This window comes from Clostridiaceae bacterium HFYG-1003 (assembly GCA_024579835.1).
Classification (GTDB): Bacteria; Bacillota; Clostridia; order Clostridiales; family Clostridiaceae; genus JG1575.
Genome location: CP102060.1, coordinates 1,384,117 through 1,499,459, shown reverse-complemented (window position 1 = coordinate 1,499,459; position 115,343 = coordinate 1,384,117). Strand labels below are relative to the sequence as shown.

Genomic DNA, 115,343 nt, shown 5'->3' with positions numbered 1-115,343 from the left:
CGGACAGCGTGGAAGACAGCATGAAGCTCAACCGGACCCGGGAAGGGCTGGTCATCATCTCCGCTTCAGGCATGGCCGAGGCTGGGCGAATTCGCCATCATTTGAAACATAATCTCTGGCGTCCCGAAAGTACGGTGGTTTTTGTCGGGTATCAGGCAGAACAGACCTTGGGGCGACTGATTCTGGACGGAAAGAAAGAAGTTCGGATATTTGGAGAGGAAATTGCCGTTGAAGCCAGAATTGAACAGTTGACAGGTTTATCCGGTCATGCGGATCAAAGAGGTCTGATTGAGTTTGTCGAAGCCTTTACCGTCAACCCGCCAAAGAAAATTTTCCTTGTGCACGGCGATGACGATGCGCAGGCGGTTTTGTCAGCCAGACTCCGGGAAAAAGGCTATCAGGTGGCCATACCGAAAGAAGGCACCATTGTAGACTGTTGTTCCAAGGAAGATCTGGAACGACCGGAAAAGACAACGATTGTTCCTGCAGAACATGTTCGTTTTACCTCCCGGTTCAAGGAACGGATTCTGGAATCCATCGGTCAGATGGATCTGAACAATATGACGGATGAACAGATTCTGGATGAAATCAGAGCGCTGCTTCATGCCAGAAAAACCAATCATCACTGATTCGATTCCATCCATTGATTTGTCAGCCTGTCCCACAGGGAAGAACGGGATCTGTTACATTCTTCAGGTAATCGCTTCCAGGGATGTCGTATATCTGTATCAATTAACTCGGATATCTATATCATTCAGAGAATGCTCCGCGGGTTTGCTCCGGAGCATTCTTTTTCTTCTGAGTTCTGACAATTTGAACAGAATTGTGAACTAAATCAACGCGTGATGTTCCGGTTCGGGAGATTTTGGGCTGTTTTCTGCACGGACCAATGATTCAGTCGATGTAAATCGATTTAATTGAGGCAGGCCAATCTGTTGCATTTTATTAACAATAGTATATAATTATAAAGACGGAGACGTTTTTTTATAACAAAATAATCGTGTATCATTGAAATGAGTGATCCCGTGCCAGCTGTTTTATTATTGAGCTGTCCGCCGGAATCAGGGAATTTCAAAAAAATTTCATGTAAGGGAGAGATTACAGACATGAGACAAATCAAAACCATGGATGGAAATACCGCTGCTGCTCACGTATCATATGCGTTTTCAGAAGTAGCTGCGATCTATCCGATCACACCGTCTTCCCCAATGCCTGAGTCAGTAGACGAATGGGCCTCCAAAGGAAGAAAGAACTTATTCGGCACGGTCGTAAAAGTCGTGGAAATGCAGTCCGAAGCAGGAGCCGCCGGAGCAGTTCACGGTTCTTTGCAGGCAGGTTCTCTGACCAGCACATACACAGCTTCCCAGGGACTTCTGCTGATGCTTCCCAACATGTACAAGATTGCCGGTGAATTGCTTCCCGGTGTATTCCATGTTGCGGCCAGAGCACTGGCAGCCCATGCACTGTCGATTTTCGGCGACCATCAGGACGTCATGGCAGCCAGAGCTTCCGGATTTATCATGTTGGCTGAATCCAGTGTTCAGGAGGTCATGGATCTCTCCGCAGTAGCTCATCTGACGGCGATTAAGGCCAGCCTTCCGGTTTTGAATTTCTTTGATGGTTTCCGTACCTCTCATGAAGTTCAGAAGATCGAAGTTTGGACTGATGAAGAATTAGCCAAAATGGTTGACTGGGACAAGATTCAGGAATTCCGTTCCAAGTCTCTGAACCCGGAACGCCCTGTCACCAGAGGAACCGCTCAGAACCCGGACATCTATTTCCAGGGCAGAGAAGCTTCCAATCGGTACTACAATGAAGTTCCAGCCATTGTTGAGAACTACATGCATGAAGTCAGCAAAGTAACCGGCAGAAATTATGGTCTGTTCAACTATCATGGAGCAGCAGACGCAGAAAATGTCATTATCGCTATGGGATCTGTCTGTGACGCGGCTGAGGAAGTTGTAGACTACCTCGTAGCCAAGGGTGAAAAAGTTGGACTGGTCAATGTCCATCTGTATCGTCCGTTCTCAGTGAAGCATTTCCTGGATGTCGTGCCAAAGACTGCCAAGAAGATCGCAGTTCTGGATCGGACAAAGGAACCAGGCGCACACGGCGAACCCCTTTATTTGGATGTCCGCACCGCTTTCTACGATGTTGAGAATCGGCCGGAAATTGTTGGCGGACGCTATGGACTGGGATCCAAGGATGTGACCCCGGGCCAGATCATTTCCGTATTCGATAACCTCAAGCGCAACGAAGTGAAGAACGGATTTACCGTAGGTATCGTTGATGATGTTACCTTTACTTCACTGCCGACCGCAGAAGAAGTTAATATCACTCCGGCAGGCACTGTACAGTGCAAATTCTGGGGTCTTGGATCCGATGGAACGGTTGGCGCTAATAAATCCGCCATCAAGATCATCGGTGACCATACCGATCTGTACGCACAGGGTTATTTCTCCTATGACTCAAAGAAATCTGGCGGTATTACGGTTTCCCACCTCAGATTCGGAAAGAACAGAATTCGGGCACCATACCTGATCCAGCAGGCTGATTTTATTGCCTGCCACAATCCTTCCTATGTTAACAAGTATGACCTGTTAAAGGGCATCAAGGACGGAGGAACCTTCCTGCTGAACTCTCCCTGGGCAGCAGAAGAAGTTGAAAGCAAGCTGCCGAACAAACTGAAGAGAACCCTGGCTGAAAAGAACGCTAAGTTCTACATCATCGATGCCCAGGCCATTGCTGAAGAAATCGGCCTTGGAACCCGCATCAACATGATCATGCAGTCTGGATTCTTTAAGCTGGCAAACGTTATTCCGGTTGAAGATGCCGTGCGTTATCTGAAAGACTCTGTGGTCAAGAGCTATGGCATGAAGGGCGAAAAGATCGTCAACATGAACAATGAAGCCATTGACAAGGGTGTAAACGCTCTGGTTCAGATTGAAATCAAGCCGGAGTGGAAGAACCTGCCGGATGATGCTGCCGCCAAGGCAGAAGTTCCGGAGTTCATCTCCAAGGTTCTAGTTCCAATGAATGCTCAGGAAGGCGACAACCTCCCGGTATCAGTTTTTGCCGATATCGCCGATGGTACCTTCCCGCAGGGAACTGCTGCCTTCGAAAAACGCGGAATTGCAGTCAATGTGCCTGAATGGCAGATCGATGCCTGTATCCAGTGCAACCAGTGTGCTTATGTTTGTCCGCATGCTGTCATTCGTCCATTCCTGGTAAGCGAGGAAGAAAAAGCCAACGCACCGGAAGGATTTGCAACCAAGAAAGCAATGGGCGGAAAGGCCTTCGAAGGTCTTGACTTCAAGATCCAGGTTTCAGTCCTCGACTGTACCGGATGCGGAAACTGTGCTCAGGTTTGTCCCGCACCGGAAAAAGCTCTGATCATGAAGCCAATCGAATCTCAGATGCATGAAACGGCAAACTGGGATTACGCAATGAGCCTGGCTCCTAAGAAGAATCCGATGAACCGGATGACTCTCAAGGGATCCCAGTTCGAGAAGCCGCTTCTGGAATTCTCCGGCGCCTGCGCAGGCTGTGGAGAAACTCCTTATGTCAAGCTTGTTACCCAGCTTTATGGCGAACGCATGATGATTGCCAACGCCACCGGCTGTACCTCCATCTGGGGAGCTTCCGCACCGGCAACTCCTTACACCACCAACCACCTTGGAGAAGGTCCGTCATGGGCTAACTCTCTGTTCGAAGACAACGCGGAATATGGCCTTGGCATGTACCTGGGTTATAATGCGCAGAGAGAACGGATCAAGGGAATGGTTGAAGCTTACCTCGCATCAGGCAAGGCAGAAGGCGAACTGAAGGCTGCCTTCGAGAACTTCCTGGCAAACTACAGCAAGGCCGATGAATCCAGAGCTGCCAAGAATGCAATCCTGCCGCTCATCAAGGATTCCAATGACGAGACCTTGAAGTTCCTCTACAAGAACAAAGAATTCATGTCCAAGAAGAGCCAATGGATCTTCGGCGGAGACGGATGGGCTTATGACATCGGATACGGCGGACTGGACCACGTGCTCGCTTCCGGTGAGGATGTCAATGTTCTGGTTCTTGATACCGAAGTTTACTCCAACACCGGCGGACAGTCTTCCAAGTCCACTCCGACTGCGGCAATCGCTAAGTTTGCAGCATCCGGAAAACGGACCAAGAAGAAGGATCTCGGCATGATGGCCATGAGCTATGGTTATGTCTATGTTGCTCAGATTGGTATGGGCGCTGACAAGAACCAGGCGATGAAGGCCATCACGGAAGCAGAAGCATACAACGGACCGTCACTGGTTATCGCATATGCTCCCTGTATCAACCAGGGTCTCAAGAACGGTATGGGCATGAGCCAGGAAGAAACCAAACGCGCCGTTGAATCCGGCTACTGGGTACTCTACCGGTACAACCCGACCCTCAAGGATCAGGGCAAGAATCCGTTCACACTGGATTCCAAAGAACCCAAAATGCCATTCAGAGACTTCCTTATGGGAGAAGTTCGCTACGCTTCCCTGCTCAAAGCATTCCCAGAAGAAGCAGAAGCGCTGTTCGCCAAGACCGAACAGGACGCACGGGAACGCAGAGACAGCTATGTTCGCTTAACAGAAATGGATTTCTCCAAATACGCTGTTGCGCCAGAGCTGAAAAAGAGCGAAGACAAACCGGTTGAAACGGTTGTTCATGCATCTGCGGTAGCAAGCCCGGAATCAGCTCCCAAAGCTGGTCAGGACGTGCCCAAGGCTGAAAACAACGACAATCTGGAAGGGGAAGAGGCTGCTCCGACACATCATGCCGGAACAGACAAATAAACCCTGAATAAGTCAAATAAGGAAACCGGGAATCCTCCTGGTTTCCTTGCTTTTGCCCACGCTGCCATGAATCGCCAGGGACAGCCATCCGGCAAGGCGGCTCTGTTCGGGATCGAAGGATTTCCTCTCGACTATGAAAGAGAATATGGTATGATGTTATTGGAAAAAAATGATCTAATCTGGAGGTAGCTATGAAATATTTTATAGACACAGCAAACGTTGAAGAAATCCGCAAGGCAGCAGAGCTCGGCCTGCTCTCTGGCGTCACCACCAATCCTTCCCTGATCGCCAAGGAAGGCAGAAAATTCGAAGATGTCATTAAGGAAATTACCGAACTGGTCGATGGACCCATCTCAGCGGAAGTAGTCTCACTCGAGGCAGACGGAATGCTGAAGGAAGGCCGGGAACTGGTTAAAATCCATCCTAATATCGTCATTAAAGTTCCGATGACGGCAGAAGGTTTAAAGGCGACTCATCAGTTCAAGAAAGAGAACATCAAGGTCAATGTAACACTGGTCTTCTCCGCCGAACAGGCTCTGGCAGCTGCCCGTGCTGGTGCCGCCTACGTTTCTCCGTTCATCGGCCGTGTCGATGATATGGGCATAGACGGCGTTCTCCTCATTGAAGAAATCGCCACTATTTTCAACATGTTCGATATCGATACCGAGATTATTGCGGCTTCGATCCGCAATCGCCGTCATATCGCCCAGGCAGCACTGGCTGGCGCTGATATATCAACGGTTCCCTATAAAGTTCTCATGGAATCACTGAACCATCCGCTGACCACGTCTGGAATCGAACGGTTCCTGAAAGACTGGGAAGGCGTTAAAAACCTGTAATCCATCAGTCTGAGACCCCTCTGTCAGTCTGGAAATGTTTCCGATCTGACAGGGGGTTTTGTATACGTTGCGTGAACTTTCATGGTGAAAGGCCGGCAGATCAATTTGATGCAATCAAATTTTGGTATAATAGGAGGAAAGAAAGACTCCCGGAATTAAGAATGAATGGATTACCGACGGAGTCAGAAGGAGATTCACCATCATGAATAGGCAAATCAAATCAATTCTGGCGATTATTGTTTTTATCGCCATTCTGGGAGGCCTGAAACTCGTTTATGACGCAAACGTGAAAAAAGGAACTCTGGAAGGGGTGGCCGGGAATATAACAACCTCGGGTCCGAATGTGACCCAGCCGTCAGCGGCTACAATCCCGCCGGCAACAGGAGCTTCTACTCAGCCTACGGGTTCGACCGGAGAGCGTCCAACGGTCATGCTGCCCGATGCAACAGTCTATGATGCTCAGGGCAACACAGTGAAGCTGTCCTCGTTCCGCGGAAAAAAGACCATTATCAATGCCTGGGCCAGCTGGTGCGGACCATGCAAGGCTGAGATGCCGGATTTTGCGGAACTGGACCGGGAAGCCGGGGATGACTATCAAATCGTCATGGTAAATATCCAGGGTGGACTGGAGACCAGGGAAAATGCAGATCGATTTTTGAAGGATAATAACCTTGAGTTCACCACCATGCTGTACGATGAAGATATGGATTTTGCCCAAATGCTTGAGATCAGCAGCATTCCCACCACAATTTTCGTCGATGAGGAAGGTCAGATCCATATCTATCAGCAGGGCATGCTCAAGAAGTCACAGGTTCTTGAAGGCCTGAGCTACCTGGAGTAAGCCATGGATGCATCGGAACTGATCCTGTTGCTCATCGAAGGGATGCTGGCATTCATTTCACCTTGTTTTCTGCCGATGATTCCGGTTTACATCAGCTATCTGGCAGGTCAGGGAGAACAGAACCAGAAGACCCTGATAACCAACGCCCTGGGCTTCATCCTGGGTTTTACGGTGGTTTTTGTCAGTCTGGGTCTGACGGCCACCACTCTGGCCAAATTTTTAATTGCCGAGCGTCTTCTCCTGCAGCGCGTCGGCGGGGGACTCCTGATCCTGTTCGGGCTCAATATGACGGGTATTTTGAAGATCAGCTGGATGAATCGTGATTTTCGATTCCATGGCCCGGCGGCCAGACAGACCTTCTTTTCATCCTTCCTGTTTGGTGTTATCATATCTTTTGGATGGAGTCCCTGTCTGGGAGCATTTCTCGGCGCGGCTCTCATCCAGGCCGGGAATTCTGCCACAGTCTGGATCGGAGGATTCAAACTGCTCATTTTCAGCCTGGGGCTTGGTATTCCTTTCCTTGTTACCGCACTTTTATTCAACAATCTGACCGGCGTGTTTCAAGGTGTCCGCCGACATTACGAGACCATCAGTCTAATTTCTGGGATCTTTCTGATAATCATGGGAATTCTGATGGTATTGGACCGTTTTACTTTTTATGCCAATGTATTCTATTAAATCTGTTTATGACAGCATGGAACAGGCGGGTTCATCGACAGGATGTCCCGAATCATGGAGGTTTGAATTGCAAAAGACAAAATTACTGATCATTCCGGCAATCCTGCTGGTGCTTGGCGGCTGTGCCATGGAAGTTACACCGGGAAACCCGAACCAGACAGTTCCCGTGACCCAGCCCGCTCAGACTCAATCCGTCGCGACAACTGTACCGGTGGCAACAAAACCGCCGCTGGCACCAGAAGATCAGGCGAAACTCAAAGAGTGGGAAGAAAAGATTTATCCAGGAACCACCATTAATAAAATTGATGTTTCCGGACTTACACTCGATCAGGCAAAGAAAAAAGTGGAAAAAGAACTGATGGATCCATTAAAAGACCGCCGGGTTCGTTTTTCCTACGCCAACAAGAAAAACTACATGAGCTACAATAAACTGGAAGTAGCAATTGATGAAACCGTCTATCAGCAAGCCCTGGCCAACGGCAAGGATGCCACCGACGAAGAGAAACTGAAGTTTATCGAGGAGGGAAAACCCCTGGAACTGGACCCGGTTCTGGTATTCAATGATGGCTATGTGCTGGAAATGATGGAAGAGATCCAGGAAAATCTGACGGCTCTGTCTCATCAGTTTGCCGCCAAACGGGTTGATGGCAAAGTGGTGCTCAAATCCGGCGCCACAGAAGAGGTGCTTGATCGGGATGCCTTCCAGGCAGCTGTCCGCGAAGCGGTGGACTTCAGTCCGAAAAACAATCCCTACATAGAAGTTCCGGTCACGAAAATTCCGGTTACCATCACTCAGGCACAGCTTGATGCGATCGACAAACGGATTGCCAGATTTTCCTCTAACTACGGCTGGTCCTATGACGCGAGAAAATTCAATGTCAAGCATGCCGCGGGCAAGATCAGCGGCAGTCTGATCATGCCGGGTCAGGAATTCTCCTTTAATCAGTCCATCGGCGGCGGTGCCGGAACATCCAACGGCTTCCAGAACTCCGGTGTATATGTCGGACTGGACATGGTTTCGGAACCAGGCGGCGGAGTCTGTCAGGTTTCTTCCACCATGTACAATGTTATTCTGAAGCTTGGCATTACCCCGACTCAGCGGAAAAATCACGGAATGAGCATTGGGTACCTGCCTCCAGGCATGGATGCCGTCATTTATGCACCAAGTCTGGATCTGCGCTTTAAAAACCCTTTTGATGATCCGATCTACATCACGACAAGTGCCGACGGAGACACATTGACCTTCAATGTCTACGGAGCAGCCGACGCCATGGGCGGTTATTCCTACAAGTACGAACAGGAAGTGTACAAAGAAGAAAAGGCTGAGATCAAGGAAATGAAAGACCCTACGATTCCCAAGGGAGCCATTGTGCTGGATCCCGTCCCCCATAACGGTTCGTCAGCCCGAGTCTACAAGCTGACTTATAAAAACGGCAAGCTGATCAGTCGCAAACTGTATACGGACAATACCTATCGCCGTTCAGACGGAATCCGCCGGATCGGAACGGGCGTCGGCAGCCAGGTGAATAAAAAATGGTATTTCGAGCGTAAAGTTCTCCAATACCCCAAAGGCTGGGATGGTCCAAGATAAATAAACCACATTAAAAAACGAATGAATCGAACAAGGCCTGGAGCATTCAACTGCTCCAGGCCTTGTTCGGTTCTACATGCGATAGAGAAACCACTCGCCGGTGGAAATCTCATATTTCAGTTCAAACATCCGGATCTGTTCCTGTACCGGTCCGCTGCAGGTATAGATGTCAATGAATGATTTTCCGCTGCGTTCCCGGCGGCGGCGGCTGATCTGATCAACCATGATCGTTTCATAACCGGCATCGGACAGAATAACGCGGAAGCGAAGGGGGGTGATCCGGCCGTCTCTGGAAAAGGTGGCTACCACCTCAATGGGAATCAATAATACTTCCATGGTTTACCCTGCCTTACAGATTACTGTTCATAAATTTGAAGCCCGGTTCATCCACTCCGCCGGAGAATGGTTTCGTATCAGATGAGATGAAGGTGCCCCGGATGAGTGAATCATCCCCAAAACGCTGCCGGATCTGCAGTACAGTATCGTCCAGCTTCTCTTTTTTTGAATCTGTTCCAGATCAAGCAAAGACAGTTGAACCACCTGATTGGATCTCAGATGGGAGAAGGAGACGCCGAGTTTGCGAACAGCCTGACCCTCCCATATTTCATCAAAGAGGGCCCTGGCAATCTCATAAAGCGCAGTCATGGAATCCGTCTGCTGGGGCAGCTGACGCTGACGCCGCCGGGTTTTGAAGTCAGTGGTGGTGTAGTGAACCGCAACGCAGGTCGTATGGAAACCGGCTGCCTTGAGTCGCGGCACCAGGGTTTCCAGCAGAGACAGCAGCGTGCGGTGGCAGGCTTGACGTTCGGTGAGATCGTGAGGCAGGGTGGTTGAATTTCCCATGCCTTTTGTCTCCAACGTGCCCTCCGGATGAACTTTGGAGGAATCTCTGCCCCAGGCAAAATTCCAGATAACCATGCCGATTTTGCCGAATTGACCGGCCAAAAAACCACGATCGCAGCGAGCCAGCTGACCAATGGTTGAGAGGTTGATGTTTCGCAGCCGTTTGGCCAGTGCCGGACCAACCATAAAAAGGTCTTCAATCGGCAGTCCGTGCAGTTTGACTTCGACTTCCTCAGGATATAGCGTATGGACCAGATCAGGTTTTTTAAAATCGGAGGCCATTTTCGCGCACAGCTTGTTGGTTCCGATTCCAACATTCACAGTGAAACCCAAAGTCCGTTTGATTTCACGTCGAATCTGGTGAGCGATGCGTAGCGCTTCCGGTCGGGCCAGCGGCCCCATATCCAGAAAGCACTCATCGATGGAGTACCGTTCCAGCACGGGGCTGTAAGCGGACAGGATTTCGACCATGGCCTCACTGGCTTTGACGTAGACCTGATAACGTGGAGGCACAATCACTAGATCAGGACACTTCGCCAACGCAGAGAACAGCGTCTCACCTGTCACGATGCCAAAGGCTTTGGCAGGTACTGACTTGGCCAGAACAATGCCGTGCCGGTTTTCCGGATCCCCGCCCACGATGGCAGGCAGCTTCCGAAGATCTCGGACAGCACCGTGAGCCAGATCCCAGACGGCGCTCCAGGCCAAATAAGCTGAGTTAACATCAACATGCAGAATAATGGATTCCATGAGCCGCCTCCTGTTGGTTTCACTGGATCCATGAACTGGATCTTCAGCTTCATTATATCGAACAAATGTTCTAATGTAAAGCGGAAGACTCCAATTATTCGTTGAGATCAGTGCGGATCAATTATCACAAAATAAACATCCAAGCTAACCACTCACCACGGGAACATCACAGTCTCCATGTGTACATCACAGTCACCATGAGTACATTACAGTTTCCCTGGTTACATCACACACCGTATACAGGAAACAGCCGGCTCCACTGGAGTCGGCTGTTTCGTTAAATATACGTTTTGTGGAATCGACGGTAAAGGTTCTCGGTGTTGTCAAGGAATGCCTCGACTCTTCGTTCATATTCTTCCCGATGCTGATAATAGCCTAACAGGTGAGGGGAGTCGGGGGCGATGTAGATCTCATTGTATCCTAGTTTGAAGCTGGCCAGGATCTTGGACATTTTGGGGGGGACCATCTGATCCGCACCGGAATGGATGAACAGGACAGGCACTTCCAGGGCCTGAATTTCGGTGAGGGGTGAAACATTTGCCAAAGAAAAACCGGCACGCCGTTTGATAATCTGGTCAATGAGCATCAGCAGCTTTTTGGAACGGGTTCCAAGGAGTCGCTCCTCAAGTCCCAGCATGACTTCCAGAAGTTCTGAAAATGAAGAATCGGCAATGGCAAAGCCGATCCGTTCATCCTGATAGAGCGTCATGAGAGCAGTAGCAGCTCCGCCTGATTCCCCGTGAAAGCCAAGGAGCGAGTCGGATCCATACCGCTGGAACATCAAATCAGCCTGAGCTTTCAGATCCCATCGCTCGAAATAGCCATAAGTATAGTTGAGTCCGCCACTGGTACCATGATATCTGGCGTCGCACATCAGGACGTTGTACCCAAGCTTTCGGTATAACTGGAGGAATTTATAGGAGGCAATGAGGTTTCGGCCTTCCCGGTGCAGCAGAATAACGCTTTTATCTGACTTTAGATCAAATAAGCGGCCGTTGATCTGATAGCCGTAATTTGAAGTAATCGACACTTCTTCATATGGAATGCTTTTTAGCTGGGCAAATTCCGATTCGCTGTAGCCCAGGCGCTTTTTCAAGTCGGCTTCAATGTCTTCATAGTCATCCTTCGGGGGGTGGATAATCCGCTCAGCAATGAGCCAGGCCCCTCCGGAAGTGAGCAGGGCACTGGCCGGGACCAGACCTGCCAGAATCATGAGGATTGTCTGAAATGGCATGGGGACCTCCTTTCCTGCATAATGCTGATATCAAATTGATACCATTATTCTATCGCATAATCATGAACTAAAAATAGATAATTAAATTTATCTTGAAAATGACTGAATCAAGGCCTGGCAACGATGAAAACATTTTCGTCCGGGGATTGTAGTACCCTCATTATTTGAGACATAAATATTCAGCGATTTGGAGGAGTTTATTGAATATTTATGAACATGAGCAAAAACAGACCCTCTTTTTGAAAAAAACACTCAATGAACCCGCAAAAAGATTATGATTATCATTAAACCGTTGGTGCACCGAGGAAATTCAGGATTTTCAGTTATGAAGTCTATAATTTTTATCCATAACAAAATTATTCTTCTTGATTCTTATTGTTTTAAGCATTATTGTTGTATTTGGAATTGTTATAGAAATGTACCAACTTACGAATTGAACTTCCCCAAACCGGACTCAATCCAAGCAATACCGCTTCTTCCAACGAAATCGAAAGTAGGCAATGAATGAATCATAACGTAAAAAGAATATGGAATTATTTTACTTCGCTTCTGGTTGCGCTGGTAGTTATTCTGGCTCTCCTCCTGGTGGGTGTCCGCCTCATCGGCTATCAGGTATACACCGTCCTGTCCGGTTCCATGGAACCGACTTATGCAACCGGTTCCCTGATCTACGTCAGGCCTACTGAGGCAAAGGACATCATCGTGGGAATGCCCATCACATATGTATTGGATGAAAAGCTGACTGTGGTCACGCATCGGGTCATCGCAGCTGACCCGGTCAATCAGCAGTTTACTACCAAAGGGGATGCCAATCAGACACCGGACGGATCACCGGTTCACTTTAAGAATCTCATCGGCACTCCGGTCTTTACCATTCCCTACCTTGGGTATCTTGCCAATTATATACAGAAACCCCCTGGCATGTACTTTGCCATCGCAGCAGGTCTCATCCTGATTCTCTTAGTCTTCCTGCCGGACCTGTTGGGTGAAGATACAGAAAAACCCAAGGCCGAGGAGTCCAATTCCTAACCCAGAGGGCAATGCCGCAAGGCTCCCCATAGATTCTTTATTATCGGAGGTAAATCATGAAATCAAAACGCAAAGCACTACTTCTCGCCTTCAGTGCGATCCTGCTCGTCGCAGCCTCAGTACTGGGCACGTACGCCTTCCTGACCGCCCAGTCACAAAAGGTTGAAAATACCTTTACCGTAGGAAAAGTAGCAATCACTCTTGATGAAGCCAAAGTCACAGCCATGGGCGTTGTGGATGGCTCAGAGCGTGTTCAGGCCAACAGCTACAAATTGATTCCAGGTCATAGCTATGTCAAGGATCCGACGGTTCACATCACTGCAGGCAGTGAGGACAGCTGGCTCTTCGTGCGAGTCAACAATGGTCTCTCCGCCATCGAAAAAGCCGGGGACACGACCATTGCCAAGCAGATGGAGAAACTTGGCTGGACTGCTGTTGCCCCAGGCAGCGATATCTATGCCTATCAGAGTACCGTAAAGGCCGATGCCAACATTAAGGTATTCGAGCAGTTCATCGTCGATGGCGCAAAAACCGGAACTGACCTGACAGCCTATGCACCGGCCACGATTACAGTTGAAGCGTACGCCGTCCAGGCGGATGGATTTGCTAACGCTGATGCTGCTTTCAAAGCCGCTCCGTTCCCCGCTCCGTAGGAATCCAACACCAATATCAGAGGACTTATTCGTTCGAAGATCAATATCCCTTATACCAGCCTCACAATGTACCACATGACACCTGAATACGAAATTACAGATTTAGAAACGACTTCATAGCGTTCGTCATTAATGGGTTAAAAAAAAGGAGAAAAGAAAAAATGAAGAAGAAAATCACAACACTGGCACTCGTTGCCGCCCTGTTTGCTGTTACCCTTGCTGGCGCCACTCTGGCATTCTTTACCGATAAGGACAGCAAAGCCAATGTTTTCACCGTAGGTAATGTTGCGATCACTCTCACCGAGCCGAACTGGCAGCAACCTGCTGCCGTACAGCCTGGCGTTACCTATGAGAAAAATCCAATCGTGACCAATGATGGCGCAAACAATGCCTGGGTCCGCGTCAATGTGACCGTCACCGACGCTGCTGCCTTCAAGACTGCCATGACGAAGCACAGCATTACTCAGCTGGAGGGAATCTTCGCTGGATATGACACAGCCAAATGGGATCGGGCTGCGATCACCGAAGACACGGCGAAGGACACCATTACCTATTCGTATTACTACAACACTGTTCTGGCTCCTACAGCCACTACCGGCGCGCTCTTCACCAGCGTGACTTTGCCAGCTAAGTTTGACAATGCCGACATGACTTCCCTGGGTGCTGATTTCACGATCACAGTAACTGCCGATGCGATTCAGGCGGACACTTTTGGTAATGCAGCAGATGCCTTCAGCGCATTTGACGCACAGACCCCCTAGGACTGACTTTAAATAACAAGTGTCTGCCCGCCGAGGGCAGACCATACGAGAGTACCCGGCACAACTCGTGCCGGATCTTCTCATATGGTCAGATCGATAGATCATAGATATGCTCAGGACAGAGATTGATAAATATATATATTGCAGGACCTCGAAACAGACAGAAGAGGACTGCCTGAAAAAGGAGACGGATGCAGTGAAACGTAAACTGATGCTTCTGGCTTTACTCATGAGCTTATGCTCAATTCTCACCATTGGGACTTTAGCGTACTTCACCTCAGAAGAACGGGCCCATAATATCATTACTACCGGAAATATAGCCATTGAGCTCCAGGAACTGACGAACGAGCTGGATGAAACAGGCCAGCCGGTTGCTTTTGAAAATGTTCATGGCGTAATGCCAGGATCACAGATCAGTAAGATTGCTCAGATTAAAAATACGGGCAGTGCGGATGCTTATGTTCGGGTTAAGGTAGATGCTGCCATCACGCTGTCATCGGAGCGTGGGGAGCAGCCGGATTTATCCCTGATTCAGCCGGATTACAATCTGGAGCACTGGCTTGTGGGTGAGGGCGGCTGTTTCTACTACAGAAGGCGTCTGAAACCGGGAGAAACCACCGTTCCCTTATTTACAAAGGTGACTTTTGCCGAGACGATGGACAACCGGTACCAGAACAGCACCGCCATTGTCGATGTCAGGGCTCAGGCGGTTCAGGCGGACAACAACGGAGATCATGTCCTGGAAGCCAGAGGCTGGCCTGAACTGTCAGCAAACCAATGAGGAGGTCGATCATGAAAAAGAAAATACTCGCAGGCATCCTCATTTTCCTGATGATGATATCCGCAGGAATACCAGAAACCTATGCAGCCGGCACGATCCTGCCGGATCAGAGTGGGACGATGTATGAAGCATCGCCTCATTTTGTGACGTCAACGCCGGATTCCGTTCCTGACGCCGAGCAGGATTCATTGACCGAATCAGAACCTCAGGAAGTACCTGCTTCCGAGGGGCTTATCAATGAAGAGGTCGAATTGTGTCCTACCTGCGGGTTACCGAACTGTGCAGAAGGATGTACGGAACATCCGGAACATTGCAGCTGCCAGGTCCACCCGGTGAGCGGGGAACCAAAGGATAAGGATTCTGACCGGGCGGATCTGAACGATTATACTCCGGAACAGGTCGAGACCTTTACCAAGGGCCTTATCGTCAATGGCAAGCTCATTACTGGCATCGAACTGAAAGACTACCTGTTTCAGACGCTGAAGAAAAAGGACTTTCCTTTGGCGATCAATCAAATGAACAAGGATCAGGCAGGAAGCTTGGAGGGACTTGTTTCTAGTCATGAAGGCACCCGAATTGTTGAGGAGATGGTTCATCCGGGATTTATCTCCAATGATTATTCAGTATCAAAAATGATCAGTTCTTTTTCCAGGAACCGGTTGGGTCTTTTGGCCGCAGCACCTGTATCGGGTCCAGTGTGGCCGAATGAAGGTGCCATATTACTGGATAAAAAGGCTGTGGCTCTCCCGGATGATCTGTGGGAAGTCACGCTGAAAATTCAAGGGAAGAACTACAAGACAACGTCGGATGTTGTTTTGATCATTGACAATTCCAACAGCATGTACAATGATGCATCAAGAATAAAAAATACGAAAATAGCAGCCAAGGAATTCGGCGAGAAATTGCTGAAAGTGGGGTCCACTACCCGACTGGCGGTGGTCGTTTATGGCTCGGGGCTGGTTGATTCAACAGTATTCTTTGATTCAGCCACAAAGACTCAATTTACGCAATATATTGATTCCATTAATCAAAACGGATATTACGCCAACAACTATGATTCCGGCGGCACAAATATCCAGGCAGGGCTTCACGAGGCGGACCGGATTCTTTATTCAGCTCAGTCTACCGGCAAACTGAAGAATATCGTTCTCCTCAGTGACGGTGAACCCACCTTCAGTTATGAGTTCACCGGATCGGCTAGTTATGTAGACTGCACTGCGGGAAAGAATCATAAGACGGACCATTCCGGCGGTTATTTTACCAACATCAGAATGACCGCTGATTACACCAGAGTGGCCGGAAGCGGAAGTTCTTTTTACGTATCTTCAAATACATCGATCACCATACGATGTAATCATAATGTGGTAAGGACCTATAAAGTTTACGACGGCAATTCAGCTTTTCAGAACAGCGGCGGAAACAATGGTATGGCAACGATCTGGGAAGCAAACCAAACCAAGGCAAAGGGCACGACGGTCTATTCCATTGCTCTGCAGGCCGGAACAAATGGCGAGGCAGTATTGAAAGCGGTTGCCTCTGACGGAACTCTGGGAAAGGGCTATTTCCGAATTGCTGCCAATGAAACCAATGTCCCCAGGGTTTTGACGAATGCCTTTGCCTCGATTGCCGGCAGCATCGCAATCGCTGCATCCAATTCCCGAGTCACCGACCCCATGGGCGATAAGGTAGCGTTGGAGTTTTCGGGAGCCAGCCCTGTTTCTACGAATGACCTGACCGTATACCGGGCCGGTCTGGCTGATGTCTATCTGAGCCAAGGCAGTCTGACCTATGATCCGGTCACCCGGTCGATTCTATGGCAGGCAGGCAATGTGAATGAAGGAAATGACCCAACGATGATCTACCGGGTCGGAGTTCGGCCGGGAGTCACCATTTTGCCTGGCGAAATCGTTGATACCAATAAAGAAACGACCTTTGAATACACAGACTATCTGCAAAATCCGGTGGTGAAGGAATTTCCTCTCCCCAAGGTCAATGTGGGAGGCGGAACGATCCTGGTACACTGGTACCGGGTGAACGAGTTGGGAGAACCGGTGAACTCCGAGGGGTTACCGGTCGAAGAACCGCAGTTCGCTCAACAGATCCAGCCCGCCGACTATTTTGAATTCAATGGCACGAGTGCTCTGAACTACAACACAAGTTATATAGTCACAGCTCAGGTGTTTGCGGATTATGAATATCGGGAATTCATCTGGAACGACCTGACAGGATCCGCCCCATCGGTGAGTGTTACAATCCCGGCAGGAGACAGCAGCCAGGAAGTCTGGTTTGGCTATTATCTCGATGAGCTGTCCGATTTGCGCATTGTGAAAACAATTGTGGGGAATGAAACAGATCCCGAGCAGAAATTCCTGTTTCAGGTAACGGGAACTGATGCGAAGACCGCAGGCATCGACCTGACCGTTTCTCTTTCCGGAAATTCAGAACTTCTGATAAAGGATCTGCCCAAGGGGAATTATACGGTTCGGGAACTGACCGAATGGTCCTGGCGGTATACGCCGGATCAACAGCAGATCGATGTGGCGACGAACCCCAGAAGTACTGCTGAAGTCAGCTTCCGTAACCAGAAGACATCGGACCAATGGCTCTCGGGCGATTCCTGGATCCGAAATATTTTTCAATTACTTGGTAAATAGGAGGTAGGGATGAAACCAAATAAAATATTGAATCTGGGCTCCCTGATGAAATCCTCCGGTATGTTCCTGGCAGTCGGACTGATTCTGCTCTTTGGAATCGGATCAACGTATTCCCTGCTTGTATCCAAATCGGACCAGGTGGTGAACAGTTTTTCGCACGGGGTGGTTTCAGTCGAAATCATGGAATCCTTCGATGGACAGACCAAGCGGGATGTGACTGTTGCCAATACGGGCAATGTTTCGGCATATGTCCGGGCAGCCATTCTGGTGACCTGGAGAGACGCTTCTGGAAATATCATCGGGAAACAGCCCGAACTGGGAACGGACTATACCCTCGAACTCAACCGGACAGACTGGTTTATGCTGGATGGATTTTTCTACCATCGCGCTCCCGTGGGCTCAGGTGAGGTTTCCAGCGTTCTGATTCAGGAGGCCAGACAGCTCAGGCCAAATGCGAACAGCCAGCTTTCCATCGAAATACTCGGATCCGGAATCCAGAGCACGCCGTCCTTGGCGGTGGAAGAGGCCTGGAACGTAGCTGTGGTCAATCATCGGCTGGAGGTGTCTCCATGAAAAAAATGCTGACCACTCTGGTTCTCCTGCTGCTTTTGACTGTACCGGGACAAATCGTTCAGGCCCAGCCTGCCTCGGTTACCTATGAGGGAGGAGCTGAGAAATATGTATTTTTCCCTGGTTCGAATTTCTCAGACAGCGATTTATTCCCTGAGTTTAAGAACGCGATGCCCGGAGATGTCATTCATCAGGACATCGCGATCAGGAATAATTACAAAGGGAGTAAGTCAGTCCGTATCTTCTTGAGGGCCGAGGCGCATAGCGGAACAGCTAATCCGATCAGTGAACCGACTGCATCATCAGAAACGCTCCCTACAATGCAGGACTTTCTCAGTCAGCTGACCATGACCGTCTGGCAGGGCGATCAACCCATCTACCACGGCTCTCCGGATCAGACAAGGGAGTTGACCAGGAATGTCCTTCTTGGCGTATTCACTCCCGGTCAGACGAGAAATCTGCGGGTCGAACTGGAAGTGCCGACTGAACTGGATAATCGCTATGCCAGCCGAATCGGCGAAGTGGATTGGATATTTCTGGCTGAAGAGATCGGTTCATTTTCCCCGGTTCAGGTGACGCTGACCGCAGAAAAATTTCTGGATGGGAAAGCTCCTGTCGGGAATAAATTCAACTTCCTGCTGAAGGATTCTGCCAATTCAGTACTTCAGCGCAAGCCGAATCGGGGAGGGCAGATCTTATTCGATACCTTGCTGATTGATAGCCCTGGTACTCATGTATACTATGTTTCGGAGGAAACCGGAAAGGATCAGACCATTACCTATGATCCCACGGTTTATGAGGTGCAGATTACGGTCCAGGGATTAACCGATGAGGTGGATGTGAGGATCGTCAACCAGACGACCAACATCCCCAGTGAACTGGTTTTCCGGAATGTGACGAATGGAACCAGTCCGGAAGGGCCGAAAGATCCTGACCCTGAAAATCCAGGTCCACCGGACAAGCCAACTCCCCCAAACCCTACAGATCCCGCCAATCCCACGGATCCGGGAAATCCACCCAAGACAGGAGATGAGTCAGCACCGCTTCTATGGGGCATGGTGTTTCTGCTAGGGGTTGCCGGAATGATTTATGTCATCTATGACGATCGCCGCAAGGCTGCCGGAAAGAGGAACAAAGTGAAAGCCTCACAGCAGCCGGATTGATCGATTGAAATACAAAGGAAGGACCACCACAAATGAATAAGACCGTGCGATGGCTGGTGATCCTGACGGCAGGACTCATGATTGGCTTGTCTGGATTTCAGCTGTACTCAATCATCTCTGAATATGCGGCAGGGGAAAGTGGATATGATCAGCTGACCAGCCAATTTGTCCGCTTGGAATCCAGCACGCAGCCGAGAAGGAATCAATCATCGGAAGCAAACCCTTCCGAGAGTCATCCCGAAAACCCTGTCCAGGTGGATCTGCCGGCTCTGGCATTGCTTTATCCGGATGTTGTTGGCTGGATTTACAGTGATAACGGAAAAATCAATTACCCGATCGTCCGAGGAAAAGATAATCAACAATACCTTCACCGTATGGTGGACGGGACTGAGAATAAAGCCGGCAGCATTTTTATGGATTCTCGCAATCAGGCTGCTTTCAGTGATTATCACACGATCCTCTACGGGCATAATATGAAGAATGACTCGATGTTCGGAACTCTGCCTGACTACTCGAAACCGGGTTATTTTGAGGTCCATCCCATGATGTGGCTCATTACTCCGAACATTACCTTTCGGCTGGATCTGTTTGCCGGATTTGTGACCCCGGCTGACTCTGATACGTATCAGCTGATCTCTGATGCCGGGGACTTGCCGGGATTTATACAGGCCATGAAGGCCCGATCAGAGTTTCAAAGTCCTATCTCCACAGAGGCCGCTGGTCAGATCGTAACCCTGTCCACCTGTGCTTATGACTTTGATGAGGCGCGCTATGTTGTTCTGGCCATGATGACGCCTGTCCAGTAAGGCCACGAGGTTGTTCGGAGCACCTTTGACAGTCTGAGTTTTACAGAGTTTTATACTAGAAACTATTCCTTAACGACCAATTGATTTTTACGTGGACGTCCGCGCTTACCCTTGTTCGTCTTTTTCACCACGTAGTCCGGGGCGCATCCCTCAGGGATCTCAAAGCCAAGAGCCTCGCATATGTCCACCTGTTTCCCCACAAATGGGGTAATGTACGCCTTCGTGTTGGGGTGCTCGATATAGCGAATCGGCCTCATCTCGTTTAACACATCCGCTACCGAATGAAACTGTTCGCCCAGCTTTGTTTTGCGGACATGGCTTAGGTAACAGCCCATGATCTGGGCAACAAAGAGAATAAAGGAACGACCAATTTTTCCAGTTTCCGTTGATGTACGCTGGCGGTCGGCTCCCAGGACCCCTTTCATCAGGGCAAAATACTTCTCCTGTTCATCCCGCAGCCTGTAATGCCGGTTAGCACTCAACGCATCCATGTCCAAACCATGGGTCGTGTTGGCAAAGAAACCTGCTTCTCGCCGACACCGGATGACCTTGGTCTCATCCAGGCTGAAGTCCTCCAGGATTCGAGTTTTCGCATTATACTTCAACCGATAAAACCGGTAGACCTGTTTCAGCGTTTCATCATCATCCAAGGGGATTTGGTTAACAAGGGACGCTTCCAAGGCTTCTTTTTGAGCTGCCAGAGCAATGTCCAGATCCGTCAGTTCATTGCCTCGGCGGATGGGATCAAAGTACAGGTTCAGTTTCAGATTATCTGCTTTCTTAAGGTTGTCACGCTGCCCTTCGATCTGGTAATCCATATCTTTCTGCAGATAGTAGATCCGTTCCTCCGGATCCACTTGCATACCCTCCGGGTGGTGGCCGAAGTTTCCGAATTCATCGATCAACTGACGAACGTGTTTCTGGCCGGTTTTGGTTCCCATGATCATGCGTTGCTGCTGGTCGATGTATAGTTCCAGATTGCGGATCGATTCATACCCCCGGTCAGTGATCAGGATAATTCGTTTCATGCCAGCCTGTTTCAAATCCTTCAGGATCACGGCCAGGCTTCGGGAGTCAGGGGTGTTTCCGGCAAAGCTTCGATAATAGACTGGCATGTGGCCATCCAGGGTGTAGACTACTACTTCCAGGGTCTGTGGAAGGGGCAGTTGTTCTTTGTTCCGCCCGTAATGGATATCCGCCAGCGAGTGTCCGTAGCTGGAACAGCTTGTGGAATCGACGGCACACAGCTCATTGTCGTGGAGTCGGCGTGCCCGCAGACGCAAGAACGCCATGCGATCCTGCTCTGTAATGGACTGGGTAAACCTGGTAATATACGGAGAAGAGAGTGGCTTTGCCCAGGGGGTCTTGGCTATGCGCTGCCAGGAAGCCAGCTGGTTATAGGTCTCTCGTCCACAAAGAAGATAGAGGGCCAATGTCATGAGGGTATCAACTTTTTCCTTGTCCCCATCAAATGTGCTCATTAGGTCGAATCTCAGGCCGGTCTGTTCCGCAATCTTCTCCAACAGCCATATGTCGCCATAGAGCCGGTTCTCATCCTGACTTTCAATAACCGGCCTTCCCGCCTTCCGTCGTCCTGACAGTTTGTCAATTTCACTTAGATCCCATCCTTCCGGGAAGATGAGTTTACCTCGTTCCTCAATAGACTCCAGAAGATAATTCTTTCCCGGAATAAACTTAAGATCATCTGTTACCGTCCCCCAATAAACGTGACGGTATTCCCGTTTTCCGGTCTTTGGGTTCACTCTGGCCGGCTGTGTACTGGCATAGTGGTATCCATTATTGTGATGAATCGATACCCGGTAAGGGCTGTTAGAATCCGTGGGACGAGCCATTGTTATCCCCTCCTATTTTTAGTATAATTATACTAAAAATAGGAGGGGATAACAAGATGGAAAAGACTGATTTTCTCAGACATTACAATGGTTTCAGGAGTTTGCAGATCGTTACTAGTATAATTGTTTGCAAAACTTAGATTGACAGGCCGTGGCAGATCCTGCACTCCCACCTCGGGAGGCAGGATCTTTTTGGCGTTAAGTGCTTCTGCCGGCAGGAAGACGACGGGGTTTTTGATGATTTTGGCCGATATCGTGTGAAAAAAAAGTATATTTTACTAAAACTTGGTAAACAAACGCTCCGGAAGCGCTGACTTCAAGGTTTTTGCATTATAATATGATTAGATTTACCCTGGCACAGATCACTCTTTAAGGAGGAACAATAATGAAAGACGACGGAATTGTAAAAAAGACACAAGAGACGATACAGGAAACCATACATGAAAAGGTGGTTCCCGCCGCCAAGGAAGGGCTTGAAACTGCTCAGGAGTTATTTGGCAAGGGAGCGAATCTGGTAGGCGAACTGCTGAAGGATGCCGGCAAGAAAACAGAGCATGTTGCTGAAACCGCTGAAGAAGTCCGCAAGGATGCAGCCAAGGTAATCAGCCGCACCGGTGAAAAGCTGATTGCGACAAAGAATGACGCGATGGCTCATTTTAAAAAGAACTCTGAGGAAACAGCTCAAAAGGTGGCCAAGGTAAAGGAAGACGTGACAAAGGATGCGGAAGCAGCCGGAGCACAGGCTGTCCTGTTCAGCAAGACGAAAGCTGAAGATTTAGGTAAGGCAGTCCCGAAAAAAGGGAAGAAGGTTGTAAAGACCGCTGCCGGTATGGCCGTTCTGGCCGCAGCCGCTGCCGGAGCATATGCCTACTATAAGAATCGCAAGGACCGGGAAGAAGCCGTCAAGGCAGAATTCTCAGAGAAGATGAAAAAATGGAATGAAATGGGAGATGCGGAACTTCTTGAAGCGGAAACCGAAATCCCGGCAAAAATGCATGTACGTCCCACCAAAATATACCAGGTCGGACAGAATGCCCTCCTGGGCGAGGACATCGTAGTCAACCTGTCTTTCCCTGGGGAAGATTTGACTGAATTCAACCCGGACGATCTGGCAGAGCCGATCAACCCGGTGGAAGAACTGAGAAAGAAAGCGGAGCTTGCCATGGGCACAGCCGGGGAGACCGCCCGCCGGGTCGCAGAGACGGTGGGAGACAAAGCCAAGGAAGTCTATTCGATCGCCAGTGAAAAGGCTGACGAATTCAAAGAAATGCTGGCTGAAAAACGCCAGGCTGCCCTGGATGAGAAAGATGCTTTTATTCAGGACAATGAAGAAGGACTCGATTCCATGGAAAATGACCTGAAACATGGGTTCAAGGAAGCGAAGAAAGCAGCAGCCGAGGAAGCAGAGGAACTGTTTGAAACCGCCCAAAAGCAGGACGAACAGATCATTCATCAGGTTCAGGATCTGGAAGAATCCTCTGAAGACATTATCCAGAACAATCGGGAAGGCTTGGAAAAGCTGACCGAAGATCTGGAAGAAACCTTTGGTGAAGCAAAGTCCGCCGTAGAAGACAAGGCCAATGACCTTTTCGAAAATAAGATGGAATCCGGAAGTGATGATCCCACTCCGGAGGAAAATCTGGTCGAGAATCCCTATGGTCTGGATGAAATCTCCTGGGAAGACGATGAATCGGTGATCATGCAGAAAACTGAAGAAATTCGGCAGAAAACCTCCGAAGGATTCCAGAATCTGAAGGAGAAACTTCTGGATGCCAAGGATTATCTCCAGGAACGGGTGAACCGGATGAAGACGGAGGCCGAGGAAGCGGATGCTGAGGAATTCTACACCGAAGAACTCGAAGTCACCATTCACAATCGGGGCAATAAGGATTATTTCTTCAGCCCGATGCTGATTCAGCGCTATAACTCCAGATCCCGGGTTACTGCTCCGGTTCCGATTCATGAAGAAGGCACAACGCTGGAACAGCGAATCATTAAGCCAGGCGAAACCTATCAGGGAACCGTAGTTCTGAGAAAGACGGATTCAGATGATGCAGTGATCATGTTTGAAGACATGCTCATGAAAAATTCAGTGGCGATTCTTTTGAACAGTGAACTGGATGATCTGTTTATGGAAGAGGAATCCTATGACATGCAGGATGATCTGCTGTTTGAGGGCATCGAGGGCGACCTGGAAGACTATGATTTCGCGGATGAAACCGGAGTCGACCTGGAGCTGGATGATCTGGAGGTAGAAGAAGCGGAAGAACTCAGCTTTGATTTCCCCGAAGAGGATCCCAACCACTAAAAACGATTCAACATAACGGAAACGGTCGGAGAACTCATCCGTGAGTTCTCCTTTCGTTTGAGAGTAGAATACCAAACAGAAATTAGCCGGGTGAATATCTGTGGAGGCGGACAAAGTGCATCCTGGATGTGAATCCGAAAAATAAGGAGAATTTATGATCCACGAAACAGTGCAAGCCTGCCGGGCCTATTACGCGACAGGCGTTGCCCGGCAAATGACGGTTCGTCTGAATGCCCTCAAACGCCTCCATATTGCGCTTCGGGAGAAGGAGGCGGATCTGGTGAGGGCTCTGGAGCAGGAGCTGGGGAAACCGTCTTTTGAAGCTTTTATGACCGAATTTGCTACAGTCTACCGGGAGATCGAGTATGTGACGGCGCATTTGGAAGAGTGGGCCAAACCGGAAACGGTCCCCCGCTCCATCGATACCATGATGGCAAGGACGGAAATAATCCGAGAACCCCTAGGCGTGGTGCTCATAATCGTCCCGACAAATTATCCGGTTCAGCTGGCGCTGATGCCTTTAATCTCGGCAATCAGCGCGGGCAATACCGCAGTGATACGTATGAGCGGATCTTTGCCGAATGTGTCCAGCGAACTGCGCGATCTGATTCGACGGGTCTTCCGGCCCGGTCATGTGGAGCTGATTGACGGCACGCAGGATCCTCACAATGAACTTCTCCAGCAGCGTTTTGACAAGATTCTGTTTACCGGGAGCACGCATACCGCGACGAAAATCATGTCAGTAGCTGCCCGTACGCTTACTCCAGTTCTTCTGGAACTGGGCGGAAAGAATCCGGCCATCGTGCTGCGCGATGCTGACGTCGTGGCGGCTGCCCGGAAAATCGCCTGGGGAAAATTTGTCAATGCCGGCCAGACCTGCGTTGCGCCGGATCATGTGTATGTCCACCGCGAGGTTGCCGCAGCCTTTCTCGAAGAATTAAAGCGAGCCATCGATGAGTTTTACGGCGATGACCCGGCTCTTGGCCCTCATTACAGCCGGATCGGGAATCAGCGTCATTTCGATCGGCTCTGTCAGCTTTTGACCGCAGATCTGAACCTGGTGAAAGGCGGTCGGATTCTGGCAGAAGAACGCTATATCGCCCCCACGGTGGCAACTGATGTCCCTTTGGATCATCCGCTGCTTCGGGATGAAATATTCGGCCCCATTTTGCCGGTTCTCGAATATCGCGACATCAATTCAGTCATCGAGCAGATCCGAGCAAAAGAAAAGCCCCTGGCGGCTTACGTCTTTGGCCAGAAAGAGGCCTTTGCCCGTAAAGTCCTTCTGCGCCTTCCCAGCGGGGGAGGGTGTGTCAATGACACATTGCTCCAGGTTAGTGCTCAGGGCGCGCCATTCGGCGGCGTAGGGCATTCTGGCATGGGTTCCTACCATGGTCGATATGGCTTTGAAGCTTTTTCTCATCAGCGGACGGTGGTAACCTCTCCGGCCAATCTGATGAATTCCATGGTGTATCCTCCCTATGAGAGCTGGAAGGAAAAACTTCTTCGCCGGGTTCTTACAAAAAAGCTGAAGTAAGGATCTTTCAGTCCCGGCGGCGGACGATACCGTCATCCGATCTGATCACGCAGCCGGCTGTGAATCAAGTGATCAAAGACCATGAAAGACTCTTCTGTCCTGCTGCCCTGGCAGGTTTTCAGAAGAGTCTTTTGCCATCTTGACATCAATCAGACGAAGAGGGTATACTGAAGATGCACCCCACCCAAGGGGGGGGGAGGAGGATCCGAATGACAACAAAAGAAATACCCATGAATCAGGAACGCAAATTGGCACTAACTCAGTTAAAGACCGCTCGGGGCCAGCTCGACGGGATAATACGAATGATTGAAACCGGTCGCTACTGCATTGATATTTCCAATCAGATCCTGGCAGCTCAGGCCCTGCTTCGAAAAGCTCAAAAGCATATTCTGGTCCAGCATATGGAACATTGTGTACTGGATGCGATGAACAGCGAGGATCCGGTTCTTAAGCAGGAGAAAACGGCGGAGATTGCCGCCCTGATGGAAAAATTACTGGAGGCTAAATAACCGATGAAAAAGACGTATGAAGTAGGCGGCATGGACTGCGTGGCCTGCGCCCAGTCCATCGAACGGGTGCTGGGACGTCAGGAAGGCGTAACGGCTGCCACGGTCAACTATGGAAACAATAAATTATATCTGGATTACGATGAGAATCTGATTTCGGATGAACTGATCCATCAGAAGGTGGAAAAACTGGGGTTCCATCTGACACAGGATGAAATCAGCCGTCAGACGGAAGCGGCGGCTGAACTGCGGAAAAAGCAGTTTACTGTGGAGGGCATGGACTGTGTAGCCTGCGCCCAATCCATTGAACGGGTGCTGGGGAAAAAAGACGGTGTCGACTCTGCCGTCGTCAACTATGCCAGCGGCAAGCTCTATCTGTCGTATGACCCGGCTCTGATTAAAACCGACGAAGTGGAAGCTGCCGTGGATAAGCTTGGATTCCATCTGCGGGAAGAAAGCACGGCAGCAACTGAGGTGCAGGCGGTCAATCCATACCGCATCCGGCTGATTGTCAGCATGGCGTTTACGATTCCTCTGCTTGTCATTGCGATGGGACCGATGCTTGGCCTGCAGCTGCCTGCCGTCATCGCACCGGATCACCAGCCTCTGAATTTCGCGCTGCTGCAGCTGGCGCTGACGCTGCCGGTTCTTTTTGTCAGCCGGCGGTTCTATACATCAGGATATGCGAACCTGTTCCGGGGTAATCCTAACATGGATACGCTCATTGCGCTGGGAACGACCGCGGCGTTTGGCTTTTCGGTCTATCAGCTTCTGCTGGTGGCCGGCGGCGAGCATCACGCCGTGCACAACATCTATTTCGAGTCGGCAGCCACCATCCTGGCTTTGATTACGCTGGGGAAGTTTCTTGAGAACATCTCCAAGGGGCGGACCAGTCAGGCTATTAAGAAACTGATGGGACTTCGACCGGACAAGGCAACGATCATCCGCAACGATCAGGAAGTTGTTATCCCGGTTGACGATCTGGTGCGAGGCGATATCATCCTGCTGAAACCGGGATCCTCAGCGCCCGCAGACGGAGAGGTTCTGGAAGGCAGCAACTATATGGACGAATCCATGCTGACCGGAGAATCCATTCCTGTGGCTAAAGGTCCCGGTGCCGAAATTTACACCGCTTCAACCTCCAGCGGCGGAACCATTCGCTACCGGGCAACAAAAGTAGGGAGTGAAACAGCGCTATCTGCCATCATCCGACTGGTCGAGGACGCGCAGGCGACAAAAGCGCCGATTGCCAGACTGGCAGATATCATTTCCGGATATTTCGTACCGGTCGTCATCGTCATCGCCATCGTGTCCGCCCTGTTCTGGCTGATGCGCGGCGAGGGCACAGCCTTTGCCATGACGATTCTGGTTTCCGTTCTGGTCATTGCCTGCCCCTGTGCCCTGGGTCTGGCTACCCCGACGGCCATTATGGTGGGAACGGGCAAAGGCGCTGAAAACGGAATTCTGATTAAATCCGGAGAGGCACTGGAACAGGCTCATCGGATCAATGCACTGGTGTTGGACAAAACCGGTACCCTGACTCAGGGGAAACCCGTTGTCACCGATGTGCTGCCGCAAGGGGACTTCACCACTCAGGAATTAATCCAGGCGGCGGCTTCACTGGAAGCGGATTCAGAGCATCCTCTGGGACGGGCTATGATTGATTTTGCCCGGGAAGGTCAAATCCCGCTGAAACGGACAGAACAGTTCAAAACATTAACCGGAATGGGCATCCAGGCTGAAATTGATGGCGTCCTCTGGTCCATTGGGAACGAACGTCTGATGACCACCAGGTCCCAGCAGATGGCAGACCCGATTGTCCGACAGGCGGAGGAACTGGCTCAGAACGGCAAGACCCCGATGTTCGTGGCCCGTCAGCATCAGGTCATCGGAATCATCGCCGTCGCGGATACGATAAAGCCGACATCCCGGGAAGCCGTGGATCAGCTGAAGCAGATGGGAATTCGAACTATCATGCTTACAGGCGACAATCAGCGCACTGCCCAGGCCATTGCGGCTCAGCTGGGAATCGACGAGGTGGTGGCTGAAGTCATGCCCCAGGATAAGATTCAGACCATCGAGAACCTGAAACAGGAAGGTTTCATCACCGGCATGGTCGGAGACGGCATCAATGACGCTCCGGCACTGGCAGCCGCACATGTAGGCATCGCCATCGGCAGCGGGACCGATGTGGCCATGGAATCTGCGGACATTGTTCTGATGCATGACGACATCATGGACGTTGCCTCAGCCATCGATCTGTCCCGAAAAACCATTCGAAACATCAAGCAGAATCTGTTCTGGGCATTTTTCTATAATGTCATCGGCATCCCTGTCGCCATGGGTCTGCTGTATCTGTTCACGCAAAATCATTCCTTGCTGCTCAATCCCATGATTGCCGCTTTCGCCATGAGCATGTCGTCGGTCAGCGTTCTGACCAATGCCCTCAGACTCAGAGGGTACAAGCCGCCCCGGGCCACAGCCCGGACAAAGGCAGCGGAATAAGCATCTGACCAAATAACACAGACCAGATCCAACCACAAGGTTTACCCTTCATATAAAAAGCGATTTGAAGCGATTGAATCAACGAATCAGTATAAAAAATCAAAAAATGAATCAGGAGGAACTCAGAATGAAAGTAAGAATTGAAGGAATGTCCTGTTCCGGCTGCAGCGCCCGTGTGGAAAAAGCCATGAAGGCTCTGGCGGGAATTCAGGAAGTCCGGGTTGACTTGGCGGACCACAGCGCGACATATGCCGGTGAGGTTTCGGAGGCTGCCGTTCGTGAAGCGATTGAGGACATCGGCTACGAAGTCAAGGGCTTTGAAGCCTAAGAGATGATATGACCGGATAATTCAAGGCAGCGCCTTGATTTATCCGCTTCAGAAAAGGAAAAGGCCGGATCCAACGCTTTCCATGGTGTCGGATCCGGCTTATTTGATAGTCGTTAACTCGGCTTACTGTTGACCTACTGGAATCATTCTGGAATCTTCCTTGTGACTGCCTCGTATCATCTGAGCCTCCCAGGGGGCTCTTGTCGGTGTTGCGGCTGCTTAGGGCCTGTCGCAATCGAGTGACTGACAGATTGTAAATCCGGTTGACCAAAATCAGTGGAAGGGAATCCTGCAGGAGGAATCAAGTTCGAGCATTCTCTTTTGATGGCAGACAAGAACAGCCACAGGCGAGCAGGGATGCTGTCCTGTGGCTGGTATGCGTCTGGTTCTATCAGGGATAGGTGAATGATTTGCTGAATGGATGGTAAATGGACCAGCTCCAGGGAATGCCGACTGAGCCAGTCATTCGGGTCTTTGAGCCGATCGATACAAACAGTTTCTAGATCTGTCCCGGTTCCGGCAATTCGATCTTGTAGCCTTTTCCCCAGATGGTCTGGATCATGTTGCGATAAGGCCCCAGTTTGTTGCGAAGACTCTTGACGTGTGTGTCGATGGTTCTGGAATCACCAAGGAAATCATATCCCCAGACCTGGATTAGCAGAGTCTCCCGGCTAAAGTAATTGCCTGTGCGCGTGATAAGAAAGACCAAAAGATCAAATTCTTTCGGCGTCAGCTTTACTTCCTTGCCTTCAAGGTTGAATCGCTTCTGGTAATAGTCTATTTCCATCCCCATAAGTCGGAAATAGCGGGGGTCATCACTGGTTCCGAAATGATGGAAGCTCTGTCGGTCTACAAGCTGCCGGATGGTGTTCATATCGTCCGTTTTCTCGAAAAAATCGATAAAGGGAAATTCTTCCGCCAGGTTGAAGTCTTCGGGGGCTCCATAAACCAGAATTGGATGGATTGAGAGGTGTTCGAACCGTTTGAAAAAATCCTTTTCTGAGATGAAGGGCATTTCGCAATTGATCAGATAAATGGAAATCAGTTCCCGGTTGCTGATCTCGATGGCCTCAATGCCATTGTCCGCTTCATAAACCTTATAGGAATCCTGAAGTACATTTCTTATTTTGCGCCGGATGTCTCCGTCTCGTTCCGCTACTAAAATACTCAGCAAAATTTTCACCGCCTGTCATGATGTCTTTCGTTAATAGGTCAAAGTAAGATGAATAAAAATTCTTATTCCATTATATCTCATAGTTATCAAAAAGCTTTGGTATGCCAAAGATTAGTCTATGTTATAATAATCGTATAGTATAAACAAATTATAAAGAGGAGCGGGCTCGAAAGGCCTGCCGGGAGGGAAGCATGAAGTTAAAAAGCAAAATGCTCATCGTACTGGGAGCTATGGCAGCCGGTGCCATGGTTCAAAAGTATGTCCAGGACCACAAGGCTGAGCTGGACCAATTCGTGAATGACTATGGCGCCATGATCGAAGAAACCTATCAGGAAGATGATTTAATCGAGCCTTCCGCCAGATCCTAGCATATCAGACACTTCACAGACAGGGTGGCTTCATCAGCTCTGTCTATTTTTTTTATTGGCATCAGAGTGAAAAAGCCGTTCGTTATAGTTGTGAAGAAATCTTTATAAATAAAAGTAATTTAAAACAATTAATATTTATCGATTTAGAACAACTAATAAACCTTAAGTATTTCACCGTTCTTTTCTTTATACTTTTCACATATTGGCTTCGCTATGAATAATTCTGGTATGCACGGCCTGACTTTCTGATATCTCTCGATAAGAATTCAAGTCCTTCATGATCTCCCGATCAAAAGCGGACATGAGGTCCAGCAGGATGGGAAGACGGGCGGACTGAATCGGATGCTCGCCAATGCTTCGAATGGGGAGAATCTTCGGAGATGTCCCGCTGATAAATGCTCCCTGGAAGGAAGAGACTGATTCTGCAGGTATGAGTTCTTCCCGGACGGGAATGCCCTGCGCCTGAGCGGTTGAGATGATCCGTTGGCGGGTCACGCCGGGAAGGACGCTATGCAGGGGCGGGGTGATCAGGGAAGTGCCATCGGTGAAAAATACATTGGAACGGGAGCCTTCCGTGATGAAGCCATGGCGATCCACCAGGATCAGCTCGTAAGCGCCCGTTTCCCGCCGTCTGGCTTCCGCAAGATTTGTCAGTTCCGGGTTCGTAATCTTGGCATTCGGGTCGGATCGGTCATAAGGCATCAGTTCGGTATGAACTCCGGATTCATACAGGCTTTTTTCGGGATAGGACGATGGACTTTCAAACAGATAGACGTCCTGGGTTTTCACATCCAGGATCACCTTCACATTGAAACTGGATTTGGCCTGACCCTGAATAAAGTGATCGGTCATCGCCAGGAATGAGGAGAAGGACATAAAGTCAGTGACTCCTTTTTTTCGTGCCGTGCTGCAGAATCGATTATAATGCTCCCGAAAAAACAGGGCAGCCCGGTCGATCACCCGGATCACTTCGTAGACCAGGCCGGAGCCCTGCGGGATGGTCAGGTGAGCTTTCTCGTAAAGGCGGTTATTCTTCATGATTTTTTCCGTCATAGGGATCTCCTTTCCGGCTAACTCCAGTGAAGCACTGGAAAATATGGGTTTTTTTTATGATTAATCAGATAGGCCTGTCCCATCCGATCCATGAGTGGCTTGTCGCTGAGGGAGTCTGAATACATGACAGACTCGGTCCAGTCGACTGGGTCCTGTCCCAGGTATTCCATCAGGCGGTGAATCTTTTCATCGCCTTTATTGTTTCGACCGATCATTTTTCCGGTGAATATTCCATCCTTGATCTCAAATCGGGTGCCCATGGCTTTTTCAATATAAGGCGAGCGCTCAAACTCTCTAATATAGAATTCCGGGGAAGCGGAGATCAGGATCACCCGCATGCCTTCTTCGTGATGCTTCTTCAGGCGCCGGATTCCGTCCTGATAGAGCATGGGCTTGACGCTTTCTTCCATGAAGCGGCGGGAAAGCTGGTTCAGGGCGAATTCGGTCAGACCCCGCAGCACTTTCAGGTTTTGTTCTTTCGACGCCTTCTCATCATGAAACCCCAGGAGAAAACCCAGAGCAGCCAACGCGCTGTTTGGCAAATAGAGGGCTTTTCGAGGTTCATGGCGGATCAGGTATTTTATGAGCTCCACCTGGGTCTCGCGTTTTGTAAGGGTGTAATCCACATCAAAGATTGCTAAGCGACCCATAGCTTGCCTCCTGTCTGATTCATTGAAAAAAGGCTGGGCATTCAGTGCCTCAGCCCTTGTGATTACTTCGAGACTGGTCAGGGATTACTTATCCTCGTCCTCTGCTTCGTCCATTTCGTCATATTCCTGTTCGAATTCACCGTTCTCATGAACGTTGTCATCGTCATGGAAGTCAGCATCCAGGTCGTCGTCGTCTTCATCTTCATCTTCGTCGTCGTCTTCATCACCAAATTCATCCATGAATTCGTTGTAGGCCGCAGCGACTTCGTTGAATTCGTCTTCCGTCAGGAATTCGAGATCGCCTTCTTCGCCTACGGAGCGAAGGGGCGTTACGGTTCCATCCGGGTTTTCAACCAGTACGTACACGGAATCATTGTATTCGAACTCATCAACCACCGGATATTCTTCCGAGGTGCCGTCCTCATTTTCCATCATCACAGTGACGCCATGCTCGTGCTCATGGTCATGGTCGTGATTGCAGTGTTCATCGTGAACATGGTCATGGTCGTGATTGCAATGTTCATCATGAACATGCTCTTCTCCGTGTACGTTCTTATCTTTCATATCTTCAGACATATAATGATCCTCCGCTTTCAAATGATTAGTATTAGTATAGCTTATTCTTCCCCCTGCATAAAGTAAATAATGTGAGAACAAGCAGGGAGATCAACCTCTTTTTTTGTTCATGACCACTGAAGTCAGTACCGGAATGACCTGTTTTTTCCGGGACAGGACGCCGGGCAGATCGATGGAATTGTTCTGGATTGTCTGGTTGAAGGCCTTTTCAATCAATCCTTTCTCAGGACCGGTCACGACCAGTTCGGAGGATTCCTTGAAAATGTCCGTGATCAGCAGGCCGTATATCGTATAACCGGCCTCTCTGGCTCTGGTGTCCATCAGCTGGAGGAGTTCGTCCTTCATACTGGAAAGGGCAGAGGAATCCAGGGAATATACCTGGGATATGCCGATTTTCTGGTCGTCCACGGTGAAGGTCTTGAAATCCTGGGCCAGCAGATCCTTCGGGGTTCTCCCTTCCAAAGAAGTTCCGGCCCGGAACATGTCCATGGCGAAGGGCTCGGGATTCAGATCCGCGATTTTCGCCAGGCGTTCCAGCGTCAGTCGGTCTGCCTGCGTGGAGGTGGGGGACTTGAAGAACAAGGTATCCGATATGATCGCTGCGCAGAGCAGGCCGGCGATCTTGCGGGACGGGCGGATGCCGTTCTCGAAGAAAATGTTGGCAATGATGGTGGAGGTGGAGCCTACCGGCTCGTTCCTGAAATAGATCGGGGAACCCGTTGCTACATCCGCCACCCGGTGGTGATCGATGATTTCGAGAATCTCTGCGTTCTCCAGTCCGTCCACGCTTTGGCTGCGCTCATTGTGATCGACCAGGATTACTTTCTTCTTCTGGGAAGAAATCAGATGGTAGCGGGACAATGTCCCCTTGACCCGTTTTTCTGCTGTGACGATGGGATAGCTGCGAAAGCGAGTTTCTGCCATGACGGGGGACACATCTTCGATAAAGTCGTCCTGAGTGAAATAGATGATATGATCCTTTGTCATGACGTATTCCACTGGCACCGCCTGAGGCAGAAGACGGGCGGCGGTAAAGGTATCGTAGGGGGTCTGGAGAACAGTGACTTGGCGCTGTTCTGCCAGTTCGCGAATGCCCTCGCTCATGTGATGATTGCCGGTAATGATCAGGAAGGCGGCACCGCCTTCTATGGCGGTCTGCTGCAGATCCCCCAGATTGCCGGTGATGGCGGCATCACCGTCTTCGATCATGATCTGAGCGTCGTCCGGATGGAGGTTGACGACTACCATCTTGCCGGTAATGGGACGGGGGGATTCCGGGATGTAGAGAGGGACAGCGGATAAGGTGTCAAGAATGTTCTCCAGGGGAGTATCTGACTTGGACAGCACGTTGGTATCCCACACGTCCATATAGGAGCGGGTGACGTTGGAGATGGATACCACGCCCTTGAGCAGTTCCTCTTCGTCCACGACGACCAGGCTGTTGACCGCGTTTTTGTTCATCAGATTCCATGCCATTTTCAGCGAAATATCTGCTTCGACCGGCTGGGTTGTATCATAGGACAGATCCCCGACCCGCAGCTTCATGGTTTCCATGTACTGAGGTTCACCGACGCCAAAGTAATCCAGGATGAACCGGGTTTCGCGATTGATCGCCCCCAGGCGGATCGGGACGGCCTGGACATGTCCCTGCTTGTTTTTATATTCCGCATAGGCAATCGCCGCAATAATGGAATCCGTGTCCGGATTCTTATGGCCTGTGATATAGACTGTTTCTTTCACGATGCAAACTCCTCTCATTGACTGATCCGTCTGAATTTTTATTTTTCAGTAAGAAAAAAGTACCTGTGCAGGTACTTTGTCCTAGGTGCGCTGACGCTTGATGTTTCCTTTGATGTTGCGGATGATTTCATCCACCGATAGATCGCCTTCCACCAGCTGGGTCCGATCTGTGATATTCACCACGTTCATGATCGTGACAACTTCAGAGGCATCCTTGCCTTTTTCACCTTTCAATCCCTGGACCAGCACTTCATTCCCCTGACGGATACTTATAAAAGCCGGTTCTTTAAAGCCGGACTTCTTGTACTGGCAACGGGTAACGTTTCTGGATCCGACCGGTTTTACTACCATGCTGACATTGAGCACATTCCAAAACAGAAATTTTTTCGTCCGGTCTATTTTTACAGATAAAACATTTCCATAAACCGGGGTAATCCGGTCGCCATGCTGCTCCATGAAAGTTTCCATCTGATATTCTTCGAACTTGTTTTTTATTCCCATAGTGATTTCCTTTCATCGAGAGGTAGATATCCTAGAAATTATAACATAAAACCGCAGCGGGATTCCTTAATTTAGTTCCATGGTTGAAAAATGTTGACAGATTTGTGACTTTTCACGGAATGAGTTGCTATAGTGCGTGTTGTACCATTTACTTTTTCGATACACTTAACTGGTATAATAGAGAAAACGACGCGTTGAAAAGAGGTTTATTATGGAATATTCGAAACATCAGCTGGCACAATTGATGGATCATACCCTGCTGAAGGCGGATGCCACCAAAGAACAGCTCAGACAGCTCTGTGACGAAGCCAGGACCTACCATACCTGGTCCGTCTGCATCAATCCCTCCAACCTGGAACAGGCGAAAGAATACCTTGAGGGCAGTGAGGTCAAACTGTGTACGGTGGTTGGATTCCCGCTGGGACAGATGACCAGCGAAGCGAAGGCTTATGAGACAGCCGAAGCAGTTTTTCGGGGAGCTGACGAAATCGATATGGTGATTAATGTCGGCCGCGTGAAAGACGGTGACTATGACTATGTCCGGGAGGACATCCAGGCGGTGGTCAATGCGGCTCAGGATAAACTGACCAAGGTCATTCTGGAAACCTGTCTGCTGGAACAGGATGAGATTGTGAAGGTCTGCCAGATTGCCAAAGCGGCAGGAGCTGACTTTGTCAAAACCAGTACCGGCTTTTCCACAGCCGGCGCCAAAGCGGAGGATGTCCGGCTGATGCGGGAGACAGTGGGACCGGAAATGGGCGTCAAAGCCTCCGGCGGCATCAGAACTCTTGCCGATGCAATCACCATGATCGATGCAGGCGCGACTCGCCTGGGCGTGTCGGCCAGCGTAAAAATACTGGAAGGTGTAAGCGATGACACTAAGGAAAACTATTAAAGCGGGATTATTAAAAGATATCATTAAGCTGCCGGACGATATCCAGGAGGACACCCTGGTGGAAATTACCGTTCGGGAAGTTCATCCGGCAGGAGTCCATAAGGATCAGGATGATCACAAGAAAACCTTTGAAGAGATGAAAAACCTGTTCGAATCCAGGATTCGGGCCGCTTCGGCCCAGCTCAACTTCACGGAGGAAGTGTTCCTGCTGGATGAAGTGGAGTGGCAGGATTTGAATGAGATTAAATCGTACTTTGAAAGCCAGGGATATGGTGTCCGGATCGATCAGCAGGATCGACGGGTCAGAATCAAGATCCTCTGGCGCTATGCATAGAATCACTGACCAAAGTTTTTTTGAGCAGGATGCGATTGCCCTGGCCCGGGATCTGCTGGGCAAGCTGATCGTCCATCAAGTCAACGGACAGTCCCTCATTCTGCGCATTACCGAGACGGAAGCCTACATGGGAGCGGAAGATCTTGCCAGCCACAGCCGCGGCGGCCGAATCACCCCACGAAACCGGGTTATGTTCGGAGACGCCGGAAGGGCCTACCTGTTCCTGATCTACGGTCTTCACTGGTGCTTCAACATCACGGCAAACCGGCCGGGCTTGCACGAAGCCGTGCTGATTCGGGCCGGAGTGCCGGTAATGGGAGAAGAGGTGATGGCGGCCCATCGCATGACAAGCGGATCAGGATTGTCCGGTTCCCGGCAGATTGCCAATGGTCCGGGCAAGCTCTGCCAGGCTTTGGGATTGAATCGGACGCATTACGGCATAGATTTAAAGGATCAAGCCAATGAACTCCTCTGGATCGCATCGGATGATTATGTGGCGGAAGCCATTGAAGAGGATGTTCGGATCGGCATCGATTATGCCGGGAAAGACCGGAACCGACCGTGGCGGTTTTATATTAACAATGAGCCGGTCAGTCTCACCCGCGAGCAGCGGGAGAAAAGACATAAAGGAAAACGCAGGACAGGAAGAAGAGGATAAGATGTTTTTACAAAGACGAAAGATGAACGCCCGAGTTGGAGTAGAGCCGAATATTGACAATGTGGCAGATGACCTGCTCCTCAGGATGGAGGGCCGCTGGTATCTGGCCTATTCAGGCTGTCCGCTGTGGCAGAAGCCTGAAATCAATACGGTGAGCTTCAATTTTCATCCCCGCCATCTGGGGGAAGAACTGGTTCTGGAGGACCGGGTGGAATACATAAAGAACGGCAAAATGAGATTTCGACTGGGTTTTGACTATCCCGTCGAAGGCATTTTCAATACCTTTCGCTGGAAGGGCAAGGGGGTCAATCGAACATTCCGCAACCATTTTGAAGTCACCCTGATTACGGAAGACTTTATGGTTCTGTTTTTCGAAAAAACACTGACCAGTCCGACTTCCATCGATATCCTCACCCGGGAGAGGCTGGCTGGAAAAGACTTGATGGTACGGATTTTTGATCAGATCCGGAACAATGAGACCATCTCAGCTTACCTCAAAGATGTCCGCCAAGTGCGGCAGACTCAGCAATTATGAGGTGTTTGATTGGCCTTGTGCCTTGAGTTATCGGCCAATAAAGGGTAAAATAGAACTAACAACAAAATACTAAACGAGGTGACAGATATGAAAGGATCAATTTACTTCAAGGACATGCGGAATTCTGACGCACTGGAAGATCTGATGGTCAAGAAACTGTCCAAGCTTGATAAATACTTCAAGTCAGAGGCAGATGCCAAAGTCACCATGTCCACGATCAAAAAGACGAACTTCAAGGTAGAAGTATTGATACCCTTCAATGGTTTGTTTTTAAGAGCTGAGGAAACCACCGATGATATGCATAAATCCATCGATCGGGTGGTTGAAAAAATTGAACGTCAGCTCAGAAGATACAAAACAAAGATTGAAAAACGCCACACCAAAGAATCGGTTCGTTTCCCTGATTTCAACCAGGCGGCCTTTGCTGAAAATGCAGAACCTGTGCAAGGTGAGGAAGAACCAAGAATTGTCCGGACCAAGAGTTTCGAACTGAAGCCCATGACGGAAGAGGAAGCAATCCTTCAGATGGAGTTGCTTGGCCATGATTTCTATGTCTTTGAAGATCTCAGCGGCATCACCAGCGTGATCTACAAGCGGAAAGATGGAAATTACGGTTTAATTGAACGAGCCACCATCTAGTCCCAAGACCAGCATGTAAAGCAGCTCCCCGGCTCAGTCCGGGGAGCTTTCCTGTTTCCGGGGGGCAGATCCAACCAAAGTGATCGCAGGTTCAGCTGCCGGAACGCGAATAAAATTACAATTTATTTTATAAATATACTTTACGAACCCCGATCCCTGTGATAGAGTGTATGGCATAGCAGAAAAGCTTTGATAAGAACCAGTAACCTGTAATGACCAGATGAAGAGAATGTGCGGTTGGTGCGAGCACATGGAGGTCTGCCGGTGAACACGTCTTTGAGCTGACGGGCGAACCCTCGAATGGGGCAGTAGTCTGATCCGGATCCTCGCACCCGTTACCGTGCAAAAGTATGATTGTACTTGATGAGGTTGACATCGTGAGGTGTCGATAAATGAGAGGTGGAACCACGTGAGCAGCGCTCCCGTCCTCTGGCATAGATGGCCAGAGAACGGGAGCTTTTTGATTGTCTCAGACCGAACAATAAAGACCGTTGGACTCAGAGTGAGGCGGATTTTCGAGACAGATGGACTCAAGAAACAGGAGGGCATAGGAACATGCATCATACGAATTACAGAACAGCTCGATAGAAGTCGATTCGATCAGAACCATACCAGGAAATATGAACTAAAACCAAGCAAAGGGGAGAAACAAATGAAAAACCAAATGAAAAAGCAATGGAAACAGAACCTGGTGAGCGTGATCACCGGACTGGTCATGATGGGGATTTTGAGCAGCTGTTCGTCTCTCAATCCGGCTCAGTCAATTGGGAAAAACGCCAGCCGGCTGGAAGCCATCAAAGCCAAAGGGGTATTGTCGGTGGCGATGGAGCCATACTTTGCGCCGAATGAGTTTATCGACCCATCCAAGACCGGGGATGACAGGTACGTCGGCAGCGACGTTGAAATGGCGAAGTATATTGCTCAGAAGCTCGGCGTCGAGCTGGAGATCGTTCCGCTTGAATTTTCTGCCGTTCTCTCCAGCATTACGGAAGGTAAGTATGATCTGGCCATCAGCGCACTGGCCTACACGCCGGCCCGGGCTCAGGCGATGATCCTGTCCGATGGCTATTACTTTTCCGAGGATTCACCGGGCTACGGACTGGTGATCCGCTCAGAGGACAAGGGAGTCATCAAATCGGCTGCCGATCTGGCGAATCAAGTGGTGGTGGCTCAGTCCGGCTCGCTGCAGGAACTCTTTGCCAACGACCAGATTCCGGTGAAAAAAGAGCTGAAGCGGGTTTCCTCAACCACAGACGGCCTGCTGATGGTTCAGGAAAACAAAGCGGACGCCATCGTCGTTGCCAAATCCATGGCGCAGCTCTACATTGATGCGAATAAGGGCTGCGGCCTGGAAATTGTTCAGGGATTTGAATTTACAGTGGACAAAGCTCTGGACGGAACCCGGGTGGGGATCCCGCTCGGAGAGGAAGAACTGGCGGCTGAAGTCAATCGTATCATTGCCGAGCTGCTGGCATCCGGGCAGTACGAAAAGTGGTACAACGATTATTCCGAATACGCCAAAAAACTCGGTCTGTAATGACGCTGAAGGCTGCAGCGATGAAAAGATAAGGTGAGGTAAAATGCTAGATACATTGATCCAGCTCTGGAACAAATACAATTATGTTTACATCGACGGTCTGGTGGGAACCTTGTCTTTGGCCGCGGTGACTGTACTGGCCGCAACGCTGCTGGGAACTGTCATCGCAATCATGAAGCTTTCCCGGTTTAGGATCTGTCATCTCATCACTGGAACCTATATCAGTGTTCTGCGTGGAACCCCGATTCTCCTGCAGTTGTATTTCTTCTGGCTGCTCCTGCCGAAAGTCCTTCCTTTTGACATCTCCGACATGGCCTGCATCATTATTGCCCTGATCATCAACGCCAGTTCCTATGTGGCGGAAATTGTCCGGGCCGGCATTCAGGCGGTGGACAGGGGCCAGGTGGAAGCAGCCCGCTCCCTGGGAATTACCGCGGTTAATACGATGCGGACTATTGTCCTGCCTCAGGCAGTCAAGAACATCCTGCCGGCTCTGGGCAATGAATACATTAATATGGTCAAGCAGACTTCACTGGCTTCCGTCTTTTTCGTGCCCGAACTGATGACATCTTACAAGACAGTCCAATCCGCCACGTTTCTGGCCGTGCCGTCGCTCATCATTGTTGGAATGATTTACTTTGTTTTGATCAAGCTGCTGGAACAAGGGCTTGATCTGGTGGAAAGGAGGCTGGCCCGCAATGAAGCCTGAAGCACTGATCCAGGTTGAGCACCTGAATAAATTCTTTGGCAAGCTGCAAGTTCTGAAGGATATCAGTGAGACGATCCGAGAAGGGGAAATTGTCTCCATCATCGGCCCGTCCGGCAGCGGTAAGAGTACATTTTTGCGGTGTCTGAATTTGCTGGAACGCCCCACTTCAGGCAAAGTCCTGTTTGAAGGCGTTGATCTGGCGGACAAGAACATAGATCTGGATCGTCACCGGCAGGACATTGGCATGGTGTTCCAGCAGTTCAATGTATTTCCGCACCTCAAGGTCATCGACAACATTACGCTGGCACCAATGCTGGAGAAAAAAATGTCCCGGCAGGACGCACAAGCCAGAGCCAGCGAGCTGCTGGACCGGGTAGGTCTCCTCGACAAGCGGGATGAATACCCCACCCGGATCTCCGGGGGCCAGAAGCAGCGTCTGGCGATTGTCCGTGCCCTGGCCATGGATCCGAAGGTCATGCTCTTTGATGAACCAACCAGCGCACTGGATCCGGAGATGGTCAAGGAAGTCCTGGACGTGATCAAGGAACTGACCCGGACTGGCATGACCATCGTTATTGTCACTCATGAAATGGGCTTTGCCCGTGAGGTGAGCGACCGGATTCTGTTTATGGATGAAGGAGTCATTCAGGAACAGGGGACACCGGACATGATATTTAACCACCCGCAAAATCCCCGTACGAAAGAATTTTTGAGCAAGATGCTCTGATCAGGAGAAGAAGCGATGAGACCATTGACACAAATTGATCGAACAATCACCAGCAAAACCGAACTCCTGCTGGATCTGAGCGACCGGATCTGGCACCTGGCAGAGCTGCCCTATGAGGAATTCGAATCCGCGGCGCTGCTTCAGCAGGCGCTGGGAGCCGAAGGATTTGCCGTCGAGACCGGGACAGCCCTCATGCCGACAGCTTTCATTGCCCGCTGGGGGCAGGGCAGCCCGGTCATGGGATTTCTGGGAGAGTATGACGCCCTGGATGGCCTGAGTCAGCAGGCAGGACTCACCCAGCCCGGACCCCTGGGGAATTGCTCTGCCGGTCATGGCTGCGGGCACAATGCCTTGGGTGTTGGATCGCTGGGAGCTGCCCTGGCACTCAAGGAATACCTGGAATCCAATCAACTGTCGGGAACCGTCGTATATTATGGCTGTCCCGCGGAAGAAGGGGCCGGCAGCAAGCAGTTTCTGGCCCGAGCCGGTGTATTTGATCCGGTGGATTTTATTTACACCTGGCATCCGTCAGATCTCAATCAAGTCCAGTCCACCCGGACGGTGGCCATCATGGGCGCGAATTTCAGTTTCAAAGGGATAACAGCGCATGCCGGAAGTACGCCTCATCTGGGGCGGAGCGCACTGGACGCGGCCGAGCTTATGAGTGTCGGGGTCAATTACCTGCGGGAGCATATGATCGACGGAGCCAGGATTCACTACGCCTATGCCTATGCCGGCGGCACAGCTCCCAATGTGGTCCAGGATCGGGCCACCGTCAAGTATGAAGTCCGCTCGCCCAAAGTCAGTCAGGTCAAGGAGCTGTTTGAGCGGGTTGCTGACGTTTCGCGGGGAGCTGCTCTCATGACGGGCACCCAGACAGAATACGAGATTACCATGGGCTTTTCGGATTATATTCCCAATGAGCCGCTGGCAGCCATTGCCAGCGAAGCCTTCCTGGAGGTCGGTGCTCCGCCCTGGGATGAAGCAGACTTTGCGCTTGCCCGAGCCTATCGGGACAGTTTCAGCGAGACGACCCGTCAGAGCATGAACGAATCAATTCGGGAGATGTTCGGCGAGGACCGGCTGGCAGAAATCCAGAGCAATCCGCTGGACACCGAAGTTCATCCTTATTCGGCAGGTCCGACCCGCTACGTGTCCGGCTCAACGGACGTAGGTGATGTCTGTTATGTCGCCCCCACGGTGAATTTCAATGTAGCCGCAGCATTCATTGGTAATGTCGGTCACACCTGGCAGATGACGGGACAGTCTGGGAGTACCCTGGCCCGGAAAGGGATGCTGACGGCGGCCCGCGTGATGGCTCTGGCCGCAGTGAAGACGATGGAGCAGCCAGAAGTGATCGCCAGGGCAAAGGAATTTGTGCGCAAACAGAACGGCGGAGCCTATCGCTGCCCCTTGCCGGAGGAACTTCAGCCTCCAGTGGGGCGGTACTGATTCCATTGACACAGACCTTCACAAGACCCGATCCCGGAGCTGCCGGGATCGGGTCTTGTCAGTTGAAGCCATTCCCTAATCTCTGCATCGTCGTATGTAGTGAAGCAAGGGAAATCAAATGATGATGATCAGGCGATAAAAATCCAACGATGGAAATCAGGCGATAAGGATTGTGAGATGACGTTGAGGCAGATAATCAGGGTTTGAACAAATGAGAGATTTTGACAGGGCAAGAAAAGAGGTTGACATCAATCGGGAGAACCTGATATATTAACATTAGTTACATAAAGTAATCAACGAATGATAAATAACAATAGTTAATGCGAAACAAAGGAGAAACCAATGAGGGTTATAGATCATAAAACCATGGGCAGCAGTGATTTGGGCTGGCTGCAGAGTATTTTTCATTTTTCGTTTGCTGAATACCGGAATCCGGAGAAAGTTCAGTTTGGCGCACTGCGCGTCATCAATGACGATCTCATTCATCCCCACACCGGCTTTGAGAAGCATCCGCACCGTGATATGGAGATCATCTCCTATGTCGTTGAGGGAGAACTTTCTCATAAGGACAGCATGGGCAATGAAAGCGTACTGAAACGAGGCGAGGTCCAGTATATGAGTGCCGGAACCGGCGTTTATCACAGCGAACATAACCGGGGAGACGAAATGCTCCGAATCCTTCAGATCTGGGTATTTCCGGATCAGCGCAATCATCAGCCAAATTACGGCGAATATCGCTTCCCCTGGGAAGACAGAGTCAATCGCTGGTTCCCGCTGGTTTCATCGCAAACCGGGCAGGCGCCGATCCGGATTCATCAGGATGCCGCATTCCATGTCATCAGCCTGGAGGCTGGCAAGGAAGCTTATTTTGCGGTAGGTGCCGGCCGGCAAGCTTATCTGATTCAGATGGAAGGCGAGTCGGTCATTAACGGTGAGCTGGTTGGCGGGAAGAATGCCGTGGAAAGCCAGGAAGAGGATTTTACCATCAAAGCGCGTACAACTTCTCATATCCTGGTGATCGAGCTGGCAATGAGCTGATCGTCAGACGGGAGTGGACGAACCCCATATTCTTGGCGGAATCCGGTGTGGGATCGCACCCTTTGGCATATGTTATAAAATAAAAAAGTTATAAAAACATGCTAAGCTCCAGTTGACAATCATTATCAGTTATGTTTAAATCAGATTAGAGGTTACGAATGGTAACAGAAAGACGATTAGTAACTTAGTTACATCAAAATACATCAAAATACATCAAAATACATCAAAATACATCAAAATACATCAAAATACAGTAAATCAATACGAAATCTTAAGGAGTCCAACAATATGAACACAGTATTAAACGCCATCAGCAAGAGAAGATCCCAGTACGCCATTTCCCCGAAGTCGCCGATTTCAGAAGCCCGAGTTTCCGAAATTGTGAAGACCGCGGTCAAATATGTCCCTTCCGCCTTCAACTCACAGCAGCACCGCGTGATTGTCCTGTTCGGGGAGCAGAACCATAAGCTCTGGGAGATCACCAAAGAGGAACTCAAATTGATTGTACCGGCGGATCAGTTTGGCCCGACGGAACAGAAGATCAATAGTTTCCAGAACTCTTTCGGAACTGTGGTGTTCTTCGAAGAGAACTCCGTGGTCACCGGTCTGGCGGAGCAGTTTCCGACCTATGCCCACAATTTCCCCATCTGGTCCGAGCAGTCCAACGGAATGCTGCAGTCTGCAATCTGGAATGCACTGGCAGAAGAGGGACTGGGTGCTTCTCTCCAGCACTACAACGAAGTTATTTCGGACTCAGTCAAGAGTGAATGGAACATCCCGGCGAGCTGGAGAATGGTTGCCCAGATGCCCTTCGGAGCACCTGTTGCGGAGCCCGGTGAGAAAGCTTACCCGGATGCGGATGCCTTCGTCAAGATCTACCAGTAAATAATCAGATATGGATAACGGAGCCGGTGAACGCCGGCTCCGTTTTAGTCCTTGAGGGAGATATTCCGCAAGATCTGGCGCTCCCGTCATTCGCCGAAATGATCGGCCGATTGCTCAATTGAATGGAGGGGGTTAAAATGAGAAGAAACAGCCAGCATCTGCTGTTGATCACAGCGGCGGAAATCAGAACTAAAATTTGGCAAATTTGCGCAGGAGGAGAACGTTATGAATGCGATCCTTACAGGACTTAAAAAAAGAAGATCCCGCTATGAGTTGAAGCCTGACATTCCGATCAGTAATGACCAGCTCGCAGAGCTGATTGGCAATATATTCAAGACCATGCCTTCACCGATGAACAGCCAATCCTCCCGGGCAGTCCTTCTCTTTGGGGAGGACCATCTGAAGCTGTGGCGAATCACTTTGGAAGAAATGAAGAAAACTGCTTCGGAAGCCGGATATGCCAAAGGTTTGAAGAAAGTTGAAACGTCGTTCCAAAGCGGTTATGGTACCATACTCTTCTATGAGGATGGGGCAATCGTCAGAGAGCTGGAGGAGAAGTACCCCAAGTACGCCCACAACTTCCCAGTCTGGTCAGCCCAGACCAGCGGGATGCACCAGATTGCAGTCTGGTCGGCACTGGCGGATGAGGGGATTGGTGCTTCGCTCCAGCATTATAATGAACTGATCGACGAACGGGTTCGGATGGAATGGAATATACCGGACCAGTGGAAGCTGTACGCTCAGATGCCCTTTGGCCGGGCAGTGGATGTACCAAAGGAAAAGGACATCAAGCCCCTGGAGGAACGAGTGATCATTCATCGAGGCTGATTGATGCAGAAGAGCCCACCTTGGACATCCGTCGCCCTCAGTGTCTGCCCTGCAGTATGAGATCCCCCTGAATCATCCCTTGAAGAGCGGTTTTCTGCCGGTCGCGATGGTTCAGGGGGTTTTATGCTTTCACCAGGATGTGACAGCAGACTGGATTGAATGAAATGTTTCAGATTGAATAATTGTTATGATTGAATGGATATAGGTCATAATTTCCCCTCAAGGGTGTAAGGTGGTATAATATAGCTTGTGAAAAAGTGCGTATAAACCGTATACGGAGGAAAAAATGGGAATACTGAATAAAATCTTCGGAACTTACTCGGACAGGGAAGTCAAACGGATCTACCCGATGGTGGAGAAGATCAACGCCCTGGAAAGCGGGTATCAAAAGCTCTCCGATGATGAATTGAAAAATAAAACAATTGAGTTCAAGGAGCGCCTGGCTCAGGGCGAAACACTGGATGATATTCTGGTGGAAGCTTTTGCCACCGTGCGCGAAGCATCAGTGCGCGTTTTGGGAATGCGTCATTTTGATGTCCAGCTCATCGGCGGAATCGTCCTGCATCAGGGACGTATCGCGGAAATGAAAACCGGTGAAGGAAAAACGCTGGTGGCCACGCTGCCGTGTTACCTCAACGGGCTGACCGGCAATGGCGTCCATGTCGTTACGGTCAATGATTACCTGGCGAAATTACAGGGTGAATGGATGGGGCAGCTTTATAACTTCCTCGGCCTTTCCACCGGGATTATCCTGCATGGCCTGACCAACCAGGAACGGCGCGATGCCTATCACAGCGATATTACGTACGGAACCAACAATGAGTTCGGATTTGACTATCTGAGAGACAACATGGTCGTTTACGAGGAAGAAATGGTTCAGCGCAAGCTGAATTTCGCCATCGTGGATGAAGTCGACTCCATTCTCATTGATGAAGCCAGAACCCCGCTGATTATTTCCGGCGAAGGGGACAAGAGTACGGAGATGTACAAGGTCGCTGATCTCTTCGTGAAACGGCTCAAGGATGAGGCTGACTTCACAGTGGATGAGAAGGCTCATTCCGTCATTCTGACAGAGGACGGCATTACCAGGGTGGAGCGTTACTTCAACCTGGACAATTTCGGAGATACCGCGCATATGGAGCTGCAGCACCATATCAACCAGGCTCTGAAAGCCAATTATCTGTTCAAGGCAGATAAAGACTATATGGTCAAGGACGGCGAAATCATCATTGTTGATGAATTCACGGGTCGTCTGATGGAAGGCCGGCGCTACTCCGACGGACTGCATCAGGCCATCGAAGCCAAGGAGAACGTGGATGTTCTGAAGGAATCCAAGACTCTGGCAACGATCACGTTCCAGAACTATTTCCGGATGTACCAGAAGCTCTCGGGTATGACCGGTACAGCTCTGACGGAAGAAAATGAATTCCGATCCACCTATAACCTGGACGTTATTGTCATACCGACCAATATGCCGGTCGTTCGACTGGATCATCCGGATGTCGTCTACAAGACGGTAGCAGGAAAATACAAAGGACTGATTCAGGAAATTGTGGAGACTTATCAGAAAGGCCAGCCAGTTCTGGTTGGTACGACCTCTGTGGAAAAGTCCGAACTGGTATCGGAACTCCTGAAACGGGAACGCGTTCCGCACCAGGTTCTCAATGCCCGCTATCATGACAAGGAAGCTGAGATTGTATCACATGCCGGTGAAAGAGGCATGGTTACCATCGCAACCAATATGGCCGGACGTGGAACAGACATCAAGCTGGGCGAAGGAGTCAAGGAACTGGGGGGATTAAAGATCCTGGGTACGGAACGCCATGAAGCCCGCCGGATTGACAATCAGCTGCGCGGCCGTTCCGGCCGTCAGGGAGACCCCGGAGAATCCCGGTTCTACATTTCGCTGGATGACGATCTGATGCGGATCTTCGGTGGTGAAACCCTCAAATCCCGTGTTTCCAAGCTCGGGCTGGGAGATGACGAGGCGATTGAATCCAAGCTCGTTTCCGGTGCCATTGAAAATGCCCAGAAGAAAGTGGAAGGCAACAACTTTGATGCCCGTAAGACTCTGCTGGGATATGATGATGTCATGAATCAGCAGCGTGAGATTATCTATCGTCAGCGCCGTGAAGTCATGCAGGGCAATGACATTTCCGAAAGCATCCAGTCCATGATCGCTCGCGCGGTGGAGAACAGCGTTCAGCGTTTTCTGCAGGATGGCCAGGACACCCGCGAAGATTATGCCAACCTGGCACGGTTTATGCAGATTCTGGTAGCTCAGGCCAAACCAACGCCGGCGGAGGACCTGCAGGCGATGGATCAGGCAGCCATCACAGCTCATTACATTGAAGCCGCCATGGTCAAGTACCATGAAAAGGAACAGAAGTATCCGGAACAGATCCGGGAACTGGAGCGGGTCGTCCTGCTTCGGGTTGTCGACAACAAGTGGATGGATCACATCGACAACATGGACAAACTCAAACGAGGCATCGGACTGCGGGCCTACAAGCAGCAGGATCCGGTACAGGCCTATCAGTTTGAGGGGACTGACATGTTCAACGAGATGATCGACACCATCGACGAGGAAACCACTCGGTTCCTCCTGAATGTTGAGATCCGGACACAGGAAGACATTGAGCGGGAACAGGTTGCCAAAGAAACGGCAACCAACCAGGATGACTCTCTGCCCAATACACCCCAAGTCCGGAAGGATAAAAAGGTCGGCCGCAATGATCCGTGTCCATGCGGATCGGGTAAAAAATACAAAAATTGCCACGGTCGCACAGAACGGGGTTAACCCGGATTCTTAACACGGGATGGAAGGGAACTCTGACACAGGGTTCCCTTCCGTGCCCCCCAGAAGATGATGGAGTCAGAAACGGCTGATCTCCGGCTCGACCGGCAGAGAGCGACTGGTGCCATCCAGGACTGGATCTGAGCCGCAGCCTGGTCCAGACCGATTCCGATTGTTTCCTTTATTCATGACCTTGTATGTTCCACACAGAATCTACAGATATCCAAACAGCTCAAGAGGTGAAAGAAATGTATTTAAAGTTAGCCGAAGCCCTGCAGAAGATCAATGAGCAGGAAGAAAAAATCAATTCGATAAAGGAGAGTCTTTGACGTCCCAAGACTGACCCTGCGGTTGTCGGAGCTGAACATGAAAATGTCGGAGCCGACCTTTTGGGATGATCCGGAGTCTGCCCGTGAATTAAGTCAGGAGGCGGCCGGACTGGAAGACCGGTTAAAGAATCTAAGGACCTTTGAGGAACAGCTCAGCGATATTCAGGTGCTGGCCGAACTGTCCGAAGATGACGAAGATACCGAGAAACAAATCTATAAGGATTATCTGGCACTGGACGAAGCATTGGACCAATACCTGCTGCAGCTTCATCTGGACGGACCCTATGATGCCAATAACGCCATCCTGAATCTCCATGTCGGGGTGGGCGGTACGGACGCTCAGGACTTCACCCAGATGCTGATGCGCATGTATCTGCGCTGGGCTGAGAAGAAGGGCTTTAAAACAGAGCTGCTGAACCAGCTCGATGGCGAGGAAGCTGGGATCCGGGAAGCGGTGATCAAGATCACCGGAGAGTATGCCTACGGCTATCTGCGAAGTGAAAAGGGAATCCATCGCCTGGTGCGAATTTCCCCGTTCAACACCAACGGCAAGCGCCAGACGTCGTTTGCTTCGGTGGAGGTTCTTCCCGAACTGAAACAGAATCAGGATGTACAGATCAATCCGGATGACCTGAAGATCGACACCTATCGGTCCGGCGGCGCAGGCGGCCAGCACGTCAACAAAACCGAATCGGCGGTTCGGATCACCCATCTGCCCACCGGCATCATTGTACAGTGTCAGAATGAACGCAGCCAGCACAACAACCGGGAAGTCGCCATGGACCTGTTAAAGTCCAAGCTGGTTGAACTCAAGGAACGGGCACATATGGAAAAGATCGAAGAGCTGACCGGGGAGCAGAAAGACATGAGCTGGGGCTCCCAGATTCGATCCTATGTGTTTAATCCGTATCAGATGGTGAAGGACCACCGCACCCTGGCTGAGACCACCGATGTATACGGGGTGCTGGACGGAAACATCGATTTATTTATTAATGCCTATTTACAGGCCAGAGTACAGGGGGATTTACAGGAATGATGAGACTGGAAGAACAGATCGCACAGGAACTGGGGATCAGGACGGAGCAGGTAGAGGCAGTGGTTGCGCTCCTTGACGAAGGCAACACGGTTCCGTTTATTGCCCGTTACCGGAAAGAAAAAACCGGTTCACTGGATGATGAAGTTCTGCGTAAACTCTCTGAGCGGCTGACCTACCTGAGAAATTTCAATGCCAAGCGGGAGGATATCGAGCGTCTGATTACAGAACAGGGCAATATGACCGAAGACATTCTGGAAGCCCTGCGTCAGGCCTCGACGGTGACGGAACTGGATGACATCTACCGTCCTTTCCGGCCCAAGAAGCGGACCCGGGCGATCATCGCGATGGAGAAGGGTTTGAAGCCACTGGCAGATTATATTTTGGCCGGGCAAGGCGAAGTTCTGCCGGCAGCTCAGGAGTATGTGGACGAGGAGAAGGGAATCAAGTCGGAGGACGAAGCGATCGCCTATGCCCTGGATATCCTGGCGGAGCAATTTTCAGACGATGCCGAGAACCGGAAATGGATTCGGGATTATGCTCAGAAGCTGGCTGCCATCACCTCCACCGGATCTGGCGAAAATTCACCCTACGAGATGTATTTTGATTTCAATGAACCGATCCGCGCCATCCCCGGTCACCGCATCCTCGCGCTGAACCGCGGGGAAAAGGAAGGGGTTCTAAAAGTCAGCATCGAACTGGATCAGCAGATCATTGAAGACCATATGCTGGATCATCTGGAAACAATCAACAGCAAGAATCGGACCTATCTGGTCCGGGCAGTCAAAGATTCCCTGAAGCGCCTGATCTGGCCCTCCATTGAACGCGAAGTCCGCAATCAGCTGACCGAAAAAGCAGAAGCAGGGGCCATTGATGTCTTTTCCAAGAACTTGTCAGCCTTGCTGCTTCAGGCACCGGTCAAAGGCAAACGCGTGATGGGTTATGATCCGGGATTCCGCACGGGCTGCAAGATTGCAGTGCTGGACGAAAACGGTAAATACCTTGAATCCACCGCGGTTTTCCCCACAGTGCCGCGCAACGACGTGGCGGGAACCATTCGCACGCTGAAAGCGCTGATTCGGAAACATAAGGTGGAAGTTATCTCCCTTGGCAACGGGACCGCCTCCCGGGAATCCGAAGAGGTTCTGGCACAGCTGATTGCCGAACTGAAGAAAGATCAGATCGAGGTCGGCTATGTAGTTACCAACGAGGCAGGAGCATCTGTCTACTCTGCTTCCCAGCTGGCGACTCAGGAATATCCTGACCTGGATGTTACCGTCCGCGGAGCGATCTCCATCGGCCGTCGGCTCCAGGATCCGCTGGCGGAGCTGGTCAAGATCGATCCCAAGAGCATTGGCGTTGGTCAGTATCAGCATGATATTGATCAGAAAAAGCTGGATGAGTCTCTCACCGGCGTCGTTGAAGACTGCGTCAACAGTGTGGGCGTGGATCTGAATACCGCCACACCGAGCCTGTTAACCTATGTATCCGGAATTAACAAGACCCTGGCTGACAATATTATTCTTTATCGGGATGAGGTCTCCGGTTTCAAGTCCCGGAAAGAGCTGTCCAAGGTCAAGCGCCTGGGCCCCAAGGCATTTGAACAGTGTGCCGGGTTCCTGCGGGTGCCTGAATCCGACGAGATTCTGGACCGTACCGGGGTTCATCCGGAGTCCTATCATGTAGCCCGTGAGCTGCTGGAGCTGCTGGGCTATCAGAAGTCTGACGTGCGTTCCGGCGGGTTGGATGACCTCAAAGCCAGGGCAGACCGCTATCCGATGAGCAAACTCAGTGAAGAAACAAAGGCAGGAATTCCAACGCTCCAGGATATTATCAAGGAGCTGATGAAGCCCGGCCGGGATCCTCGGGAGGAGCTGCCGCAGCCAATCTTCAAGACCGGAATCCTGGAACTGAAGGATCTGGAAGAAGGCATGATCCTGCAGGGGACTGTCCGCAACGTGTCTGATTTCGGCGCATTCGTGGATATCGGAGTGCATCAGGACGGCCTGGTCCATATCAGTCAGCTGGCCGACCGATTTGTCAAAAATCCCATGGAAGTCGTCAAGGTCGGAGACATTGTTGAAGTCCGCGTCATCGGAGTTGATCTGGGCCGGCGCCGAATTTCGCTTTCCATGAAGGGAATGGGAAAAACCGCTAAGCGCTGATTGAGGCTGGATTCTGGTCAAAAAAGTCGGAGCCTGCGCCTCAACACCGGATTCAGATCATGGTTTTCAATTCGACAGAGCTTTGATGAAATCTTCACGAACCCGTTGCCAGATTCGATCGCATGTAATATAATACAGATGTAAAATAAATAAATATCTTCAGGGCGGGGTGTAAGTCCCCACCGGCGGTATAGCCCGCGAGCCTTAACAGGCTGATCCGTTGCAACTACGGAGCCGACAGTATAGTCTGGATGAAAGAAGAGATTAGTATGATAATCGAAGCCCTGGCATTTTGCCGGGGTTTTTTTGTCACTCTACTTCTGAAGATATCAAATCTCAGGAGGTTTTATTATGTTAAACACCAGGACATCCACCCAAGTTACCGTGAAAGGCGCTCTGCTTGTCGCCATTGCCTTCATCTTCACTTACTTTGAATTCCCGATTCTTCCGTCCGTGCCATGGCTCAAACTTGATTTTTCAATGGTGCCGCTCCTGCTTGGCGCACTGGCGCTGGGACCTGGAACCGGTGTGCTTCTCACCGCACTGCTGCAGGTGATCCTGTTCGCAACCAAATCAAGCACCGGCGGAGTCGGAGAAATTGCAAACTTTATCGTGATCTCCACCATGATTGTTGTTGTCAGCCTGGTCTATAAGAAGCACCGCAACCTCACCGGTCTGGTAACTGGTCTGCTGCTCGGAACCCTTGGCTTTACCCTTGCGGCGGTACTGGCCAACAAATTCATTCTGGTTCCGCTGTTCTTCCCCGGTGAATTCCCCGGAGGTCAGGCAGCCTATGAGACGTACCTTTACAGGATGGTTCCTCTGTTCAATGCGATCAAGGGTGTTTCAGTCGCATTGCTGTCCGCGCTCTTGTATTCCAGACTTGAGCGGTTTCTGAAAGTGGAATCTTCCAAATCAGTCAGCCAGCTGGAAAATACTCGTCTGCGCAAAGCCAACTAAGCCCCTGCTGATCAGAATATCGTAAAAAGAAGTCGATCCATGTGATCGCCGATTCATCACCACCCCGTCCCACCAAGGCCTTGAGCCGGAAGGGGACGGGGTGGTTCTTTGAGCGGAATTAGACCGATCTGCGCAATCAGGCGAGAAGTGAACATGTAGGAGACACAACTTTTCCGAATTTTCGCATACAGGTGACAGCAGTTAGCTCAGAGTTACCAGTGGCCAGAGATGACAGACCAGCCAGTAGCCAGAGAAGACAGACCAGCCAGTAGCCAGAGAAGTGAGAGTAGCCAGTGAAGCTACAGAAGCAAGAAAAGCGAGAGAAGTGAGAGAATCGAGAAAAGTTCAGACAGGATTTCATCCAGAGAGGTTGGAAGATGGCAATCAACCCTCCACTCTGAACGAATGGTATGATAGGGATATAGTATTTACCCAAGGAGGTTCATGCAATGGAACAGCAAACAGTTGTCGTCACAGGGGCTGGCAGCGGACTGGGGGCAGCCCTGGTGAGGAAATACTCTGAAAAGGGGGCTCATGTGTGTCTGATTGGTCGAACCGAGGATAAGCTTCAGACCGTGGCGGCAAGCCTTGTGGGAAGCTGGGACTGCTTTGAGGCGGATATCTCGCAGGCGGCCCAGATTCGAAACGTGATTCAATCAATCCTGGACCGGCGGGGCAGGATTGATGTTTTGATCAACAGTGCGGGCGTCATCGCGCTGGGAGCGGCACAGGAGCTCATGGAGTCCTCCGTCCATGAAATGATTGACACCAATCTCAAGGCCACAATCTTCACTTCCCAGGCGGTCCTGCCTCATTTTAAGGAGCGAAATCAGGGCATTCTGGTGAACATCATTTCCACCGCCGGTCAGGAAGGGAAAGCCGGAGAATCCGTCTATTGTGCCAGCAAATTTGGAGTAAGAGGATTTACCGAAAGTCTTCAGGTGGAGCTGAAAGATACGGATATCCGGGTGATGGCAGCCTATATGGGCGGTATGAATACAGAATTCTGGGACGGAATCTTTCCGGCGGAGAAAACAGCCCGACTGATGGATCCCAGAGATATCGCCGACCTGCTCATTAATAACATTGAATCCAGACCAAATCTTTCGGTCACATCAGTGACCATTAAAAATCATATGGGGAAGAAATAGGCCATCCGAACAGTCAGAAAATACATACTGAAATATTCCCTGAACGTGAAAAAAAAGAGCCTGCGGGCTCTTTTTCCATATGTTATAGCTGAGTTACCTTTCTGAGTGGGGCAGTTTCAGAGACATGACGTGGGCATCCTCTTTATCAGGATAAAAGCCCTTGCGGTAGCCGGCATACTGAAAACCGGCCGACTCATACAGCCGGATGGCAGCCTGGTTTGATACCCTGACTTCCAGAAACATGACGGCCATGCTGCGCTCCCTCATATCCTCAATCAATGCCTGGAGCAGACGGCCTGCAATTCCCCGACCCCGCATTTGAGGGTGAACCGCGATATTGGTGATCTGTACTTCATCAAACACTAGCCAGGCACCGGCATAGCCTACCGTTTGGCCATCCGCCCGGGCTGTCAGGTAATAGGCCTGCTCATTGTGCAGCTCTGCCTGAATTGCTTCCCGAGACCAGGGTGATGAAAAACTCAGAGCATTGATCTGATGAATGGCCTCCAGATCCTGCTCCTCCATCCTATGAATCGAGAACGTGTCCATGTTTGGCCTCATACTCCCGCTGTGCCTGCGGCTTTCTCATGTAGCGGGGCAAAGTGGTATCTCCGGGTGGAATCTGGCGGTCGACATCGGACTTGCATAATCTGGCCAGGTTGGATGCCCGTTGAATGACGGAATCCTCTGCCAGTCTGGCCTGAGGGAATGCGGACTGAATCGCTTCTCGATATTTGATCAGCCCGTCGCCTGCAATGAGGAGAGGTTCACCTTCCCTGAAATGGGATTTCAGTTCAGCCAGATCCCTGACCTCGGGGCTGAGCAGTTCCGTTTGACCCTGCGGGGTATTCTGGATGGCGGCGCTGTAAAACGTCTGTTTCAGCGCGTCATGCAGAATCAGAATATTCCGGTCTGAATGCTTCAGGGACTGGGCGGATGCCGCAAAGGAGTGATAGCCGTACAACGGGATATTCAAGGCATAAGACATTGCCTCAAGTACCGACAGTCCAATGCGGAGACCGGTGAAGGAACCGGGTCCGAGATTGACGCACAGATGAGTCAAATCCCGCGGGGTTACATCGGTTTTTTGCATCAGGTCCTCGATCATTGGCATCAGCAGCACGGAATGCTGTTTTCCAAAATTCATATTGTACTCTGCCAGCAGCTCTTCATCGCGCATCAGGGCGACGGAGCAGTTGGACCCAGAGGTATCAGCGGCAAGTATCAACATGGGGCAGGCTCCTTTCAGACTGGGATGTACTCCAGTTCATGGCAATTTTACGCTCATCGGGCGACTCTCCGAGGGACAGGTTAATTTTCAAAAAGTCATCGGGCAGGATGCTTCCAATCAGGTCGCTCCACTCGATGACGCTGATGTCGGTGCTGTAGATGATTTCTTCAAAGCCAAGATCAAGGATTTCATCTTCTTCGTGAACCCGATAGACATCGAAATGGTTCAGTTGGCCGGGGATCGGCCCCGGGAGGGGGTAGCTGTTTAAGATTGTGAAGGTTGGGGAGCTGACATCGCCCCCGTAACCCAATCCCCGGGCAAGTCCTTTGACAAAGTGGGTCTTGCCGGCACCCAGGTCTCCGTCCAGAAGCAGGACATCGCCGGCTCGAAGACAGGAGGCCAGCTGTTCTCCCAACCGCATGGTTTCTTGTGTGGATTGCGTAATATAATACATTGGTTTGCTCTCTTTGCTCTATTTTCATACTTTTGTAAACTAAAAAATTTCTTGCTAGTATATAATACAGGAAACACGTGGAAAAGGGAAAGATCAATGAAAATATTAAAATCCGGCTTACTGATCCTGATGGCAGGGATTTTTTTGACAGCCTGCGCCCAGACCGGAGAAAGCCAGACCCAGCAGGGTATGACATCGTCTGAATCCGGGCCCCGGGAACGAAATCTGAATATCCTGACTTCAGCGAAGATTGTAGCAGATATGATTGATTCATTATCTGAAGGTCAGCACACCATCCGATATATGACAGAATCTGAATCAGATCTCCGGAGCATTGTTCCGAATCCAGAAATGATGACTGAAGGGGACTACCAGGCATTTTTCTATGTTGGTGCCAGCTATGAACCATTTATTCGGGAGTTTACGGAAAAAATCGACAAGAACAAAGTGAATGTCGTGAATATTTCTCGGGGCATTGATATTCTCCGGCATAAAATCAATAAACTGGATCATGAAAACTACTATTACCTGATGAATTCGACGAATTATAAGATTGCTTTGAACAGCATTAAAAATTCGCTGCAGGAAATGGATCCGGCCAGAAAACAGAAATATGATGAACGCTTCGTTGCCGTTTCCCGAAAAATCGATGATTTTCAGGGGCGCGTCAAGGACTTTATGTCTGACGAGGATCAGCTGGTGTTCGTTGTGGACTCGGATTTGACTGCGTATGTGGTGAAAGAATATCGCAAGGATCCGCTGCTGATTACCAATTTTATCGAGCGCAAGTTAAGTGAAGAATCGCTGAATCTGTCCAATGCCTCTCAGCCAACTGCTCTAAATGGCGCTGAAAAACGGATCTTTCTTTATTCAGATGATGTATCCCTGCAGAAATATGCGGATGACATTACAAAGTATCGCCTGATTCCGGTTCGGATTACGCTGTATGACCCATCAGAGACTCTGGTGGAATCATTCTTCTTTAACTTTGAGCGGATTCAGGATGCGATTTCGCCCCTGGGGAATTAATTCGAGACTGCGATAAGTCGGCCTGAACCGAAATATCTTTCCTTTGATCGGAAGCTTGCCCAGGTAACAATGAAACCTGTATGCGCCATAACGCATACAGGTTTTTAGATTCCCTGAAGGATTCGCTCCCACAAGGGAGAAGGTAGTCCGGCGGACCGGATCTTCTCAGCGGCCAGGGCGGCATCATAGGCGACAGAGCGCTTTTCAAGGGTAAAGGTTTCATCATCGTAAATCAAGTACTGAGCCTTCGGGTTGTGGTTTCTGGGCTGGCCGACGCTTCCGCAGTTGATAAGGTAACGGGCCTCGGAATCAAGCTTCACAACGGTGTCTTCCGCCAGTGAAAGAAAGACTGGGCGACCATCCTTAATAAAAAAATAACCCGGAATATGGGTGTGGCCATGAAACGCCAGCCCCAGTCCCAGTCGTTCGAGTTTGGACAGGGAAAGCGTCAGGTACGGTGAACGTACGTCTCCCGGCATTAAATAGTAAAACCGCTGGGCTCCGTAGGGCGAGCCGTGAGAGAGGTAGATGGCGTCATCGCTCCATTCATAAGGCAGCTGACTGAGCCAGTCGTGATCGGCCGGACTAAGTCTGGTTCGGGTATATTCAGCAGATTCCCTGGCTAAGGGATTGAAATGTTTCAATTCGTTCCAGTCCAGCTGGACTTGCTCATGATTTCCTCGGATGACGATGGCCTCGGACTGGCGGATTCGCTTCACGCACTTGCCGGGATCCGCTCCGTAGCCAATGATATCGCCCAGTACGTAGAGCTGACCCGGCCCGCAGTCTTCCAATACAGCGGTCAGAGCTTCCAGATTGCCATGGATGTCGCTGAGCATGATATGTTTCAACGGGCAGGTACCTCCTAGATTAATTCGTAGGTTTCGTTTAATAACGAACCGATAATGATTCGGTCCGGTGAGGCGGGGGACTTTGCGATTTCACGTGCCAGGTCCCGGGCATATTCTTCGGTTATCGGATTCTCCACCTTGTTGATGAACAGAACCGTGGTACCTTTCGCATTGCGGAACATCATATCCGGATGCAGCACCAGTTTCTTAATATCTTCCCGAGTAATGATATCCCCAACCTTTTTGCCCGTTAAATCACAGAAGACATCGAGATTATGGACGGTTTCGACGGATATCTTGAGACCCAGACAACCGATATCCAATATTGCGATTGTGACATCCGTGGTCTTCGGAAGATCCGGTTCATTGGGGCGCCAGGCTTTGACGGGGCGCTGTCTGGATTCGTCACATTCAATCAGACACAAGTCAAAGCACTCCATCTGACGCTCGAGAACATCCAGGGGCAATCCCCGCATGGTGTTGTCCTGGTCCAGGTCATAAGCCAGAACGTAGACCCCCGGCTTGGGGTACTCGCATAAAGAATAATCCTGCCGGAATTCATAATCGACAAAGTCGATCTCTTTCTCTGGGATGCGCTCCATACTGATCGTATTGGAAACCAGTACGCGCCGTTGGGAGCGGTTTTCTCTGGCCAGAATCCGGATCAGCATGGTTTTCCCACCAGATCCGATCAGAGCTGCAGCGTGATGAGTTTGGTCTAGAATGAGCCTGGACAGGTTCATGGAACACCTCCGCATGATCGTTTGATAGCTTATTATAACAGTGTCATTATTAAAATTGGAGAAAAAAGTTGTTAATTTACAGTCATTTCCTTAGGGGGCTCCTGTGGCAAGGGAGAAGATCTTTCGGCAGGCTCTCCCTGTGAAAAATCCAGTTTCAATAATCGAACGCATGTACTATAATAGTGGTATCAGATCAGTTGAAAGGAGAACGCCATGGAAGCAGGTCAGATCAATATGGAAGTCATTGCTGAATTTATCCAGGGAAGAATCATTCCTCGCAGAATCCGCTATTACGATCTTGCTTCGGCAGAATACCGGGAGCGGGATATCCGAAAAATTAGTTATGAGATGCGTAACCAGAAAGAAACACAATTCGGCATTGAATTTTCGGACACTGAATCCGCAATCCTGAACTACAGTCACCGGACGAATCAGTGGCGGATGGTGGAACACCTTTAGTCCGAGAAATTTCTTTCTGTTTTTGAGCATGGGCCGATGTTCCGCCCTCGGAAAAATACCATACACCAGATCAGCAGGTCAAAACAATTATGAGGGAAGAAAAACAGCAGGGCAAGGCTATGGTTGACATGCAACAGAGCCGCCGTGAGGTTAAGCAGAAAAAAAGAACCGAAGCGTTTGCTTCGGTTCTTTCTGGCAGGGGTAGCAGGGCTCGAACCCACATTAACGGTTTTGGAGACCGTTGCTCTACCATTGAACTATACCCCTTTGCTCTTGAAAACTACTTTATTATTATAAGCAATTTATTAACTCCTTGTCAACGAAATTTGTGATATTTTGTGAGCTCAGGCTGATTTGGAGAAACACTCCAAGGTGGCGGTGGGCGGGAACTTATAATTAAGCAAATATTTACCGTCATTTCACAACGTAGTTATTAATTTGACAATATTTGAATAAAGTGTAAAATAATAGCAGGACGAAATCAATCCAAAAGCAGGGGGAACAAGTTCGATGAATGAGTCATTAAAACTCGAAAACCAACTTTGCTTTGCGGTTTACGCCCTGTCCAGGGAAATCACGAAAATTTACCGTCCGTTTTTGCACCATCTAGGCTTGACCTATACCCAGTATCTGGTGATGATCGTACTTTGGGAAAAAGACGGCATCGCATTAAAAGATCTGGGCAAAAGCTTGAATCTGGATTCCGGCACACTCACTCCCTTGCTGAAAAAGCTGGAAGTTGAAGGGCTGATTGACCGGAAGCGTGACTTCAAAGACGAACGAAATTTGTTGATTTACCTGACAGAAAGTGGCCAGGAGCTGTTGAAAAAGGCAGAAGCAGTCCCTCAGAAGGTCCGTTGCCGGATTCCTTTGGAAGATAAGGAGATCAGCCACGTACGATCGAAGCTTCAGGAAATGCTCAACGCCATGATGAGCCTGCCTGAGGTCGAAGAGGATTATGTCAGCCAGGTAATGTCAGAAGAGAAAAAGTAAAGCGAATGAAAAGGTTCGGACAGCCATCAAGATGGCTGTCCATTTGTTTTTCTATTGGCCTCCTCTGATATTGGGGGAGGAGCATTCCTGAATTTCAAGGTAAAGGTTGTTCCCTTGCCAACCTTGGAAGTGACATGGATCATCGCCTTGTGATTGTCCATGATCCGCTTGACAATGGTAAGACCGATGCCTGATCCCTCGACTTCTTCCCGGGAGCGGTCAACCCGGTAAAATCGTTCGAAAATATAGGGGAGATCTTCGGATGGGATGCCAACGCCATTGTCCCGTATGTCCAGGTAGGTAAAGGTGGCGTCTTTTTTCAGGGTCAGAAAAATCCGTCCGTTTTCCGGAGTAAACTTCATGGCGTTGTGAAGCAGGTTGATGACTACCTGGTAGAGGGAATGGTAATCGCCAATGATGTAGTAGCGATCTCTGCGATAAAACTCGAAGGACAGGTGGATATTCTTTTCCTTGGCGACCCCCAGGAAATTATTGTAGATATCCTGGCACAGGGAGCGCAGGTTTACTTCCTTGTACTGGTGGGTATTGGATTCTGCTTCAAATTCCTTCAGGACATTCAAATTGCCCAGAAGTTTGCCAAAACGGATGACTTCATTGTTGAGGGAGGACAGACGATCCGGCGAAATTGGGACGACTCCGTCAATCATGGCTTCCAGATTCATTTGAAGAACATTCAGCGGATTTCGCAGTTCATGCGATATATCGGATATTAGTCGGCGGCGCAGGGTATCCTGCTGATCCATTTTTTCTCCCAAAACATTGATGCTCTGGCGCAGCTGTTCAATTTCCACAATATCGGTTTTCAGGTTTTCTCTGGTTTTAAAGTTACCCTGAGAGAGCATGAAGCTCGTCGACGCAATGGAAGAGATCGGCTCTGACAGCTGATTGGACAGGAAGAAAGAGAACAGGAAAATTAACAGGGAGCCAATGATAGCGCTGGCCAGTACGGACAGCGTCAGGCTGAACAGAAACTGTTCTTCATTCTTTGAGATCAACAAGGGTGTAAACTGTCCGATGGTGACGTATCCGACGGTGTCGCCGTCAACCAGAACCGGATGGCGGGTGAATTTAAACTGTTCCAGATTCAAAGGGGGCGATCCTTCCGGCTGACGTGTGGTCAGTTGAGCCAGGACCAGTTCCGGTTCCAACTGCCAGATTACTTTGCCCATCCGGTCTTCGAGCTTGACTGAAAAGCCGGAGATGGATGCTTCCCGAATGACGCTGGTACCGGAATCTACCGTCCAGCCGGTTTTTCCGTTTGATACATAGGCATCCCGGAATTCCCCGACGATTCGTTCATCTCTGGACTCCTGGTTGGCCCGTATATAGATGGAATACTGACGGTTGATGTTGAAGTTGATGATGATGTAAGTGAGGATCAATGCCAGAAGAGCGGATACCGTGATGGCTACCGCCAGTTTGTAACGGATGGTATTCAATTACAGATCACCGCCGAATTTATAACCCAGCTTAAAAACGGTGAGGATGTATTTCGGATTCTTGGTGTCCTCTTCAATTTTCTTTCGGATGTTCTTAATATGGACATCGATGGTTCGGTCCACACCATCAAAATCCACGCCCAGTACTTTTTCTATAAGCAGTTCCCGAGACATGACGACTCCCTGATTGGAAGCCAGGATTTCCAAAATATCAAACTCAATGGGGGTCAGGGCCACGTTTTCACCGCGAAGCCGGATTTCGCGCCGCTCCTTGTCGATGATGAGTTCCCCGTTGTTGTAAGAAAAAGTATTTGGATTGACCACCGGTTCATTCAAGCGGCGGAACAGGGCATTGATGCGGGCTGTCAGCTCCCGGGGAGAGAATGGCTTGACCAGGTATTCATCTGCGCCCATCTCCAACCCCTGGATGCGGTCTTCCAGTGCTGATTTCGCAGTGAGCATGAAGACATAGGTGGAACTTTTTTCGCGGATTTTGCGGCAAATTTCTTCACCGGACAGGTCGGGCAGCATCAGATCTAAAATGACGAGATCAAAGGATTCCTGTTCAAACAGCTCCAGACCGCGATAGCCGCGGGTGGCAGTTTTCACTTCATACCCCTCTTTTTTCAAATAGGCTTCAATGGCTTCCAAAACGGAAACTTCATCTTCGATGACTAGTATTTTACTCATATCGCTCTCCTTTGGACCATATGCTCCTATTATATCACGCCAGGATGCAAGGCAAAGGCCGCCCATTCCGGCATCTGTGCGAATCAGTCGCAAATGACAGGGGAATGACTAACTGAGAGGATTTCAGGATATAATTAAATCAGAGTAAGACTGTCTGAATTAGGAGGACACCATGAATACAATCAACATTAGACTTTACGGCATGACGTGAGCATCCTGTGCCGCTAAGATTGAACGGGAAATTCAGGAAATTCCAGGGGTGGAATCCGCTTCCATCAGCCTGCCGAATGAATCCCTTCGAATTCTGGCGCCACAAGGTATCGGGGATGCCGTAATCCAACAAGCTGAAAAAATAGTCGCACACCATGAACCGCAAGTGCGGTTTCGTCCGGTGAGAAGTCCGGAATCCGGGATCAAGCCGGGCAGATCACACCCTGGTGAGGGGGAGCCCCACGATCATGAGGCCCATGAACATGGCCACAGTCATGGGCACAGTCATGACCATGGGGACGATGCGGACAAAACCGGACCATTTGAAATCCCGCTGCTTCATTGGAATCTGCTTCGAATTGTTGTATCACTTGGATTATTCCTTGGCTCATTTCTCGCCCCCAGACCCTGGTCTGACTTCATGCTCTTTGTGGCATACGGGTTGGCAGGATATGAGATCGTTCTGGCTGCGCTGCGCAACCTGACCAGAGGACTGGTTTTTGACGAGAATTTCCTGATGACCCTGGCTACCGTCGGAGCCTTTGCCATAGGTGAATATCAGGAAGCGGTCGGTGTCATGCTGTTTTACATGATCGGGGAATATTTTCAGGATCTGGCCGTGCATCGTTCCAGAAAAAGCATCAAGGATCTCCTGGATATCCGTCCTGATTATGCCATGGTTCTGGTAGACGGAGAATTGATCCGGCGCAACCCCCTGGAAGTTGCAGTAGAGGATCTGATTGTAGTGCGCCCAGGGGAAAGAGTACCCTTGGATGGAATGGTAACCGAGGGGTATTCGCAGCTGGACACAAAAGCCCTCACCGGCGAGTCCATCCCCAGGGAAATTCAGACGGGTGACGAAATTCTCTCTGGATCCGTCAACATTACCTCGGCCCTGACCATCCGCGTGACCAGGCCATACGGAGAGTCCACTGTTTCGCGCATCATGGATCTGGTGGAGAATTCAGCTCATCAGAAAGGCAAGACCGAGAAGTTCATCACGAAGTTCGCCCGGGTCTATACACCGGCAGTCGTTCTCCTGGCCTCAGTGGTCGCTTTCCTGGTGCCGCTGATTTTATCTGAACCATTTAGCCCATGGATTCGCAAAGGTCTGATCTTCCTGGTTGTCAGCTGTCCCTGCGCGTTGGTTATCTCCATTCCTCTTGGCTTTTTCGGAGGACTGGGGCTGGCATCCCGCCATGGCATCCTGATAAAAGGATCCAACTTTCTGGAAGAACTGAAAAACCTGGATACCATCGTTCTGGACAAGACCGGAACCGTAACCAAAGGAACGTTCGAAGTAACACAGATTGAGCCGGCAGAAGGCGTCGAAGTGGATGAAGTTCTGAAACTGGCCGCCCTGGCGGAATTGGACTCACCGCATCCCATTGCTAAGTCCATTCTGGATCAGTTGGATGAAGCGCCGCAACGTTCGAGTCTGATTTCTGCCGAAGAAATCAGAGGGAAGGGACGAAAGGCCACCCTGCCGGACGGCACCATTATATGGGCCGGCAACCAGAAGTTAATGCAAGATCTGGGCATTTCCCTTGAGCCACCGGAAGGAACCATCGTCTATGTCGCACGTCAATCTGCGGGGGAGACGCAATACCTGGGATCTCTTCAGATCGAAGACGAACTGAAGCCGGATTCGAAGCAGGCGATTGCTGATCTTAAATCCATGGGTGTCAGTCACCTGGTGATGTTGTCAGGTGATAACCGGACTATCGTGAAAAAAGTAGCAGCTCAGAGCGGAATCGATGATTATCGTGCGGAACTCCTGCCGCAGGATAAGGTGACCGCTGTGGAGGAAATCACCCAGAAGCAGGGACAGGGGAAGTTTACCGCCTTTGCCGGCGATGGTCTGAATGATACGCCTGTGCTTAAAATGGCAGACATCGGAATCTCCATGGGATCCATCGGATCCAGTGCTGCCATCGAAGCCTCTGATGTCGTACTGATGGATGACTCGCTGCTGAAAATACCACTGGCCATTAACATCTCCCGACTGACTAACCGGATTGTCCTTCAGAATGTCATCCTGGCTCTCGGCATTAAACTGGCGGTAATGATTCACTCCGTCTTCTTTAATGAAAACATCTGGCTGGCCATCTTTGCCGATGTAGGCGTTGCACTCCTGGCAGTGCTTAATGCCTCCCGACTGTCCCGCATGGACCCCGCATACACCCCAACTCAGGGTACACAGATGCTGAAATCGAAGGCAGCGTGATACGAACAAAATAGATAGAACAGGATCCCGGTGTTTCCAAGCCGGGATCCTGTTTTATAGGGGGAGGAGCATATCCAGTCAGTTCAGATATCCAGTCATTTCAGATATCCAGTCATTTCAGATATCCAGTCATTTCAGATATCTCGGTACTTCAGATCAACAATCAATATCGCTTCACATATGTTTTACTTGGTGGCAACTCGATCTATCCTGATCTGATTAAGCCCCGAATAATGAATCAACACCATAACGAAACAGGATCTCTTCCCCTGATTTTGATCGGATCAGTCGGCGGTCATGAAATCAGTCAATGTTGATCCCTAATTTCAGGTAACATTGGTTTCTGGACAATGGGGTTTGCTTCCTAGTAGATAGATCAGATCAGAGTATACAATTGATTTGGATCGGATTCAAAGCATAAAAAGAAACCGGCCATTGGCCGGTTTCCGAAGAGTATGCGTTATTTTTTCGGGCGTTTCAGCGCGCTTTCATATTCAGCGGGTGAAGTGCGGATGCGGTTGGGATCCTTGAAGAAATCCTTAACCAGTTTAGCAACGACACCAGACAGAGCAATCAGGGCGATGAGGTTCGGGATGGCCATTAGACCATTGAGGGTATCGGAAATATCCCAGACGATTGTCAGGGCGCCGATGGCTCCTACGATGGTGCTGAGAACGAAGACGATGCGGTAGGGGATAATAGCCTTGGAGCCTACCAGATATTCCATACACTTTTCACCATAGTAGCACCAGCCAACGATGGTGGTGAAGGCGAACAGGAGGATTCCGAAGGTAACGATGAGGCCGCCGCCAGTAAAGCCGCTGTTGAAGGCCTGGGTGGTCAGAGCGGCGCCGGTGAAAGCTTTGCCGGTGTTGGGGTCAATTTTGTCTGCCATGCCGGAGGTCAGAATAACCAGAGCGGTCATGGAGCAGATCATGATGGTGTCAACGAAAACTTCGAATGCGCCCCAGAGGCCCTGGCGAACCGGGTGGTCCGTGGTGGCAGCGGCGTGGGCGATTGGAGCGGAGCCAAGACCGGCTTCATTGGTGAATACACCGCGGGCAACACCAAATCTCATGGCCTGCATCACTGTGTATCCAAGGAGTCCGCCGCCGGCAGCTTCAAGACTGAAAGCTCTTCCGAAAATCAGGCCAAATGCTGCGGGGATCTGCTTTGCTTCGATGACGAGGATGACAAGAGCGCCGAGGATATAGGCAGCTGCCATGAAAGGAACAATCTTTTCAGCAAACTGACCGATTCGCTTGATTCCACCGATCAGAATAACGCCCGCAGCAACTGCGATGATGATACCCATTGCCAGCTTGGGAATTCCGAAGGAGCTTTCCATCGCGGCTGCGATGGAGTTTGCCTGCGTCATGGATCCGATACCGAAAGCAGCCAAGGCTCCGAAAATGGCGAAAATGGTTGCGAGCCACTTCATGCCGAGACCGTTGGTGATGTAGTACATCGGTCCACCGGAATATTCGCCTGCTTCGTTTCTTTCACGATAGGCAATCGAGAGGGTTACTTCAGCAAATTTTGTGGTCATACCGATGATGGCGGCAAACCACATCCAGAAGACTGCTCCGGGTCCGCCGGAAGCAATGGCAGTTGCGACACCGGCGATGTTTCCGGTTCCAACAGTAGCGGCCAGAGCGGTTGAGACGGCCTGGAAGGGGGTGATTCCGCCTTCAGCAGCTGCGGTTTTGTCGAACATCTTGCCAAAGGTGTTCTTCATGACAAAGCCGAATCTGCGGTAGACGACCAGTCCAGTAACGAATACGAGAATAAGTCCTGCTCCAATCAGTAAGATCAGCATGGGGGGTCCCCAGACTATACCGTTGACCTCGCTGTTCAGTTTCATGAATGCGTCCAAACTAATTACCTCCTATTAAATAAAATGTTTACAATTAAATTATAATCAAAAATTACCCTTGATAACGCTTGATATTAACGCATTGTAAAAGTTTACCAATCTAACAGAATGGAGGGCGGCTAAAAGATGCAAAAGAGTGGTTTCGTAATAAAAACCACTCTCCGATGGAAATTTAATTATGAACAGGAATTAAATTGACAAAAATAAAACAAAAACCAGTAAAAACTGATGATTAATATTTTATCAATCTGAGAAATAGAAGGTTTGTCAATAGGTTGTATCAAATTTATTTTTTGAAATTCTGAAGATAGATCATGTTTTCCAGAATCAGCGAACCTCTCCAGTCTCTCAGGGAATCCGGGTGAACGGGTTCTTCCCCCCAGGTCCAGCTGATATTCCAGTAACCTTCCTCGGTTACGTTGTTTTCCAGGTGTGTGGTGAAGAAGTCTGCCGTTGATTGAATCGAGGGATAGTAGAGACTCCTGGGTGAATTCAGAAAGAAGGTGGGGGTAGTGATGTATTCATCTGACAGATACATGGCCTGATCCGAGGTTACTGTGCTCTGGATCAGCTGTTGCAGTCGTTGCACTACTTCCGCGGACAGAAGGTCGCCTCGAGTATCGTAAAGCATTTCGGTTGCTTTGGCAAAGTTGGCAAGCTCATGGGGGGAGGGCACAAAGTCCGCTTCCATCAGCTGTTTCAGGGCAACCCTGACAATAGTTTCAGCCTTTTCAGCTAAGCTGGTTCGATGCGATCCGGCCACCAGAATGAAAGCTGCCAGTTCGACGGTAGGATTCCAGCCCCAGAATTCGTTCTCCGGACTGTAGTGCCACCAGGGGGCGTGTGGGAAGTCATTCATTGCCGGCATCGTTGCGGCCCAGCGATCACCGGCCAGGGTAGATTCCAGATAATCCAGCAGATGTTCCACCATTTGTGCAGACATTTCGGGCAAGCCGATTTCCTGCAAAATCTGGGTTGCAGCCCAGGTTTGAATGGGGGATGAAGCGGAAGAACGAATATCAGGTTCCAGACCATGTCCAAATCCACCGTCTGGATTTTGGTAGGCCGCCAGAGCTTTCAGTACATCCTGAGCGGATCCGTCCTCAAAGTGGTAATACCAGCGAGCGACATCAAGGGCCCTTCCGTTTCGAATGAGCCAGGTTCGGATTGAGCGCAATTTAGATGATCCCATGGTTCTTTCCTCCTCCCTTTGCTGAGGCCTATGAGATCGTTGATCTCATAGGCATAGATGATCTAAGGAAACACTGATTATTTGAGGTTAACGTTTCCCAGTTCGGTCATTATGTTGTTTTTTTACTCATGGGGGCACAAAAATGCTGGATTTTAGTGCGATTTGAGCCCATTTTGTGGGCTAACCCCTAATTTTGGGCGCACTTATCCCATGCAGAATTCTTTCGTTCGTTTTGCACGAATACAATTCAACAAATTGGCGCTGGCAAACAAGATGTTGAATCTATTCAAATTTTTGCTGATCCCCCGATAGACTACTTTGGCATAACCAAAGAACCGTTTGACGATCAAAAATGGGTGCTCCACTTTGCTTCGAACGGATGATTTGCGTTGTTCAATTGCCCGGTCCCACTGGATCCCGGGATAGTTCTTATTGGTCTTGATCTTGGAAGGGCGAACATTGCTGCGAAATTCAATAGTAGATAAGTGCGGATCCTCGGTGAATTCTTTTCTTGACTCGACACCATTATAGCCGGAATCTCCGTAAGCTACTTCATCATCGGGACGAATCAGTTTGTGTGTCTCGTTTATGTCATGGACATTGGCCGCAGTCCCTGTGACTGTATGGACATACCCACTGCCGGCGCAAACTCCGGTATGAACCTTCATCCCAAAGTACCACTGATTGCCTTTCTTTGTCTGGTGCATCTCAGGGTCTCGTTCTCCCGTCTGGTTCTTGGTAGAACTGGGGGCTGCAATAATGGTGGCATCCACGATGGTGCCGCCATGCATCATTAGTCCGGCAGATTCCAAGCGTCTGGTGACATCATGAAAGATCTTCTCCCCCAAGAGATGGCTTTCCATTAAATGGCGAAAGTGAAGAAGCGTGGTTGCGTCAGGCACTTGCTGCGAGATGAAGTCCAGCCGCATGAATTTGCGCATGGCATAACTGTCATAGATGGCGTCTTCCATTGCAACATCGGAGAGGTTAAACCAATTTTGCATCAGGTACATCCGAAGCATTGTTTCAATTTCGATGGGCTTTCTGCCGCGTTTTCCCTGAGGATAGTAGGGGCGAATCATCTCGATCCAATCTTTCCAGGGAATGATAGTTTCCATAGAATCAAGAAACTCTTCTCTCTTTGTAGTCTTGCGGCGATGTGCGTATTCAAAATCACTGAGAGTCTGCTGCTTCATAAGAAAAACCTCGCTGGTAACGTAATACTTAAATTATATCGTGAGAGCGTTCCTCAGAGTTACAGAAAACAGAATTAATCAGCGTTTCCCTAAGTTTCATCGGTGATTCCATTATACGCCCATTCCGAGAGGATGGGTCCAGACGATTTCGTGGGAGACCTGCTATACTGTTAGTAAACAAGTACCACAGCAAGACGGACACGTGAGGTGAGTGCATATGGCGATCTTCAGCCGCAGCAAAAGAAAATCTCCGGTAAGGGATCTTACCATGGGAGTGGATTTGATAGGAGAAATTCTTAACCGGACCGATCAGGAAATGGCAGATATACCGCCGGTCAATATCATGCTCATTGGCAAAACCGGTGTCGGGAAATCTACTCTGATCAACGAGATTTTTCGTGAGAATCTGGCGGATACCGGGATCGGAGCTCCGGTGACGCCGCATCTATTAAAAATAACAAAAACCGGCGTACCATTGACGCTGTACGATACCAAAGGTCTGGAACTGTCTGAGGAAGCGCAGCGCATGGTTCAGCATGAAGTGGTCGGTCTGCTGAAAGAAAAAGATTTGGCAGCGGATCCGAAGGAGAAGATTCACTGCGTCTGGTTTTGCATCAGCAGCCTGTCGCGCCGGCTGGAAAAAACCGAAAGAATTTGGATCAACGCGCTGGCGTTGCAGCTGCCGGTCATCGTGGTTCTGACTCAGGCGCTGGAGGAATCCGGAACCAGGGAACTGAAGGAATACATTGAACAGGAATGCCCGCAGATACGAGCCTGTATTCCGGTCATTGCCAGAGACTATTCCATCGGACCGCATACTCTTCCGAGCTTTGGTCTGAAAGAGTTGATGCTGACCACCTTTCGAAATATTCCTGATGAATCCCAGCGGGCTTTTATCAACGCCCAGCGCGTGGACATCGATAAGAAGGCCGAACTGGCCTCGCGCTGGGCGAGACGCTTTGTCTATGAGACCTTTGCCGTTGGATTTATTCCGATTCCTTTTGCCGATGCGCCGATTATCGCCACCTCGCAGGTGACCATGATCGCCAAAATCACGGCTATATTTGGAATCTCCTACGACCGTGCTATGCTCACCTCACTGGTGGGTGCCATGGCCGGGATCGGGGGAGCAGTGGTGACCGGCAGGACTTTGACCACCAACCTCCTGAAGCTGGTACCGGGGGCCGGAACGCTGGTTACCGGAGTGATTTCAGGATCTACCGCTGCAGCCATTACGCTGACGATGTCCAAGGTCTACATCAGTGCGCTGCGCGAGGTCAGTCTGAGAGAGTACGCCGGTGAGAGGGTCCTGCCGGAAGAAATTCGCTATCTGGTGGAGACAGAGATGAGAAAGTACATGGAACGAACAAGGAAATGATTGACTGGTTCATTCGATAAAACTTAAAGGGAGCCATTCTGCCCAGGCAGGTGGCTCCCTTTGAGATAAACAGGCCGATTTCAGCGATCGAGTGAACGCTAGAGCAAATCGATGCCCTTTTGGGCCAGTTCATCGATCATGGCCTGGGGCCAGATGCTGCACTGGACTTCTCCGATATGATACTTGTGGAGCAGGAACTGACAGATCCGGGACTGGCCAATGCCGCCGCCGTAGGTCAAGGGAAGTTCTCCGGCCAGAAGCGCCTGATGGAAGGGCAGGTGGGACCGATCTTCCATTCCGCGGGCAATCAGCTGATGCGTCAAAGTGTCCGGATCTACCCGGATTCCCATGGAGGACAACTCCAGAGCATCATCCAGGATACTGTTGTAGAAAATCAGATCGCCGTTCAGGCTCCAGTCATCATAATCCGGCGCGCGGCCGTCGTGGGGCAGACCATTGGACAAAGGTGCCCCGATGCCGATAATGAAGATCGCCTTATTCTCCCGAACGAAGGCTCTTTCCCGTTCTTTGGTCGTCAGCCCGGGATAAAGATCCAGCAGTTCCTGACTGGTGATATAGGTAATTTCAGGCGGGAGCTGAGGAATCAGATGGGGATAATCGGCATGAAGCTTCTTTTCCAGATCCAGGAAGATGGAGTAAATAATATCTACCTGATGCTTGAGGTAGTCCACGGAGCGCTCATAGGGAGAGATGATTTTTTCGAAATCCCACTGGTCGACATAGATTGAATGGATTTCATCCAGCACTTCATCCCGGCGAATGGCGTTCATGTTAGTATAAAGACCTTCTCCAAAGGAAAAATCATACTTTTTGAGAGCCATGCGTTTCCACTTGGCCAGGGAATGGACGATTTCAATCTTGCCGGCCTCTTCCATGTGGCGGGCTGAAAATGCGACCGGACGCTCCACTCCGTTCAGATTGTCATTGAGCCCGGTCTGCTCCATGACAAACATGGGAGCGGATACCCGAGTCAGGTTCATGCGGGCGGCCAGTTCGTGCTCGAAATACACTTTGATTTTTTTGATGGCTTGCTGTGTCTCTTTGACGGTCATCTTTGGTTCATAACGTTCCATGGTTGATTCCTCCATTTTTTTCGTCTGGTGAGGTCGGTTCATTCTAACTCCAGAGACAATCAAAACAGCCTTTCGTCTCTGCTCATGCATCATGAACAGGGACGAAAGGCTGCTTCCGCGGTACCACCCTGATTAGTCAAATTGACTCTCTTGTCGGATACTGACATATCCTGATCTTTGATAACGGTGATCCATCCGTCAGGGGTTACTGAGTTCACCCTTGAAGCTCCGGGCTGTTACAACTTTCCGGTATCCTGGTCGCCGGACTTTCACCATCACCGGCTCGCTTTCGACTCATACCTTATGGAAAGAAGCTTCCCTTCTTTGCTGTTGGTTGAATTATAGAAAAGTTGAATATATATGTCAAGATCATGTATATGTATACATCAAAAAAATGCGAATTTAATATTTATTCAGATTCCAGACCTTCCTCTCCGGCCAGGACCTGTTCATAAAGAATGCCGTTGATGTCAAGAAGGTGCAAGGCAAAATCATCCATGCGGTAACCTACTTTATAATAGATTTTTGTAATGCCAGACTGGATAATGGCTTTGGTACAGTTCAGACAGGGGAAGTGGGTGACATAGATGGTGCAGTCTCGAACCGGAATTCCTTCCTTGGCACAATAGGAAATGCAGTTTAGTTCCGCGTGCTGGGTGGCGATGCAGTGACCGTCCCGCATGGCGTGACCGACTTCCGAACAGTGCGGTGTCTTGCGACCGACTGAACCGTTGTAGCCTGTGGCGACGATGCGGTTTTCCTTATTCACGATGATTGCGCCCACATTTGCCCGGTCGCAGGTAGAGCGTTCTGCCGCGAGACGGGCCAGATTCATGAAATAATGAGGCCAGTCCTGGCGTTCCTTCAGTTCTTTGGTGCTTTTCACATATTCATAACTCGGTTGCATGGAATCACATCCTCTGATATTTTTCTCATTATATCATGAAGACAAGGGACTTCAGCCAGCCGGAAGTTGTAACCAGACTTTAAAAATAACGAAAAATGACCGTATGTTCTTCCGCTTTTTGCTAGAATGTAGCTAATAAAGGGCTGTCTCAAAATAATTCGGGTGAGAATCTCTTGTCAAACCAATGAAATATCAGGAAGGTGAAACCATGGGAAAAAAAGAATCCGAGGACAAGAAGAAGAAGAATAAGCTAAAGAGCGATGAAAATAGAAAAGAAACCAGGAAATTGATCAGCCAGACTGTTCCCCAGGCCATTGATCCCAATGAACTCAATGGGGATGAACTGAACACCGATGAGCGATTCCAAACCGAACTGGCCCTGGACCGTCCAACGGGCAAGGAAACGGAATCAGCCCGGGAAGTGAAATCCGATATGTTTATCATATCGCCCGAGGAAAAAATCGAATCTGAATTTCCTGCGGAAATCCATGAAATTCTTGAAGTCAATGATGAGGATACCCTGGCCGAACATCTGGCTTATTTGCAGCGCCGGCTGATGGAATTGAAGGTACCGGTCATGATCATCCTGGAGGGGGCCTATGCCTCGGGCAAGGGGCGGATTACGAACGAGCTTCTCTTGGGGCTGGATGCCCGGCACACGCATTTTATCGAAACCAGACCGCCCTCGGAGGAGGATCTGAAGAAACCATTCCTGACCCGGTATCTTGAAACGCTTCCCGATTATCAGACGTTTAACATCTACTACCGGAGCTGGTACTCCATGTACAATTACTATAAAAATCGCTTGGGGGATTCATCTCATTATAAAAATCCGGAAATCCTGATCAATGAAATCAAAGCGTTCGAAAAAGGACTGGCAGACGATGGATACGTCATTATCAAGTTCAAGATAAAAATAGATCCGGAAAAGCAGAAAGACAACATTCGAAAAATGATGGAGTCGCCCCTGACCACGTGGAAGGCGCAGGAGTTTGACAAAGATAATAACGAAGTCTATGTGCGTGAAATGGAAAAAATCATGAAACTCACGGATGAACCTTACGCGCCGTGGTATATAGTCGAATACACCAAAAAGTCAGAAAGTACGATAATCGTCATGAAAAAGGTGATAGAACTGCTGGATAAACGGTTGAAGGAAGTAGAAGCCAGGCAGCCGGTTCAGCCCATGGATCGCGACGGGGATTTCACCGGTCAGACCGAAGGTCCGCTCCAGCAAGTGGATCTGTCCCTGGATTTGACGGCAACGGAATATTCTGACCAGCTGAAGGTGCTGCAGAAACAGATGCGGGAGGTTCAGCATGCCCTGTATCTGAAACGAATTCCGCTGGTGCTGGTCTTTGAAGGCTGGGATGCAGCAGGCAAGGGTGGGGCGATTCACCGGATTCTCGCCGAGCTGGATCCAACCAACTATACGGTTCATACTACAGCAGCCCCCAATGATCTGGAGAAGAACCATCATTACCTCTGGCGCTTCGCGGCGAAATTCCCCCGGGCCGGTCATATCTGGATCTGGGACAGAAGCTGGTATGGGCGAGTTATGGTGGAACGGATCGAAGGGTATGCCACTGACTTGGAATGGTCCAGGGCTTACAACGAAATCAATCATTTTGAAAAAATCCTGACCAACTATGGTGCCATCGTACTCAAATTCTTCCTTCACATTGATAAGAATACCCAGCTGGCCCGCTTTGAAGCAAGGCAGAATAATCCGGCAAAGTCCTGGAAGATTACCGATGAAGACTGGCGTAATCGGGATAAATGGGACAAATATACCGAAGCGGTCAATGACCTGATCGAAAAAACCAGTCAGCCGGAAGCCCCCTGGTATATTGTCGAAGCGAACTCCAAGAAATATGCCAGAATCAAAATCCTGAAGGAAATCATTAAGGCCTGTGATCAGCGGCTGGATAACATTGACATGAAAGATTCCATCGGACGGAAAAAGAAATAGACTCGAATCGACATGAAATCAAAAACGCAGGCCGTTCAATGGCCTGCGTTTTTTTGCAGTGGATTCTTTTTCTGGAAGAAATCCAGGGCGACGCCGAAAGAACTTCGGAATTCATGGCTGTGAAAGGAAAAATCTTCTCTGGCAAACTGGATGGTAATCTGATCGGGGAGATAAATCTCCAGCTTCGACTTGGTCAGATTCATCTCCAGTGGGGCCGGGTTTGAGGCCGAGGCGTATGAGATGGCCTTCGCCAGCTTCAGGATCAAGCCCAGTTTGCGGATCACCCGAATATCTCGCTGGGTCAGCAATCTTTTTCCCAGGTATTCCTTCAGGATGTCATCCGAGGAACCGGAAGTGGCGCTGCAGGCCGCTAACAGGATCTGTTTTTGAGACAGACCGTGTATCGGCGCATTCAGGATGCTGTAGAACGTGTTGCGGTCTCGCTGGAAAAAATTGATGTTCTTCCCGATATCATGCAGGAACGTCGTGGTCTTCATGACTTTCTTCATGTGGCGAATCTCCGGCTCAAGGGAAGACAGTTGATCGAAGAGCGGCTCTGTGATCTGCCAGAGGTCTTCACCATCATAATCCTCAGACATATGATTCTGAATGATATTGCGCAGGGAGAACTCCAAAACATCAGGGACAAACTTTCGGTTGCCCAGAAGGTATTCAAACAGGATTCCATCCCGGACACCGGCTCCAGAAACAAACAGTTTTTCGCTTCCCAGATAATCGGCCAGAGTTTCGATCAGGATCAGCGATCCGGTATAAATGTCATCACGGTCCCGGGGCAGGCCGCGAGGTCTTTGACCGGAGTGATTCTTCCAGTTGACGACCAGGCTTGCAATCTCATGCAGATCATTGCGATCCAGGGAGTAATTATGAGCGATGAACTCACCCTGACTCTTGCGCAGCCGATCTATTTTTCCGGTAGTTCGTACGGAGCCGCCGATGCCGATCAGAGGCAGGCCTTTTGCCTGAGACAGCCAGGGCAGCATCTTGAACTGATCAATCAAAAAGACTTTCAACCGTTCGATCTGCTGATCAGTAGCCTTGGCGGACAGATCGAACATCTCCATCAGGGGGATGGACCCCAGCCGAAGGCTGACTGACTCGACCAGCAGCCGATTCCTGATCAGGATCAGCTCGGTTGAGGAACCTCCGATATCGAAAGCCAGAGCGTGCTTAATATCAAGTGTGTTGACACAGCCAAGGTAATCATAATACGCCTCCTCCAGACCTGACAGGATTCGGACTTCTGTACCCAGGGCTTTGCGAGCCCGGGTGAGGAACTGATTCTGATTCTTGGCACGCCGCACCGCTTCCGTTGCCACGCAAAGAACTTCCCGTACTCCCTTGGTATGCATCGTTATCGCAAAATGTGCCAACACCTGAATTGCATAATCCATTCGCTTCTGATCCAGGTAGCCATCTGCTGACATGTCCTGCCCCAGACGGGCAGAGTGCTTGATTTGATCCGTGATCCGATATGACGTCCCCTGAATATCCAGAATGACCAGTCGGATGGAGTTGGATCCAATATCGATGATCCCTAATTTCATGGTTCTCCACATCCTCTCTGATTACTATAGTACCATTTTACAGAAGGGATGGCATACGAGAAACGGGTAAAACATTGACTGGCAAATTGGCCTGGATGGATGGCGCAGAGGAAAAGCACCATCATGTTCCAATCAATCGGAAAGCCCCTCTGCGTCAGCGGTCAGATCCTGGGATAAATGAGCAGAGACTGAGACTGAGACTGAGACCGAGACTGTAATTGAGATAGAGATAAAATTTGAAGACCGAGAAAAAACAGATTTGGAATGGATCCAAGTAACTTTCTCTTTGGAAATCCTGATGCTCACAGAAGTTTTGATAATATTCGTGAGATTCTGAGGTATTAACCCAAAATTAACAATCCATTCAAACCATAATGATAAAATGATACTAATGCAGGAGTCAGGATGGTTCCTGCTAACCAGCAAAGGAAGGGGAGCTAATGGAAGAAATTATTCTGACTCATGAAAACTACATCAACCGTGAACTTTCCTTTATGGAATTTAACCAGAGGGTTTTGGAAGAAGCGAGAGATCTGAGCAATCCGTTGTTTGAACGCTTGAAATTCGCGTCCATTGTCACTTCGAATCTGGAAGAATTCTATATGATTCGATATGGCTCTTTGTCGGATCAAATCGCCGCCGGACTGAAAAAAACGGATCCATCCGGTCTCACGCCGAAGGAACAGACCCGTGCCATCGATGACCGAACCCGAAAGCTGCTGGCCGATCTTTATAAGACATTCAATGAGGAGCTGATTCCAGCTGCCCGCAGCGTTCAGTTTCGGATTCTGCACCGTGAGGAACTCAAGCCGGAGCAACTCAGCTATTTGAACCAGCTTTATGAGGACAGCATTTTTCCAGTGTTGACTCCAATGGTCATTGATTCATCCCGGCCCTTCCCACTGATTATGAACAATACCCTCAATATCGCCTTGCATCTGCTGGATTCTGAGGGCCGCGCCTTTTTGGGAACGGTTCAGGTTCCATCGGTGCTTGACCGGTTCTATCGGATCCCCGGAGGCAAAGCCAGACAGTTCATATTACTGGAGGATATTATCAAGCTTCATTTGTCGAATCTTTTCGACGCATATCAGATTCAGGATCTTGTCTGCTACAAGGTCACAAGGAATGCGGATCTGGAATATGACGAAGATGATGCTCAGGATCTCTTGATGGTGATTAAGGAAACGTTAAAGCAAAGAAAATGGGGCAGGGTGCTGAAGCTTGAAGTGGAACACACGATTTCGGATGATCTGCTGAATATGCTGATTGACCGGTTTGAAATTGAGATGTCCAATGTCTTTCGGCTGGATGGCCCCCTGGATCTGACTTTTCTTTCAAAAATCGCGAATCTGCCAGGCCATGAGGGTTTGAAGTTTGAATCAATCCAGTCCATGCCAGTTCCTGAAATCACCTTGGCTCAGGATATCTTTAAAGCCATTGCCAAGCAGGATATTTTGATTCATCATCCCTATGAAAGCTTTGATTCAGTCATTCAGCTGGTTCGAACATCGGCAAAGGACCCGAATGTTCTGGCAATCAAGATGACGCTGTACCGGGTGTCAGGAAATTCTCCGATCGTAGAGGCCCTGGCTGAAGCTGCGGAGAACGGAAAACAGGTTACCGTACTGGTGGAATTGAAAGCCCGTTTTGATGAAGAAAACAATATCAACTGGGCACTGCGGCTGGAGAAAGCAGGCTGCCACGTGATCTACGGCATTGTTGGATTAAAGACTCACTGCAAGGCTCTTCTGATCATTCGGCGGGAGAACAACAAAATTCAGCGTTATGTCCATCTGGGAACGGGGAATTACAATGATGTGACAGCACGTCTGTACACCGACATTGGACTTCTGACGATTCGACAGGAACTCGGAGAGGATATCTCGAACATGTTCAATCGTCTGTCAGGGCAGACGCTGATAAAGACCTTGAATAAAGTGTCCATGGCTCCGGATTATATGAGAGAACGCTTTAGCGAGCTCATACGAAACGAAGCACGCCATGCCCGTCAGGGGAAAAAAGCTCGAATTATTGCCAAAATGAATTCTCTGGTGGACAAGGAGATTATCCAGGAGCTATACAAGGCATCACGAGATGGCGTAGAGATTGACCTCATTGTCCGTGGAATCTGCTGCCTTCGTCCCAATGTCAAGGGACTGTCTGAGAATATCAGAGTGAGGAGCCTCGTGGGTCGATTTCTTGAACACTCACGTATTTTCTATTTTTACGATAATGGAAAAGATAATTATTATATCTCCAGTGCTGACTGGATGGAGCGCAATCTCAACAAGCGAATTGAACTGCTCATCCCGGTAGAGGACAAAAAATGCAAGGAAAAGCTCAGGGAACTACTTTCCATAACCATGTCGGACACAGCCAAATCTAGAATCCTGTTATCAGACGGTACTTATCGCAGGGTCGAACCCAAAGGCCAACCATTCAACTCTCAGGAAGCATTTATTGAACTTTCGCGCAAGCGATTTGAAAAATTCAAAAAGAAATTAAATAAAGAAGGTGTTCAGGATGAAGATCAGTCTATGTAAACATACCAAGGATGTAGAAAAATCCGCCAAGTTTCTGGAGCGCAATCTACGTAATGTGAAAATAGAAATCAAGGGTTGCATCGGTCAATGCGATGATTGCGATAAAAAGCTGGTTGCGAAAATTGACGGCAAGGATGTTCAGGCAAAGGATGCCTATGGTTTGTTGAAAGAGATCAGAAAGTACCTGAAGAAAAAAGATAAACTGGAATTTCTGAATGAAGAAGCCATGAAGCAGACCAAGAAAGAAATGAAGGAAGCCAAAGAGGCCAAAGTGGCCAAAGACGCCAAAGAAGCCAAGGAAGATCGCAAGGCTGAAAAGGAAGAAAAGAAGAAGTCCGGCAAAGACTCGAAGGAACAACAGAACAAAGCGGATGGGGAAGAGCATGAGACTCAGACGACTGGACGTAATTCGAAACAATCGGATGAACCGGTTCAGGCGAAAATCGAAGGAAATGAGATTGTTCTGACAGTTCCGAACGAGACGTTTTCGATGGACCATATGAAGATTTCAGTTCATTTCGGCTCATTCGGTCAACAGTCTTCCACCTACGAGGTGGTTAAGACGAAAAAAACAGAGGAAGATAAATTAAATGAGAAAGAAGAAGCCAAAGTCCGGGAAAAGGCTTCGGTCATGACATTCAGTGTGCCCAATCTGCTTCCGTCGGAAGAAGAACCAGATTAGGATCGATCCGGGTGTAGGTCTCAACTTGAATAGGATTGCCTTTTGCATGGATTCAGATCCGGCTTAGTCAGGAACAGAGCTGTTTGGACTGACAGCCTGAACAATCGGAGTGTCCGAATCAATGAGCCGTACAGCTCTAAGCCGGATCATTTGTCGAGGATCCGATTCAGATCTGCCTGAAGAGATATGAACAGGAATGAATAGCCAACGTCTGATTTGGGAAAACAGACATTGGCTATTTTTGTTTGTGTTAACTTTCGGGGAGCAGTAGAAGTGGATGAGAAGGATCAGGATTTACATGCGCTAAGAAGCGGTGCAATCGACTGACTCAGGATTTACAAATCAGGGTGTTTCCGGTTCTTTTGTCAGGTCTTCAAAAATAGGTTCCAATCCGCAGGTCACTTGTTCTTTCGCCTCATCATTATGTTCCATTCTCTTGACCAGGACCCGGTACTTTTCATCATGGCCTTCACGGAACTTTTGGACTGATACCAGATTTTTGGTGTCCTGACAGTCAGCGGGAAGGTTACGGGCATGGCTGTTGGCTTCTTCGAGCGTGTCAAAAATCTTCTTGTAGATGATCATGAGGGACCCTCCTATTTGGATGGATTTGAATTGATAATCTTAGTGTAGTAGAAGGATGTGAAGAGGGTTTTAATAAATGTTGATATTTCTTTATTATTTTCCGATTGTCCTCTGGCGAATTTCGGATAACAGTTGTCCGGATAACCTGTTACGATGAAAAAAAAGTGGAGATGAAAGAATGATTCGTTTTGTACAAAGCGGAAATTTGATGCCGGATGACCCGGGAACACTGAGTGTCAGTGAGGAAAACACGGTTTTAAGACTGGAGTATGAGCTGGATTATTTAATTCAGCTTGTGAAAGAGTGGGATGCAGATCTGTTGTTTCTGGTTGCTGAAAAAATCGATCCGGATCAATTAACGGATCGGGTTAGAGCTTTGTTTCGGGATAAACTGGCACAAATACCACAAGTCCGGATTATTAGTCCGGTGGGATCGAAGGTTTCTGACGTGTTAGCAAAAAATAAAGAACAAATCCCGGAAAACATATTTCTAATGACTGAATTTGAAAGTCTGTATCTGGATGAACTCGGCCTTGCTTTGCATGGTGGATTTGTGAGGCGGGAAGGGAATTCCGATCGATTTCTTCCCAATCTGAAGCATATCCACCCACAGTGGCCTAATTTTCTGCTGCTTCCGTTGAGTGCTTCCAGTGAGTTGAATTCGGAGAATGAGAAAGAACTCAGGCGGTTTGACTATTGCACGCTCAGACCTTGGATCAATCTGGTTTCGGAGCAGGTTTCCCATACCGACGATGATGCTGACCTGGCTGCACATTGCATTTTGGGCTCTCTGATGAATGGTCAGATTCAGCTGAAAAAGGTTAAAATACCGGATTACCATTCCTGAGACCTTTCAAACAAGGCGATGGGTAATCAGTCTGATATATCGCACAGAACATTCAGTCCGTCCCAGTCGGTGACGGACCTTTTTAATGTCAACTTGCTCTGGATCGTAAAAAATGAATGAATCATGAAACAGTATAGGAATAACTGCGCCATCCCTAGGATGTTGCCGAAACTTCGTTCTCTTATGATATAATTGATTCCGGTGACTTTAGGGATTGTGGTTATCGTTTTGGAATTTCAAGTTTTTTTACAGCCGGGTTTCAGACCGGAGGGGCAGCCCTCCGAACAGATGATCTTTCATACTTTCTTATGAACGGATTCACACGGAACATTGTTTCCTTATGTCATTGGCTGCCTGAATCAAGGACTCAGATGAGGCACCAGCTGCATCAGCCGGAATAACCGGCCTATACCAACGAAGGATGGTTTGCTAAGATCGTTATGGATTATGTCGTCATCGACCTGGAATTTAATAATATGCAGGGTGTTTACCAGAACATGAAGCAGTACCTGAATCGGGAAGATACCGGAAAACGAAGGCTTTATCCCAATGAGATCATTCAGATCGGGGCAGTCCGGCTGAAGGAAAACCTGACGGAAGGGGAAGGTCTCAATCTGGTTATAAAAAACACATTTTATAAGAACTTGAACCCGCTGATCAGCCAAATGACTGGAGTTACTCAGGCCATGATGGATGAAGGTATCCGATATCCTGAGGCGATCAGCAAATTGGATCGATTCTGCAAAAATACTGTGATTGTAACCTGGGGTGTTTCGGACATATACGAAATTATTCGAAACTGCCACATGCACCAGACTCCGATCACTGTGCTTGGCCAGCGTTATCTGGATTTGCAGGCCTGGATCGGACAGAAATTGGGAGGGAATCCAACCCCCAGTCTGAAAAGCGTTATGGAAGAATTTTCAATTGAAGTCGATGATACCAGACTTCACGACGGTTATTATGATGCCCTGTCCACTGCCCGGGTTCTCCGAGCGGTTCTTGAGCGTTATGGCAGGCTGGATGGCCTGAAGAACACCCGGGTATTGTTTACCTCTGATTCGATCTTCATTACGGATATTCAGGTAAGAGATGTTCCGGATGAGGAAATCACTACAATCTGCCCCTTATGCGAAGGTCATATTGTGTATGATATTTCAATGGCTAATGAACATGGCCGAATTCGTTCGATGTATCATTGTGAGGCATGCATGAGTTCCTTCATTGAAGATATATCGGTTAAGGAAAACATGCTGGGCTATCGGAAGTTTTTCAAAAAAATTAAAAAGGTTCCCCAGGATTTCTTCCGTGCCATTATTGGTCAGCGACAGGCGAACCGCAATCGAAATTACAGGCAATAAAAAATAAAAAAAATTCCTACTCCACCCGATTTCGTGATACACTATTAGTACCAATGTACAGGAGATGTAAATGAACATCATGTTTTTTCTCACGCCGAAGCGTGAGACAGTCTTTGAATCGATGGACGCTACACTGCAGCAGGTACTGGAGCGCATGGACCATCACAGGCTGACCGCAATTCCGGTCATTGATGATCAGGGAAAGTATATCGGTACGATGACGGAAGGGGATATTCTTCGAGTCATAAAGTCTCGCCCCGACCACTCATTCAATACGGTTGCCCGCTATTCTGTCGAACAGATCCCCCGTCGAACGGTTCATAAAAGCGTGAAAGTGGATGAGACGATTGAAGACATTGTCAACCTTGCCATGACGCAGAATTTTGTGCCGGTGGTTGATGATGAAGGGATATATATTGGCATCGTTAAGCGAGCAGATATTATTGAGTACTGTTACAAGTCCATGATTGACAAGTCCAAGATTAATAAGTCCGTAAGGGCTCTTTAATAAAAATGCTGAGGAATCTCTTCAGCTTTATTTATCGAAAGATAAATAACAAGATTTTCGGCTACCCGTAAAGTGCGGATGGCCCAGGAGGGAATAGTAGAATGGAAAACGAAAACAAGAACACTCAGGAAGAGATTTTGACTTCCCAGAGTCCGGTGGAAGAAACCGTCGCTGCTGAAACCGCAGTAGAAGAAACCACCAACGAAGTGCAGGAAGAGGTTGCAGCAGAAGTTGCCGCTGAGCCTGTCGAAGAAGCTGAGGAAGCTGAAATGTCAATGGAACAGGGTATGGCCGAGATGTCAACAATGACCATCAAGCCCGGTCAGGTTCTGAACGGAAAGGTCATCAAAGTTACCCCTGACAATGTGTTCGTCAACATAAATTACATGTCCGACGGCATTGTTCCTAAGAATGAATTCATCAACAATCCGGATGCAGATCTTACCGAGCTCATCAAGGAAGGCGATGAAATCAAGGTTTCCGTCATGAAAGTCAATGACGGAGAAGGCAATGTCCTTTTGTCCAAGAGAAGAGCTGAAGCTGATGCGTCTGTTCAGAATATTGAACGCGCAATGGCCGAAGGAACTTCTGTTATGGCGAAAGTCAAAGAAGCCGTTAAGGGTGGACTTCGTGTTGAAGTAATGGGACTTCAGGGATTCATGCCCGCGTCCTTATCTTCTGATTCCTACATTCCTGACCTCTCCGTACTGGCAGGCAAGGAAATGGAAGTCAAAGTCATCGAGTTCGATCGCGCCAAGAAGAGAGCCGTCGTATCCAGAAAAGAACTGGATCGTGCTGAAAAAGCTGTTAAGCGTGAAGAAACGCTGAAGACTCTTGAAAAAGGAGCAATGGTTGACGGTACTGTCACCAAGCTCATGAACTACGGTGCATTCATCGATATTGGCGGCATCGAAGGCCTCGCTCATATCTCTGACCTGTCATGGGGACGGATCAAGCATCCTTCGGACATTGTCAACGAAGGCGATCAGGTCAAAGTAATCGTTCGTGAAATCAATCCGACCACTGGAAAGATCAGCCTGTCCATGAAGACTTCCGAGTCCGATCCATGGAACAACATTGAAAAGTACCAGGTCGGCGAATCCTACCCTGGAAAAGTTATGAACATCATCAAATCCGGAGCGTTCGTTGAACTGGAACCCGGACTGGAAGGATATCTGCACATCTCCGAGCTGGCTGAAGGCCAGGTAGAGAAGGTTGAAGATGTCGTCCAGAAGGGACAGGAAATCTCCGTACGGGTGAAGGATTTCAATACTTCAACCAAGAAGATGTCCCTGACGATGAGAGAAGGCAGCCTTGAAAGAGAATTCTCCAGAGGAGAGCGTCCTGCCCGCCGTGAACGTTTCGAAAACATGGGCGAGCGCAAAGAAAGAGAACCAAGACAGAGAAGAGAACGTCCGCAGAGATCCTCCTCCAACCGTGGCAGCTTTGCTGAAAAACGTCAGGTCGACAGAGGCTATCATGATTCCGCAGACAATCTGACACTGGGAGATCTGTTCGGCGATCTGAAAGAGAAGATGAACTTCGGAGACGACGAAAACTAAATTAAAATAATGAAGAAGCGGTGATTCACCGCTTCTTTTGCTGTTCATGGAACTGTGTCGGAGGGGAAGCCTCAGGAATGCGTTCAGGATCGTTTGAATCATCAGGCCCTGGCTGCGGGAGTTCAGCAGGGACAGTTATTGGATCATTGCTGGCCCACAGAAGCGGTACCGTGGATGCGGAGGGGATTCCTGCAGTCTTTGTTCGCGCAATCCAGTGGACCCCGACGGCCCATCCAACCAGGGAAACTCCTGCCAGTGTCGTCAGGAGATATCCAAACAGGTTCGGTCTGGTATCGATCAGGGCAAAACCCAGATGAAAGAACAGGGCGGACAGCGGTAGGATCAAAAGGGACAGCAACAGGACGCGAAGCCGTCTTGGTGCCTGCTTGCTCTTAATCGTTCCGAGAAACACTTCCAGCAAAATTCCCAGAATGATTTCGCCCAGAAGCTCCATTTGACACCTCCTGAAAATGGCATCGATGCCGTTCATTTTGGATCATTTTAGCAGTGCAAAATGAAATCCGGATGAAACCAAAATGATTAACTGGGTTTTATGCAGCAGTGATGTATTCATGACGCAGCACTACTGAAGCAGATTATTAGAGTAATAAACAAGAAATGTTGGATCTGTCAGCCTGACCGGATTGATCATGAATTTAATCTCAGTTGAAACATTTTTGATAACATCCCGCCGCTGTCTTCGCTTTTTGTCGAAATTTACCCCGTAATTTGGTAAGGTAGGACTACAGAGAAAATTACTATGTGAGGAGCCATCATGAAAAATTTTATTAATCCGGAAGATCTTGAACAGTTGGAGCAAGTAATTCTGATCGATGTTCGACAGGATCTGCAGGATCCTAACTATGGAAGAAACGCGTATGAAACGGAGCATCTTGAAAATGCCTTTTATCTTAGTTTGGAAGAGGACTTATCCGGCCCTGTGACTCCGGATACCGGGAATCATCCACTTCCTGAGCAGAGTTCCCTGAAAGCCAGACTTCAGGAAATTGGCGCGTCCAATGACTCAATCCTTGTGGTGTATGATGAGGGAAGCAATTTTACAGCAGCCAGGGGCTGGTTTGTATTAAAGTATTATGGACTGGAAAATGTCTTTGTGCTGAACGGGGGCTTTGCAGCCGCGAAAGAGGCGGGAGTTGCGACATCTACAGAGATACCGACTGCTCAAAAGAGCTGGATTGATTTGTCGGAAACCTCAATAATGGTTGCTGACTATGAGGAAATCAAGACCTATGCTGAGTCACCGAAAGATGGACAGATCCTGATTGACTCCAGAGCCCCCGAGAGATATCGCGGGGAAGTCGAGCCGCTTTATGATAAAGCGGGACATATTCCAGGGGCAGTCAATTATTTTTATATGGATAATTATGATGAACATGGGCGGCTGAGGTCTGGTCAGGAACTGGAAGAACGATTTGCCGGACTGAAAGGCAAGTCAGACATCATCGTTTCCTGCGGTTCTGGCGTAACGGCCTGTGCGAACTATATCGCATTGGAAGAAATTGGCCTGAAGCCCAGATTATATGTCGGTTCCTACAGCCAATGGCTGAAGAAAGGGAATGAAGTGGAGTAAATTCATGATGCAGTATATCGGGATGCGAACTCTGAAAACGGGGTTGACCGTATTTTTGGCCGGATTGGTGGCTCAGGCGATTAATCCGCAAGATCAATTTGTTCTTCTGTTCACCGCTGTGATTGCCCTGGAAAGCTCGGTTGCTTCCTCCTTCGAAATCGGAATGAAGCGAGTGGCGGCCACTATTATAGGAGCTTTCAGCGCCATCCTGTTATATTCGTCTGGTTTGCCTTTGCCTGTATCGGCTGCCCTGTCAGTGATGCTCCTGATCATCGTAGCCAATCGCCTGGGGCAGACCGGTTCCATCGGGATATCCGGCAGTGTGACAATCCTGATCCTCCTGAACGGCTATGCGGGACAAAACCCTTATTTCTTCACTTACATTCGACTCAGGGACACGATTCTCGCCGTTGCCTTGGCTCTGATCGTGAATCTGCTGATCTTTCCGCCTCGCGCCGCCAAGCGGATTCGCCGGCAGGAACAGCTGCTATACGATAATACGCTGGCTATGGTGGAGAAAATCTATTTGTACGGTGTTGCCGATAATCTGGAAGATTATCGATCCGAGGTCCAGCAACTGGCCAGCGATGTACAGACAGCGGCCACTGAACTGGGCATTGTCAAAAGTATCGAGGACAAGCGCCTGGCAGTTTATAAAAAACTGTTGTCGACTTACCAGAAGATCTACATCTACTCTGAGAATCTCGCGTTGATGGGCAAAGAGATGCGTGTCACAGACGCCAATCAGAAGCAGTTGACGGATCTGTTCGGACATGAAGAAGTCCTGGAAGCAGAGTGGAACGAAGAGGACATTACTCGTAACGAAGTGATTTACAATTACACGCTGGATCGGCTCATCAGCAATTTAAAGGAAATTAAAGCCTATGAGCAGCAACTGAGCGAATTGCCGGCGAAAAACCGATAAAGCCAGACCGTCGATTTCAGGCATGAACTCATACATTTCAACGCCTGAGCAGAAATTTGCGCTCAGTTCAGATACAGGAAGGGGTTTGTCTCAGCAGAAACCTGAATTTTCAAAGCAATGCGTAACGGCTCGTTATGCATTGCTTTGCTTTTGGTGAGGATACCAGCAGATGCAATAGATCAGTCCATTGAAAGCACATCCTCACCGGAGGAGTAAAAACGCTGGTTAGGAGAAAATATTCAGAGCTGGAGCATAACCAAGCTGGGGTGGAAAAAAGAAAACCTGGTGAGAAAAGAGGAACAGGAGTAAAACCGAAAAGCATGAGGAAATGCTCGTATCAGGAGAGAGATGAAGAGCATATGCTCAGATCAGGTGAATCGACTGAGATGAAGAGTATATGGTGTCGTGCAAAATACACATTCTAATGGAATACAGTACTGCGACAGAACGATCCTCCCATTGAATTAAGTGCCCTGGTCGGAAACAGAGCTGATGCAGTCTTTCTCCTCCTGAGTGATGGGGGTAATGTATGGAAGCGGTTCTTCAAGGTCATAATGAAGGGGGTTAGGCATGGGAGTGGCTGATGAAATGGATCAGGTTAATTTCCCGACGGTTCCCGGGAACTGTTGAACCTAAATAATGCCAATGGTAAGATGTATAAGAGTGATTGCACTCAAATAATCAAGTAGTTAAGGAATCTTTCATGAATATCATTTTGGCATCTGAGTCTCCAAGGCGTTTGGAACTGATGAAATATTTGACGGATGATTATCTCGTAATCCCATCAGATTTTCAGGAAAGGGAGGTCTCTTTCAACGGAGATCCAATTCATTACTGCAAGGAACTGGCCTATCAGAAAGCCAGAACTGTCTCTGAAAAATACCCGGATGATCTGATTCTTGGCTCCGATACCATTGTAGTGATTGATGGGCTGATCCTGAATAAACCACAAGATCGGGCAGAAGCCAGGGAAATGATTCAGCGGCTTCAGGGACGGGTCCATGAGGTCATGACAGCCTTTGCTATTCTCAACCCAACCCAGGAGATCAAGGTTATCGATCAGGTCGCAACCAGGGTTTGTTTCGCGCCGATGACGGACGGAGAAATCGAATCCTATCTGGAACAGGGTGACTTTCGGGGAAAAGCGGGAGCCTATGCCATACAGGGCGCAGCTGCGCCGTTCATTGATTTTATCGAGGGAGATTTCTACACCGTCGTAGGATTGCCCGTGGCCCGGCTGTATAAAGAATTCAGAAAGCTGGGTGTAATTTAAGATACTGGGGAAATCTCAATCAATCAGGAGATTTCGATGGAACAACGTGTCAGAGACCTGCCTGCGCAGGAGAGACCGCAGGAACGACTGGAAAAATATGGGGCACAGTCTTTGTCCAATGCCGAACTGCTGGCAGTGATTTTGCGTACCGGAACCGCCCGGGACGGTATCCTCAATTTGTCGGCTCGTCTGTTAAAGGATTTTGGCGGACTGAACGGCGTGCTGGAAGCGGACTTATACGAGCTGACTCAGCACAGTGGGATCAAAGCAGTCAAAGCAACACAGATCCTGGCTGTGGCAGAACTGGCCAAGCGTTACCGCAATTTTCGCTCCGGCGATGAGTATCGGGTCAGCAGTCCGAAGGATGCGGCTGACCTTGTCATGAACGAAATGAGGGACCTCAAAAAAGAAATTCTTAAGGTCCTGATTCTCAATACCAAGAATATAGTGACGGCTGCAGTGGATGCTTCGGTGGGGACCTTGTCCTCATCCATCGTTCATCCCAGGGACATATTCCGGGATGCGATCCGCCGCAGCGCAGCCAGCATTATATTGATCCATAATCACCCCTCAGGAGATCCCACTCCTTCGGGGGATGATATCAATTCAACCAGAAGAGTAAAAGAAGCCGGAAAAATCGTTGGAATCGAGCTGCTGGACCACCTGATCATCGGAGACGGTCGATTCATCAGCCTGAAGGAGAAAGGTTACTTTTAGAGGAGCATTCGATGAAATTTTTCAAGAAAAACAGTGAATTAGCAATTGACCTGGGGACGACCAATTCCCTGGTTTACGTCAAGGAAAAGGGCATCGTGTTTCGTGAGCCCACCGTAGTGTGTTACAATACGGAACTGGACCAGGTGGAATCTGTCGGAGAAGAAGCCCGCAAGATGATCGGCCGGACTCCCGGCAATATGATTGCAGTGCGGCCGATTAAAGACGGAGTTGTAGCGGAGTTTGACCGAACCTGTGAACTGCTGCGGTATCTGGTTAAAAAGTCTGTAGCCAAAACAGCGTTTACCAATCCCCGGGCCATTGTCTCCCATCCCGCCGGCGTGACTCAGGTGGAGCGTTCCGCCCTGATGCGCGCGGTGGAGGAATCGGTAGGGGAAGATGTCCTGCTCATGGAGTCCGCGCTGTGCGCGGCCATGGGAGCCGGACTCCCGGTCTTTGATCCGCTGGGAACCATGGTAGTGGATCTGGGGGGAGGTACAACGGAAGTGGCCGTAATTTCCTTAGGCGGCATTGTTATTTCCAGGTCGCTCCGGATCGGCGGGGAAGAGCTCGATGAGGCAATCATTTCCTATGTTCGCAAGCAGTACAATCTTCTGATTGGAGAGCGTACGGCAGAAGACATCAAAATCAACCTGGGTACCGCCTATAAGTTTGAAGAAGAGGAAGACGACCATAACTATACGGAGCTCGATTACGAGAAATCCATGAAAGTGAAAGGCCGTGATCTGGATACTGGCCTGCCCAAAGATATAACAGTTACGGAAGGGGATGTAGCGAAAGCCCTGGAATATCCGGTCTCGACCATCGTTGAAGCCATTGTTACAACCCTGGAAAAGACACCGCCGGAACTGTCTGCCGACATCATGGACCGCGGAATCACCATCACCGGCGGAGGCGCGCTGCTGCGTGGCATCGACACCTTGATTTCCAAGGAAACCAAGATGCCTGTCTTCATCGCGGATCATCCGTTGGATTGCGTCGTGGTGGGGGCGGGAATCGCGCTGAACCGCTTTGACGATCTGGTGCGAAACCTCAAATGAGAAAATTCAAGAAACCGAAATTAGTCATCGCGACAGCGGTGATCACGGTCCTCTTATGTGCCCTTATGGCCTATTCGGAACTGACCAAAAGTCATGGTCCGGTTTCCGGAACGGCCGGACTGGTTCTGAACCCGGTTCAGCGGATCGGCTACATGGCCAATATCAAAGTGGAAGAGTTCATCGACTTTTATTTTCACTTTCAGGAGGTCCGTCAGGAAAATGAATCACTGAAGCAAAAGCTGGCTGAAACGGAGTCCAAGATTCGTCAGTTTGACCAGATTCAGAAAGAGAATATTGAACTGAAAGCCATGTTTCAGTTCAAGGACCGCCACAGCCAGTATCAGTACATCGGTACAAATGTCATCAACCGTTCGCTCTCGCCGCTTTCACCTTCGTACACCCTGGACAAGGGTACGAAGGACGGAATTCGCAAAGGCATGGTCGTGATCACCTATGAAGGACTGGCAGGACAGATCACGGAAGTGTTTGACCACCATTCCCTGTTGGAAACTATCTCTTCGGAGAATGTGAAAGTATCGGTCATCTCAGCCGGGTCCCGCGAATTTGAAGGAATGTTGTCCGGTACATCCATTCTGGGGCGATCCAATATGGCGATTCTGACTGAAATGTCCCTCGAATCAGCGATCAAACCGGGAGATGACATTGTCACTTCCGGAATCGGCGGGTATTACCCGCCGGACATCTACGTAGGCAAGATTGAATCCGTTGCGGAGGACCGGGGAAAACTGATGAAAACCGCCGTGGTCCGACCGGTGGTCCAATTTAACGGTACAGAGCAATTCTATATTGTGCTGCCCCAGAACATGGAGGATCTGACATACTGATGCGGAAAAAATTTAAACTCTTATTAGTTACGATCCTGTTGTTTTTTCTGGAAACTCAGCTGGCCCGATTCCGCTGGAACGGAGTAGCACTGCCTCTGACGTTTACCTTTGGACTGGCCATGGCTGTTGTGGGAGATGAATGGGATGCCATCTTCATGGCACTGGTCACAGGTTTTCTGGGAGACCTTTATTCCACCCACCTGTTTGGCTTGAATATGCTTTTGAACCTGTATGTCTTCCTGGGCATGCATATGGGGAAATCCTATTTGCGTCAGGAGAAAAATTTACTGATGGCAGTGGTGATGGCGGGAGCTGCATTTCTGCGGTATACGCTTCATTATGGAATCAATGCTCTGACCGGATTGCCTCAGACCTTTCGCCCAATCCCGCTCCTGAGTCTGATGGTGCTGGTTCTGGGACTTCCGTTCCTCCTGGTGATCCGACGCCTGTACCTGGTTAATGTGCGGAAAACCAGGCTGACTTGAAGACTGCGCAAGCAGTTTTTCTTTTTCCCGAACCACCGATGATAGAAGCCATACCTGGGCATCATGTGTGATGACGCAGTGTACGATACAAAGGAGCTCATTATGAATATTTCGATCCTGGCACCCAAAGGGGGCGTCGGCTCCAGTACCCTGGCAGTCCTCCTGGCAAACGTTCGCTCATTGTATCGTCCGATGATCCTGGTGGATGCCGCGCCAGACCCTTCCCTTGACATCTATACGGCAACAGACCATCTGATGCCGGAATCCGCGGAGAACCTGACCGAACAGGCCGTAGCATGGGCTGAAAACTGCCGCCGGATCCGTCTGGAAGCAGAGGAAATCCAAGCGCAGCTGCCCCCGTTTCTGGGGATCGAGCATCAGGACCTGATCATCGACTGGGGGGTTCCAACAGAAGACGCCATTCATTTTCTGGCCGGTAATCCAATGGAAGTGATTGTTGTTCTGACCCAGGACAATCAAGTTCTGCGGTCGGCAGATCGTCTCCTGGGGCGCCTTCGGCAGGCCGGTATTCGCTGCCGCTTTGTCATCAGCCATCTGCAAGAGGCTGATGCGGCAGACCTGGCAGACCTGGACGAAGTATTTGATCTGGTGGAGGAAGACTATCTTGGGGCAATCCCATGGAATCCTGCGCTTCGTATTCAGATGAATCGGGGGAATCTGGCAGAGTTGGATCAGTCAGTGCAAACCAACCTGGAGCAAATCAATGAGCGAATTGAGGAGCAGGCAGCTGATTCGGATGAGGACGTTGACACCACCATAGAAGAAGAAAATCCGGAACTGCCGGAAGGGACGGCTGCTCCAGTTGAGACTGAGCAGGCGGGATCCGGAGTTCTCTCAAACATCAGACGATTTTTCAAGAATTTCGGGAAAGGAAGATAGCAATTCATGAGTTTCATTCGACGATTATTCCACTTTCGATTGCGCGATCTGCTTTACCTGGATTTTATCCTGTTCTTTACGGTAATGGGCATTGTGGCTTTCGGAATCCGGAATATCTTTATTTCCACCCAGGCAAATTACGGCACTCGATACGTTCGGCTGCAGCTGATCTTTCTGGCCGTAAGCCTGGTCGTGCTCTTCATCATTTATGCCTTGGACTACAAGCGGGTAATCCCGCTGATTCCATACTTTTACTGGTTCATCAATCTGCTGCTGATCTCCGTGCTGTTTACCGAATCCAGAGGCGGCGCCTCCGGATGGTTTCAGCTGGGGCCGATCTCGATCCAGCCAGCAGAACTGGCGAAATTGTCGATTCTTTTGATCACCGCCAAGAATATGGAGGATATCAAGGGAAAGATCAATGAACCGAAGAATTTCCTCCTGGTCGTCGGATACGCCTTGCTTCCGATGTTCCTGATGATGCTTCAGCCGGAAATGGGCCTGACCATGGTGTCGTTCTTTATCGTTTTGTCCATCGTTTTTATCATGGGACTGAAGCTCCGCGTCATCTTCGGGGGATTCGCCCTGCTGCTGGCGGCAATTGTCGGTGCTCTGTCCACCAGCATTATTCCGGATCATTGGAGAAGCCGAATTTATGCGTTTATCGCACTCTCCGGAGATGCCTCCGGATATGATACCTTCCAGCTCGATACAGCCCGGATCTCCATTGGTTCGGGACAGATGATGGGAGCAGAGGACCCGGGATACTACAACTGGATCCCGGTCAACTTTACCGACTTTATTTTCGCGGTCATCGGTGAAAACTTTGGATTTGCCGGAGCCATGGCTCTGCTGGCCGCCTTTGCCCTGGTCCTCTGGCGGCTGATTGTCATAGCCCGCAAGTCCCCGGATATTTTCTCCCGGTCCATTGCTGCGGGAATGTTCGGACTGCTGCTATTTTCCATTCTGCAGAATATCGGCATGACGATTGGCATAATGCCGATCTCCGGAATCACCCTGCCCTATGTGTCCTATGGCGGTTCGTCGCTTCTGACCAATATGATGGCGCTGGGCGTGGTACTTAATGTAAACCGCCGCCGCCGCGCGCCTCGCCCGCTTCTGCGCTGATCATTCACGCGGGATCAGTCAATTTCATCAACCGAGGGATTTCTTTTGCGGGAAGTCCCTTTTTTCAATTCCTGCCTGATATGCTAAAATAGAATGATTCACTGCTGTTCCTGGCGGACAGCAATGCGGAAAAGTTTGGTGCCGCAGAAATCCCCGAGGGATGGACGGACCTGCTGTTTTAGTGATTCGAAAAATAGAAAGAGATAAGGAAGAACACATTGGAGAAAAAGAAATTCACAATAAATCCCAGCCGGAAGCTGGACGATGATGTCCTGTTCCGGGTGGAGAAACCCGCCCGCTACACGGGCGGTGAACTGAATATGATCCGGAAAGACCCGCAGACGGTAAACCTTCGCTTTGCGTTCTGCTTCCCGGATCTGTACGAGGTCGGGATGAGCCATCTCGGATCAAGGATTCTGTATCACACGATGAATGCCCGCCCCGATACTTACTGTGAGCGGGCGTTCTGCCCCAATCCGGATCTGGAAGCGATCATGCGGGAGGAAGGCATCGCCCTGTCAACACTGGAAACCGGCACCTGTCTTCAGGAGTTTGATCTGGTCGGATTCACGCTCCAGTACGAGATGAGCTATACCAATATCCTGAATATGCTGGAACTTTCGGGAATTCCGCTGAAATCAGCCGAGCGGGGTGAACAGGACCCTCTGGTCATGGCCGGAGGACCGTGTGCTTCCAATCCGGAGCCGCTGCATCAGTTCATTGACTTCTTTGAAATCGGTGAGGGTGAATTCATGATGGATGAGGTTCTGTCGGTCTGTCGTCAGGCCAAGGAGAACGGCGCGACCCGCCGGGAAACTCTCCAAGCCCTGGCCCAGGTACCTGGAGTGTATGTACCGAGCTTCTATGATGTGACCTATCAGGAAGACGGGACGATTAAGCAGCGAGTGAAGCTGTGGGACAAAGCACCGGATCATGTTCAAAAACAGCTGATCCGGGATTTCGACGCCGTCTCATTTCCTGATCAGATCATCGTTCCTTACTGCGAGCCAACCCATGACCGGATCATGGTGGAAACATTCCGCGGCTGTACCAGAGGCTGTCGTTTCTGCATGGCGGGCATGATTTATCGACCGGTACGGGAAAAACGATCCGATACGATTCTGGCCCTGGCTGATGAACTGATCCGACAGACGGGCTATGAAGAAATTTCCCTGACCAGTTTGTCGACGTGTGATTATTCGGACATCGAACGGCTGATCACTCAGCTGGTGGATAAATATCAGGATGAGAAAATCGCTGTCTCGCTGCCATCCATTCGCGTGGATGCCTTTGGCGTGGAGCTGATCAATGAAATACAGAAAATCCGCAAGACCGGCCTGACGTTCGCGCCGGAGGCCGGTTCCCAGAGAATGAGGGACATTATCAACAAAAATGTAACCGAAGAAGATATCCTCAAGGCGACCTACAGCGCCTTTTCCATGGGCTGGTCCACCATCAAGCTCTATACCATGATCGGTCTGCCCTATGAAACAACGGAAGATGCCATTGCCATCGCCGAACTGGCGGAGAAGATTGTCGGTCAGTATTACGCGGTTCCCAAAGAACAGCGGCAAAAAGGGCTGAAGGTCAATCTGTCGACCAGTATCTTCATCCCCAAACCTTTTACGCCGTTCCAGTGGGCTCCGCAGGAATCAAGAGAACGGGTACTGGAGAAGGTCTACGAAATCAAACATCACCTCAAGACCCGGGCAATTCAGTTTTCCTGGCATGAATCCGAACTCTCCCGTCTGGAAGCTGTCGTATCCAGAGGAGATCGCAGGGTTTCCGATCTGATCCTGAGAGCATTTGAACTTGGTGCGAAAATGGATGGCTGGACAGAGTTGTTCAATCTCGAGGCTTGGAATCAGGCCATTGACCAGACGGGCTTGGACGTAGATTTCTACGCATTCCGGGAACGCTCCTACGATGAGGTGCTGCCATGGGATTTCGTCGATATCGGAGTGAAAAAAGAATATCTCATCGCGGAAAATGAAAAGGCCAAAGCGGCCATTACGACACGGGACTGCCGCGATGGCTGCACGCTGTGCGGCATTAATGAGACTTACGGAAGGGGGATTTGCTTCAATGGCAGTTTACTTCATTCAGCACACCAAAGCTGATTCCATTAAATTTGTCGGTCATCTGGACCTGCAAAAGGCTTTGCAGCGCAATCTGTCGCGCTCCGGACTGAAAATGGCATTCTCCAAAGGCTTCAACCCCCATATGCTGATGTCTTCGGCTCAGCCGTTGTCTGTAGGAATGTCATCCGACGCGGAGTACATCACCGTTGAGCTGCTGGATGCTCCGGAAGCCGGGGCGGTTCAGGATGCGCTGAACGCATGCGCGCCGGAAGGGATCCATTACCCCAAGGTCATCCAGGTTGAACCGTGGACACCGGCCCCCATGGCACTGCTCGACGCGGTGAAGACCCAGATCCGGATGCCATCGACCGAAGCGTTTGCGGAACGTCTCAAACAGATTATTGAAGAGACGGGACCTCTGACGGTTCTGACCAGAAATAAAAAAGGGATCGAAAAGGAAAAGGATCTGCGGCCGATGATCCTGCCCGGAGCAGAGGTCACGTGGGATCAGGGGTTCACGGTGCTGACGGTCATGACCATGGCCGGAAGCAGGAATCACCTGAATCTGGATCACCTGATTCAGTACCTGCGGGAAAATACAGAGGGTCTGTCGCCGGATCGGTTTATTCATCTGAAACGTCTGGAAATGTACACGAACAAGGACGGTCAGTATCTATCCCTGGGAGATGTCCGATGAGGCAGCTTTTCATCGAGCGCGACGGCTTTTTACGGATCGCCCTGACTCAGGAGGGGGCCATGAAGGCTCTTCGGGTGCTGAAGGATCCCCAACAGCCGCTGGAAGGGGACATCTATCAGGCCACCATTAAGAATGTATCATCCGCTCAGTCTGCCGTGTTTGTCGATCTGGGCACCGGCCGCAATGCCTACCTTTATGTGCGTTCTCCCAAGGCGTTGGGCAAGTATCATGTGGGCGACCGGCTTCCCGTAGAAATTCTCCGATCCCAGGTTGGGAAAAAGGGCGCGAAGGTTACTGAGGCTGTCTCCCTGACCGATGGGGATCTGGTGGTGATGGCCGGGCGGGGACACAGTTACTCCCGGAATCTGGATCGTTCCGAATTTGAGCGAATTCATGGTGCCCCTCCGGAAGTTCCGGGGTTCCACATCCTCTATCGCAGCGGTTCTCTGAACATTGAGCCGCATCAACTCAACCTGCGAGTTCAGGGGGTGGCCCAACGCCTTCGTCAGATCCTGGATCAGGCGGAGCAAACCCTGGTGCCCGGACGCCTCTATCGCGATCTGGGATACCTGGAAGACCTGCTGCAGGATGGGGTCGATATGATCCACTCCAACGACCCTGTTATTTCAGCGTCGCTTCGCCAGCAGGGCTATGTTGTGACAGAGTATCCAGACTTTGTCCACCTCTTCGCCAGTCACGGCCTGGAGCAGGCCGTGGATCGCCTGCGGCATAAAACTGTAGCCTTGCCGGGGGGCGGAACGCTGGTCATTGAAGAGACTGAAGCCCTGACAGCCATTGATGTCAACAGCGCGGCCCGCGGCAGTCAGGGCCATCGACTGAGTGCCTATGAGCTGAATCAGACCGCTCTGCGAGCATCCCTGGAACAGATCGAACTGCGCAGTCTCTCAGGAATCATTGTGATTGACTTTGTGGCAATGGAACGGGAAGCAGACGCCCAGCGACTGTGGCAGACTGCAAGCGAACTGACGGAATCAATGCGTCCTCTGACCAAAGCCTACCCGCTGACAGAGCTTGGACTGATGCAGATTGCACGCCGCCGCCGAGGGGAGAGTGTCAATCAGTTTCTGTTTTCTCGGGAAGGGACAAGGAAAGTGCCGGTTTCTCCCACGTATCTATATAAACTCATCCGAATCAAACTGGATGATCCCGCATGGTCTATGAAGCAGTTTGAAATTACACTGGATCCGATCTATACGCTGGAGCGCCAGGCCCTGGAGCAGCTGATCACGCAGGATTATCCCGACTATCAGATTCGCTGGGAATTTCGGCGTGATGTTGATACGGTCAAAGTCGTGCCAATCTTAAGTTGAGCGTGATGGGATTACTGCAAAATCCTTCCTCCGGACTGGTCAAACCCTGACCGAAGGGCCCCGTCGAGGGAAAAGACACCATCCAGAATGAAACTACATTTATGTTGGCTTAGCTTAAAAAGTCATTCACTTTAAGCTGCAATTCGGAACTATCGAAGGTTCTGAAAATTATATTGGACATCTGCATTGCGTTGTGATAATATTATTCGGTAAGGCCGCACAGTAACGGTTTATAAACACTCAGGTGTACCGGAATGGCGAGTATCTGATAAGAGGAGGTGTTTTTCCGATTATGTATGCTGTATTAAAAACAGGCGGCAAACAGTACAAAGTTTCCGAAGGCGACGTGATTTACGTTGAGAAGTTGGTTGCTGATGTTGATTCAACCGTTGAATTGACTGATGTACTGGCAATTGCCGGTGACAATGGGATTACCGTTGGTTCACCAACCGTTGAAGGAGCTAAAGTTGTTTGCAAAGTGTTAGCTCAGGACAAAGCAAAGAAGATCATTGTTTTCAAGTATAAGGCTAAGAAAGATTACAGAAGAAAACAGGGTCACAGACAGCCATATACCAAGCTTCAAGTTGAACAGATCCAGGCATAGGCCATGATCACTGTCACAATGAAACGATCAGACGGCGGCATCACAGGGTTTACCTATGAAGGGCATGCCGGATATGCTGATCACGGACAGGACATCGTCTGCAGCGCAGTGACGGCTCAATTGATGATGACTTACAATGGATTAGAAACCGTGCTCGGGATCCCGCTGGATCTTGACATGGCATCCGATGGCGGTTATTTTTCATTCAGTTTGAAGGATCCTGCTGAAGCAAATGTGGCGAAAGCCCAGGTCTTAATGGAGACATTGAAACTTGGACTGTTAGCAATTCAAACACAATACGAAGAAAATATTACACTCATAGAAGAGGAGGTGTAACACAATGCTTATACTTAACCTGCAATTTTTTGCTCATAAAAAGGGAGTAGGTTCATCCAAGAACGGACGTGATTCTGAATCCAAGCGTCTTGGCGTGAAGTCTGCTGACGGACAGTTCGTACTGGCCGGCAATATCCTGGTTCGCCAGAGAGGCACCAAGATCCATCCCGGTACCAACGTGGGCAGAGGCAAGGATGACACTTTATTTGCGACGGTTGACGGCATCGTGAGATTCGAGAGACTTGGCAAAGATAAGAAGAAAGCCAGTGTTTATCCCAGAGTAGAACAGGAAACACAGGAAGCAGTCCAGTAGGGCGCTTTTCAGGGAAAAGAAAGACCTGCCTTGTGCAGGTCTTTCTTTGTTTCAGGCACGTTGGATCATAACCTGGTCCGCGCGGAGCCGTCCAATGGTGAATAATTTAAGAAAGTCAGGGACAGGCTCGGTGGCAGGGGTGTTCCTTTAGTATAATGAAGAGTAAAGGAAGGTTGATCACAATGAATATGTTTATTGATTACACCAGCGTCTATTTGAAATCAGGCAATGGCGGAAACGGAGCGATTTCGTTCCGAAGAGAAAAATACATCCCGCTCGGCGGACCCGATGGCGGTGACGGCGGTCGCGGCGGCTCCATTATCTTTGAAGCGAACGAGGGAATGACCACTCTGCTGGACCTCAAGTACAAGCGCAGATATGTGGCCGAAAATGGCATGAACGGCTCTGGAGCCAAATGCTATGGCAAAGTCGGAGCCGATGTTGTCATTCAGGTACCGGTGGGTACCGTCCTGAAGGAAAAGACCTCCGGGAAGATCATTGCGGACATGAAAGAACACGGCACGCGGATCACGGTGCTCAAAGGCGGTAAAGGCGGAAAAGGCAATGCCAAGTTTGCCACGCCCACCCGGCAGGCACCAGATTTTGCCGAACCCGGCATGCCTGGCGAAGAAATGGAAGTCATCCTGGAACTTAAGGTTCTGGCAGATGTCGGACTGGTCGGTTTCCCCAATGTCGGGAAAAGCACGATTTTGTCCATGGTTTCAAAGGCTCAGCCCAAAATTGCCGATTATCATTTTACGACTTTGTCGCCCAATCTCGGCGTCGTCAGCCTCAAGGGAATTGAACCCTTTGTGATTGCAGACATCCCCGGTATTATTGAGGGAGCCAGTGAAGGCGTTGGCCTGGGACTGCAGTTTTTACGCCACATCGAACGGACCCGAATCCTGATCCACGTCGTGGATATTTCCGGATCCGAGGGCCGCAATCCGATTGAGGATTTTGACAAGATTAATGAAGAGCTGAAAAGTTATTCCGAGATTCTGGCTGCGCGCCCGCAGATCGTGGTCGCCAATAAAGCGGACATGATGGAAGCGGACAGTCAGTTCGAGGAATTCAAAGAGTATGTCAAGGCGAAAGGCTATGACCGGATTCACCTGATCAGTGCCGGCGCCAGCATCGGACTGGAAGCGCTCATGAAAGACGCGGCTCAGCTTCTGTCGATCACGCCGCCCCAGCCGGATCTTTATGGTCCCGAAGACATGTACATTCCGGAGGACAAGCACTTCACTTACGAAATCGAGGTCAACGAAGACGGCGTTTATGTTGTATCCGGATCCTTCGTGGAGCGAATTCTTGATTCAACCAACATCAACAATCCCGATCACATGCGCTATTTCCATAAAGTTCTGCGCAACAAAGGCGTCATCGATGACCTGATTGCCCGTGGCATTCAGGACGGAGATATGGTACGCATGCGGGACTTTGAATTTGAGTTTATGAGGTAAACAGCATGATTACAACAAAGCAAAGAGCCTATTTGCGCGGCCTGGCCAACAGCCTTGATGCCATTTTCCAGATCGGCAAGAACGGAATTGAAGTTAACTTTCTGACCCAGGTCGAACAGGCCCTGGAAAAGAGGGAACTGATTAAGATCAGCGTGCTGGAAAGCGCTGACATGACAGCCCGGGAGGCTTCGGAACAGATTTGCGCCAAATTGGGCTGCGAAGGAGTTCAGGCCATTGGCAACAAGCTGGTGATCTATCGCCAGGCCAAAGAGAAGGCCAACCGGCATATTGATCTGCCCTAATGAAGCGGGGCATCGTCGGCGGAACGTTTGATCCTATCCACGTTGCTCACTGCTATCTGATGGAAGAGTGTGCCGAGCTGCTGGATCTGGATCAGCTTCTGGTGATTCCCAATGGGGATCCACCCCATAAAGATGACGGAGTCACCCAGGCCAGCCACCGCCTGGCCATGGCAGAACTGGCAACCAGAGACTATGACCGGCTGGAAGTCAGTGATATGGAAATCAAAGAATCTCAGGTCAGCTACACCTGGCTGACCCTCACCCGATTGAAGAAACAGTATCCCGAGGATGAGCTCTATTTCATCATGGGAGGGGATTCAATGGCTCAGTTCAGAAGCTGGAAGCAGCCTGAAACAATACTGCGGCTAGCCCACCTGGTCTGTTTTGACCGACCCGGTCATCGCCGTGAGGAAGTCATGGCTTCAGCAGACTGGATTCGGTCCCAGGGCGGACATGTCACGCTGATTGATTCCCTGGAGCTGGAGATTTCTTCGACCGACATTCGGCAGCGGGTGGCGTCGGGACGCCCCCACCGGTCGTTCCTGCATCCGGCTGTCTACCAGTATATTCATGAGCAGGGTCTGTATCAGACGGCAGAACCAATGATCGAAGTGGCCGAAGAGACGGCACTGACTGAAGAGACTCCAGAGACTCCAGAGACTGCAGAGACTCCAGAGACCGCTGGGGAAGCTATCCCAAGGGAACCCGGTGGAGCCGGCTCGGAAATCAACGAGTAATGATCCGGCTTGTCCCCGGGTTTGCTGGAACGGACCGTATGAGGATCAATGCGATGGGCAGGACGAAAGACATCAAGAGATACCTGAAGAATAATCTGGATAAACGGCGCTACGAGCACACATTGAACACCCGACGCACAGCCGAACAGCTGGCAAAGGCTCATGTGTGCTTTGAGTCGCGGTCCCAGCGCCGAATGTTTCTGAAAAAAGTCCGTCTGGCAGCCCTGCTGCATGATGCAGACAAGGGGCAGAATCCGGAGCGGCTCTGGCAGCAGCTGGCGGCAGAAGGGTCGAATGACCTGGCGCTGATTAAGCCCTACCGGGAAGTCTGGCATGCTTTTTCAGCAGCCATAACTGCCAGAGACCGCTTCGGAGTGACCGATCCGGATCTGTTGAATGCCCTGCGGTATCATACGACGGGGCGGGCCGGCATGTCGGACCTGGAGAAAATAATCTATCTGGCCGATTATATCGAGCCGGGCCGCCACTTTCCGGGCGTGGAGGAGATTCGTCAGGCATCTCAGCTGGGCCTGGACGAAGGCTGCCTGGCGGCGCTGCGGCACGCAGCCAGTTATTTGCAGCAGCGGGGAGCAGAGATCTGTCCGTACACACTGGACGCAGGGAGGGAACTGAGCAGGCATGGCAACACCGAAAGAAACCAGACCAAGAAATGTCCTTCGGATTGAAGTGGACGAAAAATACCAGGGAAAACGACTGAGGGATTTCCTGCGGGACGAATTGAAGCTGTCCGGCCGCAACATCAAGCGGCTGGCTATGGACCGTCAGATCTACATTGGGCGCAAAAGCGTCCATCTGGATTACCGGATTCAAGGCAAGGAACTCCTTCGGATTAATCTGGACCGGGAGGAGAGCCAGGATATGCTGGAAGTTCCCATGGACCTGGCTATTGTCTATGAGGATTCCAGTCTCATCGTGGTGAACAAACCGCCCTTCCTGGTAGTGCATCCGACGAAAAATCATAAGGACGATACCCTGACCAACGGGTTGCTCTGGCACTTTAAGGAACATCACGACCCGGCCATTGTCCGACTGGTTTCACGCCTGGACATGAACACCTCCGGACTGGTTCTGGTGGCAAAAAATCAGTTTACTCATTCCGCCTTTGCCCGCTACCGGGGAGGCGAGAAGCCTGTTAAGACCTATCTTGGCATTACGGAAGGAATCTGGGATCACCGACAAGGAACGATGGACGGTCCGATCTACTGGCCAGATCCGGACGATCATCGCCGCTGCGTCCACGAGCTGGGTCAGCCCAGTTTGACTCATTATGAAGTGCTGACCGAATTTTCCGGCTTCAGCCTGGTCAAGTTTGTCCTGGGCAGTGGTCGAACCCATCAAATCCGGGTGCACGCCAGCCACATGGGACACCCCCTGGTGGGGGATGAACTGTATGGCGGGCCCCTGCTGAGCGAGCGTCCCCGTCAGCTGCTCCATGCCTGGCGACTGGAACTTCTGCATCCCATGACCAAAGAATGGATTCGACTGGAAGCACCGGTGCCCCCAGATATGGAGGTTTTCATCCGGGAACACGGCGGAACCTTCAATGCGTCTGAAGCAGAGCGCACGATTGACTGGGAAGCGGTTGGGACCGTTTCCGGCGGCGGGGTGGGGGATTCGAACAATAATGAACAGTCAATCGGCCTTTAAACGTTAAATTTGTATAAAATCATCTCAGTTGGAGGCTTGGATTCACCCTAATCCAAGTCTTTTTTGTTATTATATTGTTAAGAGGTTTTAATAATATGAATTAACAGTAAACCACACTTGCTATTGAAAAAATGAAATCAATTTCGACTGGAATTCATTGAATTGATTCCAACAGGAGAGAAAATGACGATCAACAAAAGAAGTAAAGTACCTGCAAAGGCGGGTCCCGTAGTGGATCCGGGATATCTGTTCAACAAGGGCGAAAATTACCAGGCATACCGCTACCTCGGAGCGCACCGCGAGGGCGAGGGCTGGGTTTTCCGCGTCTGGGCTCCCCGTGCCGCGCACATTGAACTGACCGGTGAATTCAATCACTGGGGGGGCCAGCCCATGGCTCGCCAGGAGGATACCGGCATCTGGGAAGGTCGGGTGGACGGTGATGTGGAAGGGGCACTGTATAAATACCGGATCTTCCATCATGACGGCAAGGTGGTCCTGAAATCGGATCCGTTTGCCTTTGCCAGTGAAGTGCGTCCCGGGACAGCGTCCCGAGTCTCTGAACTGCAGCCCATGACCTGGCATGATGCCAACTGGCTGCGTCAGCGGCGGGCGTTCAATCCCTACAAGAATCCCCTGAGCATCTATGAGGTTCACCTGGGGTCGTGGATGCGTCATCCGGACGGGCGCTTCTACAACTATTCAGAACTGAAGGAACGGCTGATTCCTTATGTCAGCGAAATGGGCTACACCCATATCGAGATCATGCCCATCATGGAACATCCCAATGATGAGTCCTGGGGCTATCAGGTCACCGGATTCTATTCACCGACCAGCCGCTACGGGACAGCGGAGATGTTCCGGGAATTTGTTGATGCGGCGCATCAAGCCGGGATTGGAATCATTCTGGACTGGGTACCGAGCCATTATGTGACCGATGAACACGGACTGCGCTACTTTGACGGCACGGCCACCTATGAGCCGATGGACTACAACAAGGCTTACAACGAAGGCTGGGGAACGATGCATTTCGACTTCTCCAAGCACGAAGTGCAAAGCTTTCTGATTTCCAATGCCTGGTACTATATCAACGAATTCCACGTCGATGGCCTGCGGCTGGATGCGGTTTCTTCCATGATTTACCTTGACTATGCCGGAAAGAGCTTTATCCCCAATGAACAGGGTGGAAATACCGATCTGGCCGCCCTGGAGTTCCTGAAGCAGCTCAACACGGTTATCCGAGCTCATTTCCCCGGGGTGCTCATGATGGCAGAAGAGTCCACGGCTTATGCCGGCATGACGGAGCCGGTGGAAGAAGGGGGCCTGGGCTTCCATTACAAATGGAATATGGGCTGGATGAACGATATTCTGCGCTATATCGAAATCCTGCCGGAACATCGGGTTTTCAACCAGCGGCTTCTGAATTTCTCCTTCATGTATGCTTTCAAGGAAAAGTACATCCTGCCTTTTTCCCATGATGAAGTGGTGCATGGCAAGAAATCCCTGGTGGAAAAACAGCCGATGGATCTCTACAACAAGTTCGCCGGCTTCCGGCTGCTCATGAGCTATATGTTCATGCATCCGGGCAAAAAATTAAACTTCATGACCAATGACATTGCCCAGTGGATGGAATGGCGCTACTATACAGAACTGGAATGGGTTGGGCTGCAGAATGAGAAGCACGCCGGGGCTCAGAACCTGATGCGGCAGCTGAATCAGCTCTACAGCCGCGAACGGTGCCTGTATGAGAATGAAACGGAAAGTGACTGCATCGACATTCTGGATGTTGAAAATCCCCAGTGCCTGGTTAAGTTCCTGCGCCGGGGCGGCCGCAAGAAGGACTTCATGGTATGCCTGTTCAACTTTGATTATGCCCAACTCGAGGGGATCCGAATCGGAGTCCCTTATGAGGGGGTTTATGAAGAAGTCATCAATACGGAACTGCGGGAGTTCGGCGGCGTCTGGAATGAAACTCAGGGCCGGTTTGAATCGAAAAAGGGGGAGACCGACGGCATGCCTTACTATATCGAAGTCATCAGTCCCTCTTTGTCGGGTTTAATCATTCGGCCGGTTGCTCTCAAAGGTGACCGCAGACGCAGCACAGACATTAAAAACTGATCAGATCAAAAAATTCGGATCAAAAGAAATCAGATCAACATAAGAAAGAACTTACTCGTCTTTCCCTGCAAAGGAGCACAAAATACAGACAGAAAGGATACGCTACCGTACGGTCAGCTCCAGGATCGGAACTTAAGACCGGCACTGCCGGTAATTGCAGGAATCACAGGAAGGCAAGGTAGCAGGGAGTTAGCATGAAGGATATGATGCTCGCAATGATCCTGGCCGGTGGCCAGGGATCCAGACTGGGTCCTCTCACCAGGAACCTGGCCAAACCAGCCGTTCCATTTGGTGGAAAATACCGAATTATTGATTTTGTCCTGTCCAACTGTGCCAATTCTAAAATCCGCAAGGCCGCGGTCCTGACTCAGTACCAGCCGCTGATTCTGAATGAGCATATTGGAAACGGAAGCCCCTGGGACCTGAACGGAAGGGACGGCGGCGTATCCATTCTCCAGCCCTTTGCCTCAGCGACTGAGGAAAAATGGTTTAAGGGGACGGCTCATGCCATTTATCAGAACCTGCCCTACATCGAAGCCGTGGACGCGGAATATGTCCTGATTCTGTCCGGTGACCATGTCTATAAAATGAACTATGAAAAGATGCTGAATTTCCATAAGCAAAAGAAAGCCGCTTTGACCATTGCCGTCATTGAAGTGCCATGGGACGAAGCTTCCCGATTCGGCATCATGGCAACCGACGAGAATATGTTCATCACCGAGTTCGCGGAAAAGCCGAAGGAACCCAAGAGCAATCTGGCATCCATGGGCATCTACATCTTCAGTTTTGACGCGCTGAAGAAATATCTCACCATCAAGGACGAAAACGGCGATGGCATGATTGATTTCGGTCATGACGTGATTCCCCGTATGATCAAGGATCAGGAGGCGGTCGTGGCGTATCCCTTCAAGGGCTACTGGAAGGACGTCGGAACCATTGAATCGCTCTGGGAAGCTAATATGGATCTGATCGATCCAGACTCCGAGCTGAAAATTCAGGATCAGTCCTGGAGAATTTACTCGGTCAATCATACGATGCCGCCGCAGTATATCACCAGTGATGCCAAAGTGAGGGAATCACTGATCGTTGAAGGCTGCATTGTTCACGGCGAAGTCTGCCATTCTGTACTGTCCATGGGCGTCCGGATCGGCAAAGGATCCCTGGTCAAGGATTCCATCATTATGTCTAATACGGTCATCGGGGACAACTGTGTCATCAACAAGGCGATGATCGGTGAAAACTGCCGGATCGCCGACGGGCAGACCATAGGCGATGGTCAGACCATTCAGGTGGTTGCGGAATCCAGTGTCGTAGGAGGTGCAGAATAATGGCTAAAATTAACCGGGTCTTAGGCCTGATCAATCTGGTGGAACCTGATTTTCAGATGAAATCCCTGACGGCACATCGACCGGTGGCAGCCATTCCGTTTGGCGGGCGTTATCGAATCATCGACTTTGTGCTCTCCAACATGAGTGCTGCCGGCATTGACACCATCGGCATCTATCTGCAGGACAAGGAACGGTCCCTGATGGACCATATCCGCTCCGGCAGGCCCTGGGACATGGACCGCATGTCCGGAGGTATCTTCTATTTCTCGCCGCACTCCACGCCCGATCACAGCTATGATCTCAAGGGCGACATCATGAACTACTACAACAACATCGATATCATGGACAAGTCAAACTGCGAGTATGCAGTCATTGCCGGCTCCAACATGGTCATGAACATCGACCTGAAGGAAGTGGTGGACGCCCATGTCGAGTCCAAGGCTGACGTAACGGTGGTCTATAAGAATTACGACTCCAGCGATCCCTACTATAACAATGCCTATGTAGTAAATACCGATGACGATGGCAAAGTTCGTTCGTTCGGCATTAAGATTGTCAAGCGAGCCGGTCAGAATACGACGGAGATGACCAAGGTGTCCACGGAGATCTATGTTCTCAAAGTCAGCCTGCTCAAGGAACTGATTGAGGATGCCGTCTCCAGCGGCGGCTCTGTCTATATGCGGGAGGTTCTCCATGACGCGGCCCGGCTCTACAATTACCGCGGTCACGAATTCAAGGGCTTTATCGCCTTCATCTCATCCATCGGCAATTATTACAACTCCAATATGGATTTGCTTAATGAGAAGCACCTGATGGATCTGTTTTATGGCAGCACGAAGATCAATACGAAGATTCGGAACGAAAATCCTTCATACTACGGACCGGAATCAAACGTCACCAATTCTCTGATCGCGAATGGCTGCGAAATTGAAGGGGAAGTAGTGAACTCCATTCTGTTCCGTCGGGTCATTGTTGAAAAAGGGGCACGGATTGAAAACTCCATCATTATGCAAAACGGAACCATCAAAGCCGGTGCGAACCTGAAGAATTGCATTGCGGATAAAAATGTCATCGTGTCAGAAGGACAGATCATGTCCGGAACCGAAAAAAATCCGCTGGTTCTGGTCAAAGATTCAGTGATTTAAGGAAAGGGAAACACCATGAAAGTACTTTTCGTCACATCAGAATGTCATCCTTTCATAAAAACCGGAGGACTGGGCGATGTCGCCTGGTCCTTGCCCCGTGCGCTGAAAGAAGAAGGAATCGAAGTGGCGGTGATTCTGCCGAAATATACTCAGATCCCTTCCCGCTATCGGGATAAAATGAAGCATGTGGCCCACTTTACGGTGAATGTATCCTACCGCCAGCAGTACTGCGGGGTCGAAAGCTTAAAAATCGACGGGATTACTTACTATTTCATCGACAGCATGTATTATTTCGACCGGGAAGGCACTTACGGCTACATTGACGATGGCGAGCGGTTTTCCTTCTTTTCCCAGGCTGTCATCGAAGCAATGGAGAAGATCTCGTTTATTCCGGATGTCCTTCATTGCAATGACTGGCATACGGCTATCATTCCGCTCCTCCTCAAAGTCAAGTATTCCTGGATCCAAGCATATCAGGACATCAAGACCGTCCTGACGATCCACAACCTGAAATTTCAGGGGATTTTCCCTTTTGAAGCACTGGGTGACCTCCTGTCTGTAGGTGATTCTGTCATGGTCGATACCGGAGTGGAATACTATGGCAATGTCAATTACATGAAGGGCGGAATCAATTACGCGGACTGGGTGACAACCGTTTCTCCCACCTACGCCCGGGAGATCAAATACCCCTTCTATGGCGAGGGACTTCATGGACTGATGAGCCGGATCGATTCCAAACTGACCGGCATCCTTAACGGCATCGATACGAAAATCAATGATCCTTCAACGGATCAGTTTATTCCGTTCAATTATTCCCTGAAGGACCTCTCCGGCAAGAAACTGTGCAAACGGGCTCTGCAGGACGAACTGGGACTGCCGCAAAAAGAGGTTCCGCTCATCGGAATCATCTCCCGTTTGACAGACCAGAAAGGTTTTGATATTCTTGCTAAAGGTCTGGAAGAACTCCTGAATCAGGAACTCCAGATGGTGGTTGTCGGAACCGGAGAACGAAAGTATGAGGATATGTTCAACTACTTCGCATTTCAGTATCCCGAGAAGATCTCCAGTCAGATTAAATTTGATCTGGGGCTGGCTCAGCGCGTATACGCCGGATGTGATATGATTCTTGTGCCGTCCCAGTTTGAACCCTGCGGTCTGACTCAGATGATTGCCATGCGCTATGGGACGGTGCCGATTGTCCGGGAGACCGGCGGTCTGGCAGATACTGTCATCCCGTACAACCAATATACAAAAAAAGGTCTTGGCTTTACCTTCGCGAATTATGATGCCTTTGATCTGAAAGATGCCGTCTATCGGGCATTGTATGTTTACCAGGACCAAAATGCCTGGCAGGACATCGTGCGCGCGGATATGGCGGCGGATCACAGCTGGCTTCGGTCAGCCAGTGAATATGAGGCGATTTATCGCGATATCACAGGAATGGAGTAACGAATGATGCAATTAACGACACAACAGTTCAAAGATGACTTCAAGCGGACACTGTTGAGAAAATTCCCAGTGGAGCTGGAAGAGGCTTCAGATTATGAGCTGTTCCAGACCTTGGGATCCCTGGTCAAGGAGTACCAGGCAGAGAACTGGTCGAAAACACAGAAAAAGTACAAGCAATATAAAGAAAAGCAGGCCTACTATTTTTCCATCGAGTTTCTCCTGGGACGACTTTTGGGCAGCAACCTGCTTAACTTAGGTATCCGGGAAACCGCTAAGGCGGGACTGCGGGAACTGGGACTGGATCTGGAGAAGATCGAGGCCTATGAAGTGGACCCCGGCCTGGGCAATGGGGGATTGGGCCGACTGGCAGCCTGTTTTATGGATTCCATGGCATCCTCGGGAATTCCGGGATCCGGCATGGGAATCCGTTATAAATACGGACTGTTCCGGCAGAAGTTCGTGAATGGCTATCAGGTCGAGCTGCCTGAAAATTGGCTGCGGGACGGCAATGTCTGGGAATATCGGCGATCGGATGAAGCGCTGACCGTGAAATTCTACGGCGATGCCTGGATGGAACCTCAGGCGGACGGATCCCTCAAATGCCATCACAATGGTTATGAGGAAGTTCTGGCAGTACCCTATGATACGGCCATGATCGGATATGAGAATAAAACCGTAAATTCACTGCGGCTCTGGTCCGCGGAAGAACCCTATCTGGCCACCGGCTCGGTTTCGACCGATCTGACCGGTTTTCATTCCGGACTGGAACGCAAACGGAGCATTGAAGCAATATCCGAAGCCCTTTATCCGGATGATTCCAATTACGAAGGACGTCTGCTGCGGTTGAAACAGGAATATTTCTTTGTGTCAGCCGGTGTTCAGGATATCATCCGGCGATTTAAGGAATTGGGCGAACCCATTCATACCATCCATGAATTTGTGGCGATCCACATCAATGACACCCATCCGGCCCTGTGCATTCCTGAATTCATGAGAATTCTGCTGGATGAGGAGAAGCTGGAGTGGGAAGACGCCTGGGCAATTACCCAGAAAACCATGAGTTACACCAATCACACGATCATGTCCGAAGCATTGGAAAAGTGGCCGCTGGACATGATGAAGAATCTGCTTCCGCGGATCTATCTGGTTATTGAAGCCATTGATCAGAGAATGCGCCGCAAGATTTTGCAGAAGACAAAGGACCCGGTTCTGGTAGATTCCATGGCGGTAATCGGAAATGGACAGGTCCGGATGGCTCACATGGCCATTTTCGGTAGCCACTCCATTAACGGTGTCGCCAAGCTTCATACCGATATACTGACGAAGCAGGAATTGAAAGATTTTTATAAGCTGTATCCCTACAAGTTCAATAACAAGACAAATGGCATCGCGCACCGGCGCTGGCTGATGCTGGCCAACGAAGAGCTTTCCGAACTCCTCGATGATACCATTGGCACATCCTGGCGGCGCAACCCCTCCGATCTGAAATTGTTCAAGGAATACAAGCGCAATTCTCAAGTCCAGGAAGAAGTGGAGAAAATCAAGCACCACAACAAGGAACGCCTGGCCCGCTTCATTTTGTCAGCCAACCAGATTCAGGTGGATCCGTCCTCCATTTTTGATGTCCATATTAAGCGGCTTCATGCCTACAAACGGCAGCTGCTCAATGCGATGCATATCCTGCACCTGTATCATGAGATCCTGGAGAATCCAAATTTCACCATGCAGCCCAGGACGTTTCTGTTTGCGGCCAAGGCAGCCCCGGGATATTTCTACGCCAAGCAGATCATTAAGTTCATCAACAGCCTGGCGAAGCAGATTAATCACGATCCGAGGGTGAAAGGCCTGATTAAAGTCGTCTTCCTGGAAAACTACGGCGTGACTCTGGCGGAAAAAATCATTCCGGCAACGGAAGTCTCCGAACAGATCTCCACAACCACGAAGGAAGCCTCGGGCACCTCCAACATGAAGTTCATGATGAACGGAGCTGTCACGCTGGCAACGCTGGACGGAGCCAACGTTGAAATTCTGCGGGAAGTAGGGGACCCCAACATCGTGATTTTCGGACTCAATGAGCACGAAGTCCTGGATTATTACCGCAATGGCGGCTATGTCGCCCGAGATATCTACAATTCCAATTCGAATGTCAAACGAGTGCTGGATTCCTTAACCAACGGGTTTATTCCCGGAATCCAGACGGAAGGCTGGGATATTTTCCGCTCCCTGGTGGATTACAACGATGAGTATTTCCTGCTGAAGGATTTCGATTCCTATGTCGAAGCCCAGGCTAAAATCAACAACCTTTATAAGGACCGGTTCGTCTGGAACAAGATGTCCATTGAAAACATCTCTTCCTCCGGCGCGTTTTCCGCGGACAATACGGTCCGTCAGTATGCGGTGGGAATCTGGGGAACCAGAAGCTATGAACGATAGGATAATATATGAGCAGTCTCCATGAGATTTATTTCAATTCACATGATCTAAACTGTAAAAATCCCTTCGGGGCAGTGACGCCGGATACCAGCATCGGATTTGAAATTCAGACCGGAGCGTTGAATCAGGTGACCTGCTACCTGAATTACTACCATGAAAAAGCGGGGGAGAAACAGGTACGAACGCTCCTCATGAACCGGGCGGGTGGCAGCCATACTGCCACCCTTGTTCCTGATGCTACGGGATTATGGTTCTACTGGTTTTCCGTCAGTATCCAGGGTCATACCACCTTTTTCGGCAACAGTCATGATGCTTTGGGCGGGCTGGCAGTCCCCTACGAGCAGGAGTTTCGCCTGCGGCCCTTTCAGATTACGGTTCATGAATATACCAGACCGGCTCCTGACTGGTATAAGAACGCCATTTTTTATCAGATATTTCCGGATCGATTTTTCAACGGCAATGACGATGGCCGCATCTCCAATCCAAAGCCGGGAAGCTTTTTGTATGCCAACTGGTACGACTCCCCCTGCTATGTGAAAAACACCAAAGGTGAAATCGAGCGCTGGGAGTTTTCCGGCGGAAATCTGGAAGGCATCAGAAAAAAGGTGGGATATCTCAAAGGCCTGGGAATCACGGGAATCTATCTGAATCCTATCTTTGAAGCCCGGTCGAACCATCGCTATGACACCGGAGACTATCATAAAATTGATCCGATGCTGGGCACCAATGAGATGTTTTCGGAACTGATGGAAGAACTGAATCGGGAAGGGATCAACGTGATCCTGGATGGAGTCTTCAACCACACGGGGGATGATTCCCGCTACTTCAACGCCAGAGGGACCTATGACACCACTGGGGCGTCTCAGAGCCTGAAATCTCCATATATTGACTGGTATAACTTCCGCCAGTACCCCTCGAGCTACGAATGCTGGTGGGGTGTTACAGACCTTCCCAATGTCAATGAAAGCAGTCCCAGTTATCAGCATTTCATTATGAATGATGAAAACGGGGTGGTGCCTTACTGGCTACGGATGGGGGTCAGGGGATGGCGGCTGGACGTAGCGGATGAACTGCCGGATTTCTTTATCCGGGGAATCAGACAGGCGATGGACCGGCTGGACAACAGTCATGAGCTGGTGCTGATCGGAGAAGTCTGGGAAGATGCCTCCAATAAAATTGCCTATTCCACTCGGCGGGAATATTTCCTGGGACATGAACTCCACGGCGTCATGAATTATCCGATGAAGGACTCCATCATACGGTATCTGAACGGGCAGATCCGGGCAGAGGATATTTACCGCATCCTCATGTCATTAAAAGAAAATTACCCCAGGGAAGCCTTCTATTCCAATTTAAACTCCCTGGGTACTCATGACACGCGCAGAATCCGGACCGAGTTCAACAGCAATGTGCTGCTGCGCCTGGCGGTGCATCTTTTGCTGACGCTGCCGGGTGTACCCTGCATCTACTACGGCGATGAAGCCGGCCTCCAGGGAGAACGGGATCCCCATAATCGAGCGACCTTCCCTTGGGGCCGGGAAGATCAGGAAGTCCTGGCGATGTATCAGGCTGCCATCAGACTCCGGCAGAGCGATCCAATATTCACCCATGGTGAATTTTATCCATTCTTCCAGGAACCGATCTTCGGTTATATACGAACCGATGGAACAACGCATCACCTTTTTGCCTGCAATCCGACTTCAGTTCAGCAGGAGATTCATCAAGAAGTTCCGCTTCTGGGAATCGTCCATCAGACCATTCCACCGTATGAATTTATCCATTTCATCTCCGAGGCGGGATCGAATCGAATCGACAGCTCAAAATCATAACAGATTTTGAGCTGTTCGTTTTTCATAACTATATTTTTGACAAGCGAACAGACTACAAGGCAAAGACGTTGTGATATAACCCCAATTCCCGGAAATAGTATAGTCTACACCTTCGGTTTGATCTCCCAATTGGGTGACATAGATGTTGGATTTCCCTCGAATTAAGTCACAGAGCCGATTTCATATGAGATGGCTCTGTGACTTAATTTATTTTTATCTTGCTTATTACCCCTCTGTAGACTACAATATAAGTAGTCTACAGAGGAGGGATATTATGGCAATGCTCAATATTTCAATCCCAATTCCCACGGAGCGCATCACCTACAAAAAAGATGGCCCGGATAAGCCCAGACGCGTCTATCATGTCGAAAAACGCTACAGAAACGCATTGGGTACCCCTACAGCCAAGGAAGTTGCCATTGGCAAAGAGGATCCTACTCGTCCCGGTTGGATGATCCCCAATGAACGATTCACTGAGTTCTATCCGCTGCCAGTCGATGCCATTTCCCTGACCCCGCCTCAAGAGGTTCTGGCGGCTGGTCATATCGCTCTGTTGTGGCAGCGAGCTGAGGCTATTGGATTGACCAAGGCTTTACAACAGGTATTTCCCTTGCAGGCACAAGAGCTTTTGGCGATGGCCATCTATATGGTCTGCGAAGGCAATGTCATGATGAATCTGGATCTGTTCATCCGGGAGAGCCTACTTTCTACAAGGCTCAGTCTGAATTCCCAGCGCAGCAGCGAACTGTTTGCACAGATCAGCGAAGAGCAGCGCTTTCGGTTTTTTAAGCTCTGGAGTGCTCTCCACAAAGACGAGGAACAGACCCTGGCTTATGATGTGACGAGCATATCGACCTATGCGGAGATCCAAATGGCAGAGTACGGCTATAATCGGGATCAGGAAACCCTACCGCAACTCAACATCGGCATGCTCTATGGCACCAAGACAGCCCTCCCGCTTTGCTATGAGATCTACAGCGGAAGTATCGTGGACAAGGCCTTTTTCCCCTATATGATGGAATTGGGCGAATTGGTCGGTCTCAATGATTTGTTCTACATCATGGATCGAGGCTTTCTCACCCTGGACAATCTGAGCTTCATGGCCCAGAACCAACTCAATTTCCTGATGGCTGCTCCCAAATCCCAGAAAATCTATCGTCAGGCATTAATCGAGGCAACCGCGGTGATCCGTCACTCTCGTTATCACATCCCCCAGACCAGCTGCTATGGACTGTCCAAAGTGATCCAGATCAATGAGTTGCCCTATACCCTCCACATCTACCTGAACACATCCAGTGCGGCGGATGAAGAAGCCCGGATCTACCAGCATGTTGATCGTCTCGAGGAAGAGCTGCAAAATCAGATGAAGCCCATCAGTATTACTCGGTATAACAAGTATTATGATGTGACACGCAATGCATCACCGATTGAGGAGTACGAACGCAATCACGAGAAGATCACCGAGATGATTGAGCTGGCCGGCATGTTCTGCCTGCTGAGCAATACCCAGGATAAGAGCGCAGAGGAGGCACTACGACTTTATGGGCGACGGGACATGGTGGAGAAGGCCTTCCAGAATTTAAAAAACAGCATCGACTATGACCGCTTTCTGACGCACACAGAAAAGACGACAGAAGGGAAAGCCTTTGTCGCCTTTTTGAGTCTTATTCTGTGGTCGGATTTGACCAATCATGGGAAAAACAGCGGGGAGAAATCCATCAACCGGTTGGTCAAACAGATGGGAACGATCAAGCGGACCGATTATGGATCAGGCTGCAGTTTGCTCCAGCCACTGACCAGGAAACAAAAGGACATTCTTAGCGCGTTCGCCATCGAACCGGAGGAATTTCTTCAAACCATTCTCCACTTTGAAGTATAGACTATAGAATTCCCAGGAATTTGGGATATAATTAAAACATCATAAACACAGCCTGTTTATAAACAAAACTTAAGAAAAACAAAAGGAATGGTGATTATTTGATGGAAATTCTTGACAAGGTAAAAGGAATTGAGGATTATATCATTTCATTCAGAAGAAAGCTTCATGAAAATCCTGAACTGAGCGGAAAAGAATTTGAAACTCAAAAGAGCATTATGGAAGAATTGGATCAGCTTGGAATTCCTTACCGCAAAGTTGGATCAGCTTCATTGATCGCAACCCTCAAGGGCGGAAAACCCGGCAAAACAGTTGCCCTGCGTGGTGACATTGATGCCCTTCCCATCATTGAAGAAGCAGATGTTGAGTTTAAATCCAAGAATCATGGAATCATGCATGCCTGCGGTCATGACGCTCATGGAGCAATGCTTTTGGGCGCAGCGAAAATCCTTTCAGAAATGAAGGATGAGATTCCCGGTGAAGTCCGCTTCTTCTTCCAGGAAGGGGAAGAAACCTTCAGCGGTGCCAAGAAGATTGTCGCAGAAGGCGGTATGGACGGGGTCGATGCTGCGTTCGCACTTCATGGCATGAGTGATCTGGATACCGGATATGCCAATATACAGGATGGATACCGCATGGCTGGCTGCGACACCATCTATATTAAATTCGAAGGAATCTCAGGGCATGGATCAACGCCCCACAATGCAAAGGATACGATCTATCCGGCCGCTCAGTTTGTCCTGGAGATGCAGGGAATTGTTACGAAGAACAATGATGCGCAAAATCCCCTCGTCATGTCCGTTGGCAAGTTTCATGGCGGCACAAAAGCCAATATTATTGCCAAATTTACCGAACTTGACATCACCCTGCGTTATTTCAATCCGAAATCAAGGGAAATAGCTCATGCAGCCATCAAGCGTCATGCCAAAGCGATTGCCGATGCCTGGGAATTGAAAGTCGATGTTAATATCGAAGAAAGCGCTCTGAGCCTTTACAATGACCCTTCAATTGCCGCCATTGCCCGCAAGTCCTACGAAAAAATCGCCGGACCGGATAAACAAAAGGATTTAAACCGTTATATGGGCTCTGAGGATGCACCGTACTACTTCCAGAAAGCACCTGGCGCATTTGCGTTCCTTGGGTTCAAGAACCCCGCCATCGATGCCATATACGCCCCACATCATGAACGCTTCAAGATTGATGAAGATTACATGAAGTACGGTACAGCCCTCCATGTTCAGTTTGCGCTGGATTTCCTGAATCAGGATTAATCTCTCTGCTTCAGCGAAACCGACAGGGCAACCCAGGATCCGGGATC

Annotated in this window: 103 protein-coding genes, 1 tRNA gene, 1 riboswitch and 1 other annotated feature (1 of these 106 running past the window's edge); of the genes, 77 read left to right on the top strand and 27 right to left on the bottom strand. The window is 49.8% G+C overall.

Going from position 1 to position 115,343, the window contains the following annotated elements; all coding sequences use genetic code 11:
- The 6 genes from NQU17_06785 to NQU17_06760 all read left to right on the top strand — a co-directional run.
- A protein-coding gene (locus NQU17_06785; GenBank protein ID UUM13256.1) for an MBL fold metallo-hydrolase crosses the window boundary here: on the top strand, positions 1 to 629 show its 3' end. It extends 955 nt beyond the left edge of the window; 629 of the gene's 1,584 nt are visible here — the last part of the coding sequence; the start codon falls outside the window, past its left edge; its stop codon occupies positions 627 to 629.
- A gap of 477 nt (positions 630 to 1,106) precedes the next feature.
- Positions 1,107 to 4,811, top strand: a complete 3,705-nt coding sequence (nifJ, locus tag NQU17_06780; GenBank protein ID UUM13255.1) for a pyruvate:ferredoxin (flavodoxin) oxidoreductase — start codon at positions 1,107 to 1,109, stop codon at positions 4,809 to 4,811.
- Positions 4,812 to 5,002: 191 nt separating this feature from the next.
- Complete coding sequence (fsa, locus tag NQU17_06775; protein UUM13254.1) at positions 5,003 to 5,650, top strand: fructose-6-phosphate aldolase; 648 nt, start codon at positions 5,003 to 5,005, stop codon at positions 5,648 to 5,650.
- Between the two features lie 202 nt (positions 5,651 to 5,852).
- Positions 5,853 to 6,491, top strand: coding sequence for a TlpA family protein disulfide reductase (locus NQU17_06770; GenBank protein ID UUM13253.1), 639 nt, complete (start codon positions 5,853 to 5,855; stop codon positions 6,489 to 6,491).
- Between the two features lie 3 nt (positions 6,492 to 6,494).
- Positions 6,495 to 7,169 (top strand): cytochrome c biogenesis CcdA family protein, encoded by a 675-nt coding sequence (locus NQU17_06765; GenBank protein UUM13252.1) that lies wholly within the window; start codon positions 6,495 to 6,497, stop codon positions 7,167 to 7,169.
- A 67-nt stretch (positions 7,170 to 7,236) separates the two neighbouring features.
- A complete protein-coding gene (locus NQU17_06760) occupies positions 7,237 to 8,760 on the top strand; it encodes a VanW family protein (protein ID UUM13251.1) in 1,524 nt (507 codons plus the stop codon).
- A 72-nt stretch (positions 8,761 to 8,832) separates the two neighbouring features.
- Here NQU17_06760 and NQU17_06755 read toward each other — a convergent pair whose 3' ends face one another.
- The 3 genes from NQU17_06755 to NQU17_06745 all read right to left on the bottom strand — a co-directional run bounded on the left by NQU17_06755 (position 8,833) and on the right by NQU17_06745 (position 11,587).
- Positions 8,833 to 9,096 (bottom strand): hypothetical protein, encoded by a 264-nt coding sequence (locus NQU17_06755; GenBank protein ID UUM13250.1) that lies wholly within the window; start codon positions 9,094 to 9,096, stop codon positions 8,833 to 8,835.
- A 27-nt stretch (positions 9,097 to 9,123) separates the two neighbouring features.
- Positions 9,124 to 10,353, bottom strand: a complete 1,230-nt coding sequence (locus NQU17_06750; GenBank protein UUM13249.1) for a DNA polymerase IV — start codon at positions 10,351 to 10,353, stop codon at positions 9,124 to 9,126.
- 277 nt (positions 10,354 to 10,630) lie between these two features.
- Complete coding sequence (locus tag NQU17_06745; GenBank protein ID UUM13248.1) at positions 10,631 to 11,587, bottom strand: prolyl oligopeptidase family serine peptidase; 957 nt, start codon at positions 11,585 to 11,587, stop codon at positions 10,631 to 10,633.
- A gap of 504 nt (positions 11,588 to 12,091) precedes the next feature.
- Between NQU17_06745 and NQU17_06740 the strand changes: the two genes are divergently transcribed.
- The 8 genes from NQU17_06740 to srtB all read left to right on the top strand — a co-directional run bounded on the left by NQU17_06740 (position 12,092) and on the right by srtB (position 20,004).
- The gene (locus NQU17_06740) at positions 12,092 to 12,616 is read left to right on the top strand and encodes a signal peptidase I (GenBank protein ID UUM13247.1); all 525 of its coding nucleotides are present in this window, start codon (positions 12,092 to 12,094) and stop codon (positions 12,614 to 12,616) included.
- Positions 12,617 to 12,672: 56 nt separating this feature from the next.
- On the top strand, positions 12,673 to 13,269 hold the full coding sequence (locus NQU17_06735; protein ID UUM13246.1) for a SipW-dependent-type signal peptide-containing protein: 597 nt from the start codon (positions 12,673 to 12,675) through the stop codon (positions 13,267 to 13,269).
- Between the two features lie 161 nt (positions 13,270 to 13,430).
- Positions 13,431 to 14,030 (top strand): CalY family protein, encoded by a 600-nt coding sequence (locus NQU17_06730; GenBank protein UUM13245.1) that lies wholly within the window; start codon positions 13,431 to 13,433, stop codon positions 14,028 to 14,030.
- Between the two features lie 196 nt (positions 14,031 to 14,226).
- Positions 14,227 to 14,811 (top strand): SipW-dependent-type signal peptide-containing protein, encoded by a 585-nt coding sequence (locus NQU17_06725; protein ID UUM13244.1) that lies wholly within the window; start codon positions 14,227 to 14,229, stop codon positions 14,809 to 14,811.
- Between the two features lie 11 nt (positions 14,812 to 14,822).
- Positions 14,823 to 17,465, top strand: a complete 2,643-nt coding sequence (locus tag NQU17_06720; protein UUM13243.1) for a VWA domain-containing protein — start codon at positions 14,823 to 14,825, stop codon at positions 17,463 to 17,465.
- A gap of 9 nt (positions 17,466 to 17,474) precedes the next feature.
- Positions 17,475 to 18,038 (top strand): hypothetical protein, encoded by a 564-nt coding sequence (locus NQU17_06715; protein UUM13242.1) that lies wholly within the window; start codon positions 17,475 to 17,477, stop codon positions 18,036 to 18,038.
- Complete coding sequence (locus NQU17_06710) at positions 18,035 to 19,198, top strand: hypothetical protein (protein UUM13241.1); 1,164 nt, start codon at positions 18,035 to 18,037, stop codon at positions 19,196 to 19,198. Before NQU17_06715 ends, NQU17_06710 begins: the two co-directional genes overlap by 4 nt.
- Before the next feature lie 32 nt (positions 19,199 to 19,230).
- Positions 19,231 to 20,004, top strand: a complete 774-nt coding sequence (gene srtB / locus NQU17_06705) for a class B sortase (GenBank protein ID UUM13240.1) — start codon at positions 19,231 to 19,233, stop codon at positions 20,002 to 20,004.
- 62 nt (positions 20,005 to 20,066) lie between these two features.
- Here srtB and NQU17_06700 read toward each other — a convergent pair whose 3' ends face one another.
- On the bottom strand, positions 20,067 to 21,857 hold the full coding sequence (locus tag NQU17_06700) for a transposase (protein ID UUM13239.1): 1,791 nt from the start codon (positions 21,855 to 21,857) through the stop codon (positions 20,067 to 20,069).
- 385 nt (positions 21,858 to 22,242) lie between these two features.
- Here NQU17_06700 and NQU17_06695 point away from each other — a divergent pair, with 385 nt between their 5' ends.
- From NQU17_06695 to NQU17_06675, 5 genes are all read left to right on the top strand, one after another.
- On the top strand, positions 22,243 to 24,165 hold the full coding sequence (locus NQU17_06695) for a hypothetical protein (GenBank protein UUM13238.1): 1,923 nt from the start codon (positions 22,243 to 22,245) through the stop codon (positions 24,163 to 24,165).
- Between the two features lie 154 nt (positions 24,166 to 24,319).
- Entirely contained in the window at positions 24,320 to 25,702 is a 1,383-nt protein-coding gene (locus NQU17_06690; protein ID UUM13237.1) for an aldehyde dehydrogenase family protein, read from the top strand.
- A 230-nt stretch (positions 25,703 to 25,932) separates the two neighbouring features.
- Positions 25,933 to 26,211 (top strand): metal-sensing transcriptional repressor, encoded by a 279-nt coding sequence (locus tag NQU17_06685; protein ID UUM13478.1) that lies wholly within the window; start codon positions 25,933 to 25,935, stop codon positions 26,209 to 26,211.
- 3 nt (positions 26,212 to 26,214) lie between these two features.
- Positions 26,215 to 28,713 (top strand): heavy metal translocating P-type ATPase, encoded by a 2,499-nt coding sequence (locus NQU17_06680; protein ID UUM13236.1) that lies wholly within the window; start codon positions 26,215 to 26,217, stop codon positions 28,711 to 28,713.
- 127 nt (positions 28,714 to 28,840) lie between these two features.
- Positions 28,841 to 29,041 carry a heavy-metal-associated domain-containing protein gene (locus NQU17_06675; protein UUM13235.1) on the top strand — a complete coding sequence of 67 codons (201 nt, stop codon included), beginning with the start codon at positions 28,841 to 28,843 and terminating at the stop codon, positions 29,039 to 29,041.
- 499 nt (positions 29,042 to 29,540) lie between these two features.
- Here the strand turns inward: NQU17_06675 and NQU17_06670 are convergent, their stop codons facing one another.
- Positions 29,541 to 30,215, bottom strand: coding sequence for a response regulator transcription factor (locus NQU17_06670; GenBank protein UUM13234.1), 675 nt, complete (start codon positions 30,213 to 30,215; stop codon positions 29,541 to 29,543).
- Positions 30,216 to 30,406: 191 nt separating this feature from the next.
- On the opposite strand from NQU17_06670, the gene NQU17_06665 reads away from it, so the two are divergent.
- A complete protein-coding gene (locus NQU17_06665) occupies positions 30,407 to 30,583 on the top strand; it encodes a hypothetical protein (GenBank protein ID UUM13233.1) in 177 nt (58 codons plus the stop codon).
- A 195-nt stretch (positions 30,584 to 30,778) separates the two neighbouring features.
- Here NQU17_06665 and NQU17_06660 read toward each other — a convergent pair whose 3' ends face one another.
- From NQU17_06660 to NQU17_06640, 5 genes are all read right to left on the bottom strand, one after another.
- A complete protein-coding gene (locus NQU17_06660) occupies positions 30,779 to 31,636 on the bottom strand; it encodes an aminotransferase class IV (protein ID UUM13232.1) in 858 nt (285 codons plus the stop codon).
- Between the two features lie 17 nt (positions 31,637 to 31,653).
- The gene (locus NQU17_06655; GenBank protein ID UUM13231.1) at positions 31,654 to 32,286 is read right to left on the bottom strand and encodes an HAD-IB family hydrolase; all 633 of its coding nucleotides are present in this window, start codon (positions 32,284 to 32,286) and stop codon (positions 31,654 to 31,656) included.
- An 84-nt stretch (positions 32,287 to 32,370) separates the two neighbouring features.
- Entirely contained in the window at positions 32,371 to 32,850 is a 480-nt protein-coding gene (locus NQU17_06650) for a DUF1292 domain-containing protein (protein ID UUM13230.1), read from the bottom strand.
- A 102-nt stretch (positions 32,851 to 32,952) separates the two neighbouring features.
- Positions 32,953 to 34,602, bottom strand: a complete 1,650-nt coding sequence (locus NQU17_06645) for a putative manganese-dependent inorganic diphosphatase (GenBank protein ID UUM13229.1) — start codon at positions 34,600 to 34,602, stop codon at positions 32,953 to 32,955.
- A gap of 81 nt (positions 34,603 to 34,683) precedes the next feature.
- Positions 34,684 to 35,103, bottom strand: a complete 420-nt coding sequence (locus NQU17_06640) for a hypothetical protein (GenBank protein UUM13228.1) — start codon at positions 35,101 to 35,103, stop codon at positions 34,684 to 34,686.
- A 211-nt stretch (positions 35,104 to 35,314) separates the two neighbouring features.
- On the opposite strand from NQU17_06640, the gene deoC reads away from it, so the two are divergent.
- The 17 genes from deoC (at position 35,315) to NQU17_06555 (ending at position 53,775) form a co-directional block, all read left to right on the top strand.
- Positions 35,315 to 35,998 (top strand): deoxyribose-phosphate aldolase, encoded by a 684-nt coding sequence (deoC, locus tag NQU17_06635; GenBank protein ID UUM13227.1) that lies wholly within the window; start codon positions 35,315 to 35,317, stop codon positions 35,996 to 35,998.
- Positions 35,976 to 36,332, top strand: coding sequence for a hypothetical protein (locus NQU17_06630; GenBank protein UUM13226.1), 357 nt, complete (start codon positions 35,976 to 35,978; stop codon positions 36,330 to 36,332). The genes deoC and NQU17_06630 overlap by 23 nt, the downstream gene beginning before the upstream one ends.
- Positions 36,325 to 36,990 (top strand): DNA-3-methyladenine glycosylase, encoded by a 666-nt coding sequence (locus NQU17_06625; GenBank protein UUM13225.1) that lies wholly within the window; start codon positions 36,325 to 36,327, stop codon positions 36,988 to 36,990. The genes NQU17_06630 and NQU17_06625 overlap by 8 nt, the downstream gene beginning before the upstream one ends.
- 1 nt (position 36,991) lies before the next feature.
- The gene (locus NQU17_06620) at positions 36,992 to 37,525 is read left to right on the top strand and encodes a hypothetical protein (GenBank protein UUM13224.1); all 534 of its coding nucleotides are present in this window, start codon (positions 36,992 to 36,994) and stop codon (positions 37,523 to 37,525) included.
- A gap of 87 nt (positions 37,526 to 37,612) precedes the next feature.
- Positions 37,613 to 38,164 (top strand): ribosome-associated translation inhibitor RaiA, encoded by a 552-nt coding sequence (raiA, locus tag NQU17_06615; protein ID UUM13223.1) that lies wholly within the window; start codon positions 37,613 to 37,615, stop codon positions 38,162 to 38,164.
- A 180-nt stretch (positions 38,165 to 38,344) separates the two neighbouring features.
- Positions 38,345 to 38,597, top strand: a binding site (T-box leader).
- 219 nt (positions 38,598 to 38,816) lie between these two features.
- A complete protein-coding gene (locus tag NQU17_06610; protein UUM13222.1) occupies positions 38,817 to 39,701 on the top strand; it encodes a transporter substrate-binding domain-containing protein in 885 nt (294 codons plus the stop codon).
- 43 nt (positions 39,702 to 39,744) lie between these two features.
- Positions 39,745 to 40,410: an amino acid ABC transporter permease gene (locus NQU17_06605; GenBank protein ID UUM13221.1), complete on the top strand. Its 666-nt coding sequence runs from the start codon at positions 39,745 to 39,747 to the stop codon at positions 40,408 to 40,410.
- A 4-nt stretch (positions 40,411 to 40,414) separates the two neighbouring features.
- Complete coding sequence (locus tag NQU17_06600) at positions 40,415 to 41,137, top strand: amino acid ABC transporter ATP-binding protein (GenBank protein ID UUM13477.1); 723 nt, start codon at positions 40,415 to 40,417, stop codon at positions 41,135 to 41,137.
- A 15-nt stretch (positions 41,138 to 41,152) separates the two neighbouring features.
- Positions 41,153 to 42,589, top strand: coding sequence for an amidohydrolase (locus tag NQU17_06595; GenBank protein ID UUM13220.1), 1,437 nt, complete (start codon positions 41,153 to 41,155; stop codon positions 42,587 to 42,589).
- A 342-nt stretch (positions 42,590 to 42,931) separates the two neighbouring features.
- Entirely contained in the window at positions 42,932 to 43,627 is a 696-nt protein-coding gene (locus tag NQU17_06590) for a pirin family protein (GenBank protein ID UUM13219.1), read from the top strand.
- Between the two features lie 288 nt (positions 43,628 to 43,915).
- Positions 43,916 to 44,512 (top strand): nitroreductase family protein, encoded by a 597-nt coding sequence (locus NQU17_06585; GenBank protein ID UUM13218.1) that lies wholly within the window; start codon positions 43,916 to 43,918, stop codon positions 44,510 to 44,512.
- 225 nt (positions 44,513 to 44,737) lie between these two features.
- Positions 44,738 to 45,340 (top strand): nitroreductase family protein, encoded by a 603-nt coding sequence (locus NQU17_06580; GenBank protein ID UUM13217.1) that lies wholly within the window; start codon positions 44,738 to 44,740, stop codon positions 45,338 to 45,340.
- Between the two features lie 286 nt (positions 45,341 to 45,626).
- Complete coding sequence (gene secA / locus NQU17_06575; protein UUM13216.1) at positions 45,627 to 48,140, top strand: preprotein translocase subunit SecA; 2,514 nt, start codon at positions 45,627 to 45,629, stop codon at positions 48,138 to 48,140.
- A 245-nt stretch (positions 48,141 to 48,385) separates the two neighbouring features.
- A protein-coding gene (gene prfB / locus NQU17_06570; protein UUM13215.1) for a peptide chain release factor 2 occupies positions 48,386 to 49,502 on the top strand; the annotation gives its coding sequence in 2 pieces (ribosomal slippage) (positions 48,386 to 48,463 and positions 48,465 to 49,502; 1,116 coding nt in all).
- The gene (locus tag NQU17_06565) at positions 49,499 to 51,664 is read left to right on the top strand and encodes an RNA-binding transcriptional accessory protein (protein ID UUM13214.1); all 2,166 of its coding nucleotides are present in this window, start codon (positions 49,499 to 49,501) and stop codon (positions 51,662 to 51,664) included. Before prfB ends, NQU17_06565 begins: the two co-directional genes overlap by 4 nt.
- Positions 51,665 to 51,815: 151 nt before the next feature.
- Positions 51,816 to 51,931: riboswitch (FMN riboswitch) on the top strand.
- Between the two features lie 84 nt (positions 51,932 to 52,015).
- Positions 52,016 to 52,624: an ECF transporter S component gene (locus NQU17_06560; GenBank protein ID UUM13213.1), complete on the top strand. Its 609-nt coding sequence runs from the start codon at positions 52,016 to 52,018 to the stop codon at positions 52,622 to 52,624.
- Positions 52,625 to 53,073: 449 nt separating this feature from the next.
- Positions 53,074 to 53,775 carry an SDR family oxidoreductase gene (locus NQU17_06555; GenBank protein UUM13212.1) on the top strand — a complete coding sequence of 234 codons (702 nt, stop codon included), beginning with the start codon at positions 53,074 to 53,076 and terminating at the stop codon, positions 53,773 to 53,775.
- Between the two features lie 93 nt (positions 53,776 to 53,868).
- Here NQU17_06555 and rimI read toward each other — a convergent pair whose 3' ends face one another.
- The 3 genes from rimI to tsaE are packed head-to-tail and all read right to left on the bottom strand — an operon-like array spanning position 53,869 to position 55,460.
- Positions 53,869 to 54,336, bottom strand: a complete 468-nt coding sequence (rimI, locus tag NQU17_06550) for a ribosomal protein S18-alanine N-acetyltransferase (GenBank protein ID UUM13211.1) — start codon at positions 54,334 to 54,336, stop codon at positions 53,869 to 53,871.
- On the bottom strand, positions 54,302 to 55,006 hold the full coding sequence (tsaB, locus tag NQU17_06545; GenBank protein ID UUM13210.1) for a tRNA (adenosine(37)-N6)-threonylcarbamoyltransferase complex dimerization subunit type 1 TsaB: 705 nt from the start codon (positions 55,004 to 55,006) through the stop codon (positions 54,302 to 54,304). Before tsaB ends, rimI begins: the two co-directional genes overlap by 35 nt.
- Complete coding sequence (tsaE, locus tag NQU17_06540; protein UUM13209.1) at positions 54,987 to 55,460, bottom strand: tRNA (adenosine(37)-N6)-threonylcarbamoyltransferase complex ATPase subunit type 1 TsaE; 474 nt, start codon at positions 55,458 to 55,460, stop codon at positions 54,987 to 54,989. Before tsaE ends, tsaB begins: the two co-directional genes overlap by 20 nt.
- Before the next feature lie 96 nt (positions 55,461 to 55,556).
- Here tsaE and NQU17_06535 point away from each other — a divergent pair, with 96 nt between their 5' ends.
- Positions 55,557 to 56,489 (top strand): zinc ABC transporter substrate-binding protein, encoded by a 933-nt coding sequence (locus NQU17_06535; GenBank protein UUM13208.1) that lies wholly within the window; start codon positions 55,557 to 55,559, stop codon positions 56,487 to 56,489.
- A gap of 104 nt (positions 56,490 to 56,593) precedes the next feature.
- Here NQU17_06535 and NQU17_06530 read toward each other — a convergent pair whose 3' ends face one another.
- Together NQU17_06530 and yqeC are read right to left on the bottom strand one after the other, a co-directional pair.
- Positions 56,594 to 57,340 carry a metallophosphoesterase gene (locus tag NQU17_06530; protein UUM13207.1) on the bottom strand — a complete coding sequence of 249 codons (747 nt, stop codon included), beginning with the start codon at positions 57,338 to 57,340 and terminating at the stop codon, positions 56,594 to 56,596.
- A 14-nt stretch (positions 57,341 to 57,354) separates the two neighbouring features.
- A complete protein-coding gene (gene yqeC / locus NQU17_06525; protein UUM13206.1) occupies positions 57,355 to 58,083 on the bottom strand; it encodes a selenium cofactor biosynthesis protein YqeC in 729 nt (242 codons plus the stop codon).
- A gap of 213 nt (positions 58,084 to 58,296) precedes the next feature.
- Between yqeC and NQU17_06520 the strand changes: the two genes are divergently transcribed.
- Positions 58,297 to 58,542, top strand: coding sequence for a hypothetical protein (locus tag NQU17_06520; GenBank protein UUM13205.1), 246 nt, complete (start codon positions 58,297 to 58,299; stop codon positions 58,540 to 58,542).
- Positions 58,543 to 58,735: 193 nt separating this feature from the next.
- Here NQU17_06520 and NQU17_06515 read toward each other — a convergent pair.
- Positions 58,736 to 58,809 (bottom strand) — tRNA-Trp (locus NQU17_06515).
- Between the two features lie 243 nt (positions 58,810 to 59,052).
- Between NQU17_06515 and NQU17_06510 the strand changes: the two genes are divergently transcribed.
- A complete protein-coding gene (locus tag NQU17_06510) occupies positions 59,053 to 59,535 on the top strand; it encodes a MarR family transcriptional regulator (GenBank protein UUM13204.1) in 483 nt (160 codons plus the stop codon).
- Positions 59,536 to 59,561: 26 nt separating this feature from the next.
- On the opposite strand, the gene NQU17_06505 is transcribed toward NQU17_06510, so the two are convergent.
- From NQU17_06505 to NQU17_06495, 3 genes are all read right to left on the bottom strand, one after another.
- A complete protein-coding gene (locus NQU17_06505; GenBank protein ID UUM13203.1) occupies positions 59,562 to 60,995 on the bottom strand; it encodes a HAMP domain-containing histidine kinase in 1,434 nt (477 codons plus the stop codon).
- Positions 60,996 to 61,685, bottom strand: coding sequence for a response regulator transcription factor (locus NQU17_06500; GenBank protein ID UUM13202.1), 690 nt, complete (start codon positions 61,683 to 61,685; stop codon positions 60,996 to 60,998).
- A gap of 427 nt (positions 61,686 to 62,112) precedes the next feature.
- A complete protein-coding gene (locus NQU17_06495) occupies positions 62,113 to 62,238 on the bottom strand; it encodes a hypothetical protein (protein ID UUM13201.1) in 126 nt (41 codons plus the stop codon).
- A gap of 87 nt (positions 62,239 to 62,325) precedes the next feature.
- On the opposite strand from NQU17_06495, the gene NQU17_06490 reads away from it, so the two are divergent.
- On the top strand, positions 62,326 to 64,122 hold the full coding sequence (locus tag NQU17_06490; GenBank protein UUM13200.1) for a heavy metal translocating P-type ATPase: 1,797 nt from the start codon (positions 62,326 to 62,328) through the stop codon (positions 64,120 to 64,122).
- Between the two features lie 460 nt (positions 64,123 to 64,582).
- On the opposite strand, the gene NQU17_06485 is transcribed toward NQU17_06490, so the two are convergent.
- The 3 genes from NQU17_06485 to NQU17_06475 all read right to left on the bottom strand — a co-directional run bounded on the left by NQU17_06485 (position 64,583) and on the right by NQU17_06475 (position 68,386).
- Positions 64,583 to 65,998 (bottom strand): sodium:alanine symporter family protein, encoded by a 1,416-nt coding sequence (locus tag NQU17_06485; protein UUM13199.1) that lies wholly within the window; start codon positions 65,996 to 65,998, stop codon positions 64,583 to 64,585.
- A gap of 286 nt (positions 65,999 to 66,284) precedes the next feature.
- Positions 66,285 to 67,190 (bottom strand): hypothetical protein, encoded by a 906-nt coding sequence (locus NQU17_06480; GenBank protein ID UUM13198.1) that lies wholly within the window; start codon positions 67,188 to 67,190, stop codon positions 66,285 to 66,287.
- Positions 67,191 to 67,393: 203 nt separating this feature from the next.
- Entirely contained in the window at positions 67,394 to 68,386 is a 993-nt protein-coding gene (locus NQU17_06475) for an IS5 family transposase (GenBank protein ID UUM13197.1), read from the bottom strand.
- Between the two features lie 217 nt (positions 68,387 to 68,603).
- Between NQU17_06475 and NQU17_06470 the strand changes: the two genes are divergently transcribed.
- The gene (locus NQU17_06470) at positions 68,604 to 69,764 is read left to right on the top strand and encodes a 50S ribosome-binding GTPase (protein UUM13196.1); all 1,161 of its coding nucleotides are present in this window, start codon (positions 68,604 to 68,606) and stop codon (positions 69,762 to 69,764) included.
- Positions 69,765 to 69,862: 98 nt separating this feature from the next.
- Here NQU17_06470 and asnA read toward each other — a convergent pair whose 3' ends face one another.
- Together asnA and NQU17_06460 are read right to left on the bottom strand one after the other, a co-directional pair.
- A complete protein-coding gene (gene asnA, locus NQU17_06465; GenBank protein ID UUM13476.1) occupies positions 69,863 to 70,873 on the bottom strand; it encodes an aspartate--ammonia ligase in 1,011 nt (336 codons plus the stop codon).
- Between the two features lie 394 nt (positions 70,874 to 71,267).
- Entirely contained in the window at positions 71,268 to 71,765 is a 498-nt protein-coding gene (locus tag NQU17_06460; GenBank protein UUM13195.1) for a cytidine/deoxycytidylate deaminase family protein, read from the bottom strand.
- Positions 71,766 to 71,973: 208 nt separating this feature from the next.
- Here NQU17_06460 and NQU17_06455 point away from each other — a divergent pair, with 208 nt between their 5' ends.
- Positions 71,974 to 73,737, top strand: coding sequence for a phosphate--AMP phosphotransferase (locus NQU17_06455; protein UUM13194.1), 1,764 nt, complete (start codon positions 71,974 to 71,976; stop codon positions 73,735 to 73,737).
- 35 nt (positions 73,738 to 73,772) lie between these two features.
- Here the strand turns inward: NQU17_06455 and NQU17_06450 are convergent, their stop codons facing one another.
- The gene (locus tag NQU17_06450; protein UUM13193.1) at positions 73,773 to 75,302 is read right to left on the bottom strand and encodes a Ppx/GppA family phosphatase; all 1,530 of its coding nucleotides are present in this window, start codon (positions 75,300 to 75,302) and stop codon (positions 73,773 to 73,775) included.
- A 440-nt stretch (positions 75,303 to 75,742) separates the two neighbouring features.
- Between NQU17_06450 and NQU17_06445 the strand changes: the two genes are divergently transcribed.
- Entirely contained in the window at positions 75,743 to 77,848 is a 2,106-nt protein-coding gene (locus tag NQU17_06445) for an RNA degradosome polyphosphate kinase (protein UUM13192.1), read from the top strand.
- On the top strand, positions 77,829 to 78,530 hold the full coding sequence (locus NQU17_06440; protein UUM13191.1) for a YuzB family protein: 702 nt from the start codon (positions 77,829 to 77,831) through the stop codon (positions 78,528 to 78,530). The genes NQU17_06445 and NQU17_06440 overlap by 20 nt, the downstream gene beginning before the upstream one ends.
- Before the next feature lie 342 nt (positions 78,531 to 78,872).
- On the opposite strand, the gene NQU17_06435 is transcribed toward NQU17_06440, so the two are convergent.
- The gene (locus NQU17_06435) at positions 78,873 to 79,115 is read right to left on the bottom strand and encodes a hypothetical protein (protein ID UUM13190.1); all 243 of its coding nucleotides are present in this window, start codon (positions 79,113 to 79,115) and stop codon (positions 78,873 to 78,875) included.
- Positions 79,116 to 79,293: 178 nt separating this feature from the next.
- Here NQU17_06435 and NQU17_06430 point away from each other — a divergent pair, with 178 nt between their 5' ends.
- The 4 genes from NQU17_06430 to rpsA all read left to right on the top strand — a co-directional run bounded on the left by NQU17_06430 (position 79,294) and on the right by rpsA (position 83,393).
- Positions 79,294 to 79,962 (top strand): hypothetical protein, encoded by a 669-nt coding sequence (locus NQU17_06430; GenBank protein ID UUM13189.1) that lies wholly within the window; start codon positions 79,294 to 79,296, stop codon positions 79,960 to 79,962.
- A gap of 440 nt (positions 79,963 to 80,402) precedes the next feature.
- Positions 80,403 to 81,323, top strand: coding sequence for an exonuclease domain-containing protein (locus NQU17_06425; GenBank protein ID UUM13188.1), 921 nt, complete (start codon positions 80,403 to 80,405; stop codon positions 81,321 to 81,323).
- Between the two features lie 70 nt (positions 81,324 to 81,393).
- Positions 81,394 to 81,831, top strand: coding sequence for a CBS domain-containing protein (locus NQU17_06420; protein ID UUM13187.1), 438 nt, complete (start codon positions 81,394 to 81,396; stop codon positions 81,829 to 81,831).
- Between the two features lie 101 nt (positions 81,832 to 81,932).
- Entirely contained in the window at positions 81,933 to 83,393 is a 1,461-nt protein-coding gene (rpsA, locus tag NQU17_06415) for a 30S ribosomal protein S1 (protein ID UUM13186.1), read from the top strand.
- 25 nt (positions 83,394 to 83,418) lie between these two features.
- Here rpsA and NQU17_06410 read toward each other — a convergent pair whose 3' ends face one another.
- Positions 83,419 to 83,847: a hypothetical protein gene (locus NQU17_06410; GenBank protein UUM13185.1), complete on the bottom strand. Its 429-nt coding sequence runs from the start codon at positions 83,845 to 83,847 to the stop codon at positions 83,419 to 83,421.
- 321 nt (positions 83,848 to 84,168) lie between these two features.
- Between NQU17_06410 and NQU17_06405 the strand changes: the two genes are divergently transcribed.
- The 28 genes from NQU17_06405 to NQU17_06270 all read left to right on the top strand — a co-directional run bounded on the left by NQU17_06405 (position 84,169) and on the right by NQU17_06270 (position 115,296).
- Positions 84,169 to 84,984: a sulfurtransferase gene (locus tag NQU17_06405; protein ID UUM13184.1), complete on the top strand. Its 816-nt coding sequence runs from the start codon at positions 84,169 to 84,171 to the stop codon at positions 84,982 to 84,984.
- Positions 84,971 to 85,909: an aromatic acid exporter family protein gene (locus tag NQU17_06400; protein UUM13183.1), complete on the top strand. Its 939-nt coding sequence runs from the start codon at positions 84,971 to 84,973 to the stop codon at positions 85,907 to 85,909. Before NQU17_06405 ends, NQU17_06400 begins: the two co-directional genes overlap by 14 nt.
- Positions 85,910 to 86,612: 703 nt before the next feature.
- Complete coding sequence (locus tag NQU17_06395; GenBank protein UUM13182.1) at positions 86,613 to 87,182, top strand: Maf family protein; 570 nt, start codon at positions 86,613 to 86,615, stop codon at positions 87,180 to 87,182.
- Positions 87,183 to 87,218: 36 nt separating this feature from the next.
- Positions 87,219 to 87,899 carry a DNA repair protein RadC gene (gene radC, locus NQU17_06390; protein ID UUM13181.1) on the top strand — a complete coding sequence of 227 codons (681 nt, stop codon included), beginning with the start codon at positions 87,219 to 87,221 and terminating at the stop codon, positions 87,897 to 87,899.
- 11 nt (positions 87,900 to 87,910) lie between these two features.
- The gene (locus NQU17_06385; protein UUM13180.1) at positions 87,911 to 88,957 is read left to right on the top strand and encodes a rod shape-determining protein; all 1,047 of its coding nucleotides are present in this window, start codon (positions 87,911 to 87,913) and stop codon (positions 88,955 to 88,957) included.
- On the top strand, positions 88,954 to 89,802 hold the full coding sequence (gene mreC / locus NQU17_06380) for a rod shape-determining protein MreC (GenBank protein ID UUM13179.1): 849 nt from the start codon (positions 88,954 to 88,956) through the stop codon (positions 89,800 to 89,802). The genes NQU17_06385 and mreC overlap by 4 nt, the downstream gene beginning before the upstream one ends.
- Positions 89,802 to 90,287: a rod shape-determining protein MreD gene (gene mreD, locus NQU17_06375; protein UUM13178.1), complete on the top strand. Its 486-nt coding sequence runs from the start codon at positions 89,802 to 89,804 to the stop codon at positions 90,285 to 90,287. The genes mreC and mreD overlap by 1 nt, the downstream gene beginning before the upstream one ends.
- 102 nt (positions 90,288 to 90,389) lie before the next feature.
- Positions 90,390 to 91,187, top strand: coding sequence for a hypothetical protein (locus NQU17_06370; protein UUM13177.1), 798 nt, complete (start codon positions 90,390 to 90,392; stop codon positions 91,185 to 91,187).
- A gap of 6 nt (positions 91,188 to 91,193) precedes the next feature.
- Positions 91,194 to 92,315 carry an FtsW/RodA/SpoVE family cell cycle protein gene (locus NQU17_06365; protein UUM13176.1) on the top strand — a complete coding sequence of 374 codons (1,122 nt, stop codon included), beginning with the start codon at positions 91,194 to 91,196 and terminating at the stop codon, positions 92,313 to 92,315.
- 218 nt (positions 92,316 to 92,533) lie between these two features.
- On the top strand, positions 92,534 to 94,435 hold the full coding sequence (locus NQU17_06360; protein ID UUM13175.1) for a TIGR03960 family B12-binding radical SAM protein: 1,902 nt from the start codon (positions 92,534 to 92,536) through the stop codon (positions 94,433 to 94,435).
- The gene (locus NQU17_06355) at positions 94,401 to 95,093 is read left to right on the top strand and encodes a TIGR03936 family radical SAM-associated protein (GenBank protein UUM13174.1); all 693 of its coding nucleotides are present in this window, start codon (positions 94,401 to 94,403) and stop codon (positions 95,091 to 95,093) included. Before NQU17_06360 ends, NQU17_06355 begins: the two co-directional genes overlap by 35 nt.
- Complete coding sequence (locus NQU17_06350; GenBank protein UUM13173.1) at positions 95,090 to 96,424, top strand: ribonuclease E/G; 1,335 nt, start codon at positions 95,090 to 95,092, stop codon at positions 96,422 to 96,424. Before NQU17_06355 ends, NQU17_06350 begins: the two co-directional genes overlap by 4 nt.
- A gap of 292 nt (positions 96,425 to 96,716) precedes the next feature.
- Complete coding sequence (gene rplU, locus NQU17_06345) at positions 96,717 to 97,028, top strand: 50S ribosomal protein L21 (GenBank protein ID UUM13172.1); 312 nt, start codon at positions 96,717 to 96,719, stop codon at positions 97,026 to 97,028.
- 3 nt (positions 97,029 to 97,031) lie between these two features.
- Positions 97,032 to 97,364, top strand: coding sequence for a ribosomal-processing cysteine protease Prp (locus NQU17_06340; protein UUM13171.1), 333 nt, complete (start codon positions 97,032 to 97,034; stop codon positions 97,362 to 97,364).
- Between the two features lie 4 nt (positions 97,365 to 97,368).
- Positions 97,369 to 97,677: a 50S ribosomal protein L27 gene (gene rpmA / locus NQU17_06335; protein ID UUM13170.1), complete on the top strand. Its 309-nt coding sequence runs from the start codon at positions 97,369 to 97,371 to the stop codon at positions 97,675 to 97,677.
- 188 nt (positions 97,678 to 97,865) lie between these two features.
- On the top strand, positions 97,866 to 99,143 hold the full coding sequence (obgE, locus tag NQU17_06330) for a GTPase ObgE (GenBank protein ID UUM13475.1): 1,278 nt from the start codon (positions 97,866 to 97,868) through the stop codon (positions 99,141 to 99,143).
- Positions 99,144 to 99,148: 5 nt separating this feature from the next.
- Entirely contained in the window at positions 99,149 to 99,445 is a 297-nt protein-coding gene (gene yhbY, locus NQU17_06325; protein ID UUM13169.1) for a ribosome assembly RNA-binding protein YhbY, read from the top strand.
- A complete protein-coding gene (nadD, locus tag NQU17_06320; protein UUM13168.1) occupies positions 99,445 to 100,182 on the top strand; it encodes a nicotinate-nucleotide adenylyltransferase in 738 nt (245 codons plus the stop codon). The genes yhbY and nadD overlap by 1 nt, the downstream gene beginning before the upstream one ends.
- A 53-nt stretch (positions 100,183 to 100,235) precedes the next feature.
- A complete protein-coding gene (gene yqeK / locus NQU17_06315) occupies positions 100,236 to 100,868 on the top strand; it encodes a bis(5'-nucleosyl)-tetraphosphatase (symmetrical) YqeK (protein UUM13167.1) in 633 nt (210 codons plus the stop codon).
- Positions 100,822 to 101,850 carry an RluA family pseudouridine synthase gene (locus NQU17_06310; protein ID UUM13166.1) on the top strand — a complete coding sequence of 343 codons (1,029 nt, stop codon included), beginning with the start codon at positions 100,822 to 100,824 and terminating at the stop codon, positions 101,848 to 101,850. The genes yqeK and NQU17_06310 overlap by 47 nt, the downstream gene beginning before the upstream one ends.
- A gap of 183 nt (positions 101,851 to 102,033) precedes the next feature.
- The gene (gene glgB, locus NQU17_06305) at positions 102,034 to 103,965 is read left to right on the top strand and encodes a 1,4-alpha-glucan branching protein GlgB (GenBank protein UUM13165.1); all 1,932 of its coding nucleotides are present in this window, start codon (positions 102,034 to 102,036) and stop codon (positions 103,963 to 103,965) included.
- 194 nt (positions 103,966 to 104,159) lie between these two features.
- Positions 104,160 to 105,293, top strand: coding sequence for a glucose-1-phosphate adenylyltransferase (locus NQU17_06300; protein UUM13164.1), 1,134 nt, complete (start codon positions 104,160 to 104,162; stop codon positions 105,291 to 105,293).
- Positions 105,293 to 106,438: a glucose-1-phosphate adenylyltransferase subunit GlgD gene (gene glgD / locus NQU17_06295; protein UUM13163.1), complete on the top strand. Its 1,146-nt coding sequence runs from the start codon at positions 105,293 to 105,295 to the stop codon at positions 106,436 to 106,438. The genes NQU17_06300 and glgD overlap by 1 nt, the downstream gene beginning before the upstream one ends.
- 15 nt (positions 106,439 to 106,453) lie before the next feature.
- Positions 106,454 to 107,887, top strand: a complete 1,434-nt coding sequence (gene glgA, locus NQU17_06290) for a glycogen synthase GlgA (protein ID UUM13162.1) — start codon at positions 106,454 to 106,456, stop codon at positions 107,885 to 107,887.
- 6 nt (positions 107,888 to 107,893) lie between these two features.
- Positions 107,894 to 110,320 carry a glycogen/starch/alpha-glucan phosphorylase gene (locus NQU17_06285; GenBank protein UUM13474.1) on the top strand — a complete coding sequence of 809 codons (2,427 nt, stop codon included), beginning with the start codon at positions 107,894 to 107,896 and terminating at the stop codon, positions 110,318 to 110,320.
- A gap of 8 nt (positions 110,321 to 110,328) precedes the next feature.
- A complete protein-coding gene (locus tag NQU17_06280; GenBank protein UUM13161.1) occupies positions 110,329 to 112,149 on the top strand; it encodes a glycoside hydrolase family 13 protein in 1,821 nt (606 codons plus the stop codon).
- Between the two features lie 274 nt (positions 112,150 to 112,423).
- Complete coding sequence (locus NQU17_06275; GenBank protein ID UUM13160.1) at positions 112,424 to 114,028, top strand: transposase; 1,605 nt, start codon at positions 112,424 to 112,426, stop codon at positions 114,026 to 114,028.
- A gap of 101 nt (positions 114,029 to 114,129) precedes the next feature.
- Positions 114,130 to 115,296 (top strand): amidohydrolase, encoded by a 1,167-nt coding sequence (locus NQU17_06270; protein ID UUM13159.1) that lies wholly within the window; start codon positions 114,130 to 114,132, stop codon positions 115,294 to 115,296.
- The last annotated feature ends 47 nt before the right edge of the window (positions 115,297 to 115,343 follow it).

What these genes read in the sequence shown, in the direction of transcription:
- NQU17_06740 (UUM13247.1), top strand. Translation starts at nt 12,092, where the DNA reads ATGAATCATAACGTAAAAAGAATATGGAATTATTTTACTTCGCTTCTG.
- NQU17_06355 (UUM13174.1), top strand. Translation starts at nt 94,401, where the DNA reads ATGGCAGTTTACTTCATTCAGCACACCAAAGCTGATTCCATTAAATTT.
- NQU17_06735 (UUM13246.1), top strand. Translation starts at nt 12,673, where the DNA reads ATGAAATCAAAACGCAAAGCACTACTTCTCGCCTTCAGTGCGATCCTG.
- NQU17_06410 (UUM13185.1), bottom strand. Translation starts at nt 83,847, where the DNA reads ATGGAGCTTCTGGGCGAAATCATTCTGGGAATTTTGCTGGAAGTGTTT.
- NQU17_06595 (UUM13220.1), top strand. Translation starts at nt 41,153, where the DNA reads ATGAGACCATTGACACAAATTGATCGAACAATCACCAGCAAAACCGAA.
- NQU17_06565 (UUM13214.1), top strand. Translation starts at nt 49,499, where the DNA reads ATGATGAGACTGGAAGAACAGATCGCACAGGAACTGGGGATCAGGACG.
- NQU17_06610 (UUM13222.1), top strand. Translation starts at nt 38,817, where the DNA reads ATGAAAAACCAAATGAAAAAGCAATGGAAACAGAACCTGGTGAGCGTG.
- NQU17_06300 (UUM13164.1), top strand. Translation starts at nt 104,160, where the DNA reads ATGAAGGATATGATGCTCGCAATGATCCTGGCCGGTGGCCAGGGATCC.
- NQU17_06625 (UUM13225.1), top strand. Translation starts at nt 36,325, where the DNA reads ATGCATAGAATCACTGACCAAAGTTTTTTTGAGCAGGATGCGATTGCC.
- NQU17_06460 (UUM13195.1), bottom strand. Translation starts at nt 71,765, where the DNA reads ATGCAACCGAGTTATGAATATGTGAAAAGCACCAAAGAACTGAAGGAA.
- srtB (UUM13240.1), top strand. Translation starts at nt 19,231, where the DNA reads ATGAATAAGACCGTGCGATGGCTGGTGATCCTGACGGCAGGACTCATG.
- rimI (UUM13211.1), bottom strand. Translation starts at nt 54,336, where the DNA reads ATGAGGCCAAACATGGACACGTTCTCGATTCATAGGATGGAGGAGCAG.
- asnA (UUM13476.1), bottom strand. Translation starts at nt 70,873, where the DNA reads ATGGAGGAATCAACCATGGAACGTTATGAACCAAAGATGACCGTCAAA.
- NQU17_06495 (UUM13201.1), bottom strand. Translation starts at nt 62,238, where the DNA reads ATGAAGCAGCGGGATTTCAAATGGTCCGGTTTTGTCCGCATCGTCCCC.
- NQU17_06585 (UUM13218.1), top strand. Translation starts at nt 43,916, where the DNA reads ATGAACACAGTATTAAACGCCATCAGCAAGAGAAGATCCCAGTACGCC.
- NQU17_06605 (UUM13221.1), top strand. Translation starts at nt 39,745, where the DNA reads ATGCTAGATACATTGATCCAGCTCTGGAACAAATACAATTATGTTTAC.
- NQU17_06455 (UUM13194.1), top strand. Translation starts at nt 71,974, where the DNA reads ATGGGAAAAAAAGAATCCGAGGACAAGAAGAAGAAGAATAAGCTAAAG.
- rplU (UUM13172.1), top strand. Translation starts at nt 96,717, where the DNA reads ATGTATGCTGTATTAAAAACAGGCGGCAAACAGTACAAAGTTTCCGAA.
- NQU17_06745 (UUM13248.1), bottom strand. Translation starts at nt 11,587, where the DNA reads ATGCCATTTCAGACAATCCTCATGATTCTGGCAGGTCTGGTCCCGGCC.
- NQU17_06770 (UUM13253.1), top strand. Translation starts at nt 5,853, where the DNA reads ATGAATAGGCAAATCAAATCAATTCTGGCGATTATTGTTTTTATCGCC.
- NQU17_06690 (UUM13237.1), top strand. Translation starts at nt 24,320, where the DNA reads ATGATCCACGAAACAGTGCAAGCCTGCCGGGCCTATTACGCGACAGGC.
- yqeK (UUM13167.1), top strand. Translation starts at nt 100,236, where the DNA reads ATGGGCAGGACGAAAGACATCAAGAGATACCTGAAGAATAATCTGGAT.
- NQU17_06710 (UUM13241.1), top strand. Translation starts at nt 18,035, where the DNA reads ATGAAAAAAATGCTGACCACTCTGGTTCTCCTGCTGCTTTTGACTGTA.
- glgD (UUM13163.1), top strand. Translation starts at nt 105,293, where the DNA reads ATGGCTAAAATTAACCGGGTCTTAGGCCTGATCAATCTGGTGGAACCT.
- NQU17_06580 (UUM13217.1), top strand. Translation starts at nt 44,738, where the DNA reads ATGAATGCGATCCTTACAGGACTTAAAAAAAGAAGATCCCGCTATGAG.
- deoC (UUM13227.1), top strand. Translation starts at nt 35,315, where the DNA reads ATGGAATATTCGAAACATCAGCTGGCACAATTGATGGATCATACCCTG.
- NQU17_06590 (UUM13219.1), top strand. Translation starts at nt 42,932, where the DNA reads ATGAGGGTTATAGATCATAAAACCATGGGCAGCAGTGATTTGGGCTGG.
- NQU17_06470 (UUM13196.1), top strand. Translation starts at nt 68,604, where the DNA reads ATGGCGATCTTCAGCCGCAGCAAAAGAAAATCTCCGGTAAGGGATCTT.
- NQU17_06270 (UUM13159.1), top strand. Translation starts at nt 114,130, where the DNA reads ATGGAAATTCTTGACAAGGTAAAAGGAATTGAGGATTATATCATTTCA.
- NQU17_06475 (UUM13197.1), bottom strand. Translation starts at nt 68,386, where the DNA reads ATGAAGCAGCAGACTCTCAGTGATTTTGAATACGCACATCGCCGCAAG.
- NQU17_06660 (UUM13232.1), bottom strand. Translation starts at nt 31,636, where the DNA reads ATGACGGAAAAAATCATGAAGAATAACCGCCTTTACGAGAAAGCTCAC.
- NQU17_06685 (UUM13478.1), top strand. Translation starts at nt 25,933, where the DNA reads ATGAATCAGGAACGCAAATTGGCACTAACTCAGTTAAAGACCGCTCGG.
- NQU17_06500 (UUM13202.1), bottom strand. Translation starts at nt 61,685, where the DNA reads ATGAGTAAAATACTAGTCATCGAAGATGAAGTTTCCGTTTTGGAAGCC.
- NQU17_06405 (UUM13184.1), top strand. Translation starts at nt 84,169, where the DNA reads ATGAAAAATTTTATTAATCCGGAAGATCTTGAACAGTTGGAGCAAGTA.
- NQU17_06630 (UUM13226.1), top strand. Translation starts at nt 35,976, where the DNA reads ATGACACTAAGGAAAACTATTAAAGCGGGATTATTAAAAGATATCATT.
- NQU17_06535 (UUM13208.1), top strand. Translation starts at nt 55,557, where the DNA reads ATGAAAATATTAAAATCCGGCTTACTGATCCTGATGGCAGGGATTTTT.
- nadD (UUM13168.1), top strand. Translation starts at nt 99,445, where the DNA reads ATGAAGCGGGGCATCGTCGGCGGAACGTTTGATCCTATCCACGTTGCT.
- raiA (UUM13223.1), top strand. Translation starts at nt 37,613, where the DNA reads ATGAAAGGATCAATTTACTTCAAGGACATGCGGAATTCTGACGCACTG.
- mreD (UUM13178.1), top strand. Translation starts at nt 89,802, where the DNA reads ATGCGGAAAAAATTTAAACTCTTATTAGTTACGATCCTGTTGTTTTTT.
- NQU17_06555 (UUM13212.1), top strand. Translation starts at nt 53,074, where the DNA reads ATGGAACAGCAAACAGTTGTCGTCACAGGGGCTGGCAGCGGACTGGGG.
- NQU17_06655 (UUM13231.1), bottom strand. Translation starts at nt 32,286, where the DNA reads ATGGGTCGCTTAGCAATCTTTGATGTGGATTACACCCTTACAAAACGC.
- NQU17_06560 (UUM13213.1), top strand. Translation starts at nt 52,016, where the DNA reads ATGTTAAACACCAGGACATCCACCCAAGTTACCGTGAAAGGCGCTCTG.
- NQU17_06365 (UUM13176.1), top strand. Translation starts at nt 91,194, where the DNA reads ATGAGTTTCATTCGACGATTATTCCACTTTCGATTGCGCGATCTGCTT.
- NQU17_06395 (UUM13182.1), top strand. Translation starts at nt 86,613, where the DNA reads ATGAATATCATTTTGGCATCTGAGTCTCCAAGGCGTTTGGAACTGATG.
- NQU17_06730 (UUM13245.1), top strand. Translation starts at nt 13,431, where the DNA reads ATGAAGAAGAAAATCACAACACTGGCACTCGTTGCCGCCCTGTTTGCT.
- nifJ (UUM13255.1), top strand. Translation starts at nt 1,107, where the DNA reads ATGAGACAAATCAAAACCATGGATGGAAATACCGCTGCTGCTCACGTA.
- NQU17_06765 (UUM13252.1), top strand. Translation starts at nt 6,495, where the DNA reads ATGGATGCATCGGAACTGATCCTGTTGCTCATCGAAGGGATGCTGGCA.
- rpmA (UUM13170.1), top strand. Translation starts at nt 97,369, where the DNA reads ATGCTTATACTTAACCTGCAATTTTTTGCTCATAAAAAGGGAGTAGGT.
- NQU17_06675 (UUM13235.1), top strand. Translation starts at nt 28,841, where the DNA reads ATGAAAGTAAGAATTGAAGGAATGTCCTGTTCCGGCTGCAGCGCCCGT.
- NQU17_06650 (UUM13230.1), bottom strand. Translation starts at nt 32,850, where the DNA reads ATGAAAGATAAGAACGTACACGGAGAAGAGCATGTTCATGATGAACAT.
- yqeC (UUM13206.1), bottom strand. Translation starts at nt 58,083, where the DNA reads ATGAACCTGTCCAGGCTCATTCTAGACCAAACTCATCACGCTGCAGCT.
- tsaE (UUM13209.1), bottom strand. Translation starts at nt 55,460, where the DNA reads ATGTATTATATTACGCAATCCACACAAGAAACCATGCGGTTGGGAGAA.
- mreC (UUM13179.1), top strand. Translation starts at nt 88,954, where the DNA reads ATGAGAAAATTCAAGAAACCGAAATTAGTCATCGCGACAGCGGTGATC.
- NQU17_06370 (UUM13177.1), top strand. Translation starts at nt 90,390, where the DNA reads ATGAATATTTCGATCCTGGCACCCAAAGGGGGCGTCGGCTCCAGTACC.
- NQU17_06340 (UUM13171.1), top strand. Translation starts at nt 97,032, where the DNA reads ATGATCACTGTCACAATGAAACGATCAGACGGCGGCATCACAGGGTTT.
- radC (UUM13181.1), top strand. Translation starts at nt 87,219, where the DNA reads ATGGAACAACGTGTCAGAGACCTGCCTGCGCAGGAGAGACCGCAGGAA.
- NQU17_06620 (UUM13224.1), top strand. Translation starts at nt 36,992, where the DNA reads ATGTTTTTACAAAGACGAAAGATGAACGCCCGAGTTGGAGTAGAGCCG.
- yhbY (UUM13169.1), top strand. Translation starts at nt 99,149, where the DNA reads ATGATTACAACAAAGCAAAGAGCCTATTTGCGCGGCCTGGCCAACAGC.
- NQU17_06400 (UUM13183.1), top strand. Translation starts at nt 84,971, where the DNA reads ATGAAGTGGAGTAAATTCATGATGCAGTATATCGGGATGCGAACTCTG.
- NQU17_06665 (UUM13233.1), top strand. Translation starts at nt 30,407, where the DNA reads ATGAAGTTAAAAAGCAAAATGCTCATCGTACTGGGAGCTATGGCAGCC.
- NQU17_06520 (UUM13205.1), top strand. Translation starts at nt 58,297, where the DNA reads ATGGAAGCAGGTCAGATCAATATGGAAGTCATTGCTGAATTTATCCAG.
- NQU17_06285 (UUM13474.1), top strand. Translation starts at nt 107,894, where the DNA reads ATGCAATTAACGACACAACAGTTCAAAGATGACTTCAAGCGGACACTG.
- NQU17_06715 (UUM13242.1), top strand. Translation starts at nt 17,475, where the DNA reads ATGAAACCAAATAAAATATTGAATCTGGGCTCCCTGATGAAATCCTCC.
- NQU17_06750 (UUM13249.1), bottom strand. Translation starts at nt 10,353, where the DNA reads ATGGAATCCATTATTCTGCATGTTGATGTTAACTCAGCTTATTTGGCC.
- NQU17_06510 (UUM13204.1), top strand. Translation starts at nt 59,053, where the DNA reads ATGAATGAGTCATTAAAACTCGAAAACCAACTTTGCTTTGCGGTTTAC.
- NQU17_06435 (UUM13190.1), bottom strand. Translation starts at nt 79,115, where the DNA reads ATGATCATCTACAAGAAGATTTTTGACACGCTCGAAGAAGCCAACAGC.
- NQU17_06450 (UUM13193.1), bottom strand. Translation starts at nt 75,302, where the DNA reads ATGAAATTAGGGATCATCGATATTGGATCCAACTCCATCCGACTGGTC.
- NQU17_06440 (UUM13191.1), top strand. Translation starts at nt 77,829, where the DNA reads ATGAAGATCAGTCTATGTAAACATACCAAGGATGTAGAAAAATCCGCC.
- NQU17_06310 (UUM13166.1), top strand. Translation starts at nt 100,822, where the DNA reads ATGGCAACACCGAAAGAAACCAGACCAAGAAATGTCCTTCGGATTGAA.
- NQU17_06480 (UUM13198.1), bottom strand. Translation starts at nt 67,190, where the DNA reads ATGGGATCATCTAAATTGCGCTCAATCCGAACCTGGCTCATTCGAAAC.
- NQU17_06280 (UUM13161.1), top strand. Translation starts at nt 110,329, where the DNA reads ATGAGCAGTCTCCATGAGATTTATTTCAATTCACATGATCTAAACTGT.
- NQU17_06720 (UUM13243.1), top strand. Translation starts at nt 14,823, where the DNA reads ATGAAAAAGAAAATACTCGCAGGCATCCTCATTTTCCTGATGATGATA.
- NQU17_06445 (UUM13192.1), top strand. Translation starts at nt 75,743, where the DNA reads ATGGAAGAAATTATTCTGACTCATGAAAACTACATCAACCGTGAACTT.
- obgE (UUM13475.1), top strand. Translation starts at nt 97,866, where the DNA reads ATGTTTATTGATTACACCAGCGTCTATTTGAAATCAGGCAATGGCGGA.
- NQU17_06640 (UUM13228.1), bottom strand. Translation starts at nt 35,103, where the DNA reads ATGGGAATAAAAAACAAGTTCGAAGAATATCAGATGGAAACTTTCATG.
- secA (UUM13216.1), top strand. Translation starts at nt 45,627, where the DNA reads ATGGGAATACTGAATAAAATCTTCGGAACTTACTCGGACAGGGAAGTC.
- NQU17_06425 (UUM13188.1), top strand. Translation starts at nt 80,403, where the DNA reads ATGGATTATGTCGTCATCGACCTGGAATTTAATAATATGCAGGGTGTT.
- NQU17_06755 (UUM13250.1), bottom strand. Translation starts at nt 9,096, where the DNA reads ATGGAAGTATTATTGATTCCCATTGAGGTGGTAGCCACCTTTTCCAGA.
- NQU17_06275 (UUM13160.1), top strand. Translation starts at nt 112,424, where the DNA reads ATGGCAATGCTCAATATTTCAATCCCAATTCCCACGGAGCGCATCACC.
- tsaB (UUM13210.1), bottom strand. Translation starts at nt 55,006, where the DNA reads ATGTTGATACTTGCCGCTGATACCTCTGGGTCCAACTGCTCCGTCGCC.
- NQU17_06430 (UUM13189.1), top strand. Translation starts at nt 79,294, where the DNA reads ATGATTCGTTTTGTACAAAGCGGAAATTTGATGCCGGATGACCCGGGA.
- NQU17_06385 (UUM13180.1), top strand. Translation starts at nt 87,911, where the DNA reads ATGAAATTTTTCAAGAAAAACAGTGAATTAGCAATTGACCTGGGGACG.
- NQU17_06420 (UUM13187.1), top strand. Translation starts at nt 81,394, where the DNA reads ATGAACATCATGTTTTTTCTCACGCCGAAGCGTGAGACAGTCTTTGAA.
- NQU17_06695 (UUM13238.1), top strand. Translation starts at nt 22,243, where the DNA reads ATGAAAGACGACGGAATTGTAAAAAAGACACAAGAGACGATACAGGAA.
- rpsA (UUM13186.1), top strand. Translation starts at nt 81,933, where the DNA reads ATGGAAAACGAAAACAAGAACACTCAGGAAGAGATTTTGACTTCCCAG.
- fsa (UUM13254.1), top strand. Translation starts at nt 5,003, where the DNA reads ATGAAATATTTTATAGACACAGCAAACGTTGAAGAAATCCGCAAGGCA.
- glgB (UUM13165.1), top strand. Translation starts at nt 102,034, where the DNA reads ATGACGATCAACAAAAGAAGTAAAGTACCTGCAAAGGCGGGTCCCGTA.
- glgA (UUM13162.1), top strand. Translation starts at nt 106,454, where the DNA reads ATGAAAGTACTTTTCGTCACATCAGAATGTCATCCTTTCATAAAAACC.
- NQU17_06680 (UUM13236.1), top strand. Translation starts at nt 26,215, where the DNA reads ATGAAAAAGACGTATGAAGTAGGCGGCATGGACTGCGTGGCCTGCGCC.
- NQU17_06350 (UUM13173.1), top strand. Translation starts at nt 95,090, where the DNA reads ATGAGGCAGCTTTTCATCGAGCGCGACGGCTTTTTACGGATCGCCCTG.
- NQU17_06700 (UUM13239.1), bottom strand. Translation starts at nt 21,857, where the DNA reads ATGGCTCGTCCCACGGATTCTAACAGCCCTTACCGGGTATCGATTCAT.